The organism is Paracoccus sp. PAR01 (assembly GCF_014851995.1).
GTDB classification, from domain to species: Bacteria; Pseudomonadota; Alphaproteobacteria; order Rhodobacterales; family Rhodobacteraceae; genus Paracoccus; species Paracoccus litorisediminis.
The window spans coordinates 57672-171532 of the sequence record NZ_JACVAW010000002.1 but is presented as its reverse complement, the minus strand read 5'-3'; the positions used below and the strand labels follow the sequence as shown (position 1 = coordinate 171532).

106 protein-coding genes and 1 tRNA gene (1 of these 107 only partly in view) are annotated in these 113861 nt (G+C 64.9%); 55 read left to right on the top strand and 52 right to left on the bottom strand.

The window, feature by feature from the left end; translation table 11 throughout:
- Window positions 1-11 precede the first annotated feature (11 nt).
- From IB235_RS05910 to IB235_RS05895, 4 genes are read left to right on the top strand one after another with little or no spacing between them, the layout of a single operon-like run.
- Complete coding sequence (locus tag IB235_RS05910; RefSeq protein WP_192336044.1) at window positions 12-6296, top strand: type I polyketide synthase; 6285 nt, start codon at window positions 12-14, stop codon at window positions 6294-6296.
- Window positions 6296-7285: a glycosyltransferase gene (locus IB235_RS05905; protein ID WP_192336043.1), complete on the top strand. Its 990-nt coding sequence runs from the start codon at window positions 6296-6298 to the stop codon at window positions 7283-7285. Before IB235_RS05910 ends, IB235_RS05905 begins: the two co-directional genes overlap by 1 nt.
- The gene (locus tag IB235_RS05900; protein WP_192336042.1) at window positions 7282-11898 is read left to right on the top strand and encodes a MupA/Atu3671 family FMN-dependent luciferase-like monooxygenase; all 4617 of its coding nucleotides are present in this window, start codon (window positions 7282-7284) and stop codon (window positions 11896-11898) included. Before IB235_RS05905 ends, IB235_RS05900 begins: the two co-directional genes overlap by 4 nt.
- Window positions 11895-12515, top strand: a complete 621-nt coding sequence (locus IB235_RS05895; RefSeq protein WP_192336041.1) for a 4'-phosphopantetheinyl transferase — start codon at window positions 11895-11897, stop codon at window positions 12513-12515. The genes IB235_RS05900 and IB235_RS05895 overlap by 4 nt, the downstream gene beginning before the upstream one ends.
- On the opposite strand, the gene IB235_RS05890 is transcribed toward IB235_RS05895, so the two are convergent.
- On the bottom strand, window positions 12496-13704 hold the full coding sequence (locus tag IB235_RS05890; protein WP_192336040.1) for a glycosyltransferase family 4 protein: 1209 nt from the start codon (window positions 13702-13704) through the stop codon (window positions 12496-12498). The genes IB235_RS05895 and IB235_RS05890 overlap by 20 nt on opposite strands.
- A gap of 199 nt (window positions 13705-13903) precedes the next feature.
- On the opposite strand from IB235_RS05890, the gene IB235_RS05885 reads away from it, so the two are divergent.
- Window positions 13904-14083, top strand: a complete 180-nt coding sequence (locus IB235_RS05885; protein ID WP_225612088.1) for a hypothetical protein — start codon at window positions 13904-13906, stop codon at window positions 14081-14083.
- A gap of 24 nt (window positions 14084-14107) precedes the next feature.
- Here IB235_RS05885 and IB235_RS05880 read toward each other — a convergent pair whose 3' ends face one another.
- A complete protein-coding gene (locus IB235_RS05880; protein WP_225612087.1) occupies window positions 14108-14695 on the bottom strand; it encodes a sugar transferase in 588 nt (195 codons plus the stop codon).
- Between the two features lie 397 nt (window positions 14696-15092).
- Here IB235_RS05880 and IB235_RS05875 point away from each other — a divergent pair, with 397 nt between their 5' ends.
- On the top strand, window positions 15093-15866 hold the full coding sequence (locus tag IB235_RS05875) for a hypothetical protein (protein WP_192336037.1): 774 nt from the start codon (window positions 15093-15095) through the stop codon (window positions 15864-15866).
- Here the strand turns inward: IB235_RS05875 and IB235_RS05870 are convergent.
- On the bottom strand, window positions 15863-16690 hold the full coding sequence (locus IB235_RS05870; RefSeq protein WP_192336036.1) for a glycosyltransferase family 2 protein: 828 nt from the start codon (window positions 16688-16690) through the stop codon (window positions 15863-15865). The two genes, IB235_RS05875 and IB235_RS05870, sit on opposite strands and share 4 nt — an antisense overlap.
- Window positions 16687-17709 carry a glycosyltransferase family 2 protein gene (locus IB235_RS05865; RefSeq protein WP_192336035.1) on the bottom strand — a complete coding sequence of 341 codons (1023 nt, stop codon included), beginning with the start codon at window positions 17707-17709 and terminating at the stop codon, window positions 16687-16689. Before IB235_RS05865 ends, IB235_RS05870 begins: the two co-directional genes overlap by 4 nt.
- A gap of 96 nt (window positions 17710-17805) precedes the next feature.
- Here IB235_RS05865 and IB235_RS05860 point away from each other — a divergent pair, with 96 nt between their 5' ends.
- The 4 genes from IB235_RS05860 (at window position 17806) to IB235_RS05845 (ending at window position 23823) form a co-directional block, all read left to right on the top strand.
- Window positions 17806-18543, top strand: a complete 738-nt coding sequence (locus IB235_RS05860; protein ID WP_155038665.1) for a chromosome partitioning protein — start codon at window positions 17806-17808, stop codon at window positions 18541-18543.
- A 24-nt stretch (window positions 18544-18567) separates the two neighbouring features.
- Window positions 18568-20070: a Wzz/FepE/Etk N-terminal domain-containing protein gene (locus tag IB235_RS05855; protein WP_225612086.1), complete on the top strand. Its 1503-nt coding sequence runs from the start codon at window positions 18568-18570 to the stop codon at window positions 20068-20070.
- Window positions 20070-21455 (top strand): oligosaccharide flippase family protein, encoded by a 1386-nt coding sequence (locus IB235_RS05850; protein ID WP_192336033.1) that lies wholly within the window; start codon window positions 20070-20072, stop codon window positions 21453-21455. Before IB235_RS05855 ends, IB235_RS05850 begins: the two co-directional genes overlap by 1 nt.
- Before the next feature lie 85 nt (window positions 21456-21540).
- Entirely contained in the window at window positions 21541-23823 is a 2283-nt protein-coding gene (locus tag IB235_RS05845) for an NADP-dependent malic enzyme (protein WP_192336032.1), read from the top strand.
- A gap of 91 nt (window positions 23824-23914) precedes the next feature.
- Here the strand turns inward: IB235_RS05845 and IB235_RS05840 are convergent, their stop codons facing one another.
- Complete coding sequence (locus IB235_RS05840) at window positions 23915-24805, bottom strand: rhodanese-related sulfurtransferase (protein ID WP_192336031.1); 891 nt, start codon at window positions 24803-24805, stop codon at window positions 23915-23917.
- 96 nt (window positions 24806-24901) lie between these two features.
- On the opposite strand from IB235_RS05840, the gene pncA reads away from it, so the two are divergent.
- Together pncA and pncB are read left to right on the top strand one after the other, a co-directional pair.
- Entirely contained in the window at window positions 24902-25498 is a 597-nt protein-coding gene (pncA, locus tag IB235_RS05835) for a bifunctional nicotinamidase/pyrazinamidase (RefSeq protein ID WP_192336030.1), read from the top strand.
- Window positions 25495-26805 carry a nicotinate phosphoribosyltransferase gene (gene pncB, locus IB235_RS05830; RefSeq protein WP_192336029.1) on the top strand — a complete coding sequence of 437 codons (1311 nt, stop codon included), beginning with the start codon at window positions 25495-25497 and terminating at the stop codon, window positions 26803-26805. Before pncA ends, pncB begins: the two co-directional genes overlap by 4 nt.
- Before the next feature lie 34 nt (window positions 26806-26839).
- Here the strand turns inward: pncB and IB235_RS05825 are convergent, their stop codons facing one another.
- Complete coding sequence (locus IB235_RS05825) at window positions 26840-28510, bottom strand: NAD+ synthase (RefSeq protein ID WP_192336028.1); 1671 nt, start codon at window positions 28508-28510, stop codon at window positions 26840-26842.
- Window positions 28511-28638: 128 nt separating this feature from the next.
- Between IB235_RS05825 and IB235_RS05820 the strand changes: the two genes are divergently transcribed.
- The gene (locus IB235_RS05820) at window positions 28639-30114 is read left to right on the top strand and encodes a 2-isopropylmalate synthase (protein WP_155038657.1); all 1476 of its coding nucleotides are present in this window, start codon (window positions 28639-28641) and stop codon (window positions 30112-30114) included.
- Between the two features lie 6 nt (window positions 30115-30120).
- Here IB235_RS05820 and IB235_RS05815 read toward each other — a convergent pair whose 3' ends face one another.
- Genes IB235_RS05815 through IB235_RS05805 form a run of 3 tightly spaced genes read right to left on the bottom strand, consistent with a single transcriptional unit; the run spans window position 30121 to window position 31963 of the window.
- Window positions 30121-30975: a carbon-nitrogen hydrolase family protein gene (locus IB235_RS05815; protein ID WP_192336233.1), complete on the bottom strand. Its 855-nt coding sequence runs from the start codon at window positions 30973-30975 to the stop codon at window positions 30121-30123.
- A gap of 8 nt (window positions 30976-30983) precedes the next feature.
- Window positions 30984-31565: a GNAT family N-acetyltransferase gene (locus IB235_RS05810; protein ID WP_192336027.1), complete on the bottom strand. Its 582-nt coding sequence runs from the start codon at window positions 31563-31565 to the stop codon at window positions 30984-30986.
- Window positions 31562-31963 (bottom strand): ketosteroid isomerase-related protein, encoded by a 402-nt coding sequence (locus IB235_RS05805; RefSeq protein ID WP_192336026.1) that lies wholly within the window; start codon window positions 31961-31963, stop codon window positions 31562-31564. Before IB235_RS05805 ends, IB235_RS05810 begins: the two co-directional genes overlap by 4 nt.
- 126 nt (window positions 31964-32089) lie before the next feature.
- Between IB235_RS05805 and IB235_RS05800 the strand changes: the two genes are divergently transcribed.
- On the top strand, window positions 32090-33481 hold the full coding sequence (locus tag IB235_RS05800; RefSeq protein ID WP_304612851.1) for a phosphomannomutase: 1392 nt from the start codon (window positions 32090-32092) through the stop codon (window positions 33479-33481).
- Window positions 33482-33737: 256 nt separating this feature from the next.
- On the opposite strand, the gene IB235_RS05795 is transcribed toward IB235_RS05800, so the two are convergent.
- On the bottom strand, window positions 33738-36734 hold the full coding sequence (locus IB235_RS05795; RefSeq protein WP_192336025.1) for a calcium-binding protein: 2997 nt from the start codon (window positions 36732-36734) through the stop codon (window positions 33738-33740).
- Window positions 36735-36938: 204 nt separating this feature from the next.
- Here IB235_RS05795 and rfbC point away from each other — a divergent pair, with 204 nt between their 5' ends.
- The 4 genes from rfbC to rfbA are packed head-to-tail and all read left to right on the top strand — an operon-like array spanning window position 36939 to window position 40289.
- Entirely contained in the window at window positions 36939-37520 is a 582-nt protein-coding gene (gene rfbC / locus IB235_RS05790) for a dTDP-4-dehydrorhamnose 3,5-epimerase (RefSeq protein WP_192336024.1), read from the top strand.
- Complete coding sequence (gene rfbB / locus IB235_RS05785; RefSeq protein WP_192336023.1) at window positions 37517-38554, top strand: dTDP-glucose 4,6-dehydratase; 1038 nt, start codon at window positions 37517-37519, stop codon at window positions 38552-38554. The genes rfbC and rfbB overlap by 4 nt, the downstream gene beginning before the upstream one ends.
- A complete protein-coding gene (gene rfbD, locus IB235_RS05780) occupies window positions 38551-39402 on the top strand; it encodes a dTDP-4-dehydrorhamnose reductase (RefSeq protein WP_192336022.1) in 852 nt (283 codons plus the stop codon). The genes rfbB and rfbD overlap by 4 nt, the downstream gene beginning before the upstream one ends.
- Complete coding sequence (rfbA, locus tag IB235_RS05775) at window positions 39399-40289, top strand: glucose-1-phosphate thymidylyltransferase RfbA (RefSeq protein ID WP_192336021.1); 891 nt, start codon at window positions 39399-39401, stop codon at window positions 40287-40289. The genes rfbD and rfbA overlap by 4 nt, the downstream gene beginning before the upstream one ends.
- Here the strand turns inward: rfbA and IB235_RS05770 are convergent.
- The 10 genes from IB235_RS05770 to IB235_RS05725 all read right to left on the bottom strand — a co-directional run bounded on the left by IB235_RS05770 (window position 40286) and on the right by IB235_RS05725 (window position 45870).
- Window positions 40286-41218 carry a glycosyltransferase family 2 protein gene (locus tag IB235_RS05770; RefSeq protein ID WP_192336020.1) on the bottom strand — a complete coding sequence of 311 codons (933 nt, stop codon included), beginning with the start codon at window positions 41216-41218 and terminating at the stop codon, window positions 40286-40288. The genes rfbA and IB235_RS05770 overlap by 4 nt on opposite strands.
- Before the next feature lie 66 nt (window positions 41219-41284).
- Window positions 41285-41821 (bottom strand): flagellar basal body-associated FliL family protein, encoded by a 537-nt coding sequence (locus tag IB235_RS05765; protein WP_192336019.1) that lies wholly within the window; start codon window positions 41819-41821, stop codon window positions 41285-41287.
- Between the two features lie 11 nt (window positions 41822-41832).
- A complete protein-coding gene (gene flgH, locus IB235_RS05760; protein WP_192336018.1) occupies window positions 41833-42576 on the bottom strand; it encodes a flagellar basal body L-ring protein FlgH in 744 nt (247 codons plus the stop codon).
- A gap of 11 nt (window positions 42577-42587) precedes the next feature.
- Complete coding sequence (gene flgA / locus IB235_RS05755; RefSeq protein WP_192336017.1) at window positions 42588-43007, bottom strand: flagellar basal body P-ring formation chaperone FlgA; 420 nt, start codon at window positions 43005-43007, stop codon at window positions 42588-42590.
- Window positions 43007-43792 carry a flagellar basal-body rod protein FlgG gene (flgG, locus tag IB235_RS05750; RefSeq protein WP_192336016.1) on the bottom strand — a complete coding sequence of 262 codons (786 nt, stop codon included), beginning with the start codon at window positions 43790-43792 and terminating at the stop codon, window positions 43007-43009. Before flgG ends, flgA begins: the two co-directional genes overlap by 1 nt.
- 11 nt (window positions 43793-43803) lie before the next feature.
- On the bottom strand, window positions 43804-44520 hold the full coding sequence (locus tag IB235_RS05745; protein ID WP_192336015.1) for a flagellar hook-basal body complex protein: 717 nt from the start codon (window positions 44518-44520) through the stop codon (window positions 43804-43806).
- Window positions 44520-44786 (bottom strand): flagellar biosynthetic protein FliQ, encoded by a 267-nt coding sequence (locus IB235_RS05740; RefSeq protein WP_192336014.1) that lies wholly within the window; start codon window positions 44784-44786, stop codon window positions 44520-44522. The genes IB235_RS05745 and IB235_RS05740 overlap by 1 nt, the downstream gene beginning before the upstream one ends.
- A 6-nt stretch (window positions 44787-44792) precedes the next feature.
- Window positions 44793-45071, bottom strand: a complete 279-nt coding sequence (locus IB235_RS05735) for a flagellar hook-basal body complex protein FliE (protein WP_155038641.1) — start codon at window positions 45069-45071, stop codon at window positions 44793-44795.
- 10 nt (window positions 45072-45081) lie between these two features.
- Window positions 45082-45474: a flagellar basal body rod protein FlgC gene (gene flgC / locus IB235_RS05730; protein WP_192336013.1), complete on the bottom strand. Its 393-nt coding sequence runs from the start codon at window positions 45472-45474 to the stop codon at window positions 45082-45084.
- Between the two features lie 9 nt (window positions 45475-45483).
- The gene (locus tag IB235_RS05725) at window positions 45484-45870 is read right to left on the bottom strand and encodes a FlgB family protein (protein WP_192336012.1); all 387 of its coding nucleotides are present in this window, start codon (window positions 45868-45870) and stop codon (window positions 45484-45486) included.
- 88 nt (window positions 45871-45958) lie between these two features.
- Here IB235_RS05725 and IB235_RS05720 point away from each other — a divergent pair, with 88 nt between their 5' ends.
- Window positions 45959-47278 (top strand): FliI/YscN family ATPase, encoded by a 1320-nt coding sequence (locus IB235_RS05720; protein WP_192336011.1) that lies wholly within the window; start codon window positions 45959-45961, stop codon window positions 47276-47278.
- On the opposite strand, the gene IB235_RS05715 is transcribed toward IB235_RS05720, so the two are convergent.
- The 3 genes from IB235_RS05715 to IB235_RS05705 form a co-directional block, all read right to left on the bottom strand.
- Window positions 47279-48067: an extensin family protein gene (locus IB235_RS05715; protein WP_192336010.1), complete on the bottom strand. Its 789-nt coding sequence runs from the start codon at window positions 48065-48067 to the stop codon at window positions 47279-47281.
- A gap of 4 nt (window positions 48068-48071) precedes the next feature.
- On the bottom strand, window positions 48072-49601 hold the full coding sequence (locus IB235_RS05710; RefSeq protein WP_225612085.1) for a L,D-transpeptidase: 1530 nt from the start codon (window positions 49599-49601) through the stop codon (window positions 48072-48074).
- A gap of 109 nt (window positions 49602-49710) precedes the next feature.
- Window positions 49711-50391: a GntR family transcriptional regulator gene (locus IB235_RS05705; protein WP_225612084.1), complete on the bottom strand. Its 681-nt coding sequence runs from the start codon at window positions 50389-50391 to the stop codon at window positions 49711-49713.
- A gap of 394 nt (window positions 50392-50785) precedes the next feature.
- On the opposite strand from IB235_RS05705, the gene IB235_RS05700 reads away from it, so the two are divergent.
- The 4 genes from IB235_RS05700 to IB235_RS05685 all read left to right on the top strand — a co-directional run bounded on the left by IB235_RS05700 (window position 50786) and on the right by IB235_RS05685 (window position 54279).
- Window positions 50786-51895 (top strand): MFS transporter, encoded by a 1110-nt coding sequence (locus IB235_RS05700; RefSeq protein ID WP_225612101.1) that lies wholly within the window; start codon window positions 50786-50788, stop codon window positions 51893-51895.
- A 55-nt stretch (window positions 51896-51950) separates the two neighbouring features.
- Complete coding sequence (locus IB235_RS05695) at window positions 51951-52430, top strand: ureidoglycolate lyase (protein WP_192336009.1); 480 nt, start codon at window positions 51951-51953, stop codon at window positions 52428-52430.
- Window positions 52427-53059, top strand: a complete 633-nt coding sequence (locus IB235_RS05690; protein WP_192336008.1) for a ribonuclease HII — start codon at window positions 52427-52429, stop codon at window positions 53057-53059. Before IB235_RS05695 ends, IB235_RS05690 begins: the two co-directional genes overlap by 4 nt.
- Window positions 53060-53148: 89 nt before the next feature.
- A complete protein-coding gene (locus tag IB235_RS05685) occupies window positions 53149-54279 on the top strand; it encodes a site-specific DNA-methyltransferase (RefSeq protein WP_155038632.1) in 1131 nt (376 codons plus the stop codon).
- Between the two features lie 87 nt (window positions 54280-54366).
- Here the strand turns inward: IB235_RS05685 and IB235_RS05680 are convergent, their stop codons facing one another.
- Window positions 54367-55503 (bottom strand): alkane 1-monooxygenase, encoded by a 1137-nt coding sequence (locus tag IB235_RS05680; RefSeq protein WP_192336007.1) that lies wholly within the window; start codon window positions 55501-55503, stop codon window positions 54367-54369.
- A 10-nt stretch (window positions 55504-55513) separates the two neighbouring features.
- On the bottom strand, window positions 55514-56581 hold the full coding sequence (locus tag IB235_RS05675; protein ID WP_370576839.1) for an A/G-specific adenine glycosylase: 1068 nt from the start codon (window positions 56579-56581) through the stop codon (window positions 55514-55516).
- Between the two features lie 74 nt (window positions 56582-56655).
- Between IB235_RS05675 and IB235_RS05670 the strand changes: the two genes are divergently transcribed.
- Genes IB235_RS05670 through IB235_RS05660 form a run of 3 tightly spaced genes read left to right on the top strand, consistent with a single transcriptional unit; the run spans window position 56656 to window position 58993 of the window.
- On the top strand, window positions 56656-57210 hold the full coding sequence (locus IB235_RS05670; RefSeq protein ID WP_225612083.1) for a DUF721 domain-containing protein: 555 nt from the start codon (window positions 56656-56658) through the stop codon (window positions 57208-57210).
- A complete protein-coding gene (locus IB235_RS05665) occupies window positions 57207-57869 on the top strand; it encodes a DsbA family protein (RefSeq protein WP_155038630.1) in 663 nt (220 codons plus the stop codon). The genes IB235_RS05670 and IB235_RS05665 overlap by 4 nt, the downstream gene beginning before the upstream one ends.
- Entirely contained in the window at window positions 57869-58993 is a 1125-nt protein-coding gene (locus IB235_RS05660) for a CaiB/BaiF CoA-transferase family protein (RefSeq protein WP_192336006.1), read from the top strand. Before IB235_RS05665 ends, IB235_RS05660 begins: the two co-directional genes overlap by 1 nt.
- Here the strand turns inward: IB235_RS05660 and lpxK are convergent.
- The 6 genes from lpxK to metG form a co-directional block, all read right to left on the bottom strand.
- Window positions 58975-59958 (bottom strand): tetraacyldisaccharide 4'-kinase, encoded by a 984-nt coding sequence (gene lpxK / locus IB235_RS05655; RefSeq protein WP_192336229.1) that lies wholly within the window; start codon window positions 59956-59958, stop codon window positions 58975-58977. The genes IB235_RS05660 and lpxK overlap by 19 nt on opposite strands.
- A gap of 2 nt (window positions 59959-59960) precedes the next feature.
- Window positions 59961-61196 (bottom strand): 3-deoxy-D-manno-octulosonic acid transferase, encoded by a 1236-nt coding sequence (locus IB235_RS05650; RefSeq protein ID WP_192336005.1) that lies wholly within the window; start codon window positions 61194-61196, stop codon window positions 59961-59963.
- A 25-nt stretch (window positions 61197-61221) separates the two neighbouring features.
- Entirely contained in the window at window positions 61222-61467 is a 246-nt protein-coding gene (locus IB235_RS05645; RefSeq protein WP_155038627.1) for a DUF4170 domain-containing protein, read from the bottom strand.
- A 152-nt stretch (window positions 61468-61619) separates the two neighbouring features.
- Window positions 61620-61705: transfer RNA gene (locus tag IB235_RS05640), tRNA-Leu, on the bottom strand.
- Between the two features lie 41 nt (window positions 61706-61746).
- Entirely contained in the window at window positions 61747-62667 is a 921-nt protein-coding gene (rocF, locus tag IB235_RS05635; RefSeq protein ID WP_155038626.1) for an arginase, read from the bottom strand.
- Window positions 62668-62709: 42 nt separating this feature from the next.
- A complete protein-coding gene (gene metG, locus IB235_RS05630; protein ID WP_192336004.1) occupies window positions 62710-64428 on the bottom strand; it encodes a methionine--tRNA ligase in 1719 nt (572 codons plus the stop codon).
- 739 nt (window positions 64429-65167) lie between these two features.
- On the opposite strand from metG, the gene IB235_RS25010 reads away from it, so the two are divergent.
- Window positions 65168-65854, top strand: a complete 687-nt coding sequence (locus IB235_RS25010) for a thermonuclease family protein (RefSeq protein ID WP_225612082.1) — start codon at window positions 65168-65170, stop codon at window positions 65852-65854.
- 11 nt (window positions 65855-65865) lie between these two features.
- On the opposite strand, the gene IB235_RS05620 is transcribed toward IB235_RS25010, so the two are convergent.
- Together IB235_RS05620 and IB235_RS05615 are read right to left on the bottom strand one after the other, a co-directional pair.
- Window positions 65866-66321 (bottom strand): NUDIX hydrolase, encoded by a 456-nt coding sequence (locus tag IB235_RS05620; RefSeq protein ID WP_192336003.1) that lies wholly within the window; start codon window positions 66319-66321, stop codon window positions 65866-65868.
- Between the two features lies 1 nt (window position 66322).
- Window positions 66323-66940, bottom strand: coding sequence for a GcrA family cell cycle regulator (locus IB235_RS05615; protein WP_155038623.1), 618 nt, complete (start codon window positions 66938-66940; stop codon window positions 66323-66325).
- A 128-nt stretch (window positions 66941-67068) separates the two neighbouring features.
- Between IB235_RS05615 and IB235_RS05610 the strand changes: the two genes are divergently transcribed.
- From IB235_RS05610 to argF, 4 genes are all read left to right on the top strand, one after another.
- Window positions 67069-67890, top strand: a complete 822-nt coding sequence (locus IB235_RS05610) for an ABC transporter permease (protein WP_225612081.1) — start codon at window positions 67069-67071, stop codon at window positions 67888-67890.
- Between the two features lie 167 nt (window positions 67891-68057).
- The gene (locus tag IB235_RS05605) at window positions 68058-69227 is read left to right on the top strand and encodes an aspartate aminotransferase family protein (RefSeq protein WP_192336002.1); all 1170 of its coding nucleotides are present in this window, start codon (window positions 68058-68060) and stop codon (window positions 69225-69227) included.
- The gene (locus IB235_RS05600; protein WP_192336001.1) at window positions 69220-69696 is read left to right on the top strand and encodes a GNAT family N-acetyltransferase; all 477 of its coding nucleotides are present in this window, start codon (window positions 69220-69222) and stop codon (window positions 69694-69696) included. The genes IB235_RS05605 and IB235_RS05600 overlap by 8 nt, the downstream gene beginning before the upstream one ends.
- Window positions 69697-69794: 98 nt before the next feature.
- The gene (gene argF / locus IB235_RS05595) at window positions 69795-70721 is read left to right on the top strand and encodes an ornithine carbamoyltransferase (protein ID WP_155038620.1); all 927 of its coding nucleotides are present in this window, start codon (window positions 69795-69797) and stop codon (window positions 70719-70721) included.
- Between the two features lie 108 nt (window positions 70722-70829).
- Here the strand turns inward: argF and IB235_RS05590 are convergent, their stop codons facing one another.
- On the bottom strand, window positions 70830-72227 hold the full coding sequence (locus IB235_RS05590; RefSeq protein WP_192336000.1) for an HlyD family type I secretion periplasmic adaptor subunit: 1398 nt from the start codon (window positions 72225-72227) through the stop codon (window positions 70830-70832).
- A complete protein-coding gene (locus tag IB235_RS05585) occupies window positions 72224-73966 on the bottom strand; it encodes a type I secretion system permease/ATPase (RefSeq protein ID WP_192335999.1) in 1743 nt (580 codons plus the stop codon). Before IB235_RS05585 ends, IB235_RS05590 begins: the two co-directional genes overlap by 4 nt.
- Window positions 73967-74115: 149 nt before the next feature.
- Between IB235_RS05585 and IB235_RS05580 the strand changes: the two genes are divergently transcribed.
- Together IB235_RS05580 and IB235_RS05575 are read left to right on the top strand one after the other, a co-directional pair.
- On the top strand, window positions 74116-74835 hold the full coding sequence (locus IB235_RS05580; protein WP_155039209.1) for a VacJ family lipoprotein: 720 nt from the start codon (window positions 74116-74118) through the stop codon (window positions 74833-74835).
- The gene (locus IB235_RS05575) at window positions 74825-75421 is read left to right on the top strand and encodes a phospholipid-binding protein MlaC (protein WP_192336227.1); all 597 of its coding nucleotides are present in this window, start codon (window positions 74825-74827) and stop codon (window positions 75419-75421) included. Before IB235_RS05580 ends, IB235_RS05575 begins: the two co-directional genes overlap by 11 nt.
- Window positions 75422-75469: 48 nt before the next feature.
- On the opposite strand, the gene IB235_RS05570 is transcribed toward IB235_RS05575, so the two are convergent.
- Window positions 75470-77836, bottom strand: coding sequence for a transglycosylase domain-containing protein (locus IB235_RS05570; RefSeq protein ID WP_192335998.1), 2367 nt, complete (start codon window positions 77834-77836; stop codon window positions 75470-75472).
- 252 nt (window positions 77837-78088) lie between these two features.
- On the opposite strand from IB235_RS05570, the gene IB235_RS05565 reads away from it, so the two are divergent.
- Entirely contained in the window at window positions 78089-79528 is a 1440-nt protein-coding gene (locus IB235_RS05565; protein ID WP_192335997.1) for an ammonium transporter, read from the top strand.
- Window positions 79529-79594: 66 nt separating this feature from the next.
- Here the strand turns inward: IB235_RS05565 and IB235_RS05560 are convergent, their stop codons facing one another.
- A complete protein-coding gene (locus IB235_RS05560) occupies window positions 79595-80596 on the bottom strand; it encodes a polyprenyl synthetase family protein (RefSeq protein WP_192335996.1) in 1002 nt (333 codons plus the stop codon).
- Between the two features lie 75 nt (window positions 80597-80671).
- On the opposite strand from IB235_RS05560, the gene IB235_RS05555 reads away from it, so the two are divergent.
- The 3 genes from IB235_RS05555 to IB235_RS05545 all read left to right on the top strand — a co-directional run bounded on the left by IB235_RS05555 (window position 80672) and on the right by IB235_RS05545 (window position 81863).
- A complete protein-coding gene (locus IB235_RS05555; RefSeq protein WP_192335995.1) occupies window positions 80672-80887 on the top strand; it encodes a DUF2007 domain-containing protein in 216 nt (71 codons plus the stop codon).
- Window positions 80874-81632 carry a tRNA1(Val) (adenine(37)-N6)-methyltransferase gene (locus IB235_RS05550; RefSeq protein ID WP_225612080.1) on the top strand — a complete coding sequence of 253 codons (759 nt, stop codon included), beginning with the start codon at window positions 80874-80876 and terminating at the stop codon, window positions 81630-81632. The genes IB235_RS05555 and IB235_RS05550 overlap by 14 nt, the downstream gene beginning before the upstream one ends.
- A 66-nt stretch (window positions 81633-81698) precedes the next feature.
- Window positions 81699-81863: a YdcH family protein gene (locus IB235_RS05545; protein WP_155038612.1), complete on the top strand. Its 165-nt coding sequence runs from the start codon at window positions 81699-81701 to the stop codon at window positions 81861-81863.
- An 82-nt stretch (window positions 81864-81945) separates the two neighbouring features.
- Here IB235_RS05545 and phbB read toward each other — a convergent pair whose 3' ends face one another.
- The 3 genes from phbB to IB235_RS05530 form a co-directional block, all read right to left on the bottom strand.
- Entirely contained in the window at window positions 81946-82671 is a 726-nt protein-coding gene (gene phbB, locus IB235_RS05540; RefSeq protein ID WP_192335993.1) for an acetoacetyl-CoA reductase, read from the bottom strand.
- Between the two features lie 82 nt (window positions 82672-82753).
- Window positions 82754-83929 (bottom strand): acetyl-CoA C-acetyltransferase, encoded by a 1176-nt coding sequence (locus IB235_RS05535; protein WP_155038610.1) that lies wholly within the window; start codon window positions 83927-83929, stop codon window positions 82754-82756.
- Between the two features lie 160 nt (window positions 83930-84089).
- Window positions 84090-84917 carry an EAL domain-containing protein gene (locus IB235_RS05530; RefSeq protein WP_155038609.1) on the bottom strand — a complete coding sequence of 276 codons (828 nt, stop codon included), beginning with the start codon at window positions 84915-84917 and terminating at the stop codon, window positions 84090-84092.
- Window positions 84918-85008: 91 nt separating this feature from the next.
- Between IB235_RS05530 and IB235_RS05525 the strand changes: the two genes are divergently transcribed.
- A complete protein-coding gene (locus IB235_RS05525) occupies window positions 85009-85590 on the top strand; it encodes a DNA-3-methyladenine glycosylase I (protein WP_192335992.1) in 582 nt (193 codons plus the stop codon).
- Here IB235_RS05525 and IB235_RS05520 read toward each other — a convergent pair.
- Window positions 85568-86110 (bottom strand): TlpA disulfide reductase family protein, encoded by a 543-nt coding sequence (locus IB235_RS05520; RefSeq protein ID WP_225612100.1) that lies wholly within the window; start codon window positions 86108-86110, stop codon window positions 85568-85570. The genes IB235_RS05525 and IB235_RS05520 overlap by 23 nt on opposite strands.
- A gap of 25 nt (window positions 86111-86135) precedes the next feature.
- Between IB235_RS05520 and argH the strand changes: the two genes are divergently transcribed.
- The 5 genes from argH to IB235_RS05495 all read left to right on the top strand — a co-directional run bounded on the left by argH (window position 86136) and on the right by IB235_RS05495 (window position 91816).
- Window positions 86136-87545: an argininosuccinate lyase gene (argH, locus tag IB235_RS05515; protein WP_192335990.1), complete on the top strand. Its 1410-nt coding sequence runs from the start codon at window positions 86136-86138 to the stop codon at window positions 87543-87545.
- Window positions 87542-87697, top strand: coding sequence for a hypothetical protein (locus tag IB235_RS05510; RefSeq protein WP_170297611.1), 156 nt, complete (start codon window positions 87542-87544; stop codon window positions 87695-87697). Before argH ends, IB235_RS05510 begins: the two co-directional genes overlap by 4 nt.
- Window positions 87678-87953 carry a DUF2834 domain-containing protein gene (locus IB235_RS05505; protein WP_192335989.1) on the top strand — a complete coding sequence of 92 codons (276 nt, stop codon included), beginning with the start codon at window positions 87678-87680 and terminating at the stop codon, window positions 87951-87953. The genes IB235_RS05510 and IB235_RS05505 overlap by 20 nt, the downstream gene beginning before the upstream one ends.
- Entirely contained in the window at window positions 87953-89218 is a 1266-nt protein-coding gene (gene lysA / locus IB235_RS05500; protein WP_192335988.1) for a diaminopimelate decarboxylase, read from the top strand. Before IB235_RS05505 ends, lysA begins: the two co-directional genes overlap by 1 nt.
- A 90-nt stretch (window positions 89219-89308) precedes the next feature.
- Window positions 89309-91816: a DUF4175 domain-containing protein gene (locus tag IB235_RS05495; protein WP_192335987.1), complete on the top strand. Its 2508-nt coding sequence runs from the start codon at window positions 89309-89311 to the stop codon at window positions 91814-91816.
- Between the two features lie 2 nt (window positions 91817-91818).
- Here IB235_RS05495 and IB235_RS05490 read toward each other — a convergent pair whose 3' ends face one another.
- On the bottom strand, window positions 91819-92634 hold the full coding sequence (locus IB235_RS05490; protein ID WP_192335986.1) for a zinc-ribbon domain-containing protein: 816 nt from the start codon (window positions 92632-92634) through the stop codon (window positions 91819-91821).
- 115 nt (window positions 92635-92749) lie between these two features.
- Between IB235_RS05490 and IB235_RS05485 the strand changes: the two genes are divergently transcribed.
- The 6 genes from IB235_RS05485 (at window position 92750) to IB235_RS05460 (ending at window position 98422) form a co-directional block, all read left to right on the top strand.
- Window positions 92750-93424, top strand: a complete 675-nt coding sequence (locus tag IB235_RS05485; RefSeq protein WP_192335985.1) for an ATP-binding cassette domain-containing protein — start codon at window positions 92750-92752, stop codon at window positions 93422-93424.
- Entirely contained in the window at window positions 93421-94350 is a 930-nt protein-coding gene (locus IB235_RS05480; RefSeq protein WP_192335984.1) for an FtsX-like permease family protein, read from the top strand. Before IB235_RS05485 ends, IB235_RS05480 begins: the two co-directional genes overlap by 4 nt.
- Entirely contained in the window at window positions 94350-95123 is a 774-nt protein-coding gene (locus tag IB235_RS05475; protein ID WP_192335983.1) for a 1-acyl-sn-glycerol-3-phosphate acyltransferase, read from the top strand. The genes IB235_RS05480 and IB235_RS05475 overlap by 1 nt, the downstream gene beginning before the upstream one ends.
- A 159-nt stretch (window positions 95124-95282) precedes the next feature.
- Window positions 95283-96224: an ABC transporter ATP-binding protein gene (locus tag IB235_RS05470; protein WP_192335982.1), complete on the top strand. Its 942-nt coding sequence runs from the start codon at window positions 95283-95285 to the stop codon at window positions 96222-96224.
- Complete coding sequence (locus IB235_RS05465; RefSeq protein ID WP_155038600.1) at window positions 96221-96982, top strand: ABC transporter permease; 762 nt, start codon at window positions 96221-96223, stop codon at window positions 96980-96982. Before IB235_RS05470 ends, IB235_RS05465 begins: the two co-directional genes overlap by 4 nt.
- A 96-nt stretch (window positions 96983-97078) precedes the next feature.
- Window positions 97079-98422, top strand: coding sequence for an esterase-like activity of phytase family protein (locus tag IB235_RS05460; protein ID WP_192335981.1), 1344 nt, complete (start codon window positions 97079-97081; stop codon window positions 98420-98422).
- A gap of 4 nt (window positions 98423-98426) precedes the next feature.
- Here the strand turns inward: IB235_RS05460 and IB235_RS05455 are convergent, their stop codons facing one another.
- Together IB235_RS05455 and IB235_RS05450 are read right to left on the bottom strand one after the other, a co-directional pair.
- Window positions 98427-98768 carry an MliC family protein gene (locus IB235_RS05455; protein ID WP_192335980.1) on the bottom strand — a complete coding sequence of 114 codons (342 nt, stop codon included), beginning with the start codon at window positions 98766-98768 and terminating at the stop codon, window positions 98427-98429.
- A gap of 14 nt (window positions 98769-98782) precedes the next feature.
- Window positions 98783-99226: a hypothetical protein gene (locus IB235_RS05450; protein ID WP_225612079.1), complete on the bottom strand. Its 444-nt coding sequence runs from the start codon at window positions 99224-99226 to the stop codon at window positions 98783-98785.
- 138 nt (window positions 99227-99364) lie between these two features.
- Between IB235_RS05450 and rimO the strand changes: the two genes are divergently transcribed.
- The 3 genes from rimO to ettA all read left to right on the top strand — a co-directional run bounded on the left by rimO (window position 99365) and on the right by ettA (window position 103414).
- Window positions 99365-100732, top strand: coding sequence for a 30S ribosomal protein S12 methylthiotransferase RimO (rimO, locus tag IB235_RS05445; protein WP_192335979.1), 1368 nt, complete (start codon window positions 99365-99367; stop codon window positions 100730-100732).
- A 90-nt stretch (window positions 100733-100822) separates the two neighbouring features.
- Window positions 100823-101680, top strand: coding sequence for a sulfotransferase (locus IB235_RS05440; RefSeq protein WP_192335978.1), 858 nt, complete (start codon window positions 100823-100825; stop codon window positions 101678-101680).
- Between the two features lie 78 nt (window positions 101681-101758).
- Complete coding sequence (gene ettA / locus IB235_RS05435) at window positions 101759-103414, top strand: energy-dependent translational throttle protein EttA (RefSeq protein ID WP_155038595.1); 1656 nt, start codon at window positions 101759-101761, stop codon at window positions 103412-103414.
- 57 nt (window positions 103415-103471) lie between these two features.
- Here the strand turns inward: ettA and IB235_RS05430 are convergent, their stop codons facing one another.
- From IB235_RS05430 to lysM, 3 genes are all read right to left on the bottom strand, one after another.
- Window positions 103472-103939, bottom strand: a complete 468-nt coding sequence (locus IB235_RS05430) for a transposase (RefSeq protein WP_192335977.1) — start codon at window positions 103937-103939, stop codon at window positions 103472-103474.
- An 80-nt stretch (window positions 103940-104019) separates the two neighbouring features.
- Window positions 104020-105906, bottom strand: coding sequence for an acyl-CoA synthetase (locus IB235_RS05425; protein ID WP_192335976.1), 1887 nt, complete (start codon window positions 105904-105906; stop codon window positions 104020-104022).
- Window positions 105907-106029: 123 nt separating this feature from the next.
- Window positions 106030-106611: a peptidoglycan-binding protein LysM gene (lysM, locus tag IB235_RS05420; RefSeq protein ID WP_192335975.1), complete on the bottom strand. Its 582-nt coding sequence runs from the start codon at window positions 106609-106611 to the stop codon at window positions 106030-106032.
- A gap of 143 nt (window positions 106612-106754) precedes the next feature.
- On the opposite strand from lysM, the gene IB235_RS05415 reads away from it, so the two are divergent.
- Window positions 106755-107252 (top strand): CAP domain-containing protein, encoded by a 498-nt coding sequence (locus tag IB235_RS05415; protein ID WP_192335974.1) that lies wholly within the window; start codon window positions 106755-106757, stop codon window positions 107250-107252.
- Here IB235_RS05415 and IB235_RS05410 read toward each other — a convergent pair.
- The 5 genes from IB235_RS05410 to tsaD are packed head-to-tail and all read right to left on the bottom strand — an operon-like array spanning window position 107249 to window position 111768.
- The gene (locus tag IB235_RS05410; RefSeq protein WP_192335973.1) at window positions 107249-109039 is read right to left on the bottom strand and encodes an ABC transporter transmembrane domain-containing protein; all 1791 of its coding nucleotides are present in this window, start codon (window positions 109037-109039) and stop codon (window positions 107249-107251) included. The genes IB235_RS05415 and IB235_RS05410 overlap by 4 nt on opposite strands.
- A gap of 20 nt (window positions 109040-109059) precedes the next feature.
- Window positions 109060-109485 (bottom strand): EVE domain-containing protein, encoded by a 426-nt coding sequence (locus IB235_RS05405; protein ID WP_192336226.1) that lies wholly within the window; start codon window positions 109483-109485, stop codon window positions 109060-109062.
- Entirely contained in the window at window positions 109485-109757 is a 273-nt protein-coding gene (locus IB235_RS05400) for a YciI family protein (protein ID WP_370576836.1), read from the bottom strand. Before IB235_RS05400 ends, IB235_RS05405 begins: the two co-directional genes overlap by 1 nt.
- Window positions 109757-110701, bottom strand: a complete 945-nt coding sequence (locus IB235_RS05395) for an NAD(P)H-dependent glycerol-3-phosphate dehydrogenase (protein ID WP_192335971.1) — start codon at window positions 110699-110701, stop codon at window positions 109757-109759. The genes IB235_RS05400 and IB235_RS05395 overlap by 1 nt, the downstream gene beginning before the upstream one ends.
- Window positions 110698-111768, bottom strand: coding sequence for a tRNA (adenosine(37)-N6)-threonylcarbamoyltransferase complex transferase subunit TsaD (gene tsaD, locus IB235_RS05390; RefSeq protein WP_192335970.1), 1071 nt, complete (start codon window positions 111766-111768; stop codon window positions 110698-110700). The genes IB235_RS05395 and tsaD overlap by 4 nt, the downstream gene beginning before the upstream one ends.
- A 63-nt stretch (window positions 111769-111831) precedes the next feature.
- Here tsaD and IB235_RS05385 point away from each other — a divergent pair, with 63 nt between their 5' ends.
- Both IB235_RS05385 and IB235_RS05380 read left to right on the top strand, forming a co-directional pair.
- A complete protein-coding gene (locus IB235_RS05385; protein WP_192335969.1) occupies window positions 111832-112527 on the top strand; it encodes a uroporphyrinogen-III synthase in 696 nt (231 codons plus the stop codon).
- A 96-nt stretch (window positions 112528-112623) separates the two neighbouring features.
- Window positions 112624-113861, top strand: the 5' portion of a protein-coding gene (locus IB235_RS05380) for a hypothetical protein (protein ID WP_192335968.1). Its footprint extends 184 nt past the window's final position; only the first 1238 of its 1422 coding nucleotides appear in the window; it begins with the start codon at window positions 112624-112626; its stop codon lies beyond the right edge, outside the window.

Genomic DNA, 113861 nt, shown 5'->3' with positions numbered 1-113861 from the left:
GAGGGATGTTGATGGCCTTCGACCAGACTGGGGTGTCAGAGACGGATATCGCCATCGTCGGCATGGCCGCGCAATTGCCCGGCGCGGCGAACGTGGCCGAATACTGGGACAATCTGTGCCGGGGCGTCGAATCGATCCGCCCGGTTTCCCAGCCCGACCTGATCGCGCGGGGGGAAAGCCGTGCGCGGCTCTCGGACCCGAACTATGTGCCCTCGGCCGCGATTCTTGGGCAATTCGACGAATTTGACGCCGAGTTCTTTGGGCTGTCGCCCAAAGAGGCGGCGATCATGGATCCGCAGCATCGGAAGTTCCTTGAGACCTGCTGGCACGCGCTCGAAGATGCCGCCCATGTGCCCGAGCGTTTCCGCCGTCCCATCGGCATCTGGGCCGGCTGCGGCATGGGCAGCTACTTCTACTGGAACGTGTGTTCGAACCGCGATCTGGTCGATGGCGTCGGGCATTTCCTGCTGCGTCATACCGGCAATGACAAGGATTTCCTGTCGACCCGTGTCAGCCATGTCTTTGACCTGACCGGGCCGTCGATCAACATACAGACGGCCTGTTCGACTTCGCTTGTGGCGATCCACATGGCCTGCCAGTCGCTGCATTCGGGCGAATGCGACATGGCTCTGGCGGGTGGTGTCACCATCGAGATGCCGCATGGTCTGGGCTATCTCTACAAGGAAAATGAGATCCTGTCGCCCGACGGCCATTGCCACGCCTTTGACCATCGCGCGCAGGGCACGGTGTTCGGCAGCGGCGCGGCGGTCGTGGTGCTGCGGCGGCTGAAGGATGCGATTGCCGATGGCGACCATATCTGGGCGGTGATCAAGGGCTCGGCCATCAACAATGACGGCGCGGCCAAGGCCGGCTATCTGGCCCCCAGCGTCGAGGGGCAGGCGCAGGCCGTGGCCGAGGCGCTGGTCATGTCCGGCGTCAGTTCGGACAGTATCGGCTATGTCGAATGCCACGGCACCGGCACGGCTTTGGGCGACCCGATCGAGGTCGCGGCGCTCAATCAGGCCTATGCGCGGGTTTCGGATGGGACGCGGCAGGGGCCGTGCCACATCGGCTCGGTCAAGACCAATATTGGTCATCTGGACACAGCGGCGGGATCGGCGGGGCTGATCAAATCGGCGCTGTCGGTGCATCACGGCCGGATTCCGGCCAGTCTGGGATATGAGGCCCCGAACCCGGCCATCGATTTCGAAGGCGGGCCGTTCCGGGTCAATGACCGTCTGGGCGATTGGCCGGTGCCGGGACCGCGTCGGGCAGGGGTGAACTCTCTGGGCGTGGGCGGCACCAATGCCCATGCCATTCTGGAGCAACCGCCGGAGCTGCCCGCATCCGAGGAATCCGACTGGCCCTTCCAGATCATCGCGGTGTCGGGCCGCAGCAAGGCGGCACTGGACGCCAACAGCGCGGCGTTGGCCGCGTGGCTGCGTGCCAATCCGGGCGTCAACATGGCCGATCTGTCCTTCACTCTGACCGATGGTCGCCGCCAATTCGACCGCCGCCGGGTGCTGGTCGCCCATGACGCGCTTGAGGCGGTAGAGATGCTGGAAAACCCCGATCCCCGGCTGGTCTTTGACCATCAGCCGGTGGCCGAAGGGGCGGGCGCGGTCTTCATGCTGCCGGGCGGCGGCGCGCAATATGCGGGCATGGCGCGCGGGCTTTACCAGACCGAGCCGGTCTTCCGCGAATGGATGGACCGGGGCCTCGATCATATGTCGCAGGCGCATGGGACCGATCTGCGCGCCTTGTGGCTGCCCGAACCGGGCACTGAGCCCGAAGCGGATCGGCGGTTGCTGCAACCCTCGCTGCAATTGCCGCTGCTGATGATCACCGAATATGCGCTGGCGCAGCTGTGGATCGATTGGGGCGTGAAACCCTCGGCGCTGATCGGGCATTCGATGGGGGAAAACACCGCCGCCTGCATCGCGGGCGTGATGTCCTTTGAGGATTGCATCGGTCTGGTCCGCCTGCGCGGGTTGCTGATGGACCGGGTCCCGGCGGGTGGCATGCTGAGTGTGCCGCTGGAGCCGCAGGATTTCGCCGCGGAAATGTCGGCGCTGGGGCTGGATCTGGCCGCCGTGAACGGACCGGCAATGTCGGTGGTGTCAGGGCCGGATGCGGCCTTGGACGCCTTTGCCGCGAAAATGTCCGCGCGTGAGATCGAATGCCAGCGCATCGCCATTTCCATCGCCGCCCATTCGCGGCTGCTGGACGGCGTTCTGGCCGAGTTCCGGGACTATCTGGCCTCGATCCCGCTGCATGCACCGCAGATCCCGATCATCTCGAACCAGACCGGGCAGCCGCTGACAGTTCAGCAGGCGACCAGTCCCGATTACTGGGTCCAGCATCTGCGCGGCACTGTGCGCTTTGCCGATGGCATCGGCTGGCTGGCGCAGGACCCCGCCCGGATCTATCTGGAGGTCGGACCGGGTCGCGCCATGCAGGCCATGGCCAAGGCGCATCCCGCGGTCAGTGCGGGTCAGGTCATCACCACCCTGCGCCACCGCGATCAGGCGACTGGCGATGACAGCTATTTCATGGCTGCCCTGGCCCGCGTCTGGGCCTGTGGCGGGTCCATCGACTGGGACCAGATCCGGGGCGGCGCGCGTCGTCAGCGCCTGTCGCTGCCCGGCTATGCCTTCCAGCGCAAACGCTATTTCATCGAACGCGCCGCCGCTCCGGCGGACAGCCGCTCCGAACTGGCCCGGATCGAGGCCCCTGCCGAATGGGGCTGGCGACCGGCATGGAAACTGGCGGCCCCTGCCGTCGAGATCGGCCCCGAAGGCCCGGTCATCGCTGGCACGCAGGATTGGCTGATCTTTGTCGATGATCTGGGTATTGGCGACCGGCTCGCAGGCCTGCTGCGCGGTCTTGGCCAGCGCGTCGCCACCGTCCAGATCGCCGATACCTTTGCCGACAAGGGCGAGGGGCGCTTTACCCTTCCGGTCGAATCCGACCGCGAAGGCTATGAGATGCTGCTCTCTGCGCTTGCCGCGCAGGAGCGGGTGCCGCAACGCATCCTGCATCTGTGGTCGCTGACCCAAGGGGCGCAGTTCCGGCCCGGCTCCAGCCTGCTCAACAGCCAGCTTGAGCGCGGTTATTTCGGCTTGCTGCATCTGGCGCAGGCCATTGGCGCAGAATTGCCCGACGCCCGGTTGGACTTGATCGCCATTTGCAACGACGCGCTGTCCATCGCGCAGGAACCGGCGACCAGCCCGGAAAAGGCGACTGCCGCCGGACCGATCCGGGTCATGCCGCATGAGATGCCGGGCGTCTCGGCCCGATTGGTCGATATTCGCCTGCCCGAGAAGCGCGGCACTGACGCTGTGGCCCTCATGCTGCTTGAGGAAGCGCTGGCCCCCTCGGGTGCGGCACTGGCCGCATGGCGGGACGGGCGTCGGTTCGAGCAGGGATTGGAACGGGTCGCCTTGGCCGAGGACGGCATGGCGGGCATTCCACCCGCTGCCGTCTGCCTGATCACCGGCGGTTTTGGCGGGATTGGCCAGACCATCGCCCGCGAATTGGCGGCGCGTGGCGGCGCAAGGCTGGCCCTGGTGACGCGCGGCAGGTTGGATGCCGCCCCGATCCTTGCCGCGTTGCATCAGCTTGAGGCAGCGGGGGCCGAGGTCATCGCCATCCGCGCCGATGTCACCAGCCCCGAGGATATGGCCCGCGCCGTTGCGGAAACCCGCGCGCGCTTTGGCGCTTTGGACGTGGTGCTGCATGCGGCGGGGATCGTCCGCGACAGCCTGATCGCCGCGAAAAGCGATGATGACAGCTGGGACGTTCTGGCACCGAAGCTGCTGGGCACGCAGGCGCTGATGCAGGCGCTGGCCGCTGATCCGGTGGGGATGACGGTGCTGTTTTCCTCGACCTCGTCGGTGATCGCTCCGGCGGGGCAGGCCGATTACGTGGCGGCGAATGAATATCTGAACGCGGTCGCCCGTTCCGCGCCCAAGGCCTTGGGTCGGGTGGTCGCGGTCAATTGGGGCGTCTGGGCCGATGCCGGCATGGCGGCCCGTGCATTGGGGCTGGAAAGCGCGCTGACCAGTGGCGCGACCCTGCAGCGCCCGCTGCTGGATCAGGCGATGCCGCTGCCGCGCGGGCGCGAATTCCGCACCACGCTTTCCGCCGAACGCTGGATCATCGACGGACACCGTACGGCCTCGGGTCAGGCGCTGATGCCTGGCACCGGCTGGATCGAGATGATCGCCGAGGCCGCACAGGAAGCCGGGCTACAATTCCCCTTCGTCATCCGCGAGTTGGAATTCCTGCGTCCGGTGCTGGTCGATGGCGCGACTCTGGTGACAACCCGTGTCGAACCCGAGGGCGATGCCCTGCGCATCCGCATCCTTGACGATCCGCAGGGTGAGGCGAACGTCACCGCTTTGGTCGAAACCCTGACGGAATCCACGCCCGCGCCACTGGTCGTGGCCGGGCCATGGGATATGGACGGGCAGGGGCAGGCTTTGGCCTCGGCGCAGGAAAGGCAGCTGGCTTTCGGGCCGCGCTGGCAGGTGCTGCGGCGCTATCGCCTGAAAGGCGACGAAGGCATGGCCGAACTGGCGCTGGCCCCGGAATTCGTCTCGGATGCCGGGCAGGGCTGGCTGGCCCATCCGGCGCTGCTGGATATCGCCACGGGCTGGGCCATGGCGCTGATCCGGGGCTGGTCGCCGGACCACCTGTGGGTGCCGATGGGCTATCGCGCGATCCGGATCTACGGAGCACTGCCCGCGCAGGTCACCAGCCATGTCCGCAATGCCGGTGACAATAGCGATGCACAGGGCATGGCCCAGTTCGACATCACCCTTGCTGGACCGGACGGGGTCGTCTGCGCCGAGATCCGCGGCTTCTCTCTGCGCAAGCTGGAAAACGCCATCGCGACGCGGCCCGTCGGGCGCGCCGCACCCGCGCGCAACCTGTCGCCGGCCGAGCGGCGCTTGCAGCACAATATCTCGCAGGGCATCCCCGCCGCGATCGGTCCGGCGATGCTGTCACGGGCGATCTCGACCGGGCTGCCACAGGTCTTTGTGTCCTCGCTGGACTTGCCCGCGCTGGTGGCCGAGGCCGGGCTGGCCGAGACGGCTGCCCCATCCGAAGGCGGTTTCGAACGCCCGGATCTGGACAGCGACTTCATCGCCCCCGCGCCCGGCATTCAGGCCGAACTGGCCGCGATCTGGTCCGAGCTGTTGGGCATCGCACAGGTCGGCGCGGCGGACAGCTTCTTTGATCTGGGTGGGCATTCGCTGATCGCGGTCCGGATGTTCGGACAGGTGCGCAAAGCCTTTGGCGTCGACCTGCCGATCTCGACGCTGTTCGAGGCCCCGACCATCGCCGCGCTGGCCGCGCTGATCGAGGAGCGCACCGGCCCGCGCGAGATCGTGGCGGATAACGTGCGCGCCATGCCGACCAACACCCGCACCAAGCGCCGCTTTGTCGTCGATATGGGCGGGCGCGGTGCAGGCACGCCCTTCTTCATGGTCGCGGGCATGTTCGGCAATGTCATGAACCTGCGCCAGTTGGCACAGCGTCTGGGCGTGGACCGCCGCTTCTATGGATTGCAGGCACGCGGCCTGCTGGGCGACGACAAGCCGCATGAAACTTTTGCTGATGCCGCCCGCGACTATATCGCGGAGCTGCGTGAGGTGCAGCCCGAAGGCCCCTACCTGATCGGCGGCTTCTCGGGCGGCGGGCTGACCGCCTATGAGATGGCGCGGCAATTGCGCGCGGCCGGTGAGGAAGTGGCAATGCTGGTCATGCTGGACACGCCCTTGCCGCTGCGCGAGGCCGTCAGCCGCAAGGACCGGCTGATGATCCGCTGGCGCGAGCTGGCCGAAGGCGGGCCGGGCTTTGCCGCGAAATGGTTGCGCGATCGCGTCGCCTATGAATTCATCCGCCGCAGCAAGGCCCGCGCGGTCGAGGCCGAGGCCAGCACCGACAGCGGCGACACCTTCCACGACCTTGCCATCGAAGCCGCCTTCCTCAACGCGCTGCCGGGAATGGAGCTGTCGGTCTGGGACGGGCCGGTGGCGATGCTGCGTCCGCCGCTGGACCTGCGCTGGAAGGTGACGGGCGGGCGCTGGATCAATTCAGGCCGCGACTATGTCGTTGCCGATAATGGCTGGAGCGATTGGATGCCGAAACTGCAGGTGATCGAAGTGCCGGGGGACCACGATTCCATGGTGTTGGAACCGAATGTGCGGCGCATGACCTCGATCCTGCGCGAGATCCTGCGTGAAGCGGATGTCGATGCCTCCGCGCAGGTGCAGGCGGCCGAGTGATGCTGGACAAGGAACCGTCGGTCCATGTCGTGGTGCTGAACTGGCGCACGGCAGACATGTCGCTGGGTGCAGCCGAGGCCGCGCTGGTCGCAATGGCCGGCATTGATGGCGGCATCACCATCGTCGATAACGATTCCGGCGACGGATCGTTCGAACATATGCAGGCCGAGGCGCGGGCGCGCGGCTGGCTGGACCGGGGCCGCGTCGCGGTGGTGCAGTCTGGCTGGAACGGTGGTTATGGCGCGGGCAACAATTACGGCATCCGCCAGAACCTGCCGGATGGGCGGCGGGCCGATCTGGTCTATCTGCTGAACTCGGATGCGATCCCCGCGCCCGACGCGATCCGGGCGCTGATGGAGCATCTGGCGCAAAACCCTCGGGCCGGGATCGCCTGTTCGCGCCTGTCCGGTCCGGACGGAGAGCCGCATCACACCGCCTTCCGCTTCCCCTCGGCTGCCGGTGAGTTCGAGGCCGCCAGCCGCAGCGGCCCGGTCACGCGCCTGCTCAAGGGCAAGGTCATCGCCATGCCGCAGCCCGCGACAACCTGCCGCGTCGACTGGTCGGCGGGGGCCTCCATGATGATCCGCATGGATGTGCTGGACGGGGTCGGCATGTTTGACGAGGGGTTCTTTCTGTATTTCGAGGAAACCGATCTGTGCCGCCGCGCGGCTCAGGCCGGTTGGCAAACCCATTACGTCGTTGAAAGCGCGGTCGAGCATATCGGCTCGGCCAGCACCGGGATGAAGGAATGGCGGCGCATTCCCGATTACTGGTACGATTCCCGCCGCCGTTATTTCGAAAAGCATCACGGCCGGGCAGGGGCGCTGGCCGCCACCGCCGCCACTTTGGGTGGCGAGGCGATCTGGCGGCTGCGCTGCCTGATCCAGCGGCAGCAGACCGGCGTGCCTCCGGGTCATCTGATGACGCTGGCCCGCCACGCCTTGCGCCGCCAACCGATGCCGATTCATGTTGAAAAGGGAAGGCCATGACGCAGTTCTCCGCGATCCTTGTCGGCAATGAGCTTTTGTTGCGCCACGCGGCCGAAACGCTGCTGGCGCGTGGCCACCGGATCGTCGCGGTGGTGACGCGCAATCCCGACCTGCGCGCTTGGGCGCAGGGGGCGGGGTTGCCGGTCGAGGATCAGGACGCCCCGCTTGTCGCCGATGCGCCACCGGCGGATTGGCTGTTCAGCGTCGCGAACCTGTCCCTGCTTTCGCCTGCGATGCTGGCGCGCGGAAAGCGGGGGGCGATCAATTTCCATGACGGGCCATTGCCGAAACTGGCCGGGCTGAATGCTCCGGTCTGGGCGATCATCGGGCAAGAGGCGCAGCATGGCGTCACCTGGCACATGATCGAAGGCAAGGTGGATCAGGGCGATATCCTGGCGCAGCGCCTGTTCGACCTGCGCCCCGACGATACCGCGCTGACGCTGAATGCGCGCTGCTTTGCGCGCGCCGCCGAAAGCTTTCCCGATGTCGTGACCCAGCTGGAGGGGGCGGGGCCGCAGCGGATACCGCAGGATCTGTCGCAGCGCAGCTATGTCGGCAAGAAGAAGCGCCCCGAGGCTGGCGGCGTTCTGGATTTCACCCGCCCCGCCGCCGAGATCGGTGCGCTGGTACGTGGATTGGATCATGGCGGCTATTGGAACCCGCTGTCCGAGCCCAAGGTGATGCTGGACGGGCGGCTGCTTGCGGTTGCGGGGCTGGACGGGATTGAGCCCGGCGGCGGCGTACCGGGGACGGTTCTGGCCCATGACGGACAGGTGGCGGTGATTGCGGCGGCGGATGCGCTGGTCCGCTTGAAATTCGCGGGCGAGCTGCCCGCGCTGGGCGCCGTCATCACGCCTCAGGATGACCGGACGAGCCTGACTGCGCTTGCAACTGACGCCGCGCCCCATGACGAATGGTGGCGCAAGCGGTTGGCGGCGATGAACCCGGCGGTGATGCCGGGCGAAGCCTCGGGGCAGCAGGTGCGGATTGACCTGAAGCCGGGGGCGGGGTCGTCGCGGGTCGCCTTGGCCGCCCTGCTGCTGTCGCGGCTGGCGGCTCAGTCCCGGCTGGATCTGGCACTGCGTCCGGCTGATCTGCCGACCTCGCCGCTGGTCGCGGGTTGGGTGCCGCTGGCGGTCGAAACCGAGGGCGGGATGACCACCTTGGCCGAGCTTGCCGGGCAGATCGATGCACGGATCGCCGAGGCCGCCGGGCATCGCTTCTTTCTTGACGACCTGACCCGCCGTGCCCCCGAACTGCGCGAGGCTGCGCGGCCGGAACTTGCGATCAACCTGCGCGACGCGCAGCCCATCCCCCATGCTGCGTTGACAGTCGCTCTGACTGATACGGGCGCGGCCCTGTTCCATGACCCAGTCCGGGTCAGCGCGGCTCAGGCGCAGCGACTGGCGCGCGCATTGGATGCGGCGGAACGACCGGATGCGACACACCTGCGCGATGTTTCCCTACTGGACGCGCAGGAATTGCGCGATCTGCTGCTTGGTCGCAATGATACGCTGGTGGATGCGCGGCTGGCCCCCATCCATGACCTGATCGCCGAAATGGCCTCGGCGGACCCGGATGCGGTGGCGCTGGCTTTTGAGGATCGGGTGCTGACTCGCGGTCAACTGGACCGTGCGGCGAATGCGCTGGCGGCAAGGTTGGTGCAAATGGGGGTCGGGTCGGACCAGCCGGTAGGGCTGTTCGCCCGGCGCTCGCCGGAACTGGTCATCGGCGCGCTGGCGATCTGGAAAGCGGGCGGCGCCTATGTGCCCTTGGACCCGGACTACCCGGCCGAGCGGATCGCGCTTTACCTTGAGGATAGCGGCGCGCCGGTGGTGCTGGTGCAGTCGGGGATGGCTGATCGTCTGCCCGCGCATGGGGCGCAGGTGGTGACGATCCCCAGCGACCTGCCGCATGGCATGGTCGCTCCGCCGGTGACGGCGGTCGGGCCGGAAAATCTGGCCTATCTGATCTATACCTCGGGTTCGACCGGGCGGCCCAAGGGGGTCATGGTCGAGCATCGCAACGTGGCGAATTTCTTTACCGGGATGGACGCCATGATCCCTCATCGGCAGGGGGATGCGTGGCTGGCGGTGACCAGCCTGTCCTTTGACATCTCGGTGCTGGAGATTTTCTGGTCCCTGGCGCGAGGTCTGCGGCTGGTGATCGCGGGCGAGGAATCGCGGCTGGCGGTCTCGGGCAGCACGCCGGCAGCAGCGCGCCGTGATGTGACCGGCGGGATGGAATTCAGCCTGTTCTATTGGGGCAATGACGACGGGCAGGGGCCGCGCAAATACCAGCTGCTGCTGGATGGCGCGCGCTTTGCCGATCAGAATGGCTTTGTCGCGCTGTGGACGCCGGAACGGCATTTCCATGCCTTTGGCGGACCCTATCCGAACCCATCGGTTTCCGGTGCGGCTGTGGCGGCGGTCACCAAGAACATTGCCGTGCGCGCGGGCAGTTGCGTGCTGCCGCTGCATCATCCCGCCCGCGTGGCCGAGGAGTGGGCGGTCATCGACAACCTGACTGCGGGCCGGGCGGGGCTGGCCATCGCCTCGGGCTGGCAGCCGGATGATTTCGTGCTGCGACCGGAAAACGCGCCGCCGAACAACAAGACCGCGATGATCGCGGGCATCGACCAGTTGCGCCGGCTGTGGCGCGGCGAGGCGGTCGAATTCCCGCGCGCGGGCGGCGGCACCTTTGGCGTGGTGACCCAGCCGCGCCCGGTGCAGCCGGAACTGCCGCTGTGGATGACGGTCGCCGGAAACCCCGAGACATGGATCGAGGCCGGGCGGCTGGGCATGAACGTCCTGACCCATCTTCTGGGCCAAAGCATCGACACTGTCGCGGCGCGGATCAAGGATTACCACGCGGCGCTGCGGGCGGCGGGGCATGATCCGGCGGATTTCACCGTCACCCTGATGCTGCATACCTGTCTGGCCGAGGACCGGGAAACCGCACGCGAGATCTCGCGCGAGCCGATGAAGAATTACCTGCGCAGCGCGGCTGCCCTGGTCAAGCAATATGCCTGGGATTTCCCGGCCTTCCGCAAACCCGAGGGCATGACCAATCCCATGGCCATCGACCTTGGCAGCCTGTCCGAGGAAGAGCTGGACGGCATCCTCGAATTCGCCTTTTTGCGGTATTTCGAGGATTCGGGGCTGTTCGGCTCGGTCGAGGACGGGATTGCGCGTATCGAGCATCTGAAGACAATTGGCATCGGCGAGGTCGCCTGCCTGATCGATTACGGCATCGCCCCGGATCAGGTCACCGGTTTCTTCCCGCTGCTGGCACAGTTGAAAACGCAGGTGAACCCGCAAGCCGATGAGCCTGAGGACGGGGATTTCTCGATCGCGGCGCAGATCCGGCGCTGGAAGGTGACGCATCTCCAATGCACGCCCAGCATGGCGCGGATTCTGGTCTCGGACCCGGCGGTGGCCGGGGCAATGGCAGGGCTGAAATGCGTGATGGTCGGCGGCGAGGCGCTGCCTCCGGCGCTGCTGGCCGATCTGCGCAAGGAAAGCCGGGCACGCGTCTTGAACATGTATGGCCCGACCGAGACGACGATCTGGTCGACGGTGGCCGACGTTACCGATGCGCCCGAGGTTACCTTGGGACGCCCCATCGCCAATACCCAGCTATATGTACTGGACGGCGAGGGCGCGCCGGTGGTTCCGGGCGCGCCGGGCGAATTGTGGATCGGCGGGCACGGGGTTACGCGCGGCTATTGGCAGCGCGAGGACCTGACGGCAGCGGCCTTCCGTCCCGATCCTTTCGTGCCTGCGGATCGCGCCTCGGCTTGGGGGGCGCGGATGTATCGGACGGGTGATCTGGTGCGCTGGCGCGAGGATGGCGGTCTGGATTACATCGGCCGGGCCGATCACCAGATCAAGCTGCGCGGTTTCCGCATCGAACTGGGCGAAATCGAGGCGGCCTTGACCGGTCAACCCGGCGTGCGCGAGGCGGTGGCACTGGTGCGTGAGGACCAGCCCGGCGACAAGCGGCTGGTCGTCTATGTCACCGGCGCGACGGACCTGTCCGAGAAGCAGTTGCGTGAGGCGCTGGTCAGTGCCTTGCCGGCGCATATGGTGCCGGGCCGCATTCTGCGGCTGGACCGGATGCCCCTGACCCCGAACCGCAAGATCGACCGCAAGCAATTGCCGCGCCCAGAAGTGGTCGCAGCGGTGGCAGCGGCCGCGCCGGTCATCGAGACCGCCGCGCCCGCCTCGGTCGCTTCGCCGACCGAGGATCTGGAACGGGCGGTGCATGGGCTGTGGTCCGAGGTTCTGGGCGTGGCGCAGATCGGGCCTCGGGACAACTTCTTTGCCTTGGGCGGGCATTCGTTGCTGGCGATCCAGTTGCACCGGACGATGCGCGACCGGTTGGGGCTGAGCAGGTTGGGGGTCACGGATATCTTCCGCTTCCCGGTTATGGCCGATTTCCTGCGCCATCTGGCGGGGCTGACCCCGGTGGCGTCGGTGGTGGCTCCGGCCGAGACACCCGTAGCGGCACCGCCGGTCATGGCCCCGGCCGAGGCCGGGCTGGCCAGTGCTGCCGAGGATGCCATGGCGCGGCGCCGGGCCCTGCGGGCGCAGTTGCGCGGCGGCGGATGAACCAGACCGCTCCGGTGCGGGATCTGCTAAGACGCTTGCTGCCCGCCGATTTTGGTTGCGCGGTGCTGCATGTCTCGCGGGCCGCACCGCCGCTCATGCCGGGCGAGGAAGCAGCGGTGGCGCGCGCGATCCCGAAGCGGCGGCACGAATTTGCGCTGGGACGGTTAGCCCTGCGGATGGCGCTGGCCGAGGCCGGGCATGACCTGCCGCCGGATCGGCCCATTCCCAGCCGCGCCGACCGTCGCCCAGACCTGCCCGATGGGATCAGGGCAAGCCTGTCGCATGGCGGCGCGTTCTGCGTCGCGGTGGCCGCGCCCGCTGGCGGACCGTGGGTCGGGGTCGATATCGAATCCGCGACCCGCAGTGCGCCCGAGGGGCTGGCCGAAAGCGTCGCCCCCTATCGCATGACGGGCGATGCGCCGCTGCTGGCCTTTTGCGTGAAAGAGGCGATGTTCAAGGCGCAGTTTCCGCTGACCGGGCGGATGCTGGATTTCAGCGATGTGCCTGCGGTGATCCGCGGCGAGAGGGCGCGAGCGTGCCTTGGTTCGCGGCTGATTGCGGCGCGCTGGGGGGCAGCCATGGATCACTATCTGGCGGTCAGCCTGTGGCGTGGGTGAACAGCGTCAGCAACGCACGCGCCGAATCCGCGATGTCATGTCTTTGCCGGACCCGTCGCAAGGCGGATTGCCCCATTTGCGTCAGGGTGGCGTGATCGCAGGCGGCAATGTCGAGCATGGCGGCGGCAAGGGCCTCGGCATCTCCGGCAGGGACCAGCCAGCCTTCCTGACCGGGGCGGATAAGTTCGGGAATGCCGGCGATATAGGTCGACAGGACCGGACGGGCGCGCAGCATCGCCTCCATGATGACGACGGGCAGCCCCTCGGCAAAGCTGGGCGTCACCAGCGCATGGGCGTTGTCCAGCGCGGCGCGGACACCGGCCTGATCCTGCCAGCCCAGCAGCTCGACCGCATTGCCGATGCCCTCGGTGGCGATGATGGCTTCGATCTGCGGGCGCAACTCGCCATCCCCGACCAGCGCCAGCCGGATTGCCGGATTTTGCCGTTGTGCCAGAACAAAAGCGCGGATGAGCAGGCCAAAGCCCTTCTGTTCGGCAAAGCGGCCGATGGCGACCAGCCTCAGCGGTCCGGGCGGTAGCGGGGCTGTGTCCTGCAGGGTGCAATCCAGCCCGCAATGCACGACCTGGATCTTATGTAGATCCTCGGGCGCCGCCCAGCGAGAGAGTTGCGCGCGGCCGAAGCTGCTGACGGTGACGCTGAACTCCGACAATGCCAGCTTGCCCGCCAGGTCAAGCGCCTCGGGGCGGTCGAACTCCTCGGGGCCGTGGATGGTGAAGCTGAACTGAGGACCGCCCAACAACCGGGCATAGCTGGCGACGCGGGTCGAGTTGGTACCGAAATGTGCGTGAAGATGCGTCAGACCCAGTTCGCGGGCGCGGGCGGCGATGCGTGCGCCTTCGGCCAGATAGATCAGCTGGCGCGCGAAGCTGGATTCTCCAGCTGCGGCCCGGCGGCGCGCCAGCCCGACAGCGGCACCCATCTGCGACGGGCTCGCCCCGGCCTGACGAGCGACAGACTGCAAAAGACCCACGCCGCCGCTTTCAAGAATACGCTCGGTGCGGGCGTGTTCGGCCAGATCCTCGGGATCGGTCAGCGCCTGCGGGTCGCCGCGCATGGCAAAGCGGTGGATCTGCGCGCCAAGGGATTCGAGGGCCGCGATTTCTCGTCTGATGAAGCTGTGGGACGGGCGCGGATAGGTGTTGACGACATATCCGATTCGTAGAGTCATGGAATCCTGAAACCACCTGAACGAGATTTGCGGTAATACGCTACCAAGATCGGCCAGATTGCGCTTAATTGATGACACAAATAGGCGAATTTGACCCTTTTCATTGGAACCAGAAAGAAAGAATTAGCGATTCCCTCTTATATAGGGAGTTAATGATTTAACGAACCACAGCGAGGTGGAGGCTACACTGGGCGGTGTATTGATCATAGGGGTCGCGGTTGCGGCGATCAGCGCGTTGATCGGGGTATTTTACCTTGGCTTGTCGCTGTGGTCGGCGCTGTTGCTTTACTCACTGGTCGGAACGCTGACCACGCTACTGGTCGGGTGGCGCAAGTATAGGTGCGTCACGCATCATGAGGAGTTGCTGAAACACGAGTGAACGTGTTCCAGCAGATTGTCGGGATCAATAGCCGGTGCAGCGCAGAACGACGGTGACGGTTCTGGCGACGATCGACAGGTCATTCGACCAGCTCAGTTCGTTTGCATATTTGGCGTCGAAGTTCGCCCGCGCCGCAAAGGTGCTGTCATTGCGATCCGAGATCTGCCACAGGCCAGTAACTCCGGGGCGCAGGTGATAGTAATCCGCGCCGGGATATAGCTGGGCCTGTTCGAGCATCATGGGCCGGGGGCCGACGATGCTCATGTCGCCGCGCAGGACGTTCCACAGTTGCGGCAACTCATCCAGCGAGCTTTTGCGCAGGAAATGCCCGACCGGCGTGATCCGCGGATCTTGCTTCAGCTTCTGGGTCGCGTCCCATTCGGCGCGGGCGACCTCATCACTGGCCAGATGCTCGGCCAGACGGGCCTCGGCATTCTCGACCATTGTCCGCATCTTCCACAGGCGGAAACTGCGACCCGAGCGGCCGACGCGCAACTGCGAGTAGAACGGCCGGTCACCATGCGCCCAGATCATCAGGACAAGGATCAGCACGACCGGGATGACAATCGGCGCCGCGATCAGCACCGCCAGAATGTCGAGCGGCCGTTTCATATAACGGACATAGAATGAGGAAAGCCCACCCGATTCAGGCAGGGTGGAAGGACTGTTTTGCAGAATCGAGCCGACACGATTCAAAGTGGGTGAATCAAACTTGTTCGAGTGCGGCATTTTTAACCCACGGTAATCGATACAAGGGACACTAACTTTACAGTCCTGCAGTATAGACCCGCCCCTGAATAAAACTAGAACGAATTACCGTATTGCCAAAAAGGACAGGTATCTTTGACATCAATGGGTTGCGGCGGGTGTTCTGCTTGACCAAAGGGTCAGGTTGCGCCCCAATCGGTTCCGTGCAGGACGGTGTTAAAAGCCGTTCGGAAGCGTTTCGCCAGGGTCATCGTCGCGTATTGATCCCGTAATTTGGCCCACCTGACCGAAGGGGAAGAATATGTCAGCAATACTGCAGTATCTCTTGTCGGCCTTTTATCTGGGCCACAGCCTGGTCAGTCCAAATCTGCCCGAGATGATGTATGCGGTGCTGGATGATCGGGTCGAGTTCCAGCTGATCAACGGCGCTCCCCTGGAGATCAACTGGAACGACAGCGCCACCGCTCAGGGCGTTGACGGTCGCAAGTGGCTGGCCGCCAATCCCGTGGATGCGATCGTCATCACCGAGCGCGTTCCAGTTCTTACCACGATGCAGTGGCACCACAGCGCCGATTATGCTGCGAAATGGGTCGAACTGGCGGCCAAGACCAATCCGCATGTCAAATCTTACCTTTACGCGACATGGGACGATATCGACGACGCACAGACCGGCACGACACGCACCTGGCGCGACCGTATCGTCAGCGACATGGCGCATTGGCAGGCCATCGCCAATGATACCAATGCGAAACTGCCGCAGCTCGAAACGCCGATGCGGATCGTTCCGGCTGGGCTGGGTATGGTGCGGCTGCATGACGCCATAGCCGAGGGGAGGGTGCCGGACAGCACCTCGATCCGGGATTTCTTTCACGACGATATCCACCCGAACCACTACGGCTTCTATTACGTCACGATGATTCATTATGCGGCGCTCACCGGAAAATCTCCGGTCGGATTGCCTTCGACGCTGATGGGGGCGGGCGGGCCCTATCCGCCGGTGCCGAAGGATCTGGCCCTGGTGCTGCAACAATTGGCGCAGGAGACGGTCGAGGAGTTCCGCGCCACGGGCGGCTAGCGCCCGCGCGCCCAGCCCTGATCCTGCCTGCCCATGCGCACCGCCAGCGCGACAGCGGCATAGCTGGCAAAACCAGCCGGATCGCGCAGGGCAAGGCGCTTCAACTGCGATCTTGTCGGGCGGACATGGCCCTGATTGGCCAGCAATTGCGGAAAGAGGCGGGCGATTTCGGCCACGCCGCGGTCCTGTCTGCGGCGCACCCGGACCAGAGGACCGAAGCCCTCGACGATGGGCCAGAAATAGGGTTCGTCGACCAGAAACCGCTCGGGTTCCGCAAATTGCAGTCGCGCGAAGGTGTCGTCCGAGATGACCTGCGGGAACGCGCCCCAGCGTTGCCGGCCGGTGGCGTTGACCGCGAACAGCCCGGCTCCGGTCACGCCTTCGGTGACAAAGGGCAGGCTTTGCCAGAAACGGGCATAGTGGCGTGAGACGAAGCTTTGCGCCGGGGCGACGACCAACCTGCCACCGGCATATCGCGGCGCGGGGACGTCCAATACCGTGACCAGACCAGAGATCAGCCGGGGTGACATGCGGATATCGGCATCCAGATAGACCCGAATCCCATCATGCGCGCAGGCATCACCGTGGTTCAGCGCACCTATCTTGCCGCCCTGCGCAAGTTCCTCGACCCGCAGGGACCAGCCACGCGCGGTGAAATCGCTGGTTCGCGCGCGTGCCTGTGCAGCGGTGTCGTCGTGGCAGCCATTGGCGATGACGATGACGTCCAGCGGGCCGGAATGGTCCTGCTGCAGGATGCTGTCGAGACAGGGGCCGATATAGCCTGCCTCGTCATGGGCGGGGATGAGGATGGTGCAGCCGGTCATTTATACTCGATCAGCCCTGACCGCCGCCCGATCAGGCGGCGCAAGTGAAACTCCAGCGCGCCGCGAGCCTCGGGGAACTTGCCCAGCACGGTGTAAAATGCCCGTTTCCAGCGCTCGGGGCGGTGCGGGTCGCGCAGGGCGATCCGTGCCATCTGCGCCGGATAGATCAGAAGCAGCCACCAGAACAGCGGCGTGATCATTGCGCCCAGCAGGATGACCAGAGGCAGGCCAATCCCCCAAAGCAGCGCGCGCCGGGTCTCGCGGCGCCAGAACCCTTCGGGATCGTCACGATGACGCCAAGAGACCTCGGCAAAGGCGTGGCCGGCGCGTCGCGCGCGGCGTGCCCATTGCGCGTGCCGCAACATGGCAGCGTCGTGGATGGTCATGGGGGCGTCGATGCGCCGGATCGTCCAGCCCGCCTGTCGCATGCGCAGGCACATCTCGGGTTCCTCCCCGGCGATCAGGCTGGGGTCAAAACCGCCGATCTGCGCCAGCGCTGCGCGGCGCACCAGCATGTCGCCGCCGACCGCCTGGGCGGGACCGACCGGCGTGTCCCATTCGGCGTCGCAAAGCCGGTTGTAGATCGAGGCCTCGGGGTGCAGCTCGCGCCGGCGACCGGCGACGATGGCCAGCTTCGGGTCGGATTGCAGCGCCGCAAGCGCCGTCGTGATCCAGCCCGCCTCGACCTCGCAATCGCCATCGACGAACTGGATGAACTCGGCATCATCCGCGCCGGCCAGCCCGGCATTGCGGGCGCGGGCCGCGGTAAAGGGCAGGGACATGTCCAGCAGGACCACCTCGGCCCCCAGCGCGCGGGCGCGACTGACGCTGTCATCGGTCGAACCCGAATCGACATAGATCAGGCGCCCGACCTGTGGCTGCAGCGAACGCAGGCAGCGCAGCAGGCGTTCGCCCTCGTTCCGGCCGATGGCGATAGCGATCACCGCCCCGGACGACGCCGCCGGACCATTCTGCCTGTCCTGTTCGCCAAGGGGCGTGATTTCTGTTGTCGCGCTCATCAACGGGACGCTAGCATGCCGCTGTCGGCAGTGTCATCGACGCGCGGATGACCCAAAGGCGGCGCAGTGATTTCCAGAGGCAGAAGGGCCACAGTATTGCAGGCCGAGACAGACAAGACTTCGGACAGGCCCACCTCCAGCGCTATTGCCACCCGCTCCGCCGGGTTGCGCGTGTCCAGCAGCTATATCCGACGCGAGGCGTCACGCAATTCTGCCGACATCCGCCACGCCAAGATCGTGGGCGAGCGTTTTGCGATTCTGCGCACCCGTATCCTGCGCGAGATGCGTAAGCATGGCTGGCGTCGGCTGGCCGTGGTGCCGCTGACCAAGGGGGCAGGGGCGACGACCGTCGCCCTGCAGCTTTCGCTGGCGCTGGCGCGGCAGAAACATACCGAGGTGATCCTGGTCGATCTGGATCTGGCCCGGCCCAGAATTGCGGCCGCTTTGGGGATACCCGAAAGCGATCAGGTTTCGGAAATACTCGTGGAAGGACGCGACATCATCGACATCACCGCCATTGTCGAGGAACTGCCCAACCTGTGGGTGGTGGCCCCCGGCGGTTCGGAGCCGGACGCGGCCGAATTGCTGCAGGACGAAAGCCTTGCCTCGGCCATGAAGATCTGGCGCGGTTTGCGCCCCGATGCGATCGAGATCATCGACACCGCCCCCTTGCTGGGGGGCGATGCGGCGCTGGCGACCCTGCCTCTGGCCGATGCGATCCTGTTGGTGGCCGATGGCCAGAACGGGACGGCCGCGGACATGATCCAGGCCGAGCGGCTGCTCAAGGACATGCCTCCGGTCATGGGCGTGATCTTGAACAAGTCCGAAGATTGATGAGCGGCGCGAGGGTTTAAGGTCTTGGGTCCGATACAATCCTTGCAGGATCTCATCTCAATGCTTTGGCGGCGCATGCCGCTGATGCTGACGATTGTCGTCGTGGGAATCCTGATTTCATTCCATCTGATCGTGTCCTCGCCGAAGGTCTATGAATCCTCGGCGCTGATCCAGATCGACACCTCGGCCGCGGTCGATCCGAACAGCGATTCCTCGCTGCCGGCCTCGCGCCGGGTGCAGCTGATCGAGCAGCGCTTGATGGCGCGTTCGAATATCCTTGAGGTCATCAAGGAGCTGGAGCTGTTCAAGGACGCCCCGCAGCTGAGCGATTCCGAAAAGATCAGCGCGCTGCGCACCACCACGCGCATCGACAGCGTGTCCAACCCCGGCGTATCGACGGAATCGCGCATGTCGCTGGCGGCCATCGTCATCACTTCGCGGGCCGAAACACCCGCCACTGCGGCGGCCATCGCCAACTATTTCGCCAATAGCGTCGTCAATCGTGACCGCGAAAACCGCCAGGCCCGGATCAAGGAAAGCCGCGAATACCTGACCAATGAGGAAGCCCGGACCAGCGACGCGCTGTCGGCGCTGGATCGCGAAATCGCTGCCTTCAGCACCCAGAACGAAGATGCCCTGCCGACCTCGCAGGAAAATCTTGGCATCGAACTTGCGCAGCTGAATGAGACCGAGAACACGCTGGACCGCGAGATCATGGCGCTGCAACGCGATCAGCTGACGCTGGTGGCGGGGGGCAATACCGCCGCCGAACGCTCCGCCTCGACTATCGTCCAGCAGATCCGCAATGCCGAGGTTGAGTTGGCGCAGGCCCGCCGTACGCTGGCCCCCGACCATCCCGAGATCAAGCGGCTCGAGGACAATCTGAAGCGCCTGAATACTGGCGATGAGGCTGTGTCGGAAATCGTGCGCCGCCAGCTTGAACTGAACGAGGCACAGCTGAGCAATCTGCGCGGCCAGAAGGCGCGACAGCAACAGCGTCGCCAGCAGATCGAACAGGCGCGCGCCCGTTCGCCGCAGGTGGCCGAGAAGCTTGAGGCGATGAGCCGCGAACAGCGCCGCCTGCAGGACCGCTACAGCGAGGTGTCGCGCCAGTTGGCACAGGTCGAGACCCAGCAATTGCTGATGGATAACGACCAGACCGAGCGTTTCGTGATCCTTGAAAAAGCCGTGCCGCCGGAATATCCGGCCTTTTCGAACCGCAAGAAAAGGGCGGCAATGGGTGCAATCGGCAGCTTTGGTCTGGCCGCCGTCATCGCATTTGCGCTTGAGCTGATGAACCCGGTCCTGCGCCGGACCGAGCAATTCGCCAAGCTGACCGGCACCCGCCCGGTGATATCGCTGCCCTATCGCAAGAGCCGCCGCGATCTTCTGCGTGGCAAGTTGCGCATTACCTATATGGTGGTCCTTCTGGTCGTAGGGGCCTTTGTCGCGCTGTGGCTGTTGGGCAAGATCCCCGGCCTGCCATCGCCCAGCATCGTGGCGACGCCCACGGATGGGCTGGGATAATGACCAGCGAGCTTCCGGTCGAGGTCCAGCAGGAAGCAGCCGAGGCGCCACAGGGGCGCAGCATGGCCTCGCGGGCTTTGGGCAGTGGGGCATGGTCGATGCTCAGCTTTGGGCTGGGTCAGATCATGCGGCTGGCCTCGAACCTGATCCTGACTCGGATTCTCAGCCCCGACGATTTCGGCCTGATGGCGTTGGTCTCCAGCTTCATGATCGGGCTGGCCATGTTCAGCGACATGGGAATCGCGCCTTCGATCCAGCAAAGCAAGCGCGGCGACGACCCGGCATTTCTGGACACCGCCTGGACGATCAAGGTCATCCGCGGCTTCATCCTGTTCGCCGTCTCCTGCGCAATGGCCTGGCCGCTGGCGCTGTTCTACAACATCCCGGCACTGGCATGGGTGTTCCCGGCGGCGGCTTCGTCGATGCTGGTCGGGGGCTTCGTCTCGACCCGGATCGACACGGCGGCGCGGCATCTGCAGGTCGGGCGGCTGACCGTGGTCGAGCTGCTGAGCCAGTTGATCGGCATTCTGATCACCGTCGGCGCCGCCCTGATCCTGCGCGATGTCTGGGCGCTGGTCTGGGGCATCGTTCTGGGTGCCTTCGTGCAGCTGCTGATGATCCGCTACATGCTGCCCGGCCATGTCGACCGCTTCCGCATGGAGCCAGAGGCCCGCAACGAGATCGTGAAATTCGGTAAATGGATTTTCTTCAGCACCATTTGTGGCTTCCTGCTGTTTCAGGGCGACCGGCTGATCCTGGGGCGGGTGCTTAATCTGGACCATCTGGGCGTCTATAACATCGCCCTGTTCCTTGCCAGCGTGCCCAGCCAGCTGGGATCGGCCATTGCCGGGCGGCTGTTCATCCCGATGTATCGCGAACATCCCCCGTCCGAGAGCGAGGCCAACCGGCGCACGATGCAGCGCACGCGCATGGGTTTCACCCTGCTGCTGCTGTCGGTGGGAATCGTGCTGGCCCTGGTTGGACCCTGGCTGGTCGATCACCTTTACGATCCGCGCTACGCCCGTGCCGGGGGCATTCTTGTCGCCATTGCCTCGATCCAGCTGCTGATGTGCATCCCGCTGAATTACGAAAGCGCGGCTTTGGCGACCGGGGATTCGCGGGCCTTCTTTGTCATGCAGTCCAGCCGGGCGCTGATCTATTTCTCGCTGGTGCTGACCGGGACCTGGTTCTTTGGGCTGACCGGGCTGCTGGCGGGGCAGGCGCTGGCGCAGATTTTCTGCTATCCGGTCTCGGTCTGGATGGCGCGGCGGCAGAAGGCATGGGACCCAAGGCATGACATGCTTGCGATCCTGATTGCCGTGGTCGGGGCCGCCTGCGCATTAATCCTGCACCGCGACATCGTTTCTCAGGCGCTTTTGCACTGATTTGGCCGCAGTGCAGCAACTTTATGCCCTTCTGCCCGGCTTGACGCTTCGTTAAGGAGACGGAGCGCATTTCAGGAGGCACAGCATGAGCGACGACAACACCCCCCGCCGGTCCCGCATCACCCCCGAGGAGGCGCTGGCCTATCACCTTGAGCCGCGCCCCGGTAAATATGACATCGTCGCCTCGACGCCCATGGCCACCCAGCGCGACCTGTCGCTGGCCTATTCGCCCGGCGTCGCCGTCCCGGTCGAGGCGATCGCCGCCCGCCCCGAGACCGCCTATGATTATACCGTCAAGGGCAACATGGTCGCCGTCATCTCGAACGGCACGGCGATCCTTGGCCTTGGCAACCTGGGCGCGCTGGCATCAAAGCCGGTGATGGAGGGCAAGGCGGTGCTGTTCAAGCGCTTCGCCGACGTCAACGCCATCGACATTGAACTGGATACCGAAGACCCGGACGAGATCATCAATGCCGTCCGCCTGATGGGGCCGACCTTTGGCGGCATCAACCTTGAGGACATCAAGGCGCCCGAATGCTTCATCATCGAGCAGCGCCTGAAGGAACTCATGGACATTCCGGTCTTCCATGACGACCAGCATGGCACGGCGGTGATCTGCGCCGCAGGTCTGCTCAATGCGCTGGAACTGTCGGGCAAGAAGATCGAGGACGTACGTATCGTCCTGAACGGCGCGGGTGCTGCCGGGATCGCCTGTCTGGAACTGCTGAAATCCATGGGTGCGCGGCATGAAAACTGCATCATGTGCGACACCAAGGGCGTGATCTATCAAGGCCGCACCGAGGGCATGAACCAGTGGAAATCGGCGCATGCGGTGAAAACCGACCTGCGCACGCTGGAACAGGCGATGCAGGGCTGCGACGTGTTCCTTGGGGTTTCGGCCAAGGGGGCCGTGACGCAGGCGATGGTCATGGCCATGGCCGAGAACCCGGTGATCTTCGCCATGGCGAACCCGGACCCGGAAATCACCCCCGAGGAAGCCCATGCCGTCCGCCCCGACGCCATCGTCGCCACCGGGCGCAGCGACTATCCCAATCAGGTCAATAACGTCCTTGGCTTCCCCTACCTGTTCCGGGGCGCGCTGGACATCCATGCCCGCGCCATCAACGACGAGATGAAGATCGCCTGCGCCCATGCCTTGGCGAAGCTGGCGCGCGAGGACGTGCCCGACGAGGTCGCCGTCGCTTACGGTCGCAAGCTGCAGTTTGGCCGCGACTACATCATCCCGACGCCCTTCGATCCGCGCCTGATCCATGTCATCCCGCCCGCCGTCGCTCAGGCCGGGATGGAGACCGGCGTCGCCCGCCGCCCAATCATCGACATGGAGGGTTACGTCCAGTCGCTGAAGGCCCGCATGGACCCGACCGCCGCCGTCTTGCAGGGCATCCATGCCCGCGCGCGTCAGGCGCAGGCCCGGATGATCTTTGCCGAGGGCGATGATCCCCGCGTGCTGCGCGCCGCCGTCGCATGGCAGCGCGGAGGCATGGGCCAGTCGCTGGTTGTCGGCCGCGAGGCTGACGTCAAGGAAAAGCTGGAAGCTGCCGGTCTTGGCGATGCGGTGCGTGAAATCACCGTGGTCAACGCCTCGAACTCGCGCCATCTGGATCAGTATCACGACACGCTTTACGCGCGCCTCCAGCGCAAGGGCATGGACCGCGAGGACATCAACAAGCTGGCCAATCGCGACCGGCATGTCTTCGCCTCGCTGATGCTGCTGCATGGGCATGGCGACGGGCTGGTGACGGGGGCCACGCGCAAGAACGCGCATGTTCTGGCCCAGATCGGCAAGGTCTTTGACGTGACCCCCGCCGATGGCGCGGTCGGCATTACCGCCGTCCTGCACAAGGGCCGCGTGATCCTGATCGGCGATACGCTTGTCCATGAATGGCCCGAGGCCGAGGATCTGGCCGATATCGCGACCCGCGGCGCCCATGTTGCCCGCGGGCTGGGGCTGGATCCGCGCGTGGCCTTCCTGTCCTTCTCGAACTTCGGTTATCCGGTCAGCGAACGAGCGGTGAAGATGGCCCATGCCACCGAGGTGCTGGACGCCCGCAAGGTCGATTTCGAATATGAGGGCGAGATGACCGTGGATGTGGCGCTGAACCCGGCGCAGGCGGCGAAATATCCGTTCTCGCGCCTGACGGGTCCGGCCAACGTGCTGGTGGTTCCGGCGCGGCACTCGGCCTCGATCTCGGTGAAGCTGCTGCAGGAAATGGCGGGGGCGACGGTGGTCGGCCCGATCCTGACCGGGGTGCCTGAGCCGATTCAGATCTGCTCGACCGGGTCTTCGGTGAACGACATCCTGAACATGGCGGCCATTGCGGCGGGACGTCTGGGGCAGGTGAAATAGGGGGCTCTGCCCCCATCGCCTGCGGCGTTCCCCCCGGGATATTTCGGCAAGAAAGAAGGCGCGCGCCCCGGTTCGGTGGCGCGCGTTTTCGTCAGTCGGCAGGGAAGCATTCGCCCCGGTCGGCCTGACGCTGGCGCTCGCGGAAGCGGGTGCGGTCGGCGTCGCTGTATTCGGTGGCGCAGCGGTGGCAGCAGACGCCTTCCTCATATTCGGGGCGGGCACGGTCATCGGGGGCGAGCGGGCGGCGGCAGGCGTGGCAGAGGTCGTAATGGCCCTGCTTCAAGCCGTGACCCAAGCTGACGCGCTTGTCGAAGACGAAGCACTCGCCCTGCCACAGGCTGTCCTGTTCGGGTACCTCTTCGAGGTATTTCAGGATGCCGCCCTTGAGGTGGTAGACTTCGGGGACGCCCTCGCCGAGCAGGAAATTCGTCGATTTCTCGCAGCGGATGCCGCCGGTGCAGAACATGGCGATGCGCTTGTTGTGGAACCTGTGCGCATTCTCGCGCCACCAGTCGGGGAAGTCGCGGAAGGTTTTCGTGCCCGGATCGACGGCCCCGGCAAAAGTGCCGATCTCGACTTCGTAATCGTTGCGGGTGTCGATGATCGCGACATCAGGGTCGCTGATCAACGCGTTCCAGTCCTGCGCCTCGACGTAATGGCCGACCGAGGCCAGCGGGTCCACGTCGGGCTGGCCCATGGTCACGATCTCGCGTTTCAGGCGGACCTTCATGCGGCCAAAGGGCATCGTATCCGCGCCGCTTTCCTTCCATTCGAGATCGGCGCAACCGGGCAGGGCGCGGATATGCGCGAGCACCGCGTCAATGCCCGTGCGCGGGCCGGCGATGGTGCCGTTGATCCCCTCGCGCGCCAGCAGCAGCGTGCCCTTGACGCCCAGGGAACAGCAAAGCTTCGCCAGCGGTCCCTGCAGGCTTGCAGGATCGGGGAAGCGGGTGAAATGATAAAGTGCGGCGACGGTGAACATGGCAGGGACTTAGACCCGACGCGTCCGCCGTTCAAGTTCTTGGCATTGACGCCCCCACGGCAGAACCCTACCACAGCCTGAAAAGAGGAGGGCGCCATGGCGAGAACCTTGATCGTCGTAGATGTGCAGGTCGACTTCTGTCCCGGAGGAAAGCTGGCCGTCGCCGGCGGGGATGAGATCGTCGAGCCGATCAACCGGATGATGGCCGATTTCGACCATGTGATCCTGACGCAGGACTGGCATCCGGCCAATCATTCCAGCTTTGCCGACAACCATCCGGGCGCGATGCCGTTTTCGCTGACCCAGATGCCCTATGGCCCGCAGGTGCTGTGGCCCGCGCATTGCGTCATCGGCACGCCCGGCGCGCGTTTCCATCCCGATCTGGACGTGAACCGCGCCGAGACGGTGATCCGCAAGGGCTTCCGCCCCGCCATCGACAGCTATTCGGCCTTCTATGAAAACGACTACTCGACGCCGACCGGGCTGACAGGTTATCTGCGGGACAGGTTCCTTGAGGACCTGTATTTCGTGGGCCTTGCGCATGATTTCTGCGTTGCATGGTCGGCCATCGACGCGGCGCGGCAGGGCTTCCGGGTCAGCGTCATCGAGGACGCCACGCGGGCCATCGACCTGAACGGCTCGCGCGAGGTGGCGCGGCAGAACATGCGCGAAGCGGGGATCAGCCTGATATGATGATACCTACGGTCGATATTGCGACGCGGGTCTATAACCACAAATGGAAGATCGACCCGATCGTCCGTTCGCTGATCGACACGGATTTCTACAAGCTGCTGATGTGTCAGTCGGTGTTTCGCAATCGCCCCGACACCAATGTCACCTTCAGCCTGATCAACCGCACCACCCGCGTCCGGCTGGCCGATCTGATCGATGAGGGCGAGTTGCGCGAGCAGCTGGACCATGTGCGTGGGCTGTCGTTGACGCGCGGCGAAAGCACATGGCTGCGCGGCAATACATTCTATGGCAAGCGCCAGATGTTCCGCTCGGACTTCATGGAGTTTCTGGAGAACCTGCGGCTGCCCGCCTATCATCTGGAAAAGCGCGACGGCCAATATGAGCTGACCTTCGAGGGTCGCTGGCCCGAGGTCATGCTGTGGGAAATCCCGGCGCTGGCGATCATCATGGAGCTGCGCTCGCGTTCCGTCCTGAAGGACATGGGCCGGTTTGAGCTGCAGGTGCTTTACGCCCGCGCCATGACCCGGCTTTGGGAGAAGATCGAGCAGTTGCGAGAGCTTGGCCCCGATCTGCGCATCGCCGATTTCGGCACGCGCAGGCGGCATGGCTTCCTGTGGCAGGACTGGTGCGTGCAGGCGATGATCGAGGGCTTGGGCGACAAGCGCTTTACCGGCACCTCGAACTGCCTGATCGCCATGCGCCGCGACATCGAGGCGATCGGTACCAATGCCCATGAATTGCCGATGGTCTTTGCCGCGCTGGCCAAGACCGATGATGAGCTGCGTCAGGCGCCCTATCGCGTCCTTGCCGATTGGCATGAAGAACACGACGGCAACCTGCGCGTCATCCTGCCCGACACCTACGGGACCAAGGGATTTCTGGAGCATGCGCCGGACTGGCTGGCCCAATGGACCGGCATCCGCATCGATTCCGGCGATCCGGCCGAAGGGGCGGAAACCGCCATCGCATGGTGGAAAAGCCGGGGCGAGAACCCGCGTCAGAAGCTGATCATCTTCTCGGACGGGCTGGATGTCGCCAAGATCAAGGAACTGTTCCAGCGCTTCCACGGGCGGGTGAAGGTCAGCTTTGGCTGGGGCACGCTGCTGACCAATGATTTCCGCGGACTGGTTCCGGGCGATGGCCTTGCGCCGTTCTCGTTGGTCTGCAAGGCGGTGGCGGCCGAGGGCAACCCGACCGTCAAACTGTCGGACAATCCCGACAAGGCCACCGGTCCTGCCGACCTGATCCAGCATTACCGCCACGTCTTTGACGTGGGTCAGCAACAGCGCATGGACGTGGTCGTCTGAATGAAAAGGCCCGGTTCGCACCGGGCCTTTCGTTTCACAGCTGGTCGCGCCAGCGGTTCACCAGCGGATAGCGGCGGTCCAGCCAGAAGGCCTTGGAGGAAATGCGCGGACCGGGTGCGGCCTGATAGCGCTTCCATTCGCTGCCATAAAGCAGGGTCTCGACCTTCTTGACGGTCTCGGGGTCGAAGCCCTGTGCCACCAGATCCTTCAGCGCCAGATCCTTTTCGACAAGCCCTTCAAGGATCGCGTCCAGCACCTCATAGGGGGGCAGGCTGTCTTCGTCCTTCTGGTCGGGGCGCAACTCGGCTGACGGGGGTTTCGAGATGATTTGCGGCGGCACGACCTCGCCCGCCGGGCCCATCATCCAGTCGCGATGGTTTTCGTTGCGCCAGCGGCAGGTCTGGAAGACGCGGGTCTTGTACAGATCCTTGATCGGGTTATAGCCGCCCGCCATGTCGCCATAGATCGTGGCATAGCCCACTGCGACTTCGGATTTATTGCCGGTGGTCAGCAGAAGTTCCCCGAACTTGTTGGAAATTGCCATCAGCATCACGCCGCGCAACCGGGACTGGATGTTTTCCTCGGTCGTGTCGGGCTTGGTGCCTGCCATCAGGTGGGCCAGCGCGTCGCCCACGGCATCGCGCGCCCCTTCGATATGGACGGTGTCCAGCCGCGCGCCAAGGCGGGTCGCGGCATCGGCGGCATCGTCAAGGCTTGCCTGCGAGGTATATTCGCTGGGCAGCATCACGCAGCGCACGTTTTCGGGGCCGATGGCGTCGCTGGCGATGGTGGCGACCAGTGCGGAATCGATGCCGCCCGACATGCCCAGCACCACCCGCTTGAAGCCCGACTTGCGCATGTAGTCGCGCAGGCCAAGGGTCACGGCGTTGTAGTCCTGCTCCCATTCGTCGGGCTGGTGATCCAGCCGCCCCGGTACGGCGCGCCAGCCTTCGGGGCCACGCGCGAAATCGACATGCTCGATGATCTCATCGAAAGGGGCCAGCTCCACGACCTTGACCGCACCGCCATCCTCGCCGGGGTTCAGCACAAAGCTCGCGCCGTCATAGATCTGGTCATCCTGCCCGCCGACCGAGTTCAGATAGACCAGCGGCAGGTCGGATTCGACGACGCGCGCAACCATATGGCCCATGCGCAGGTCCAGCTTGTTGCGGTGATAGGGGCTGCCATTCGGAACGATCAGGATCTCGGCCCCGGATTCGCCCAGCGTCTCGGCCACGTCGGGCCACCAGGCATCCTCGCAGATTGGGCTGCCGATGCGGATGCCGTTCAGGCTGTAGGGACCCTGCAGCGGGCCGTGATCGAACAGGCGCAGCTCGTCGAACAGCTGCTTGTGGGGCAGGTCGTGCTTCAGCACCCGCGTCAACACCTTGCCGCCCTGCAGCACCCACCACGCGTTATAGAGCTTTGCCCCCTCGGCATATGGCCCACCGATGCCAATGGCGGGGCCGTCGGCGCAGTCGCGGGCCAGTTGCTCGATCTCGGCCATGGCGTCGGCGGTGAAGGCCGCCTTCAGCACCAGATCCTGCGTCTGGTAGCCGGTGATGAACATCTCGGGCAGGACCAGAAGGTCGGACCCGGCCTCGCGCGCCTTTTCCCATGCGGCGCGGGCCTTGGCGGCATTGCCCGGCAGGTCGCCCACCGTGGGGTTCAACTGTCCAAGGGTGATGCGAAACCTGTCGGGCATGGCTCAGTCCTTTCGAAATTGCAGGATTTAGATAGGCCAGTGTGCGCGAAAGGAAAAGTCGGGCTTTGCGCCCAGTGCAGGCTTGCGGTAAACCGGGCCAAAAGAACCATAAGCCAGAGGCGGGACCGATGAAGGCAGCCATTGTCGCTTGCGTAATGCTTCTCGCCGGCACCTCGATGGCCGGGGCGCAATCCGTCGTGACCAAGCAATATGACGACGGCGGTGTCTATGAGGGCACGTTCCGCAATGGCAAGCAGCACGGGCGCGGCACCTATAAGCTGCCCTCGGGCTATGAATATACCGGCGACTGGGTCGAAGGCGAGATTCTGGGCCGGGGCAAGGCGACCTATCCCAATGGCTCGGTCTATGAGGGCGACTTCGCCAAGGGCAAGCCCAGCGGCAAGGGCAAGATCACCTATGCCGATGGCGGCAGCTATGAGGGCGACTGGCTGGACGGCCAGATCACCGGTCAGGGGATCGCGCATTACGCCAATGGTTCGGTCTATGAGGGCGGCTTCATCAACGCGCTGCATGATGGCAAGGGCGTGCTGACCCAGCCCAACGGCTATCGCTACGAAGGTGGCTGGAAGCAGGGCGTCAAGGAAGGCCGCGGTAAGATCACCTATCCCGACGGCGCCACCTATGAGGGCGAGATGAAGGCCAACCAGCGTGCCGGTCAGGGGAAGCTGGCGATGTCTGATGGGCTGAGCTACGCGGGCGGCTGGTCCGCCGGGCAGATGTCGGGGCAGGGCAAGCTGATCCAGCCCTCGGGCGACAGCTATGAGGGCCGTTTCGCCAATGGCCGCCGTGAGGGGCGCGGTATCGCGGTCTATGCCAATGGCGACCGCTATGAGGGCGATTTCCGCGCCGACCGTCGCTCGGGCCAGGGGACGTTCACCGGCACCGACGGTTATATCTATACCGGCGACTGGGTCGATGGCCGGATGGAGGGGCTGGGCCGCATCACCTATCCCGACGGTTCGATCTATGAAGGCGCGTTGAAGAATGACCTGCCGGAAGGGCGCGGGCTGATCACCTATCCCGACGACGCGAACTACGAGGGCGACTGGCTGGCCGGCGTCATCGAGGGGCAGGGCGTCGCCAAATACGCCAATGGCCTGGTCTATGAGGGCGGCTTCAAGCGCGGCCGCAATGAGGGGCAGGGTCGCATGACCTATCCCGACGGCTATGTCTACAATGGCGCATGGCGCGACGGGCAGCGTCATGGTCAGGGCCAGGCGACTTATCCCGATGGCACGACCTATGACGGCTCATTTGTCGCGGGCATGCGGCAGGGCCGGGGTCGGCTGATTGCGCCCGACGGCTTCCGCTATGAAGGCGGCTGGAACAAGGGCGAAATCGACGGCGAGGGTGTCGCAACCTATGCCAATGGCGACGTCTATACCGGCCATTTCGTCGCCGGTAAGCGTCAGGGCAATGGCGTGATGAAATACGCGACCGGTCAGATCGCGGCGGGGGAGTGGCAGGATAACAGTCTTGCCAAGCCCACCCCGGTCGATGGCGTGGCCTCGCAGGGCGAGGCTCCGGCGGCGACGCCCGACGCCACCGTGCCGGCGGAACCCAAGCAGGACCCGCCGGCCTGAAGCGCGTCAGATGATCGCGCTGTCCCGGCTTTCGGGCCAATGGGCAAAGGGCAGGACGCGCCCGTCCTCGCGGCTTTGGTGGATACGGTCCAGATCGATCTTGGCCTTGACCCAGCCCGGACGGTCCATCTCGCCTTCAGCCAGAATTCCGGTTTCCGGCCAGAACCCGTCCGAGGGGGCATAGATCGCGGCCATGCCGCGGTTCTCGTCGATGGCGGGGTTCCAGTCGCATAGCCCGACCGTGGGCGAATGGACGACGACGCATTGGCTTTCCAGCGCCCGTGCCATCGCCCCGATCCGCACCCGGTTGAAGCCCGCAACCGTGTCGGTGCAGGAGGGCGTCAGGATCACCTCGACCCCCGCTTCGGCCAGCTGCCGCGCCAGCAGGGGGAATTCGCTGTCATAGCAGATCAGGATGCCCAACCGGCCCACGGCGGTGTCAAAGACCCGCAAGCCCGGCGCGCTTTCGACATGCCAGTCCTCGCGTTCAAAGCGGGTCATGATCTGCTTGTCCTGATGGCCGATGCGGCCTTCGGGGCCAAACAGCACCGCGCGGTTGAACGGGCGCTCACCGGCAAAGAACGGCCCCGAGGCGGCAAGGATATGGATGCCATGCGCGGCAGCCAGTTCGGCATGCAGCGCGTCGCGCGCGTCATTGTGGCGGGCGACCTCGTGCAGAGAGGCCTCCAGGTCGGCGGCAATGTCGTGCCCGCCCAATGAGGCCAGCTCCATCGCGCCATATTCGGGAAAGACCAACAGGTCACAATCCGACGCAGCCTCGACCCAGCGGGTCAGTTTCGCGCGATAGGCGTCGAAATCGTCGAACCAGTCGAAATTGTAAGCGGCGGTGGCGATCTTGATTTCGCGTGTCACAGGGTTTTCATCCAGAATTGCAACGGCTTCTTGGTCGAAACCGGCGCGTCGATGTCCTTCCAGTCGAACTCCGCGACGACGCCGGAAAGGGGTTCATAACCCCTTTTGCGCCAGAAGTCATCCAAGGGGCGGTAATCCGCCGGGCGCAGCGGGTGATCCGCAGGCCGCTGCACGCTGCAAAAGGCACTGTAGCGACGGCCGAGGGCACGGGCCTGTGCCTCTCGTCCGTCGAAAAACACATGGCCCAGACCGCGCCCGCGATAGTCGGGCAGCAGCACCGATTCCGCGCAATAGAAGATCTGCTCCAGCGGTTCGGGGCGTCCGGAAAAGGCTGCGGCGAAATCCTCGGCGTGATGTTCCATCGGTGCGCCGGTGGCCGCGCCGACCATGCGGTCGCCGTCATAGGCCGCGACGACGACCGCACCGGGGGATTGATAGGCCCGCAGGTAGTCGCGTTCGTAGTCCACGTTGCCGTCATAAAGATAGGGCCAGTCGCGAAAGACCGCGATGCGCAGCCGTGCCAGATCATCCAGCACGGCGGCGACCGCTTCTCCGGTCAGGGTCCGGGTGGAAATCACGCGGAAACCTGCTGCGTCCAGTCGGCCAGATTGTAATAGGTGGTAAGGCGCGCGATCTTGCCGTCGCGGATGGTAAAGAAGGTCCCGGCGGGCAGGACATAGGTCTGGCCCTTGGCCTCGGGCAGGCCCTCATCGGTTTGCAGATAGGTCCCGTTCACCACGAATTCCGCCGCCGCGCGGTCGCCCGCCTCATTGGCGAAGATCACGATATCCGTCAGCACTTCCTTGTAGCTGGCGGTCATGTGCGCGTTGAATTCGCGGAATAATTCCTTGCCGCGGCGGATCTGGCCCTCGTTCACGTGATGCTCGATCTGGTCGTGCAGATAGGTCAGCATCTCGTCGGTGCGACCGGCGTTGAAGGCGTCGTAATAGGTGGCGATCAGGGCTTTGGTATCCATGGGCATCCTCGTCAGGTTCGGGAATTTCTACCCGCTGGACCCCGGCGCGTCACCTGCATCCTTAGGATGAGGTGGCGGGCGTGAACCGGCTGGTGTAGCGATAGGCCAAAGCAAAGGAGCCCGCCCATGTCCAACGCCGAACCGATGCCCTTCCGCCAGATCGACTGTTTCAAGGCCTATGACGTGCGCGGGCGGCTGGGCTCTGAGCTGGATACGGATGTGGCCTATCGTGTCGGTCGCGCCTTTGCGCAGTTGCGCGGTGCGCGCGAGGTGATCGTCGGGCGCGACAGCCGCGCGACCTCGCCCGAACTGGCAGCCGCGCTGATCCGTGGGCTGACCGAGGGCGGCGCCAATGTCCGCGACCTTGGTCTTGCCGGCACCGAGGAGATGTATTTCGCCACCGCCCATTACGGCGCGGATGGCGGGATCGAGGTCACCGCCTCGCACAACCCGATCGACTATAACGGCATGAAGCTGGTCGGGCCGGGCGCCGCGCCGCTGGACCCCGAGACCGAATTCGCCGACTTGGCCGCTTTGGCCCGGTCGGGCGCCTTCACCGCAGCCGAACCGGGCCGGGCAGTCGATTTCCCCGAGGCCCGTGCCGCCTATGCCCGCGCCGTCGTCGATTTCGTCGACATTGCCGCCCTGCGCCCGATGACGGTGCTGGTCAATGCCGGGAATGGCACCGCCGGGCCGACCTTTGACGCCATCGCTGCCGAGCTTGAGGAGCGGGGCGCACCCCTGCGCTTCATCCGCATCAATCATGATCCCGATTCCAGCTTTCCAAACGGCATCCCGAACCCGCTTCTGCCCGAAAACCAGCCGATGACCGCCGACGCCGTCCGGACGCATGGCGCGGATCTGGGGGTGGCATGGGATGGCGATTTCGACCGCTGCTTCTTCTTTGACGCGCAAGGCGACTTCATTCCGGGCGAATACATTGTCGGGCTTTTGGCCGCCGCGTTTCTTGAAAGGCATCCCGGAGAGCGGATCGTCCATGACCCGCGTGTCGTCCTGAACACCCGCGCCATGATTGCCGAGGCCGGAGGCGAGGCGATTCAGGCCCGCACAGGGCACGCTTTCGTCAAGGGCGCCATGCGCCAAAGCGGCGCGATCTATGGCGGCGAGATGTCGGCCCATCACTATTTCCGCGATTTCGCCTATGCCGATAGCGGCATGATCCCGTGGCTGCTGGTGGTCGAGCTGATCTGCCGCAAGGGCCAGTCCTTGGGCGAGTTGCTGGCGCAGCGTATCGCGGCCTATCCGTCCTCGGGAGAGATCAATTTCCGCCTGATCGATCCCGATGCCTCGATCGCGCGGGTGTTGGCGCATTTCGCGCCGCAGGCCAGCAAGCGCGACGATACCGACGGTATCAGTCTTGAATTCCCGGAATGGCGCTTCAACCTGCGCCGCTCGAACACCGAGCCGGTGGTCCGACTGAATGTCGAATCCGCCGGCGACGCCGCACTGGTCACCGCGCGCGCGGCTGAAATCGGCGCGATGCTGACCGGGGATTAGTCCCCGACAACGTCCGGCGGCACGGATCACTTCACGTGGGGCAATCGAGGGTGTTGCGTTGGAGGGGTGCAAGACGGCCCCCGGACTGACAACTTGTCCGTGACGTCGTGGTCATCGAGGCGTTGGAACGACCACGGGCGATGGGCCTTCACCGAGTTCGGGCCGCCTGCCGGTCAATGGTCGGGGTCCCGACAGGGGGGCATTTGCTGGCACCTACCTACCCAGTCATGCCGCGTTCAACGTGAGCTGGATGAGGCTACAGCAGGAAATCCCCGGCTGTAAGGTCGGCGACATTCCCCAACCCGATCCTGAGATCGGATACGCGGTCGCCGTTCAGGTCGATCTCGACGGTTAGGCCTAAGGCTCCTCCGGTCGTCAGCCGCACTTGACCTGCAGCCGAGAACTCGGCCCGACCGATGAAGTCCAGATCCATGCCACGCAGATCCAGATGGTCGGCACCTCGGGCGAAGTCGGTGATGACATCGTTGCTGCGGTCGAAGTCCTCTGCTGTCCGGAACAGGAACAAATCGGCCCCGGCCCCGCCAGTCATCCGATCCGAGCCGGTCCCGCCCCTTATCCAGTCGATATCCCTTCCCCCGACGATCAGGTCGTTTCCTGTCCCGCCGGACAGCTGGTTACGCCCCCCGGTCACGATCGCAGCGCCGCTGCGGATGGTGTCGTTTCCTGCACCCCCGTCGATCGTGTCGAAGCCGCCCATGCCTTGGATTGAATCGTTCCCGGTGCCGCCTAGGATGCTGTCATTGCCGCTATCGGCGACGATCAGGTCGTTTCCGTCATCGCCTTGGATCAGATGATTTCCCGGTCCGGAACGGATCGAGTCATTCCCAGCCCCGCCAAGCAAGGTGTCATTGCCTATCTCACCCGACAGCGAGTCATTACCGGCGTCACCCAGCATCCGGTCGTTGCCCGTTCCACCCACCATCCGGTCATGGCCCAGCCCCCCGGACAAGGTGTCATTCCCGTCATCACCATAAATCAGGTCGTTGTCGTCCCCGCCGGCAAGCAGATCGTGACCGGTAGCTCCTCTGACGGTGTCATTTCCGTCGCCCGCATTCACCGAATCGTGGCCCATACCACCATTCATCGAATCGTTGCCGATATCGCCCCAGATCCAATCATTCCCGTCGTCACCCGCCAGAGTGTCATTGCCCGACCCGCCGTTCAGATTGTCATGTCCCGCTCCACCCGACATCCGATCATGCCCGTCATTTCCGTTAAGCCGGTCATCGCCGGTCCCGCCGCTCAGGCGATCGCTTCCTGCGCCACCATGCAGAGTGTCGTTGCCTGCACCCCCGTCCAGACTGTCGGAGCCAGTGCCCCCGGCAATGCTGTCGTGACCATTCCCGCCGAAGATCGAGTTGTTGCCCAGCGAATCGACAATCGTGTCATTCCCGTCCTCGCCATAGGTCCGATCGTTTCCGGCCTGACCAAGCAAACGATCATTGCCCGCGCCGCCATAAAGCGTGTCATCCTGATCGCCGCCCAGAACTGAATCGTTCCCGTCGCCACCGCGCAGCAGATCGTTGCCGTCATCGCCTTGCAGGCTGTCATCCCCTGCTGCGCCTTGAATCGTATCGTTGTCATCGCCGCCATAAAGGCGGTCGTCACCGCCTTGGCCGTTCAGCAGATCGCGCTCTGCATAACCCAGCACGTTTGAGCCGTAGCGCCCCGCTGTCATATTGTCGGCGCCCGCCGTTCCGATCAGGATCGTGCGCATCCCGCTCACCTCGTAATGGGCGATGGGGAACATCGAGTTGTTGAAGGCGTTCGCGTTCAGGCCTCTGCCGTCGCGGGTCCTGACCTCGATTTGCGTGTCGCCAAAGGTGATGGTGATGCCAAAGCTTTCGCGTCGGAAGGTCAGTTGCAGGGTGCTGCGGATCATGCCCAGATTGGCCAGATCCAGCCGGTCCACCCCCTGTTCGTAATCGGTGATGGTGATCTTGCCGTTGATCCTTGAGGCCACGAACAGATCGGCCCCGTCGCCTCCGGTCAGTTGAACCGGGTCGGGCCCGGCGATCAGTATGTCATCGCCTGCGCCGCCAAGGATCCGGGTGGTGCCCTGTCCGGCCTGCAGCATGTCCGAACCCGACGTGCCGGTATATTGCCCGGCGGGCAGAATCCGGGTCTCGCCCAGCTGTCCCGGATCAAAGGTGAACTGGGTGATCCCGCGTTCCGTCCGGGATGAGACGAACAACGCGACCTGCCCATTCATCGCGATGGCCGAGATGGCCGAGACATCCTGCAATGTACGGTCGGCGGTATCGCTTAGCGTCGCCAGATGCAGCAGATGCCCGTCGGGTTGGATGGTGAAGACCGAGATCCCGTCATCCGCGCCGCCCACGATGATATAGCTGCGGCCTCCGACCTCGACCGTCTCAAGCGCGGTGATGCGGCTGAAGCGGGTGCCCAACTCGTCCAGAATATGGTCGGCATGGCTGAGATTGCCGTTGTAATCCAGCCGCAGCACCGTCAGCGATGAGCTTTGCGTCGATCCGACCAGCAGATAGGTGATGCCGGCAACCCGCACCGTCTCAATCTCGGCGGGGCCGTTGATGCCATAGCCCAAGGCGACGCTGACATACTGGATCTGCCCCAGACTGCCATCGGCATTGACCAGCTGCGCCGCGACATAGTTTCCCAGCGCCGAGGTGGTCAGGATGAAGGTGCGGTCGCCCAGCGTGGCGATCTCGACATCGCTGATTTCGACGCCCTGAACCGCCGGACCGACCGGCAGTTGCGCGCGTGAGATCGAACTGACGCTGCCGTCCGCGCCGATGCGCCATGTCTCCAGCAGGGTGCTGCCGTTTCGCGTCGTGTAGAGAAGGGTCGAGCCCCCGATCTCGAACGCGCCCAGATGGGTGACGGTCGTCGGCAAGGCGCTGCCCGAGGGCGAGACGGGACCGTTCAGCAAGCCGCCCGACGCCAATACGAAGCCATCGGTCCATGCCGCGCCGACCGCCGTCCCGAACACTGCAAGCCCATTGCCCCAGGGCAGAAGCGCCACCTCGGGCGCGTCGAGATAGCCTGCGGATGGCGGATAGGCCTGCGTCGCCATGATCCGCATCGGCTCATCGGCGGCGGTCAGGCGAAACGAGGCCAGACCTGCGCCCAGTTGGGTCGCGCTGAACAGATAGGTGCCCGTCGCGGTCTGTCCGATCTGAAGATCGCTGATATTGGTCACGAAAGCCGGATAGCGACCGACATAGGTCGTCACCTGACGGATGCTGAACATGACCGAACCCCGAAACTGAACCTGTTGCCCGTCAGGCTAGGTCGGTCAGTTTAACGAAGGCTTGCCTGGCACCCGTCGCGCCCCGGCTTTTTGCCAAGCAATTTAGTCTATTTGGACGGGTTTTCCGGTGTCGGGCGATCGGAAGCTTGTGTGGCGCGAAAACATTTGTGAGGATCGGCACGGATTGTTTGCGGGCAGGACCGGATGCAGATCACACGGACATCCCTAAGCGGGGTGCTGATCCTTGAACCCCGGCGGCATGGGGATGCGCGGGGCTTTTTTTCGGAAAGCTGGAACCGCAGAACATTGCTTGAGGCCGGGCTGGACCTGCCGGAATTCGTGCAGGACAATCATTCGCTGTCGGCGGCGGTGGACACGCTGCGGGGGCTGCATTTCCAGTCGCCGCCCCATGCGCAGGGCAAGCTGGTGCGCTGCGGGCGCGGGCGGTTGTTCGACGTGGCCGTCGATATCCGCAAGGGCAGCCCGACCTATGGCCAGTGGCTGGGCGAGGAACTGTCATTCGAAAACGGCCGCCAGCTGTGGATCCCGGCGGGCTTCCTGCACGGCTTCGTCACGCGCGAGCCGGATACCGAGATCTGCTACAAATGCACCGACCATTACGCGCCGGAATGCGATGGCGCGGTGGCATGGGACAGCCTCGGGATCGACTGGGGCCTGACCGGCGCGCCGCTTCTATCGGACAAGGATGCCGTGGCGCCCGGGTTTGCAGAATTCGACAGCCCCTTCATTTATCACGATGATTTCGAATACGAGGCCAGATCATGAAAATTCTGGTAACCGGTGGGGCCGGGTTCATCGGCTCGGCCGTGGTGCGGCTGGCGGTGCGGCGCGGACATGAGGTGGTGAACCTCGACGCGATGACCTATGCCGCCAATGCGGGCAACGTGGCCTCGGTCTCGAACAGCCCGCTTTATGCCTTCGAGCAGGCCGACCTGCGCGACCGCGCGGCGCTGGACCGGGTGCTGGCCGACCACCAGCCTGACGCGATCATGCACCTGGCGGCGGAAAGCCATGTCGACCGCTCGATCGAAGGGCCGGGCGATTTCATCGAAACGAACATCACCGGCACCTACAATCTGCTGGAGGCTGCGCGCGCCTATTGGGTCGGGCAGGGGCGGCCTGAGGGGTTCCGCTTTCACCACATCTCGACCGATGAGGTGTTCGGCTCTCTGGGCGAGACCGGGCAGTTCACCGAGGACACGCCCTACGATCCGCGCAGCCCCTATTCCGCCAGCAAGGCGGCCTCGGACCATCTGGTGCGCGCCTGGCACGAGACCTATGGCCTGCCGGTGGTGCTGACCAATTGTTCGAACAATTACGGGCCATTCCACTTCCCGGAAAAGCTGGTGCCGGTGGTGATCCTGAACGCGCTGCATGGGCGTCCGATCCCGGTCTATGGTGATGGCGGCAATGTCCGCGACTGGCTGTTCGTCGAGGATCATGCCGATGCGCTGCTTCTGGTTCTGGAAAAGGGCGAACTGGGCCGCAGCTACAATATCGGCGGCGAGAATGAGGCGAAGAACATCGATCTGGTGCGCACGATCTGCGGCCATATGGATCGCCTGCGCCCGGAACATGCCCCGCATGAGCGGCTGATCACCTTTGTCACCGACCGCCCCGGACATGACCGCCGCTATGCCATCGACCCGACCCGCATCCGCACCGAACTGGGCTGGCAACCCTCGGTGACGGTCGAGGAAGGTCTGGCGCGCACCGTCGAATGGTATCTGCAAAATGAGGACTGGTGGCGCCCGCTGCTGTCGCGTCAGGGCGTTGGAGAAAGGCTGGGCAAGGCATGAACGGGCTGCTGGTCTTTGGCCGCAGTGGGCAGGTCGCGACCGAGCTGGCGCGTCTGGCCCCCGAGGCATGGTTTCTGGGCCGCGATGAGGTCGACCTGTCGGATGCGTCGAACTGCGCGGCGGCGATCCTTGCCGCCCAGCCCACGGCGATCATCAATGCCGCTGCCCATACCGCCGTCGACCGCGCCGAATCCGAACCGGAGCTGGCCCATGCCGTCAATGCCGAGGCCCCCTTCGTCATGGCCCGCGCCGCGGCACGGCTGGGCGTGCCCTTCCTGCATATCTCGACCGATTACGTCTTTGACGGTTCGGGCGAGAGACCTTGGCAGGAAAGCGATCCGACTGGCCCGCTAGGGGTCTATGGGGCCTCGAAACTGGCGGGCGAACGCGGTGTCGCCCGTGCCGGTGGGCAATGGGCGGTCCTGCGCACCTCATGGGTGTTTTCCGCGCATGGGGCGAATTTCGTCAAGACGATGATGCGGCTTGGCGCCGAGCGCGAGGAATTGCGCGTGGTTGCCGACCAGAATGGCGGTCCGACCCCGGCGGCGGATATTGCCTCGGCCTGCCTGACGATGATTTCGGCAATGCGCGAGGATGCATCGCGCGGCGGCGTCTATCACTTCGCCGGCGCGCCCGACACCAGTTGGGCGGGCTTTGCGCGTGAGATCATGGATCAGGCGGGGTTGGCCTGCCGGGTCGACGATATTGCCAGCAGCGACTATCCGACCCCGGCACGCAGGCCGGGGAATTCGCGACTGGATTGCAGCGCCATCGCGCGTGATTTCGGTATCGCGCGTCCGGACTGGCGCGCGGGCCTAGCCAAGGTAGTGACGGAGCTTCGGACATGACTGAGACGGCCAAATCCGCGACTGGGCGCAAGGGGATCATCCTCGCGGGGGGCTCGGGAACGCGGCTTTACCCGATCACCATGGGCGTGTCCAAGCAGCTTCTGCCGATCTATGACAAGCCGATGGTCTATTACCCGATTTCGGTGCTGATGCTGGCCGGTATCCGCGAGATCGCGATCATCACCACCCCCGACGACCGTGATCAATTCCGCCGCCTGCTGGGCGATGGCAGTCAATGGGGGCTGAGCTTCGAATATATCGTCCAGCCCTCGCCTGACGGGCTGGCGCAGGCCTATATTCTGGCCGAGGATTTCCTGGCTGGCGCGCCTTCGGCGATGGTCTTGGGCGACAACATCTTCTTCGGTCATGGGCTACCCGTGCTGCTGGATGCGGCGGATGCCCGGATGCAAGGCGGCACGGTCTTTGGCTACCGCGTTGCCGATCCCGAGCGTTACGGCGTCGTGGCCTTCGACGATGACGGTCGCGCCAGCGCCATTATCGAAAAGCCGCTGGTCCCGCCTTCGGATTACGCAGTGACGGGGCTGTATTTTCTGGACGGCACCGCCCCCGCCCGTGCCCGTCAGGTGAAGCCCTCGGAGCGCGGCGAGCTGGAGATCACCACGCTACTGGAAACCTACCTGCACGAAGACCGCCTGATCGTCGAGCGCATGGGCCGGGGCTTTGCATGGCTCGACACTGGCACTCATGCCAGCCTGCTGGATGCCGGGAATTTCGTGCGCACGCTGGAGGAACGTCAGGGTCTGCTGATCGGTTCACCGGACGAAATCGCCTTCAACCAAGGCTGGATCGGGACCGAGGAACTGGCCGCGTTGGCCCGGAAATACGGTAAAAGCGACTACGGCAAATATCTGGCGACGTTGCTTTAATCGCTGGGTGTTCGCAGGCGACCGGCAAGGGCTGCGGCCATGATCGCGGCGGTGCCGGTGCGGCTTTGGCGATAAAGGCCGATGTCGATTGCCTTGGCCAGCGCGCTTGGCCCGGCTGCACGCAGCAAGTGCCCGAACTGCCGCAGAAGCTGCCGGTTTTCGGATGTCAGCAGGTCTTCTGCGGCTTCAAGCGCGATCTGGTTCTGCCCGAGCCATTTGGCGAATGTGCCGTCAAACAGCATCGACGCCCGCGCCGCCTGTGCCGAGGCGGTGTCGTTGCGGCCCATGACATTGCGCGGATGCTGGCGGTACATCAGCACCTGCGCACCGTCGCGATGGATATCGGCCCTGGCACCCGACATCAGCTGATAGACCCACCAATCGTGCGAGACGATCCCGGCCGTATCCGCCGCAGGTGCTGCCGCCTGCAGGATCTGCAGGGCTTGTGAATTGGCGATGGTGGTGTTGCCGGGCAGGCAGGCCTGCACCAAGGCATTTCGAAAGCCGAAAGGCCCTGCGAAATGGGGTGCCGGGGTCAGTTCGCGCAGGTCTTCGTCGCAGATCGTCGTTCGGGCGGCATAGACCGCTGGCCCGTTTCGCAAGGTCAGGTGTGCAACCCCGCGCGCCAGCTTGTCCGTCTTCCATACATCGTCCTGATCGCAGAAGGCGATCCAGTCTTGTGACCCCGCCTGCATGATCAGGTGCAGGAAATTCGCCGTAGCACCTCGGCGTGGACCGTCAATCAGCTCAATCCTACCGGTCTTGCGGGCATAGTCCGCAATGACATCGCGCGTGCCGTCGGTCGAGCCGTCATCCGAGACGATCAGCCGCCAGTTCGCATGGCTTTGGGCAAGGATACTGTCGAGCTGCGCGGGCAGGAACCTTGCGCCATTATAGGTCGCCATGAGGATGGTGATCTGCGGCTGCAATACGGGCGCTCCGATGAAATCCTGGCCGAGCTATACAGATCATCTGCGGCTTGGCCAGTCCCCGGACTATTGCTCCTGCCGGGCAATGTCGCCGATCAGCACCTTGATCACCTCGGGTCCGGCAGCATCCTGCGCCGCTGCCAGCATCTCCTTGCGCAACGCCTCCATATGCGCCTCGGAGGTGAAGTTTCCATCAAAGGCGCCCGTATTTGCCTGTTTCATCAGGGCTTTCAGCAGGGCGTCGCGCAACCGGTGTTCCTGCGCCTGAATGCCCGGCAGGGCCTCGGCCGAGACCTCCAGTGTCAGCGACATCACCATCACCGCGATGGTGGTTCCGTTACGCAGAATCGGCACGAAGAACTGGTTGGGAAAGCGGAACCAGTCTGCGGCCTTTTCGGTGTCGTGATCTTCGGCGGCAGGTGCGATGTCATGATCAGATGTCGTGGCAGAATGGTCGGCTTCGGCGGTATCTGCGCCATGTCCCGTTGGCGATGCGGTCGGGTTGGCCGCCGCCGCCGGCTTTGCACCATGCAGGACGTCGCCGCCGACTGCGCCGCCCAGAAAGGCCAATGCCGCAATGAGGCCAAGCAGGATCATCTTCATCTTCGACCTCGTCAGTAGGGCAGGACCATGTCCGCGATCTGCTGGCCGTAGCGGGGTTGCTGCACATCACTGATGTGACCCCGCCCGCCATAGGAGATCCGCGCGCCCGCGATGCGGTCATAGGAAATCTCGTTGCGACGACCGATGTCCGAAGGGCGAACGAAGCCGCTGACCGTCAATACCCTGACCTCGAAATTCACCCGGACTTCCTGACTGCCTTCGATGCGCAGGACGCCGTTCGGAAGCCGTTCGACGACCGTGGCCGCGACGCGCAGCGTCATCTTGTCCCGGCGCGAGATATTCCCGCTGCCCTTGTAGCTGGAGGAACTGTCGGCATCGACCAGGTCGTCCATGCTGGCACCCTCGGGCAGCACTTCGGCTGCGCGCTGGGGTAGACCGGCCAGCGCCGGGATGCTGACCTTGTCCGAGGCTTTTCGGCTGCGGCCCGAGCTGTTCTGGATCTCGGCCTTGTCGTCAATCTCGATCACCACGGTCAGGATGTCGCCGCGAGCCGAGGCGCGGCGATCCGCCACCAGCGAGCTTTGCGAGGTCGTCCAGAGCGAGGCCGTACTTTCCGTCCGCTGGGGCAGGGCAGACATCGCCGGGTCCGGTGCCAGCATCGCCTGAAACTCGGCGCTGCTTTCGGCGTCGGTCATCTTCGGGGCGCGACCCAGATGATCGGCGCGGCCGCAGGCAGACAGGCTCAGGGCGACGACAAGACCGGTGGTGACCAGATAGGTTCGTTTATTGCTCATCGCAGGTTTCCTCAGTTCTGGGCGACGATCACGGTGCCATCCGCCGCGACGCGGCCTGACAGCGTGGTGCGAGAGGCGTTGTTCATGACCCGGATGGTGTCGCCGACGCCGCCCGCGCTGAGCGCGCGGCCCTCGGTCTCGATCCGCAGGGTGTCGCGTTCATAGGCGATGGTGACCAGTTGGTTGCGTGCGACAATCCGCGGCGCGGTCAGATGGGCGGGCTCGATCGGGCGGCCTTCGCTTAGCATGACGCGCAGCTCCATCCCCAGCACGGTATCGGGGTTGTCCAGCTTGCCAACGGCTTGCGGGTCGATGCGGATATCCTCGGGCGCAAGGACGGTGCCGCTGCGCAGGGTGCGGGCCGCAACCAGTGCATCGGCAAGGGCTGGCAAGGGCAGGGTGAGCGCAAGGGCCAGAAGGACGCGGATCATCAGCGCACCTGCACCGTGGCGCCCAGCATCTGGTCGGCGGCGGTGATGACCTTGGAGTTCAGCTCATATCCGCGCTGGGCCTTGATCAGTTCGCTGATCTCGCGCACCGGATCGACCGAACTTTCCTCAAGATAACCTGCCCGCAGCGTGCCAAGCCCTTCCTCTCCGGGCGGGGCCACAAGTGGCGCGCCTGAAGCATTGGTTTCAAGGAACATGTTGCCGCCCACAGCTTCCAGCCCCTTTTCGTTCAGGAATCCGGCAAGTGTGATCTGGCCCAGATTCTCGGGGTCAACCCGGTCGCTGAAATAGGCAAAAACCTCTCCCGACGGGCTGATAGAGATGCTGCGCGCCTCTTGCGGGATGGTGATGTCGGGGACGACCGGATAGCCTTCGGAAGTGACGATCTGCCCTTCGGCCGAGCGTTTCAGGCTGCCGTCGCGAGTATAGGCCGAGATCCCCGAGGGCATCATCACCTCAATATAGCCATTGCCGTCGATAGCGACGTCCAGATCGCCATTGGTCTGGATCTGGCTGCCCTGTCCCAGCATGACGGTGACCGCCGCGGGCCGCACACCCATACCCAGCTGTACCCCCGCCGGAACCATCGCGCCGGTGGTCGCGGTCAGCGTGCCGGGACGGGTGGCCTGCTGATATTGCAGGTCGGCGAATTCGGCGCGGCGCGGGTTATATCCGGTGGTCGACATGTTCGCGAGGTTGTTCGAGATGACCTCGACCCGCATCTGTTGGGCGCTCATGCCCGTCGCGGCGATCTGGAGTGCTTTCATCCTGTGTCCTTTCAACGGGTAAGCGAGGTGATGGTCTGGCGGATGCGCTGGTCTTCCTGTTCCAGGAAGGACTGGCCCAGTTCATAGGCGCGCTGGACCTCGATCATGCGGGCAATCTCGGTGACGGGTTCGACGTTGGACTCCTCAAGAAAGCCCTGCCGGACCTTGGCGTCATCCAGCGGCGTGGGATTCGTCCCGGCCTCGAACAGGGTGCCCGCGACGTGGCGCAGGTCGGCAATATCGGGCGCGGCAAAGACGCCGACCCGGCCGATCGCCTGCCCATCCGCCGAAACGGTTCCGTCGCCGCCAACCCCAATACTGCGCGTGCCCGGCGGCACCGCGATCGGGGCCTGACCATCATCCAGCAGCGGATAGCCGTCAGGGTTGACGATCTCGCCATCGGCATTCGTCATGAAGGCGCCGGCGCGGGTCAGGCGTCCGCCCTCGGGGGTCTGAACCATGAAGAAGCCATCGCCGTCGATGGCCAGATCGTATTTGCCGCCGGTCTGGGTCATGGCACCCTGATCCAGATCCACCATCCGGCCGCGGATATTGGCCATGGCCAGGGTTTCGCCGTTCTGGGACAGCGGCACCATGTATTCCGAAAAGACCACACCCTCGCGGCGGAAGCCGGTCGTATTGGCATTGGCCATGTTGTTCGCAATGGCGCGCATTTCGCGCATCAAGCCCGATTGCCGGGTCAGCGAGGCATAGATCGCGTTATCCATCAGTGCCCCACAATCTGCGGCACGATCTGATCAGTGAAAAAGTTGGCTAGAAGCGTGGTCATGAAGCTCATGCTGACCCAGAACACCGCCAGCATCAGTGCTACCTTGGGGACAAAGGTCAGGGTCATTTCTTGCACCGAGGTCAGCGCCTGAAACAGGCCGATGACCACGCCCGCGACCAGCGCGACGACCAGCAGCGGGGCCGACATGCGCACCGCAATCCACAGCGCCTGCCGCATCAGGTCAAAGATCAGGTTCTCATCCATGGCGGCTCAGACCGGCATCCGCAGGATTTCCTGATAGGCCTCGACCACCTTGTCGCGGATCGCCACGGCGGTCTCGAGCGCGATTTCCGCCTGAGCGATGCTTTGTACCAGTTGGTGGGTGTCGGTGGCGCCGTTCATTGCGCCCATGGCGGTGATGTCCACCTGGTCCATGACCTGCGCGAATTCGGCGGCTGCGGCGGTAACACCTTGCGGCAATCCCGATGCGGGCGAGACTGCGGGCCGGGCGCGGTCATAGGCATTGGCGGCGTCAATCGATGTGATCATGGCGTGCTCCTTAACGACGGATCAGGTCGAGCAGCGCACTGCCCATCTGTCGGGATTGTTCAAAGACGCGCAAATTGGCCTCGTAGCTGCGGCCGGCTTCGCGGGCATCCGCGACCTCGACCACCAGGTCGACATTCGAGCCCTGAAAATATCCCTCATCGTCGGCCATCGGATGCGAGGGCTCAAAGATGCGGGGGAGTTCGCGCTTATCCAGCCGCGTCGGGGAAACATCGACGCCACCGGTCTTGCGGCCGAAATCCATTTCCTCGCGGAACGAAACCAGCTTGCGGCGGTAGCCGGGCGTGTCGGCATTGGCGATGTTTTCCGAGACATGGCGCAGCCGGACGGCCTGCGCGCGCATCCCCGATGCCGCCATCTCGGTTGCGGTCAACCTGTCAGTCATCATCCCTCCTTAGGCACGGCGGCCGAGGCTTGTGCGGATCATCGAAAGCGAGGCGCGGGTCACGGCCAGCGACAGATCAAATTCCTTCTTGGCCTGCGCCACGCGGATCATCTCATCCTCGATCGAAACAGAGTTTCCGTTGGGTGCGGGTTCGCCCCCGGCATCGATTTCGCGGTTCTGACCGCCCCAGCTGATTCCGGTGACATGGCCCGGCCGGGTCGCGCGCAATTCGGTCGACACGCCCGAGCGGTAGGTCTCGGAAAAGCGCGCCAGATCCTGCGACTTGAAACCGGGGGTATCGGCATTGGCGACGTTCTGGGCGATCAGCTTCTGCCGCGTCTGAGCATGGGCGGTCAGCGAACTGGCCATGCGCAGCGTGTCGATCCGGTCAAACATCGAGGGCCTCTCCTCAGTTCCGATAACCCGGTCTTAACCCTGAGAGGTTTAAAAACCGTTTCGCGGCTCGTGTTTTTGGAGTGGACGGATGGAAAAATTTCGATCGATTGCCTCGCGTATCCAAAGGCTGGATATGCTGCGCCATTTCGGATCGGTCGTGGCGATCCAAGGCGGGCTGATCTGGATTTCGGGCCTGAACCGGCAAGCGTCCGTAGGGGATCGCGTCGTTTTTTCAATGCGTTCCGGGGTGGAGCTGTGCGGAGAGGTTGTGTCGCTTAGCCGCGATGCGGTGGCGATCCTGCCCGAAGGTCCGACCGAGGGACTGGCCATCGGGACCGAGGCTGAACTGCTTTTCGCACCGCAGCTTGCACCCTCGGATCGCTGGGTCGGGCGAATCATCGATCCGTTGGGGCGTCCGCTGGACGGGCGACCGCTGAGTCCCGGTTCCGAGGAACGCGGCTTTCGTCCGGCTCCGCCGCCCGCCGCCTCGCGCAATAGGCTGGGTGCGCGGTTGGGGACCGGGCTTGCGGTCTTTGATACGATCCTGCCCTTGGTGCGCGGGCAGCGGATGGGGCTGTTCGCGGGGTCGGGGGTCGGCAAATCGACGCTGCTTTCAGCCCTTGCCCGCGGGGTTGAGGCCGATGTGGTGGTGATCGCACTGGTCGGGGAACGCGGTCGAGAGCTGCGCGAATTCGTCGAGGAAGTGCTGGGCGAGGAAGGCATGGCGCGTTCGGTGGTGATCGCCGCGACCTCGGACCAGTCGCCCTTGATGCGGCGGCGCTGCGCCTGGGCGGCGATGACGGTGGCCGAGCATTTCCGCGACAAGGGCAACCATGTCCTGTTTCTGGCCGATTCGATCACCCGCTTCGCCGAGGCCCATCGAGAGATCGCCCTGGCTGCCGGGGAAAGCCCCAGCTATCGCGGCTTTCCGCCATCGGTATCGCAGCTGATCATGTCGCTGGCCGAAAGGTCCGGGCCGGGGCCGATGGGCAGCGGCGACATTACCGCGATCTTCAGCGTGCTGGTCGCCGGATCGGATATGGAGGAGCCGGTGGCCGACATTCTGCGCGGCGTGCTGGACGGCCATGTTGTGCTGGACCGCGCGATTGCCGAACGGGGGCGCTTTCCGGCGGTGGACGTGCTGCGCTCGGTTTCACGCTCGCTGCCCCATGCGGCGAATGAGCCGGAAAACGTGCTGATCGGCAGGGCACGGGCGGCCTTGGGGGCCTATTCGGAATCCGAGCTGATGATCCGCGCCGGGCTTTACGCGCAAGGCTCAGATGCCAAGCTGGATGAGGCCGTGCGCATCTATCCGACGCTGGATCAATTCTTTACCCGCAAAAGCCCATCGGTTCGGCAGGCGTTCCAGATGCTGGCCGAGGCGCTGGCGGCATCCGGTCCGCGCTAGTCATTGGCACAGGCGGAAGCCGCCCTTGCGTGCCTTGATGTCCAGATGCAGGTGGTTTTCATGCGCAGCATTCGCCCCCGGTCCCAGCACCGTGGTGAAATGCAGGCAGGCGGTTTTGCGGACGGCCTGCTGGAAGGCCTCGGTCAGATCGCCGTCATCCTGCCGGGGCGTGATCTCGATCCGGCTGCCGTCGAGGAAGCGAAAGGCGGCGATGTCGAAGGCATTGCCAAAGGCGTGCTCGGACAGGCTTTCGCCACCATTGCCGATGGTTGGCCGACATTGATAGGTGCTGCCCGGCTCAAGTCCGGCAAGCTGGGGCTGGCCCGGCAGTAGCACCGTGGCGGGGCGGACGAAATCGCGCAGCCAATGCGCCAGATGCCGGGCGGTGTCGCAGCGCATGACCGCGCCACCGTCGATCTGGATGCCGGGCAGGGGGGCGCGCAGGGTTATCGGCCGCGCGATCCCGCAATCGGCATGGTCGGGATCGGTCAGCGGCGCGCTTTCGTCGAAATCAGCGCCCAGCAGGGTCAGTTCGAGCAGACAGGCAGAATAGGCGAAGCCATCCTCGCGCAGGGTGGCGCGGATCGGCGGGCCTGCCGGGATTTCAACCTTGGGTTCGGGTGGCTCTGGCTGGGGTTCGTCTGCCTTCGGCTTTTCGACGGCGGCGGGAGGATCAGCAGGGCGCGCCTCGGGGCGATGCTCGGCCGGACGAGGTTCCGGCCGGGGGGCTTGCGCGAAAACGGGCATGGGCAGCATCGCCATCAGCAGGAATGCCGCCCATGTCCTCATGCGATCAAAGCTGCGGCTTTTGCGCCGGCGGCGGCAACGCCCGACTGCCGACCTGGGCGTCTGGCGATGCGTCCTGCGCACGCTGGGACAGCATCTCGTCGGCGATGGCCTCGGCACGGGCCAAGGCTTCGGTCAGTGCCTCGCCGCGACCCGCCGGGGCTGCAACGGGACGGTCATTGCCCGCGATCTTGCCAGCGACGGTCGAAGCCGCTTCCTGCACGGCAGCGGCGATGGCCGCGGCATTGGTCGGGGTCTGCAGCGGGGCAGTGGCAGTGGGCGCGGTCTCGATCGGAGCCGTATAGCTGGACGAACGCGCCGGCGGACGGCTGGCCCGGATCGAGATCGGGGCGCTCGATTCCATCGCCACGGCGGAATGGGCGACATCCTCGATCCGCACGCCGGGATCGAGGAATTCGACCGTGGTGACATTGGCTTTGACCATATGGGCCAGCTCCCGTGCGTCCCAGTTCGTCAGCCGCACGCAGCCATGCGACTGGTTGACGAACAGCCGCGAGGGGGTTGCGGTTCCGTGTAGGCCATAAGTCGGCTCGCTCAGGTCGATCCAGACATCGCCGACCGGGCCGTTCGGGCCGGGCGGAATGATCAGCACGCGGTCGTTCTTGCCCTGCTTGAAATTGCGCTGCGGGTTATAGGTATAGGTCGGGTCCAGCGCCACGGCCTTGACCAGATGCGTGCCATGCGGCGAGGGCGTATCCGAGGAACCGACCGTGGCCGGGTAATCGGCGACCATGCGGCCCTTGACGTCATAAGCGGCGACGCGGCGGGTTTCCTTGTCGATGATGATCCGGGTCACGGTGGCGCGGATCGGCTTCGCGGGCCGGGTGACGCTGATCGTCGCGCCGGGCTCGAACTTGACGCCGGGATTGAGCAGCGCCAGAAACTTCTCGTCCATGTGGAAGCGTTCGCTCAGGCGCTCCAGCACGCTGGTATAGCCTTGCGAGCGCATCGCGGCCTTGTCGGCATAGTCGGCCGGGATCTTGTCCACCAGCCCCGCAGCGTCGGCCTGGGTGATGGTGTATTCGTCGGTCAGGGCCTCCGCGGCATAGACATGCAGGCGGCTCCACAGATCCGGGCTCATCCGGCCGGTCATCGGCATGCCTTCGCGGCGCTGGAACGCCTTGAGGGCGCTTTCGCTCATCCCGCCGCGCCAGCCATCTACCACGCCGGGGGAAATCCCGGAACGGTCAAGCAGGATCTGGACCTTGGCGGTCAGGGCCGACTGGCCCGCGGGCAGGTCGCCGCCGTCATAGGTGGCGGTCTCGATTTCCGCCGGAGAAACCCTGCGCAGCCCCTTCTTGCCCGAGGCGGTCGAGGCGGTGGTTCCGATCACCGTATCGCGGGCTTCCGGCACGGCGGCGGCCTGTGCGGGCAGGGTCGCGGTGACGCTGGCCGCGCGACTGGGTGGGCGGGGATGGGGGTTGGCCTCGGCCAGTGCCGCATTGCTGCCCGCGGCAAAGGCCATAGCAAGAGAGAGGCGCAGCAGGGCGCCAGTGGAAGAACCGCGTGTAGGCATGCTCGATGTCCGGTTTTATTGTTTTGCGTTTCTTGTCTGTTATGTCGAGCATTGGCCCGTTCCGCGCTTCGGGGCAAGTAAAGCGTTTACCACTTGCCCCTTTTCGCGATCAGATCTGTCCTTCGAAGCGGTGGTCGCGCGGAAAATAGCGCCGCGACAACGAAACCGGCATGTTATTGAGCCATTCAAGCCGCTCCAGATGCAGCACCGGATCGTCCTTGGGCAGGTTCAGCGCGGGGGCGACAAAGCCCGTATCCGCGGTGGCCACACCCACCGACATGCTGGCCCGATTCAGGGGCACATTGCCCAGCAGCCACTCGCAAGGGCTGATCGTTGCCAGAACGGCAGCATCCAGCCCCTTGGCAGCGAAGGTGTTGGTCCAGCGCTCTTCGCAGCAATAGGGAATACCGTCCGAGTAGAAGACCGCGCGACTGTAAAGCAGCACTTCCGAACTGCGCAGCATCATGGCCTGCGCGACATCGGCGGGGGGATTGGTTTCCGTTGCGGAAACAAGCTCGTAGCCATATTCGTGGCCGGCCGCCTCCAGCTCGCGGCGCAGCAGGGTGCGGACCAGTTGGACGCGGGGATGGATCGCGACGCGGGTGCCGACCTTGCGCCGACGTTCGACCACGCCATTTTCGGCTAGGGCCTGCATGGCGCGGTTCACGGTGGCACGGGCGCAGCCCAGTTCGGCGGCCAGATCGCATTCGGTGGGGATCAGCTCGCCCTCGGGCCAGATACCGTTCTGGATGCGCTCAAGCACGATGTCCTGAACGGCCTGCCAGGTCATGCCTTTGCGCTTGGAACCAAGAGGAAGCACGGCCGCTGCCGTGGCGAAGCTTTGGGTATGTCGAGTCATAAGATTCTAAATATGTCCGTATTGGTGTCGGGGACTCGATACGGTCGACAGCGAATGACTTGTCCGGTTGAAAACCCGGAAATGCAAAATCCGTCGGGAACGAAATTAACTCATGCGACAAGTTTTTGACGCGATATGACTGCACAGGTCAAGTGTTTCGTTAACCTCTTCCGACGATTGCCCCGTGAGTTGACATTCCGGGGGCCGGGGCAGAATGTCCCGGCACTCAGCAAGAGGTTCACACGTGTCGGAAGCAACGGCATTCCGGGCGCCGGGTCCCGCAACCACGGCATGGTCCGTGCTGGTGGCGATCAGTGCCTGCCACATGATCAACGATGTCATGCAATCCATGCTGGCGGCGATCTATCCGCTGCTGCGCGAGGAATTCACCCTGTCCTATTGGCAGATCGGGATGATGACCTTTGCCTTTCAGGTGACGGCATCATTGCTGCAGCCGGTGGTGGGCGCGATCACCGACAAGAACCCGATGCCGAAATCGCTGGCAGTGGGCATGGGATCGACCTTTGTGGGCGTGCTGCTGCTGGCGCTCGCGCATGAATACTGGGTGCTTCTGACCGGCGCGATGCTGATTGGTGTCGGTTCGGCGGTGTTCCATCCCGAAAGCTCGCGCGTGGCGCGGATCGCCTCGGGCGGGAAATTCGGCACGGCGCAGTCGCTGTTCCAACTGGGCGGAAATTTCGGCACGGCGCTTGGCCCGCTGCTGGCGGCGTTTGTCGTGGTGCCGCTGGGACGGCCCTCCATCGCGCTGTTCTCGGCGGCGGCGATGCTGGGGTCGGCCATCCTGTGGCGAATCGGGGCCTGGGCCGAGGGGCGGCGCAAGGCTGCGGGCGCACGGGGCACCGCGCATCTGTCGCTGTCGCGCGGGCGGGTGATCATGGCGATTGTCGTGCTGGCGCTGCTGACCTTCACCAAGAACATCTATACCGCCAGCATTTCCAGCTATTACACCTTCTTCCTGATCGAGAAATTCGGGCTGTCGACGCAGCAGGCGCAGCTGATGCTGTTTCTGTTCCTTGGCGGCATGGCGGCGGGGGTGATGCTGGGCGGGTTGCTGGGCGACAAGGTCGGGCCGCTCAAGGTGATCTGGTTCTCGATCCTGGGCATCCTGCCCTTTACCCTTGCGCTGCCGCATGTCGGACTGGCGGCGACCGGGGTGCTGACCGTGATCATCGGGCTGATCCTAGCTTCGGCCTTTCCGGCCATCGTGGTGTTTGCGCAAGAGTTGGTGCCGGGGCGTACCGGGCTGATCGCGGGCATTTTCTTTGGCTTTGCCTTTGGCATGGGCGGGATCGCTGCGGCGGTTCTGGGGGTGCTGGCCGATGCCAAGGGGATCGAGTTTGTCTATAAATTGTGTTCATACCTTCCTCTGATGGGGCTGTTGACGGTGTTCCTGCCGAGGATGAAGCATTCCTGAGCGATAAGCGGGGGCTCTGCCCCCGTACCCCCGGGATATTTGGACAAGAAAGAATATGAGCAGCATCAAGATCCGGCCGATCACGGCCGAGGAATTCGCGCCCTTCGGTGAGCTTCTGGCACCGCGCGACCAGCCCACGAAGATGATCAATGCCGGACGCTGCGAGCGTCATCACGCGCTGGCCACGGTCGAGCGGTCGGGGGGCGAGGCGATCATCTCGATCTTTCGGTCCGAGCCGGTGAGCCTGCCCTATGACTGCACCTTGCTGGAGCGTCATCCGCTGGGCTCGCAGGCGTTCTTTCCGCTGGGACCGGATGACTGGATGTCGATCGTTGCGCCGGATGATGGCGGGCGGCCGGGTACGCCGCTGGCCTTCCTTGTGCCCGCAGGCATGGGGGTGAACCTGCGCGCCGGGGTCTGGCACGGGGTGCTGACGCCACTGGATCGGGCCGCGGATTTTCTGGTCGTCGACCGCGAGGGCGCGGGCGTGAACCTTGAGGAAGTCTCCATCGCGCCGGTGACGGTCCTGCCATGAGCGCGCCGGACTATTCGCTTGAGGCCGAGGCAATCCAGCGCGGCGCGCGACACGTCGCCGGGGTCGATGAGGTCGGGCGGGGCCCGCTGGCCGGGCCGGTGACGGCGGCGGCGGTGATCCTTTACCCTGACCGCATCCCCGAGGGTTTGAACGATTCAAAGAAGCTGACCGCCAAGCGCCGCGATGCGCTGGCGGACCAAATAATGGTCTGCTGCGACTGGGCCATCGCCCATGCCAGCGTCGAGGAAATCGACGAATTGAACATCCTGCGCGCCTCGCATCTGGCGATGTGTCGGGCGATAGCCGGGCTGCGACAGCGGCCTTGTCTGGCGCTTGTCGACGGCAATATGCTGCCCCGCGGGCTGGAGATGCCGGGGCAGGCCGTGGTCAAGGGCGACGCGCGCAGCCTGTCGATTGCGGCGGCCTCGATCCTTGCGAAAGTGGCGCGTGATCGCATCATGGTGGATTTGGCGCAACAGCACCCCGGTTACGGCTGGGAGGGGAATGCAGGTTACCCTACGGCAAGTCACCGGCAGGCCCTGCTAGATCTGGGCGTGACCCCACATCATAGGCGCAGCTTTGCGCCTGTCCACAACATCTTGTGTAAAGGCCTGTTGACAAGTTCTTGATTCAAAAAAGAATTTGACGCCGAATCAGTCGTGAATCATCATCTGCCCAACAAGATCGGCCACAAAGCAGCCGAAATCCGAGGCAGTGAATGACAAAGCACGAGACGAAGAACCGCGCGATTGCGCGGAATCTACCGCTTAACCAGATTCTGGCCGGCGACTGCGTCGAGGTGATGAATTCGCTGCCCGCGAATAGCGTCGACCTGATTTTCGCCGACCCGCCCTACAACCTGCAGCTCAAGGGAGAGCTGCACCGTCCCGACAATTCGCGTGTCGATGCGGTCGATGATCATTGGGACCAGTTTGCCGGTTTCGCCGCCTATGACCGCTTCACCCGGGAATGGATGGCGGCGGCGCGCCGCATCCTGAAACCCGATGGCGCGATCTGGGTGATCGGTTCGTATCACAACATCTTCCGCGTCGGGGCCGAGCTGCAGAACCAGGGCTTCTGGATTCTGAACGATGTGGTCTGGCGCAAGACCAACCCGATGCCGAATTTCCGCGGCAAGCGGTTGACCAATGCCCATGAGACGATGATCTGGGCCAGCAAATCCGAAAGCGCCAAATACACCTTCAACTATGAGGCGCTGAAATCGCTGAACGAGGGCGTGCAGATGCGCTCGGACTGGGTGCTGCCGATCTGCACCGGGGGCGAGCGACTGAAGGACAAGGACGGGGCCAAGGCCCATCCGACCCAAAAGCCCGAGGCGCTGTTGCACCGGCTGCTGATCGGCTCGACCAATCCCGGCGACGTGGTGCTGGACCCGTTCTTCGGGACCGGTACGACCGGCGCGGTGGCCAAGATGCTGGGCCGCGACTTCATCGGCATCGAACGCGAGCAGGCCTACCGCGAGGTTGCCGAAAAGCGTATCGCCCGCGTTCGCAAATTCGACAATGAAGCCCTTGTCACCACCAAGGCCAAGCGGGCCGAGCCACGCGTGCCCTTTGGTCAGGTGGTCGAGCGTGGCATGCTGCGTCCGGGCGAGGAGCTTTTCTCGATGGACAATCGCCACAAGGCCAAGGTGCGCGCCGACGGCAGTCTGATCGGCAATGACATCAAGGGCTCGATCCATCAGGTCGGGGCCGCGCTGGAAGGCGCGCCGACCTGCAACGGCTGGACCTACTGGCATTTCCGGCGCGAGGGGAAAATGGTCCCCATCGACACGCTGCGCCAGCAGATCCGCGCCGAGATGGAGGCTGACAAGGGGCGTCCCAATTAAGGTTTTCGCCGTGTCCCCAAGCCGCGTGCTCTGGTGCGGCCGGGACCGCCTTGCCCCGTCCTGCGGAGAGCCGCCGGACGGGGTTTTTTATAGCGCGTTGCGCGGCTGGGGCAGGGTGCCGCGGTTATATTCCGACCAATCCGCGATCTCGGGATAGAATTGCCGCCGCCACGCCCGGACGCGGGGGTTCATCCGCCGGCGCCATAGCGGCGGAATCATCGCAAGGAAGGTCATGGCCGGATAACCCAGCGGCAGTTGTGGGGCCTGTTCCCGATCATAGGTCTGCAGCAGGGGAAAGCGGCGGTCGGGCTTGTAATGATGGTCGGAATGGCGCTGCAGGTTGATCAGCAGCCAGTTCGTCGCCGTATGCGACGAATTCCAGCTGTGCCGGGGCAGGACATGTTCGTAGCGGCCATTGCCCAGGTGCTTACGGGTCAGGCCGTAATGTTCGACGTAATTGGTCAGTTCCAGCTGCCAGACCGCGATGAAAGCCTGCCAGATGAACAGGGCCAGCCCCTGCCAGCCGCCAAGCAGCAACGCCAGCGCCAGCATCCCCAGTTGCAGCGCGCCGTAGCGCCAGAAGGGGTTACGGCGGTCGAATTTAGACCGCCCGGCACGGGCCAGCCTGCGGGTTTCGGCCGCCCAAGCGCTTTTCGGGCATTCCATCAGCACGCGCAGGAAATAGCGAAAGAAGCCCTCATTGTAGCGGGCGGAAACAGCATCGCGCGGGGTGGCGACCCAACTGTGATGCACCAGCAGATGTTCTGTGCGGAAATGCGAATAAAGCGTCGAGGCCAGCAGCAAGTCGCCCAGCCAGCGCTCGACCGGGTTCTTCTGGTGCAGCAATTCGTGTGAGTAAACGATGCCGATTGTTCCCGAGGCGATGCCGATGCCAAAGAACAGGCCCAGCCTTTCCCATCCCGATAGACCGCTGCGGGTAGCGAACCAGATGCCGCCAAAGATCATCGCGAACTGGATGGGGAACCAGATCACGGTGATGGCGCGATACCAGAACAGCTGCGTCTCGGGCGTTTCGGTGTCGGGGTTTTCGTCGTTCAAACCAAGAACCGCGTCCAGCATGGTCATCAGGTACCATGCGTAAAGCGGCATCAGGGCCCACCACCAGCCGCCGAAACGCGCGGCAAGGAAGGCCAGCGGGACCATGCCCAAAGACAGCCAGAAGGGCAGGGCGTCGATCAGTCGGGCACGAAAGGCGGTTTGCATCGGTCAACCATCACGTTTCTGAGGTCGGCTTGCCATGGCGACGGGTCGTCGCGGGGCGGGCTGGATTGGGGCGGGCCAGCGCCCATGCCTTGCGCATCAGGCCGGGCAGGGCGGTGGCGCTGAATTCGCCAAGCGGCACCAGCCTGCCCCTTTCGGGGGGCAGGGTCAACTCGGCCGTCATCACGGTCAGGTCCAGTGCGAAATGGGTAAAGACATGACGGACAAGGCCCAGCTCCTGCCAGTCGGCCACCGCGGGCGGCGGCAGGTCGGAGCCGTCCCAGCCCGCCGAGGGGAAGGCCAGCGTACCGCCCAGAAGCCCCTTGTCGGGCCGGGTTTCGACCAGCACCCTGCTGCCGGAAAAGCCGATCCAGACCGTGCCCTGCCTTTGCGGCTTGGCCTTTTTCGGCATCTTGCGCGGTAGCTCGGCGGCGATGCCCAGCCGACGCGCCTGACAGAATTCGATGACCGGGCAAATGCCGCAGGCCGGACTGCGCGGCGTGCAGATGGTCGCGCCCAGATCCATCATCGCCTGCGCGTAATCGCCGGGGCGCAAGGTGGGGGTCTGCGCGGCGGCAAGGCGATAGATCTCGGGCTTCGAGGCGGGCAGCGGTTCCTCAAGCGCATGCAGGCGAGAGATCACCCGCTCGACATTGCCGTCCACCACCGTCTCGGGGCGGTCAAAGGCGATCGCGCCGATCGCGGCCGAGGTATAGGGACCGATGCCGGGCAGCGCCGCCAGCCCCTCACGCGTGTCGGGAAACTGCCCCAGGGCGGCGACGGCACGGGCGCAGGCGACAAGATTGCGGGCGCGGGCGTAATAGCCAAGGCCCGCCCATTCGGCCATGACCTGATCATCCGGCGCTGCGGCCAGATCCTGAACAGTGGGCCATAGCTGGGTGAAGCGCTCGAAATAGGATTTCACCGCGACGACGGTCGTCTGCTGCAGCATCACCTCGGACAGCCAGACGCGATAGGGATCGGCCTGTCCCTGACCGGGCGGCATGCGCCATGGCAGGACGCGGGCATGACGGTCATACCAGTCCAGCAATTCCGCCGATATCACCCTCGAGTCACGCAATTTTCAGTACTCCGCTCTGGCGTCCGCGCGCGGCTCGGTCCAGACTGCGCGCAGCTTAATCACATGGTCACCCTATGGCCCAGAAGAAACCCGATAGTTCACCGCGCCGTCGGATGCGCGGGTTCGAGGCCGCGGCAAATCTTGTCGCGCACCGGGTCCGCTCGGTGGGTGAGCAGCGCGGCTTTGCCGTCGCGCGGCTGCTGACCAACTGGGCCGAGGTGGTCGGCCCCGAGATCGCAGCCCATGCCCGCCCCGTCAAGATCAGCCATGGCAAGGGCTTCGGCGCGACCCTGACGCTGCTGGTGGCGGGCGCGCGCGCGCCGATGATCAATATGCAGCTGGAACAGATCCGCCAGAAGGTGAACGCCTGCTATGGCTTCAACGCGGTGTCGCGGATCAGCCTGACCCAGACCGCGCCCACCGGATTTGCCGATGCGAACGGCTTTGCCGAGGAACAGGCGGGCTTTGCCGCTCCGCGCCGGACGGCGCCACCCGATCCCGCCCGCATCGCCCGCGCGGAAGCAATCGCGCAGGATTTCGACGATCCCCAGCTTTCGGCCGCGATGCGGCAGATGGCGCTGAACATCCTGTCCCGCCGGGACACCAACGACCGAAAGGCCAATTCATGATTTCCACCCGCCGTTCCCTGATCGCTGCCGCCACGGCTGCGCTGGCCTTTTCCGTGGTCTCGCCGGTCATGGCGCAAGAAGCCCAGCCCGCGCCCGCCGAGGAGCAGATGCCCGAGGGCAAGATCCTTGAGGATATCGCGCTGGGCAATGCCGACGCTCCGGTCACCATCGTCGAATATGCCAGCTTCACCTGCAGCCATTGCGCGGCTTTCCATGAGGAAAACTGGCCCAAGCTGAAGGCCGAGTATATCGAGACCGGCAAGGTCAAGTTCATTCAGCGCGATGTCTATTTCGACGCGGTGGGCCTGTGGGCCGGCATTCTGGCGCGCTGCGGCGGTGACTCGAAATACTACGCCGTTTCGGACCTGCTGTTCGACGATCAGAAAACCTGGCTGAACGCGAAATCGGGCGATGAGATCGCCGCGAACCTGCGCAAGGTCGGTGCCAAGGCCGGCATGACGCCCGAGCAGATGGATGCTTGCTGGGCCGACAAGCAGCAGGTCGCCAATCTGGTCGCCACCTTCCAGAAGAACGCGACCGCCGACAAGATCGAGGGCACGCCGACCTTCATCATCGCGGGCGAAACGGTCCAGAACCAGCCTTGGGATGACATGAAGAAGATCATCGACGCCAAGATCGCCGAGGCCGAGAAGAAGTAATGACCCCGCTTGCCGGCCTGAAGGTCGTCGAGCTTGCCCGTATTCTGGCCGGCCCCTGGGCCGGCCAGATCCTTGCCGATCTGGGGGCCGAGGTCATCAAGGTCGAGGCTCCGGAAGGGGACGATACCCGACGCTGGGGTCCCCCTTTCATCGAGCATGAGGGCGAGCGGGCAGCGGCCTATTTCCATGCGACCAATCGCGGCAAGCGCTCGGTCACTGCCGATTTCCGCACCCCCGAAGGGCAGGCCAAGGTCCGCGAGTTGATCGCGGATGCCGATGTGGTCATCGAGAACTTCAAGGTCGGCGGCCTTGCGAAATACGGGTTGGATTATGCCAGTCTGGCAGCGCTGAACCCGCGGCTGGTCTATTGCAGCGTGACCGGTTTCGGTCAGACCGGGCCTTACGCGCATCGCGCGGGCTATGACTACATCATTCAGGGCATGTCCGGGCTGATGAGCGTCACCGGCGAACCCGACGCCCAGCCGCAAAAGGTCGGCGTGGCGGTGGTGGACATCTTTACCGGCGTCTATTCGGTCGTGGGCATCCTAGCGGCGCTGAACCAACGCAACGCGACCGGGCGCGGGCAGCATGTCGACATGGCGCTGTTCGACGTGGCAACCACCGTCATGGCCAATCAGGCGATGAACTATCTGGCCACCGGCAAGGCACCGTCGCGGCTGGGCAATGCCCATCCGAACCTTGTGCCCTATGCGGTCTTTGACTGCGCCGATGGCTGGATCATCATCGCGACCGGCAATGACGGGCAATATCGGCGGCTGTGTGCGGTCCTAGGCCTGCCTGCACTGGCCGATGCGCCCGCCTATGCCAGCAATGCCGACCGCATCGCCAATCGCGAGGCGCTGAGCGCGGCGCTGTCCGCCGTGACCGTGACATGGACGCGCGACGATCTGCTGGCCGCATTGGAGGCCGAAGGCGTCCCTGCCGGACCGATCAACGACATGGCGGATGTCTTTGCTGACCCGCAGATTATGGCGCGGGGCTTGCGGATTTCGCCGCAGGGCGTGCCGGGGCTGCGCCTGCCCATCCGCTTTTCCGAGGCCGAACTGTCATTGGATCGGGCCTCGCCACGTCTGGGCGAGGGCGATCACAACCCCAGCGCCTGAAGCCTCTCGTCCAGCGGGGCTGCATCCTGCAGCTCCAGCCGGACGGGCAGGGCCAGAACCTGCGGACGGAAGCTGCGCGGCAGGCGGGCGGCGTCCTTTTCGGTGGTGACCAACTGGGCGCGGGTCAACCTTGCCTCGGTTTCCAGCCGGGTCAGCAGGGCAGGGGTGAAGGGCTGGTGATCCTCAAGCGGTTCCGCCCGCGCGATCTCGGCCCCCAAGCTGCGTAGCGTGGCAAAGAACTTCTCGGGATGGCCGATGCCGGCAAAGGCCAGCACCCGCAACCCCTGCCAGTCCATGCCGGTCTGCAGCGGCGCAAGCCGCCCGCGCAGATGCGGCAGCGTCAGTTTCGCCCCCCATTGCGCGGCAAATGCGTCCTGCGCGTCGGGTTCTCCGATCGACAGCAACAGGTCGGCACGGGCAAGGCCGCGGCTGACCGGCTCGCGCAGCGGTCCGGCGGGCAGGCACAGCCCGTTGCCAAAACCCTTGGCCGCATCGACGACGACCAGCGACAGGTCGTGATGCAGCGACGGGTCCTGAAAGCCGTCATCCAGCAGGATCGTCTGCGCCCCCGCCGCGACTGCTGCCTTTGCACCCTCGACCCGAGAATCCGCAACCCAGACCGGGGCAAAGGCCGCCATCAGCAGCGGCTCATCGCCGACCTGTTCGGCGCGGTGGCGTGCCTCATCGACGCGGGTCGGGCCCTTTTCGGTGCCACCGAACCCGCGCGAGACGATATGCACATCGACGCCGCGCTGCTGCAGCCGTTGTGCCAACATGATGGTCGAGGGCGTCTTGCCGGTCCCGCCCGCGTTGATATTGCCGACGCAGATCACCGGAACGCCGGGGCGGAGGCGCGCGCCACCCGCAACCCGGCGCGCCGTTCCCGCTGCATATAGCGCGCCCAGCGGCGACAAGGCGCGGGCCGCAAGACCGGGTGGCCGGAACCAGAAATCGGGGGCGCGCAGGCTCAATCCGCTTCCTCCATCGCATCGATCACCGCATCGGCGATGCGGCGGATGACGGCTGCGCCGCCGGTGCTGACCGACCACGCATTGCCCGCCAGTATCGCGGCCTGATCGGGGGCTGTCAGGTCCGAGACCGCCCGGCTGAGCGTCTCGGCATCGCTGACCTGTCGTGCGGCCGAAGCGCCGCCCAGTTGCACCCATTCCGCCGCATGAGTGCCGGGCATCGGGCCGTGGATAATCGCCGAACCCAGCGCTGCGGGTTCGAAAGGATGACGTGGGGCAAGGCCGGGGCCGGGGAAAAGCGTGCCGCCCATGAAGGTCACCGGGGCCAAGCGATACCACAGCCCCATCTCATAGGGGTCATCGGCAATCAGCACATGGTCATCGGCCATGGGGTCTTCGTCTTCTGAGCGCAGGACGCTGGCAAGGCCCAGCGTTTCGGCCTCGGCACGGATGGCCGGCACCAGATCCTCGGGCAGCGCGGCAAGGATCAGCAGCGCCCGGTGATTATGCTGCAAGGCCAGATGATGGGCGCGAAGCGCGGCCTTGATCTCGGGGAAGGTCGGGGCGGCGGCCAGCCAGACATGACGGCCGCGCAGGATCTGGGCAAGGGCCGCGCGCTCGGCCTCGTTGGCATGCAGGGGGGGCAGGGTCTCGGTCACCGGGCCGGTCATCTCGATCCGCTCGGGCGCGGCGCCAAGCTGGCGCGCGGTGGCTCCGGCGGCCATGTCGGGGACCAGAACACGGGACAGGCGCTGCATCAGACCGCGATTGACCATGCCGCGCCACAACCCGCGGCGTTCATAGTCGGTCAGCCGGGCTTCGGCCAACACCACCGGAAGTCGGTCTTCGGCCATGCCGGTGATCAGCGCCGAGGGCAGTTGTCCGCCGATCAGCAGCAGCGCTTGTGGCTTCAGCCTGTCGATGATGTCGCGGACCGCCGCCGGGTCGCGTGGCTGGCCCAGATGGGTGGATTTGACGCCTGCGGGCAGGGCGTCCTCGGGCAGTGGCGCGCCGGTAAAGGCGAGGCGCAGGCCCGGCCTGCGCACCAGCAGCGCCTTGACCACGCCCTGAATAGGCAGTGGTTCATCGGCGCGTTCGGACAGATGGACAAGGATCAGCGTGCCGCTGCCCGGCGGGGCCTCGGGCGGCGCGGCACCGCCCGGACCCAGGGCCGAGCGCCGCCGCAGATGCAGCCACAGGGCCAGAGACGAGCCTACTTGTCCCGGAGGGGGCATCCCTTATCCGCCTGTCCGGCCGCGATCAGCTGCCGAGTTCCTCGGTCGGGCTGATCTCGCGTTCTTCGTCGCGCAGGCGGTGCAGATGGGCAATGAAATAGCGGGTATGGGCGCTGTCCACGGTCCGCTGGGCCTCGGCCTTCCACGCGGCGAAGGCGCTGTCGTAATCGGGGAAAATACCGACGACGTGAATGTTCTTGGTGTCACGGAATTCCGTCCGGGACGGGTCCACGAGCTCGCCCCCGAAGACGAGGTGAAGACGCTGAGGCATCCTGTTTCTCCTGCTGTCGCAATCTGGCGCGAACCTATCCGAGCCGGGCAGAGGAACCAAGGGCAAACGGTCTTATCGAAGGTCCGCAAGGGCGGACACAATCGCGTCAGTCGCAGGATCGAGGTTGGCTGCCAGTCCCGGTCTGTCGGGGATGGTACGGGCGGCGGGACTCGAACCCGCACAGGCTTGCGCCCCAGGGAGTTTAAGTCCCATGCGTCTACCATTCCGCCACGCCCGCGCCTGTTCCGTGGCTAGCGGGAGGGACGGCAATTGGCAAGGTCAGAAGCTGCGCGTCGGGCGGTCGAAGACCTTGCGTCCCATCAGCGATCCGACCAGATCGACCATCAGTTTTGCGGTGCGCCCGCGATCATCAAGGAACGGGTTCAGCTCGACAAGATCAAGCGAGGTCATCAGCCCGGATTCGTGCAAAAGCTCGCAGACCAGATGCGCCTCGCGGAAAGTGGTGCCACCGGGAACGGTGGTGCCGACGGCGGGTGCGATCGAAGGGTCGAGGAAATCGACATCCAGACTGACATGCAGCAGCCCGTTTTCGGCCCGCACCCGGTCCAGAAAGGCCCGCAGCGGAGCAGCAATGCCATGTTCGTCCAGAACCCGCATGTCGTTCACGGTGATCCGGGTTTCCTCAAGCGCGGCATGCTCCGCCGGATCGACCGAGCGGATGCCGAACATGCAGATGTTCTGGCCCGGAACGGGTGCGGGGAAGGGCGGAAAGGGCTCGAACCCCGCGCGTCCGGCGGCATAGGCCATCGGCGTTCCATGCAGGTTCCCCGAGGTCGTCGTCCGCACCGTGTGGAAATCGCTATGCGCATCCAGCCAGATCACGAAAAGCGGTCGACCCTCGGCCTGCGCATGAGCCGCCACCCCGGCCACCGTTCCCAGGGACAGCGAATGGTCGCCGCCCATGAAGATCGGTACGCCATCCGGCATCGCCGCGCTGGCCGAGGCGGAGAGCGCCTCGGTCCAGGCGATCACCTCGGGCAGGTGGTGGACGGCGGGATTGTCGCAGGTCTGACCCCGGCCTGCGGCGGGGATGACATCGCCGCGATCCTCGACCGTGTGGCCAAGCTCGGTCAGGGTTCGGGCCAGCCCCGCCACCCGATAGGCGGCCGGGCCCATCAGGCAACCGGCGCGGCGCTGGCCTTCATCGACGGGGCAACCGATCAGGATGCAATGGGTCATCGTTCCTCCTGCTATGGATTGGACTGACCCAACGCCCTTGGATCAGCTACGGATCCCCTTGAAGCGATCCTGCCATTCGTCGCGATCCTCGTCGCTGATCTTGGCGAACAGCACCTCGGGCGTGGTGAAGGCATGACCGGCGGGCAGCGTTGCCAGCGCCGTACGGGCGTCCACGGGCCAGTCGCGGTCATCGGTCTGCATCGCCGCCAGCATCGCATCCGCCGCGAAGGGGATGAAGGGCGCAGACAGCACCGCGTAAAGGCGGATCAGGTTCAGGCCCAGACGCACCTGCATCGCGGCCTTTTCCGGGTCGGTCTTGAAGGTCGACCAAGGCGCCGCCGATTGCAGATATTCGTTGCCCAGCACCCAGATCGCGCGCAGTTCACCAGCCGATTTGCGGATCTCCATCCCGTCCATGAAGCCTTCATAGGCGCGGATGCGGGCGGTCAGGGCGTCAAGCAGGGCCTCTTCTTCGGGGCCATAGCTGCCGCCCTCGGGGATGACCTCGCCGAATTTGCTGCGGCAGAATTTGGTGATGCGGCTGACGAAGTTCCCCAGCACATCGGCCAGATCCTTGTTCACCGATTGCTGGAAGTTATCCCAGGTGAATTCGCTGTCACCGGATTCCGGGGCGTGGCTCAGCAGCCACCAGCGCCAGTAATCGGCGGGCAGGATCGACAAAGCCTGATCCATGAACACGCCGCGACCTTGCGAGGTGCTGAACTGGCCGCCGTCATAGGTGAGGTAGTTGAAGGACTTGATGTAATCGACCAGCTTCCACGGCTCACCCGAGCCGATGATGGTCGCAGGGAAGCTAAGCGTATGGAAAGGCACGTTATCCTTGCCCATGAACTGGGTATAGGTCACGTCCTCGGCACCCTCGTCCAGACGCCACCAGCGGCGCCATTCGCTGTCGGGTAGGCCCTTGGCGTCGGTCCCTTCGGCGGTACCGGCGATATATTCGACCGGCGCGTCGAACCAGACATAGAAGACCTTGCCCTCCATCCCCGGCCAAGGCTGGTCTCCTTTCTGGACCGGGATGCCCCAATCCAGATCGCGGGTGATGCCACGGTCCTGCAACCCGTCACCGTCGTTCAGCCATTTCCGGGCAATCGAGGTGGTCAGGATCGGCCAGTCTTTCTTGCTGTCGATCCATTCTGCGATCTGGTCCTTCAGCGCGCGCTGGCGCAGGTAAAGGTGCTTGGTCGCGCGAACCTCAAGATTGGTCGAGCCGCTGATCGCCGAGCGCGGGTTGATCAGATCGGTCGGGTCAAGCTGCTTGGTGCAGTTCTCGCATTGGTCGCCGCGCGCCTTATCGTAGCCGCAGTTGGGGCAGGTGCCCTCGATATAGCGGTCGGGCAGGAAGCGGCCGTCATCGATCGAATAGACCTGCTTTTCCTCGACCTCGGCGATCCAGCCGTTTTCATCCAGCTTCCCGGCGAAATGCTGGGTCAGGACGTGGTTGCGCTGGCTGGAGGAGCGACCGAAATGGTCGAAGCTGAGGCCGAAATTGCGCGCGATCCCGGCCTGCACCTCGTGCATTTCGGCGCAATAGATCTCGATCGGCTTTCCGGATTTCTTGGCGGCGAGCTCGGCGGGGGTGCCGTGCTCGTCCGTGGCGCAGATGAACATCACCTCATGCCCCCGCTGGCGCAGGTAGCGCGCATAAAGGTCCGCAGGCAGCTGCGAGCCGACGAGGTTTCCAAGATGCTTGATCCCGTTGATATAGGGGATCGCCGAGGTGATGAGATGCCGGGCCATGGGATGCGTCCTTTTGATCGGCGCCATGTCTAGCCGCGAAGCGTCAAGATGGAAAGTCCTGCGGACATTGCCCCCTCATCCAGCGCAGCGCCGCCCTGCGAACGGTGTGGAAAAGCCAGCGAATGCTGGGGGTGCTGGGTCACTGGCCGTACACCGGCTGCCCAAGTCTGTGCACTGTGAAGGTGCTGCTTGGGAGAGTGCCGGTTAGGGCGGGAGGCCAGCGTCGGGGAGGTATCTGCTTCATGACCCGGACGATCGGACCAGTCGGTCGGCTACGAACTTTGCGATAGAGATGAGCGAAACGGTAAGGGCAGGAGCCATGTATATCATCGAGGAGGGATTAGAGCTCAGGTAGATAACACTTAGCCGCGCCATCATCGATCCAAAGAACAGCTGAAGAAGTCCCAGCTTTGGCAGGAACAGCAGTATTAAGACTGAGCTTGCTGCTTCAATCCGTCCGATACGGGGGCCACGCCCTCGGAATAAGATTGCCAGAAGGATGGCCGCGCCGCCGGACAGCAACCAGATGTATTGGCTTAGTCCGGGTACGATTGAGTCTTGGTCACTTCCAATCATTTACGGCTTCCCAATTGAGGGGCCCGACTTCGGCGCCACACCGTTGGAATTTCTGCCATTATTTCTGATGGAAAGGCAAAGTATTTTTGCAAAACCCTGTCGCCGATCGTTTGGTGCAGAGGCAGCCAAGACTGGCGACCCGAGTTAGCCGCAAAATATACTTTTGTATCGTTTCCAGTATGCGCGGCTTTATCGATATTGTGTTCCCAAAGGCATTGATCGACTGGAGCGTTTTAGGATTCGCGTCGTAAAGCGCTTAGGGTTGCATCAATTGGAAGTCATATATCTCGTTTTATTCATTGCAGTCGTGCTGGCCGTTTTGCTTGGCCGCAAGGGCAGCAAGAAGTCTCGGTCAACGAAAGAACAACCGCGGACACCACGCGAAAACGTCATTCCCTTCGACGCAGGAAGTGCAAAGCCGATCGTGGATCGTCGCATCCTCGAAGGTTCGGCCTTTGTGATTGACGGCGATACGCTGGTCATCCGGAAAACGCAGATACGTCTGTTCGGAATTGATGCCGCCGAGCTGAATCACCCTTACGGGAAGAATGCGAAATGGGCTTTGACCTCGCTCTGCAAGGGGGAAACGATCCGGGCAGAACTCATCGAGCAGGATGTCCACGGTCGGACCGTTGCGAAGTGCTCATTGCGGGATGGTCGTGACCTATCGGCAGAAATGGTCAAGCTGGGCTTGGCGCTGGATTGGGCAAAGTTTTCTGGTGGAAAGTACCGGTCGCTCGAAACGCCGGATGCACGGAAAAAGCTGTGGCTTGCAGATGCGCGTCAAAAGGGGCGTATGGCCGTTTGGGAGCAGTTCGATGCCAAGCAGGCGGCGCGCAACGCAAAATAGCGCAGTTGATGTCAGGTGCTGTCGCCGCCTGAAGTCACGCATGAGCCTGCAGATGTCGCCACGGCGCGCTGCAGGGTGGCGGCGACGCCGGCGCTGAGGGGCTTGGCTCCGGCAAGGATGTCATTGACCGGGAACCAGCCTGCGTCCAGCGCGTCATCGGCGGCGATGGGTTCGCCCGACACATAGTCGCACAGCACCGCCGCCAGCAGGAAATGGAAACGCAGGGCGCCATCGGCCCCGCGTTCGATCATGTCGATATTGTCGATATAGGCGCGCGGCCGGGCGATGACGCCGGTTTCCTCGGCCAGTTCGCGGGCGGCGGCGTCCAGCGCGGTCTCGCCCGGCTCGACATGGCCGCCGGGGAAACCCCAAAGGCCCGCATCCGGCGGATTGCGGCGCTGGACCAGCAGCACGCGCTTGGCCTCCACAAGGACGGCCAGCGCGGCAAGCCGGGGAAAATGCGCCAACTTAGCGCCGACGGTCGCGGCGCGAGCTCATCGGTTGGAAGGCGACGCCGACATGGGCCTCGCAATAGGGTTTTCCGGCTGCCGAGGGCAGGCCGCAGAACCAGAACTTGTCGGTCGCCGGGTCGCCGATCGGCCATTTGCAGGTCCGCTCGGTCAGTTCCATCAACGACAGCTTGCGGGCGCGCTTCTCGACCTCGCGGACCGAGGCCAGCGCCTCGGGGCTGATCTCATTGGCCGAGGGCTGCGGCGGCAGCGGCTGGCCTGCGGGCACGATGGGCCGGCGGTTGAAGTTCACCGGCTGCGGCGCGGGCGCGGCCTCGGGCTGCGGAGCAGCGGCGGCAGCGGGTTTCGGCGCGGGCTCGGGGGCCGGGGTGGGTTTGGGTTGCGGGGCAGGGGCTGCAGCAGCGGTGGGCTGGGGCGCAGGCTTCGCCTCGGGCGCAGCGGGTGCGGCAGGCATTTCGGTTCCGTCCTCGTTTCGGTTTGACAGGCCAAGGCGATGCACCTTGCCGATCACGGCGTTTCTGGTGACGCCACCCAGCTCTTTGGCGATCTGGCTGGCCGACTGGCCTTCGGCCCACATGCGTTTCAGCGTCTCGACGCGCTCATCGGTCCAGGACATGGCTTGCCTTTCCTGCACCGGGTCCATCCCGGCGCTCTCGTGCTAGTGGCTTCAATTCCGCGGAACCCGGTCTTAAACCGGGGATAGCCAGATTTACCTGCCCGAACCCATAAATTCAAGGAGCGCAGATGAGTGTCGTCCAACCCGGCCCCGGTTTTCGACAGATGGGCGTGCGCCGTTTCGGCCGCGTGAACTGGCTAGGCCTGTGGACCTTGGCCCGGCGCGAGATCATGCGCTTCATGAATGTCTGGCAGCAGACCGTCTTTGCGCCGCTGATGACGGCGGGTCTGTTCGTCATGGTTTTCGCCTTAGCGCTGGGGCGCGACCGGGGCGAGGTCATGGGGCTGCCCTATCTGGTCTTTCTGGGACCGGGCATCCTGATGATGACGGTGATCCAGAACGCCTTTGCCAATACCTCGTCCAGCATCATCTCCTCGAAGATGCAGGGAAATATCGTCGACACGCTGATGCCGCCCCTGTCCGCGGCCGAGATCATGGCGGGCTATCTGATCGGGGCCTTGGTGCGGGCGCTGATCGTGGCCGTCGTGATCGCGCTGGGGATGGCGGCGCTGATCGGGCAGGGCATCGCACATCCGCTGATCGCGCTGAGCTTCATCGTGCTGGGAGCGCTGGTGATGGGGGGCTTGGGCATGCTGGGTGCTATTTTTGCCCAGAAATTCGACCAGATGGCCGCGATCACGAATTTCATCGTGACGCCGCTGTCCTTCCTGTCGGGCACATTTTACTCGGTGCAGGCGCTGCCCCAGCCCTTCGCCACGCTGGCGCATTGGAATCCGATCTTTTATCTGATCGACGGGGCGCGTTACGGCATTGCCGGGGTCTCGGACGCGCCGGTCGCACGGGCGCTGGTCGTGTCGGTTCTGACGGCCATGCTGGTGCTTTACGCGGTCTGGCGGTTGCTGTGCTCGGGCCATCGGATGAAGCCGTGAATCCCGTTGCGTGACGCTGCGTTCCGCGCTATGCGACCGGCATGATCATTCGGACCGCATATCACGCCCGTCCCCGACGTTGATTCTTCAGCGTCCGATCCCGCCTGCCTTTCCGTCATTTCCGGGTATTCGCATTTAGCGGCCCATGTCTGCAAAGGGACCACTCCATGATTCCGCATGTCCTGCCGACCTATAACCGTGCCGATCTTGCCTTTGAACGAGGCGAGGGCAGCTGGGCCATCACGACGGATGGGACACGATATCTGGATCTGGGCGCGGGGATCGCGGTCAACGCGCTGGGTCACGCGAATCCGGCACTGGTTGCCGCGCTGACCGAACAGGCCGGGCGGATCTGGCATGTCTCGAACCTGTATCACATCCCCGAGCAGGAACGGCTGGCCGACCTGCTGGTCGAGAACACCTTTGCCGACACCGCCTTCCTGACCAACTCCGGCACCGAGGCGGCCGAGCTTGCGATCAAGATGGTCCGCAAACACTGGGCCGAGCAGGGCGATGACCGTTTCGAGATCCTGACCTTTGAAGGGGCCTTCCACGGCCGCTCGACCGGTGCCATCGCGGCGGCCGGGTCGGAAAAGATGGTCAAGGGCTTTGGTCCGCTGATGCCCGGCTTCCGCCAGCTGCCCTGGGGTGACATGGATGCGCTGAAGGCGGCGATCTCGGACCGCACCGCCGCCGTGATGATTGAGCCGATTCAGGGCGAAGGCGGCATCCGCCCGCTATCCGATGAAGACCTGCGCCTGATACGCGCGCTTTGCGACCAGACCGGCGCGCTGCTGGTTCTGGACGAGGTGCAATGCGGCATGGGCCGGACCGGCAAGCTGTTTGCGCATGAATATGCCGGGGTTGCGCCCGATATCATGATGGTCGCCAAGGGCATCGGCGGCGGTTTCCCGCTGGGCGCGGTGCTGGCCACGGAAAGCGCGGCGGCGGGCATGGTCGCGGGTACGCATGGCTCGACCTATGGCGGCAATCCCTTGGCCTGCGCGGTTGGCGCGAAAGTCATGGAGATCATCGCCGCGCCGGAGTTTCTGGCCGAGGTCAACCGCAAGGCCGGTCTGTTCCGCCAAAAGCTGGAAGGTCTGGTCGCGGCCCATCCCGATGTTTTTGAAGGGATTCGGGGGCAGGGGCTGATGCTGGGGCTGAAATGCCGCGTCGCGCCGGGCGATCTGGTCAAGGCAGGCTATGCCGAACAGATCCTGACGGTGCCTGCGGCGGATGACACCCTGCGCCTGCTACCGCCGCTGAACATCAGCGACGAAGACATCTCTGAGGCGGTGGCCCGGCTGGACCGGGCGGCCGGCAGGTTGGATGGATAGGTTCGGCTTCCGGCCTGTCACGCGCGCCGATCTGCCCCTGCTGGCGGATTGGCTGCGCCTGCCCGAGGTCGCGCGCTGGTGGCGCGGGGCCGAGACGCAGCTGGCCGGGATCGCCGAGGATCTGGACGAACCCGCGATGCGGCAATGGCTGGTGCTGGAACATGGCGCGGCCATTGCCTATGCGCAGGTCTATCCGGCGCATCACTGGAACGCGCCGCATTTCCACGATCTGCCCGCCGATGCGCTGGCGATCGACTGCTTCTCCGGGCCGGAGGGCTTTGGTCGCGGCGGGCAATGGCTGTCCGCGCTGTCCGATATCCTGCTGGTCGAGGCCTCGGTTCTGGTCATCGACCCCGCGCCGGACAATCACCGCGCCATCCGTGCCTATGAAAAGGCCGGTTTTTCCGGCAGCGATCTGCGGATGACCGAGGATGGCAGCAAGGCGCGTGTGATGACGCGTCTCCGATGAGGCTTTGTCTTTCCCCACCGCGTGAAACGGGCCACGGGCCTTGACCTAACACCGGCAAAGCGGCTTCCTTGCCGGATCAATCCGAAAGACAGTAGCAAATGAACAGTTTTCTCGACATCCACACCACCGACAAGGCCGAGCTGCGGGGCATGATCGATGCGGCGCGTCGGATGAAGGATGCGCGCAACGGCCAGCCGAAAGGGGCACCCGATGCCGATCAGCCGCTAAAGAACCGCATGGTCGCGCTGATTTTCGAAAAGCCCTCGACCCGCACCCGCGTCAGCTTCGATCTGGGCGTGCGCCAGATGGGCGGGCAGACCATGGTGCTGTCGGGCAAGGAAATGCAGCTGGGCCATGGTGAGACCATCGCCGATACCGCCCGCGTGCTGTCGCGCTATGTCGACCTGATCATGATCCGCACCTTCGAGGAAGCGACGCTGCTGGAAATGGCCGAATATGCCAGCGTTCCGGTGATCAATGGGCTGACGAACCGCACCCATCCCTGTCAGGTCATGGCCGATGTGATGACCTTTGAAGAGCATCGCGGCCCGATCGCCGGGCGCAAGGTGGTCTGGTCGGGCGATGGCAACAATGTCTGCGCCAGCATGATCCATGCCGCCGGGCAGTTCGGCTATGACTTCACCTTCACCGGCCCCTCGACGCTGGACCCCGAGGCCGAGGCGCTGGAATTCGCCCGTGCCCAAGGCGTGCAGGCCCTGATCGAGCGTGATCCGGCGAAGGCCGTCGCGGGCGCGGATCTGGTGGTGACCGATACCTGGGTCTCGATGCATGATCCGCAATCGGCACGTGAGCGGCGTCATAACCAGCTGCGCGGCTATCAGGTCAATGAGGCGCTGATGGCGCAGGCCAAGTCCGACGCGCTGTTCATGCATTGCCTGCCCGCGCATCGCGACGATGAGGTCACGAGCGCGGTGATGGATGGGCCGAATTCGGTGATTTTCGACGAGGCCGAGAACCGGTTGCATGCGCAAAAGGCCGTCATGCGCTGGTGTCTGGGGCTGTAACGTAGCTTTGGGGGCTCTGCCCCCGCCGCGCGTGCCGCGCGACTCCCCCGGGATATTTGGGCAAGAAAGAATTGGGCGCGGCTGTGAGGCCGCGCCCTTTTGCTTTTCTTAGTTTTCGCGGAAGGCGCGGATGAAATAATCGCTGAGGGGTTTGACCAGATAGGCGAAGGGGCTGCGTTCGCCGGTCTGGACATAGACTTCGACCGGCATGCCGGGGATGAGGCTGAGCCCTTCCAGCTTGGCGCGTTCCTGCTGCGGTATGGTGACCTCGGCACGGTAATAGGGGACGTGCGTGGTCTGGTCGACCAGCGTATCGGGCGACACGCGGCTGAGGATGCCGTCGATCTCGGGCGTGGTGCGCGACGAGAAGGACGAGAAGCGCAGCACCACCTGCTGGCCGGGATGGACCTCATCGATATTGATCGTGGCGATGCGGGCGGCGACGACCAGCGGTCGGTCCTGCGGGATGATGTACAGGATCGGGTCCGCGGCGCGGATGACCGAGCGGGGCGTCGTGATCTGCAATTCCTGCACAACGCCGGCGACGGGGGCGCGGATTTCAAGCCGGGCGATCTGTTCGGTCAGCGAACGGCGGCGCTCGGCCAGTTCAAGCTCGCGATAGCCGAGGTCGCGCAGCTCGGTTTCGGCCTCTTGCCGATAGGCTGCGGATTTTTCCAGACGTGACAGGTCGATCTCGGCCAGCTGGGTTTCTGCCTGAGCGCGATTGGCGGTCGCCTCGCCCAGAAGTCCGTCCAGCCTTGCGGCCTCGCGTTCCAGTGCCAACACGCGCGAAGCCTGCGCGAGGCCCTTTTCCAGCAGCGAGCGCTGGTCGCGCAATTCCTGCGAGATGAAGTCGCGCTGCTGCTGCAGGGCGACCGACTGGGCGTCGATGCCGCGGATCTGCGATTGCACCTGTTCGGACTGTTTCGAAAGCTGGCCCAGAGATTGGGTCAGGGTGTCCAGCCGGGCGCGGAACAGGCTGGCCTGTCCCTCCATGAGATTGGCAAGCTCGGGGCGGGTGCTGGCCTGACGGGTCAGCTCCTCGGGGAAGGCGATGTCCTTTATGTCGGCGCGCTCGGCTTCCAGACGGCCACGGCGGGCGAGTATTTCGAAATACTGACCCTCGACGATGGTCAGTTCTGTGCCCAGAAGCGCGCCGTCCAGCCGGATCAGAACCTGTCCTGCCGCGACGCTTTCGCCCTCATGCACAAGGATTTCCGAGACGACGCCACCATCCGGATGCTGGACGATCTGGCGGCGCTGCTCGACCTCGACCTGGCCCGAGGCGACGACCGCCCCGGCGATGCGTGCGCCAACCGACCAGAGGCCGAAGCCGCCGATCAGCAGGGCCAGCGCGAACAGCCCGAGCGCGACCGAGCCCCGCGCCGACCAGTCGGGGCGGACCGGGGGCGGTGGGGGCGGACTGGGCACTTTGGCGGGACCCGAGGTGCTGGCGGGGGTGGCGGCGATGGGCAGGTCGGGGGCTGCGGGTCGGGGATCGGTCATGACACGCCTCCGCCCTGGCCTTGGGCGCGGTTGATCTGGTCGGCATTGCGGACCATGGATTTCAGAACGTCGTCGCGTGGCCCAAACGCCCGGCGCATGCCCTGATCCATCATCAGAAGCAGTTCGCATTCATGGATGGCAGCGGGACGATGCGCCATGATGATCACCGCGCCGCCGCGCGCCTTGATGCTGCGGATCGCCGTGTTCAGCGCTGCCGAGCCTTCGTTGTCGAGGTTGGAGTTCGGCTCATCCAGAACGAACAGGACGGGATCGGCATAGAGCGCGCGCGCCAGGCCGATGCGCTGGATCTGCCCGCCCGAAAGCCGCCCGCCCGCTTGGCTGACCGGGGTGTCATAGCCCTGCGGCAAGTCGAGGATCATCCGATGCGCGGCAGCTGCGGTGGCGGCGGCAACGATCTGGGCAGGATCGGGCTCGGGCGAGAGGCGGGCGATGTTTTCGGCGATGGTGCCGTCGAACAGCGTCACCTGCTGGGGCAGGTAGCCGATCAGGCTGCCCAGCACATCGGGATCGTATTGATCCAAGGTCGCGCCATCCATCCGGATCGAGCCGCCTGCGACGGGCCATGCGCCGATCAGCGCACGGGCCAGCGTCGATTTTCCAGCGCCTGACGGTCCGATCACGCCCATGGCCTGACCGGGGGCGATGTCGAAGCTGACGCCGCGCAGGATCGCCACATTCTGTCCCGGCGGCACGACGGTAAGGTTACGGACCTCGATCCTGGCGGCGGGGCGCGGCAGGGGGGTGCGCGTCACGGCAGGTGGACGGCGCGACAGCAGCGCGCCCAGCCGTTTCCAGCCATCCTGCGCCCGTTGCACGATGGGCCAGCCGCCGACGATCTGCTCGACCGGAGCCAGCGCCCGACCCATCAGGATCGACGAGGCGATCATCGCGCCCGGCGTCACTTCCTGGCGCAGGACCAGATAGGCCCCGGCGGCCAGAAGCGCGCTTTGCAGGAACAGGCGGAAGCTGCGCGAAAAGACGGTGAAGGCGGCGGCGCGGTCCTGCCCCTCGATCGTGGCGGCGGTGGCGCGGTCGCGGGCAGTTTGCCAGCGGCGGAAGGTCGCCCGGCGCATGCCGAGCGCGCCGATCAGCTCACCTTCATCCCGGAACAGGTCGGACATGCGATCCGACGATTGCGAGGCGATCGCCGCCCTTTGCAGCGAATCGCGGCTGAGTATCTGGTTGAGAAGGGTCGAGCCGACAAGGATCACCAGCCCGGCGGTGGCGACAGCCCCCAGAAGCGGGTGAAAGACATAGACCGCGGCTAGGAAGAACGGCGCCCATGGAATGTCGAACAAGGCCATCAGCACCGGTGAGCCGATCAGGCGCTGCACGGCCTCAAGATCGCGCATGCCGCCCTTGGTCGCGGCCTCGGAGCCGGTGGCGCTGCCATCCTGCAGGGCGGCGGTAAAGACCCGCCCTTCCAGACGGTCCTGAAAACGCGCGGCGACGCGGGCCATGACCCGGCTGCGCGCCAGATCCAGCAACCCCATCAACAAAAACAGGATTACCACCAGCAGGAACAGCGCGGTCAGCGTTTCCAGCGAGCGACTGGCCAGCACCCGGTCATAGACCTGCATCATGAACAGCGGTCCGGTCAGCATCAGCAGGTTCACCGCAAAGGAGAACAGCCCGACAAACCCGAAGAGGCGCCACGATCCGGCGCGCGCGCGGCGCAGCTCGGAAAGTCCGTCGTGATGTATCGGCGGCGAAGCCATGCCGGTTTTCCCCTTGTTCCTTCCGACCCGTCTTGTCGGTTCCGGTTACAGCGCATATCCCAAAAGCTGTGACGATCAACGGTTGAATATGCCTGACGGTCGAAACCTGCCTATAACAGCTGAAGGTTGCCAGAAGATTGACCTGCAAGATGATCCTCGCCGCCACGGCGATTGCCGGGCTTGCCGCATGCAGTGGGAATCCGGGGGCCGAGGGCATCAACGATCCCTATGAGCCGATGAACCGGCAGGTCCACGCCTTTAACCGGGGGCTGGACGCCAATGTCATCAAGCCCGCGACCTCGGGCATGTCCTCGGGCGGGGACAAGCCGGGGGTGGGCAGCTACGCGCTGCAGGGCATCGGAAACTTTGGCTCGAACCTGGCGCAGCCGGGCAAGGCGCTGAACCATGTGCTTCAAGGCCGGGCCGAGCCTGCGGTCAAGACGACCTTCCGTTTCCTTGTGAACTCGACGCTGGGGCTTGCGGGTTTCCTTGATCCGGCGACGGCGGATTTCGCCCTGCCCGAGCAGGATACCGATTTCGGCCAGACGCTGGCTGTCTGGGGCGTGCCCGAGGGGGCCTATCTGGAACTGCCGCTGCTAGGTCCCTCGACCGAGCGCGACACGGTGGGTAGAGTTGTCGATCTGGTGATCGACCCGATGCATGCCGTGCTGAACCTTGACGAATGGCTGATCGGGCTGGGCGCGCGCGCCGTGTCAAAAGCCGGTGAGCGGGCGCGTTTCAGCGATTCCGTCGATTCCATCCTGCATGAAAGCGCCGATAGTTATGCGCAGACGCGGCTGATCTGGTTGCAGCATCGCCGCCATGAACTTGGCGAAGAAGGAGACGAGATTGACCCTTATGCCGAATGAGACACGCCGCGGCTTTCTGGGGCTGATCGGGGCGGGTATCGCCCTGACGGCCATGCCCGCGCAGGCGCTGGACACCGCGCAGGCCAGTTCGCTGGTGCAGAAGTCGCTGGACGAGGTCTATGCCGTGATCAATTCCGGCCAGCCCTCGGCGCAGATGTACAAATCCTTCGAGGCGATCTTTGCGCGCTATGCCGATGTCGACATCATCGCGCGTTCGGCGCTGGGTCCGGCGGCGCGGCAGGCCAGCCCGGCCGAATTCGCGGCCTACAAGCAGGCCTTCCAGGGCTATATCGGGCGCAAATACGGCAAGCGTTTCCGCGAGTTCGTCGGGTCCAAGATCGAGGTGACCGGGGCACGCCCGGTGAAGTCCTTCTTTGCGGTGACTTCGGTCGCCTATCTCAAGGGGCGCAGCCCGATGGAGGTCGAGTGGCATGTCTCGGACAAGTCCGGGAAAAGCCGCTATTTCAACATCATCATCGAGGGGGTGAACATGCTCGCCTCGGAGCGGGCCGAGGTCGGCGCCATGCTGGCCCGGCGCAAGGGCGACATGGCCGGGTTGACCGCCGATCTGCAAAAGGCGGGCTGACACCGCCACGGGTGAATGGAAAAGGCCGGTCGTAAGACCGGCCTTTTGTCATTGCTTGTAGACCCCTTCGATCCCGCGCAACGCCTGTGTCAGCGGGTCGTTGTCGGGGGTCATCTCGGTATCCTCGCCCAGTCCTGCGGTCGATGAGGTCTCGGCCGGGAATTGCGGCGGCGCGCCGGTCTGGACGCCCGGATCGGGCAGGGTGCGGCCCGCCTGCGGCTGCAATTGCGCCGGGTCCGTGGCCTGCGGCTGGTCAGTTTCGGCGGGCGCGGTCGGCTGGGGCTGCGGCTGGCCAAGCGCCTCGGACAGGGCGGCGGCCAGCGGGTCGACGGCACCGTCGCTGCCCGTGTTCACCACCTGCGGCACCGCAGTGCCCGCGTCAAAGGCGAAGCTGCCCAGCGATTCGACCGGCAGACCCTCGTGGATCTCGGTCATCACCGCCTGCCAGATTTCGGCAGGCAGGCCACCGCCAGTGACGCCCTTCAGCGGCTTGTTATCGTCATTGCCCAGCCAGACGCCGGTCACATATTGGCCGGTGAAGCCGATGAACCACGCATCGCGATAGCTGGAGGTGGTGCCGGTCTTGCCCGCAGCGGGGCGGTTGCCCAGCTTGGCGCGACCGCCGGTCCCGTTCTGGATCACCTGCTCCATCATGCCGATCAGCTCACCCGCCGCCTTTTGCGAGATGACGCGCTGGCCCATGCCGCCGGATTGCCCGATCAGCGCCTGATCGTCGCCCTTGATGCGCAGCTCGACCAGACCGTAGGGACGAACGGCAGTGCCGCCGTTGCGGATACCCGCATAGGCGCCGGTCATGTTCAGCAGCGTCGATTCCGACGCGCCCAACCCCAGCGCGGGGCCGCTGGCCAGATCATTGGCAAAGCCGAAATCATGGGCAATGCGGCGCACGGCATCACGTCCGGCGATCTCTTGCAGGCGGATGGTGGCGGTGTTGAGCGACTGCGACAGCGCGCGGGTCAGCGTGACCTCGCCCATGTATTTGCGGGTGTAGTTCTGCGGCGACCACGGGCCCGAGCCGCGCACGTTGATGGTCAGCGGACCGTCCAGAACCCGGTCATTCGGGCTGTAGCCCTGATCCAGCGCCGCCGCATAGACGAAGGGCTTGAAGCTGGAGCCGGTCTGACGCATCGCCTGCGTCGCGCGGTTGAAGGTGCCGCTGACGGTATTGTCGAGGCCGCCGATCATGGCGCGCACCGCGCCGTCGGGCGACATCACCACGACCGCCGCCTGTGCCTTGGAACCGCCCGCGACCTTTTCGTCGAAGATCCGCTTCAGCGCCCGTTCGGCCGCGCGCTGGATGCGCTGGTCGAAGGTGGTGGCGATGGTCACGTCCTCGGTCGTTTCGCTGGTCAGGAAGCCGGGACCGGCCTCCATCACCCAATCCGCGAAATAGCCGCCCGCGCGCGCCGCTGCTGCCTTGGACAGCGCGGCGGGATGGGACTTGGCCTCGGCGAATTGGGAATCGTCCAGATAGCCCTGATCATGCATCAGCCCAAGGATGACGCTGGCGCGGTCCTGCGCACGCTCAAGGTTCGAGGTCGGCGCGAAATAGCTGGGGGCTTTCAGCAGGCCAGCCAGCATCGCGGCCTCGGCTGCGTTCACTTCCGATGCGGATTTGTCGAAATAGCGCTTCGAGGCGGCCTCAAAGCCGCGCGCACCCGCACCCAGATAGGAGCGGTTCATGTAGATGTTCAGGATGTCCTGCTTGGAGTATTTAAGCTCCATCGCCAGGGCGTAGGGGACTTCCTTGACCTTGCGCCAGATGGTCGATTTGCGGCACTCGGCCTCAAAGTCGGCCTCGGATTTCCACTTGATCGGGTCGAAACTGTCGCCAAGGCACAGCAGTTTCGAGACCTGCTGGGTGATGGTCGAACCGCCGTTGCCGGACAGCGGGCCGCGCCCTTCGGCAAGGTTGATCCGGATGGCGCTGGCGATGCCCTGAGGGTCGACGCCCAGATGGCGGTAGAATCGCTTGTCCTCGGTCGCGACCACGGCATCCTTCAGCACGGGCGCGATCTTGTCGGCGCTGACCATGCCGAAAGTTTCGCCACGCCAGGCAAAAACCCGGCCCTCGGTGTCCAGCATCGTGACCGAACCGCGGGCACGCCCGTCGAAAAGTGCCGAGGGTTCGGGCAGCGTCGTGTAGAAGTAGAAGGTCGCCGCCGCGACGATCGCGCCGACCGTCGCCCCCAGCCGCCAGAACGAGCCCCAGAGCACGCGCCAGACCAGAACGATCAGCCCGGTGATTCCCCGAGTCAGGAAATTGCCGCGCCTTGCGGGCTTCTGGCGATAGATCCGCTGCTTCTTTTCGGCGGTTTTTTGAGTTTTCTGAGGGGCTTGGTCGAAATTGCGCTTATCAGCCACAATTCGGCCCCTGCCGGTGGGTTTCTTCATGCCTGCTTTCCTGCCCGGCCGATGCCCGGCCAATTTGAGCGGCAAGATACAGGAAGCGGAACAGTTTGAGAACCGAGATGACCTATGAGTGAACTGCCACACCAGCTTGCAAAGCGGGCAACCGCTGATGAAATATCGGGCTTGTCGTGACCGGGCCGCGCACATTTCCTGCACAAGTCTTGTGCTGAGCGGAATGCCGCGCGTTTCCTGACCATCGGAACTGCTGCGACGCAGAGAAAAGGTGCAGGAAACATGAACAGACTAACCGCGATCAATAGAATGATCCCGGCGCTTGCCCTCCCGCTTGCCGGGCTGGCCGTGCCGGCGACAGCGCAAGAGGCGGCCGATGCGGCCGCGGCAGTCGCCGAAACCGTTGCCCCCATCGTCGACAAGGGCGATGCCACCTGGATGATGATCTCGGCCATCCTCGTCATGATGATGTCGGTGCCGGGGCTTGCCCTGTTCTATGGCGGTCTGGTCCGCACCAAGAACATGCTGTCCGTGCTGATGCAGGTCTTCACCATTTTCTGCGTCATGGCCCTGCTGTGGGTCTGCTTTGGCTATTCGCTGGCCTTCACCGGCGCTGGCGCGGTCGAAGACGCGACCGCGCTGACCCCGTTCATCGGCGGTCTGTCCAAAGCCTTCCTTGCGGGCGTGAACCCCGGTTCGCTGGCCGAGACCTTCACCCAGAACGTCTTTGTGCCGGAATATGTCTTCGTCACCTTCCAGTTGGCCTTTGCCTGCATCGCCTCGGCACTGATCGTCGGCGCTACGGTCGAGCGGATGAAATTCTCGGCCATCCTGATCTTTGTGGTGATCTGGTTCTTCTTCTCGTACCTGCCGATGGCCCACATGGTCTGGTGGTGGGGCGGTCCCAGCGCCTATGACGCGCCCTCGGGCTACCTGTTCGGCCATGGCGATCTGGACTTCGCCGGCGGCACGGTCATCCACATCAACGCCGGCATCGCGGGCCTTGTTGCCGCGATCATGGTCGGACCGCGCCTTGGCTATGGCAAGGAACTGATGGCCCCGCACAACCTGCCCTTTACCCTGCTGGGCGGCTGCCTGCTGTGGATCGGCTGGTTCGGTTTCAACGCCGGTTCGAACATGGAAGCCACCGGCACGGCCGCGCTGGCCCTGTTGAACACCGTTGTCGCCACCGCTGCTGCGGCACTGGCATGGGCCTTTGGCGAGTGGCTGTTCCGCGGCCATCCCTCGCTGCTGGGCGGCGTTTCGGGTGCGATCGCCGGTCTGGTCGGCATTACCCCGGCAGCCGGTTTCGTCGGCCCGATGGGTGCCATCGTCATCGGTCTGGTCGCCGGTTTCGCCTGCATGTGGTTCGTGGTCAGCCTGAAATCGAAACTGGGCATCGACGAGAGCCTTGATGTCTTCGGCATCCACGGCATCGGCGGCATCATCGGCGCGATCCTGACTGGCGTCTTCGCTGCGCCGTCGCTGGGTGGCACGGGTGTCTTCGACTACTCGACCGGTGCCGTGGCCGAGGGCTACAGCATCTCGGCTCAGGTCATGACCCAGACCATGGGTGTCGTGGTCGCGGTGGTCTGGTCGGCGGTCGTGTCCTTCGTCGCGCTGCTGATCGTCAAGGCCGTGGTTGGCCTGCGTGTGCCCGCCAATGACGAGCGTCAGGGCCTGGACATCACCACCCATGGCGAGAACGCCTACAACAACTGAGGGGTTTGTCCCTGAAATGGAAAAGCCCGGCGCAAGCCGGGCTTTTTGCGTTTCAGTGGATCGGGATCACGACAGACGAGAGACCACGTAATCCGCCAGATCGGACAGAATGTCGCGCAAAGGATGCGCAGGGGCCAGATCCAGCGCCGCCTTGGCGCGTTCGGCCCAGGCGATGGCGTCGGCGCGGGCGGCATCCAGCGCGCCACGGCGCTTGAGGATCGCCAGCGCAGTGTCCAGATCGCCCTCATCCTGCTGGCCCTTGCCGATGGTGCGGGTCCAGAAGGCACGCTCCTCGTCATCGGCGGCGGCAATCGCCTTGATGACCGGCAGGGTCAGCTTGCGCTCGCGGAAGTCGTCGCCGACATTCTTGCCGATGGTGGTGGTGCTGCCGCCGTAATCCAGCAGGTCGTCGACGATCTGGAAGGCAATCCCCAGCGCATCGCCGTAATCGAACAGCGCCTGCTGGACAGGTGCCTCGACCCCCGAGATCACCGCCCCGGCCTCGGTCGCGGCCGAGAACAGCGCCGCGGTCTTGCCGCGCACGATCTGGATATAGGTATCTTCGGTCGTCGCGATATCCTGCGCGGCGGTCAGCTGCAGCACCTCGCCCTCGGCGATGGTGGCGCTGGCATTGGCCAGAATACGCATGACCTGCATGCTGCCGGTATCGGCCATCAGCTGGAAGCTGCGCGCGAACAGGTAGTCGCCGACCAGCACGCTGGACTTGTTGTCCCACAACAGGTTGGCCGTGGGACGGCCCCGGCGCTGCTGGCTTTCATCGACGACATCGTCGTGCAGCAGGGTCGCGGTGTGGATGAATTCGACTGCAGCGGCCAGCAGCACATGGCTGTCGCCCTGATAGCCGCACAGCCGCGCCGCAGCCAGCACCAGCATTGGCCGCAATCGCTTGCCGCCCGCTTCGACCAGATGCGCGGTCACCTCGGGAATGCGGGGCGCATGCCGGCTGGCCATCCGCTCGCGGATCAGCGCATTGACCGCTGCCATGTCGCCGGCCAGTTCATTGGAAAGCCGGTCGAGCGGCTTCGAGACGTTTTCGTTCATGCCCATGTGCCATTCCCTTTCGCCTGCAAGCCATTGCCACGGCATGGACACATACGCAACCGCAGCTTACCCTTTGGCGCCATGAAGGAACTTTTGCGCACCACAAATCCGCTGCTGATCGCGCGGGCGACCGACCTGCTTGAAGCCGAGGGAATCCCGGCTTTTGCACTGGATCAGCACATGAGCGTGCTGGAGGGATCGCTGGGAATCCTGCCGCGACGGCTGATGGTCGCGGATCGGGATCATTTCATGGCCAGTGCCATCCTGCGCGACAATGACATCCATGACCCGCGCTGACGCCCTGCGGGCCGACGGCTTTCTGGGCGGCAGGCTGACCATCACCCAACCCGTCGCAGGCTACCGTGCCGGGGCGGATGCGGTCATGCTGGCCGCCGCTTGCCCGGCGAAATCCGGCGAAAACGTGCTGGAGCTGGGTTGCGGGGCAGGGGTGGCGCTGCTGTGCCTTGGCGCGCGGGTCGATGACCTGCAGCTGACCGGGCTGGAATTGCAGCCGGGCTATGCCGATCTGGCCCGGCAGAACGCCAAGACGAATGGCCTGCCCGCGACGATCATCGAGGGCGACCTGACCCATATGCCCGCGGCTTTGCGGTCGCACAGCTTCGATCACGTCATCGCCAACCCGCCCTATTTCGCCAGCGGCACCATTGCCCCGGATGCCGGACGCGGCACCGCGCGCCATGAGGATGTGCCGCTGTCGCTGTGGATCGAATGCGGATTGCGCCGCTTGCAGCCCGGCGGCTGGCTGACCCTGATCCACCGCGCCGAACGTCTGGCCGAGATTCTGGCCAATCTTGGGGCGCGCGCCGGCGAGATCACAATTTTGCCAGTCAGTGCCCGCACCGGGCGAGAGGCAGGGCGCGTGATCGTCCTTGCGCGCAAGGGGGCGCGTACCCCGCCACGGCTGCTGTTTCCCTTTATCATGCATGAAAAACCGTCACATTTGACCGATGGCGAAGACCTTTCGGCGGAAGCCCACGCGGTCTTGCGGCAAGGAGTCGCGCTCAACCTGCGGGACCGGTGAATCCCGGTGACAATGTGACGATTCTGTGTTGCAATCGCCCTCGTTCGATCAATCCAGGAGGACGAAATGTCGGTTGAATCCCATGTTCAGGAGCTCCGCCGTAAACATCAGTCACTGTCCACTCAAATCGAGGCGGCCGCGCGTTGCCCCGGCATGGACGATCTTTCGATCGCGCAGATGAAAAAGGAAAAGTTGCGCCTCAAGGAAGAGATCGCGCGCCTGTCGCATTGACGTCGAGATGACCGTCGACACGGCAAGCTGAAATGAAGACGGCCCGCGGGATGCGGGCCGTTTCCATTTTCAGGGGAATCACTCAGACGAAGAACTGGCCGCCATTGGCCGAGATCGTCGAGCCGGTGATGAAACCCGCATCCTCAGAGGCAAGGAAAACGACGCAGCGCGCGATTTCCTCGGGCTCGCCCAGACGGCCGACGGGGATCTGCGGGATGATACGCTCGTTCAGGACTTTCTCGTCGATGGCGCGGACCATTTCCGTGCCGATATAGCCGGGGCAGATCGCGTTGACGGTGATGCCAGCGCGCGCCCCTTCCTGAGCCAGCGCCTTGGTAAAGCCGATATCGCCCGCCTTGGCCGCCGAATAGTTGGCCTGTCCGGCCTGACCCTTCTGGCCGTTGATTGAGCTGATATTGACGATCCGGCCATATTTGCGGTCGCGCATGCCCGTCCAGACCGGATGGGTCATGTTGAACAGCCCGGTCAGGTTGGTGTCGATGACCTCTTTCCAGTGTTGAGGGGTCATCTTGTGGAACATTGCGTCCCGCGTGATGCCGGCATTGTTGACCAGCACGGCAATGGGGCCCAGTTCCTCTTCGACCTGCTTGATCCCGGCCTCGCAGGCCTCGTAATCGGCGACCGACCATTTGTAGGTCTTGATGCCGGTTTCCTCGGTAAAGGCGCGGGCGGCGTCGTCATTGCCGGCGTAATTCGCCGCGACCCCGTAGCCTGCGGCTTGCAGCGCCTTCGAGATCGCGGCACCGATGCCGCGCGATCCGCCCGTAACCAGAGCAACCTTGCCCATAATCATTCCCCCCATTCAGAAATTCAGCTTCAGGAATTGAATTCGTCGTGCCCGGCGCGCGAGCGGGTCGCGCACCGAAAACTCAGGGCCGCTCGATGCAAAGCGCCACGCCCATGCCACCGCCGATGCACAGCGTGGCCAGGCCCTTTTTCCCGCCGCGACGCTGCAGTTCGAACAGCAGGGTGTTCAGGATACGCGCGCCCGAGGCCCCGATCGGGTGGCCGATGGCGATGGCGCCGCCGTTCACGTTCACGATCGACGGGTCCCAGCCCATGTCCTTGTTGACGGCGCAGGCCTGGGCGGCAAAGGCTTCGTTCGCTTCGACCAGATCCAGGTCGCCGACGCCCCAGCCGGCCTTTTCCAGCGCCAGACGGCTGGCCGGGATCGGACCCGAGCCCATGATCGACGGATCGACGCCGACCGAGGCATAGGACGCGATCCGCGCCAGCGGGGTCAGGCCACGCCGCGCGGCCTCATCCTCGGACATGACCAGCACCGCCGCGGCACCGTCATTCAGCCCCGAGGCGTTGGCGGCGGTCACGGTGCCGTCCTTGGTGAAGGCGGGGCGCAGCTTTTCCATCGCGTCCAGCGTGGCGCCGTGGCGGACATATTCGTCGGTGTCGACGATGGTATCTCCCTTGCGGCCCTTGATGGTGACGGGGACGATCTCATCGGCGAAACGCCCGGCCTTCTGCGCGGCCTCGGCCTTGTTCTGCGAGGCGACGGCGAATTCGTCCTGCGCGCCGCGCGAGATTTCCCACTTGGCCGCGACGTTTTCAGCGGTCTGGCCCATGTGGTAGTCGTGGAAGGCATCCCACAACCCGTCGCGGATCATGGTGTCGAGCATCTTCATGTCGCCCATCTTCTGCCCGGCGCGGATATAGGCCGCGTGCGGGGCAAGCGACATGGATTCCTGCCCACCCGCGATCACGATCTTGGCGTCGCCCAGAATGACCTGCTGAGCGGCCAGTGCCACCGTCCGCAAGCCCGAGCCGCAGACCTGGTTGATCAGCCATGCGGGCGATTCCTTGGGCAGCCCCGCCTTGATATGGGCCTGCCGGGCGGGGTTCTGTCCCTGACCCGCGGTCAGGACCTGACCAAGAATGGTTTCCGAGACCTCGGACGGATCGATACCAGCCCGTTCGATCACAGCCTTGAGCACGATGGCGCCTAGGTCGTCGGCGCGGGTATTGGCGAATGATCCGAGGAAACTTCCGACCGGAGTACGGGCCGCAGATACGATCACTGCTTTGGTCATGTCAGGCTCCTTCCCTGAGTGCCGAATGGCTTCAGCGTCAGGGCACAGTTTCGGTTTCATGCCGCAAGGTCAAGATAACTGATCACGACTTAATCAACCGAATGCGAGGCGGATTATTTGCCTGAAAAATAAACAAACTGTGTGGATAAATCCAGCGTTTTCAAGCTCTGACAGCGGCCGAACCGGGTGACCGCCATGGCGGCATAAGGGTCGGACCGCCGAAATAAAAACCCTGCATGCAGTCGATTCCCATGTCGATCAGGAAGGCCGCGTCCTCGGCCGATTCGACGGAATCCGCCACGGTGAACATGTCGAAGTGATGGGCAATCGATTGCAGGGCGCGGGCCAGCACCTGATTGTCGCGCTGAGTCGCGATCTCTCGGATGAATTGGCCGTCGATCTTGATCATGTCGAAACAGAAGTCGCGCAGGTAACGGAACGAGGTATAGCCCGAGCCGAAATCGTCCAGCGCGAAACTGACGCCATGGGATTGCAACTCTCGCATGAAGGGGCCGACCACTTCCGGCATGCCCATCGCCGAGGTCTCGGATATCTCGAAGATCAGCCGCTCGGCCAGGCTTGGGTCATGGCCGATTCCGTCGCGGACCATGCGCATCCATGTCGGATAGCCGATCGAGCGCGCCGACATATTGATCGACAGCCGGATCGAGGCATCTTCGGCCAGCGTCTTCAGTCCCAGATCCAGCGCAAGGCAGTCGATCTGGCGGCCCAGCTCGGTCGTCTCGGCCAGATGCATGAAATCATGCAGCGGCACGACCCGCCCGGTTTCATCGATGATTCGGATCACCCCTTCATGAAAGGCGGCGCGGCCGAGGCGATCGGATTGCACCACCGGCTGATAGGCCAGAACCGCATCCCCGCGCGCGACGGCACGGCGCACGGTCGCCATCGTCATGCGCGATTGCTGATCGACCATGTAATCCAGCGGAGAGCCGAATTCCTGTCGATGGTCCAAGTGATCTGTCATGCGCTGCCTCCTGTCTTCGGCGGAAGTCTGGCGATGATCTCCTAACATCGGGTAAAACCGGGCAGGTTTCTCGACTCGAGGTTAATGGATGATGACCGAAGGCACGCGCTGCGGCTGGTGCGGAAGCGATCCGCTTTATGTGGCCTATCATGACGAGGAATGGGGCGTCCCCGAGCGCGACCCCCGCGCGCTATGGGAAAAGCTGGTGCTGGACGGGTTTCAGGCGGGCCTTAGCTGGATCACCATCCTGCGCAAACGCGACGCCTTCCGCGAGGTTTTCGAAGACTTCGACCCCGAGCGTGTCGCCCGCTGGGGGGAACCCGAAATCGTCCGCGCCCTGCAGAACCCCGGCATCATCCGCCATCGTGGCAAGATCGAGGCCACCGTCACCGGCGCGCGCGCCTATCTGGAGATCGAGGCGAATGAGGGGTTTTCGCCCTTCATCTGGTCCTTTGTCGGTGGTCAGCCGCTGCAGCAGACCCGCGCCAGCCTTGCCGAGGTTCCGACCAAGACCCCGGAATCCGAGGCCATGGCCAAGGAGTTGAAGAAGCGCGGCTTCAAGTTCTGCGGCCCGGTCATCACCTATGCCTTCATGCAGGCCTGCGGGCTGGTCAACGACCACATCGCGACCTGCCCAAGCCACGCAAGGGTCAGGGCGCTGTCGCCTGTCTGATCAGCGCCTTGGCCACGTCCGAGGACCAGTCCGCACCGCCGATCAGCCGGGCGATCTCATTGCCGTCGCGATCGATCAGCACGGTCACCGGCATGCCCATCACACCCATTTCCCGCGCCAGCGTCTGGCGTGGGTCCAGAAGGACCGGCAGGTTTTCCACCTTGGCCTCGGTCAGGAATTTCTTGATCGCGGGCGGCGGGTTATGGCCCGCGGCAATGGCCACGACCTGAAAATCCTCGCCGCCCAGTTCAGCCTGCAACGCGTCGAGCGAGGGCATCTCCTCGCGGCAGGGGGCGCACCAGGTGGCCCAGAAGTTCAGAAGCACGACCTTGCCGCGATAATCCTTCAGCGAATGCGTGCCGCCATCGGGATCGGTGAAGGTGGTTTCCGGCACCGGGGTCGCGTCGGTCTGGGCAAGTTTCGCAAGGCCCCCGTCATGCGCGGCCTTCCAGTCGATTTCTCCGCCGAAGGCCGGGTTTGCACCAATCAGCAGTGCCGTATAAAGAACCAGCGAACGCAGCATTCCACCCCCCGAAGGACCAGCCATGACCGAGCAGCCCGCCAGCACCGCCAACCAGATGTGGGGTGGACGTTTTGCCGCCGGTCCGGACGCGATCATGGAGGCGATCAATGCCTCGATCGGGTTCGACCAGCGGCTCTATGCCCAGGACATCCGGGGCAGCCGCGCCCATGCGGCGATGCTTGCCGCACAAGGCATCATCAGCACTAGCGATGCCGAGGCGATCGGGGAAGGGCTTCTCACGGTCTTGTCAGAGATCGAGAAGGGCGGCTTCCCGTTTTCGACCGCGCTGGAAGACATTCACATGAATGTGGAATCGCGCCTGAAAGAGATCATCGGCGAACCGGCGGGCCGGCTGCACACCGCGCGCTCGCGCAATGATCAGGTGGCGACCGATTTCCGGCTGTGGGTGCGCGACCAATGCGATGCGACGATTGAGGGCCTTGATGCGCTGATCCGGGCGGCGCTGGGTCAGGCCGAGAAGGGTGCGGATTGGGTCATGCCCGGTTTCACCCATCTGCAGACCGCGCAGCCGGTGACCTGGGGCCATCACATGATGGCCTATGTCGAGATGTTTGGCCGCGATCTGTCGCGCTTCCGCGATGCGCGCAAACGCATGAACGAATCCCCCCTTGGCGCGGCGGCGCTGGCCGGGACGGGCTTCCCCATCGACCGCCATGCGACCGCTGCGGCACTGGGCTTTGACCGGCCGATGGCGAACAGCTTGGACGCCGTCAGCGGCCGCGATTTCGCGCTGGAATACCTGTCGAGCGCCGCGATCTGTGCCGTTCACCTGTCGCGTCTGGCTGAAGAGCTGGTGATCTGGTCCTCGGCACAGTTCCGCTTTGTCACCATGTCGGATCGCTTCTCGACCGGTTCGTCGATCATGCCGCAGAAGAAGAACCCCGATGCCGCCGAACTGATCCGCGCCAAGATCGGGCGGATTCTGGGCGCGGCCGTGGCGCTGTTCGTGGTGATGAAGGGCCTGCCGCTGGCCTATTCCAAGGACATGCAGGAAGACAAGGAACAGGTCTTTGACGCCGCAGACAACCTGATGCTGGCACTGGCCGCGATGACCGGGATGCTGTCGGATCTGACCGCCAACCGCGACCGGCTGGAAGCGGCGGCGGGCTCGGGCTTCTCGACCGCGACCGATCTGGCCGATTGGCTGGTGCGCGAGGCGGGACTGCCCTTCCGCGACGCCCACCATGCCACCGGCGCGCTGGTCGCCATGGCCGAGAAATCGGGCGTCGACCTGCCGGAACTGACGCTGGAGCAGATGCAGTCGGTCAACCCGGCGATCACCGCGGATATCTTCAACGTGCTGGGCGTGCATAACTCGGTCGCCTCGCGCATGTCCTATGGCGGGACCGCACCCGCGCAGGTCCGCGCCCAGATCGCGCGCTGGAACGAACTGCTTGGGGAGAAAGCATGAGCCAAACCCTTCTGCTGGCGCTGTTCGCGCTGATGCTGGCGACGCTGGCCGCTTGTGGCGTGGACGGGCCGCCGACGCGCCCCGAGCCCGCACCCGAGCCGGGCTTCCATGTCAGCGGCGAGGCGCGGGTCGGTGTCACCACCTCGCTCTAAGCTGACGCCCCTGCGGCTGGTCTGGCTGGGACTGGCCGTTCTGGGCGCGGCTGTCGCGCTTTGGCGGGGCGAGGCTTTGTGGTCGGGCGCACGCGGGACCGAGATCATGGCGCAGATCGCATTGGCGATCTGGTGCTTGATCGAAACCATGGTGCGCCGCAACTGGCTGGCCTTTCTGACCATCCCGGCACTGGCGCTGGGAATCGGCTGCGCGCTGCCGCTTTATCTTTTCATCCGCTCTCGCAGGATCACCTGATGGACCATTTCAACTACGTGGACGGCGTTCTTCATGCCGAGGACGTGCCCCTGACCCGCATCGCAGCCGAGGTCGGCACTCCGGTCTATGTCTATTCGACCGCCACCCTGACGCGTCACTTCAAGCTGTTCCAGCAGGCGCTGGACTGGACGGATCATCTGGTCTGCTTCGCGGTCAAGTCGAACTCGAACCTGGCCGTGCTGAAGCTGCTGGGCGATCTGGGCGCGGGGATGGATATCGTCTCGGCCGGTGAATACGCGCGGGCCAAGGCGGCAGGCGTGCCGGGCGAGCGGATCGTGTTTTCCGGCGTCGGCAAGACGGCTGCGGAAATGCGCATGGCGCTGGAAGGCGGCATCCGCCAGTTCAACGTCGAATCCGAGCCCGAGATGGAGTTGCTGTCGCAGGTCGCCAGCAGCATGGGCGTGACCGCGCCCATCGCGGTGCGCGTCAACCCCGACGTGGACGCCAAGACCCATGAGAAGATCGCGACCGGGAAATCGGAAAACAAGTTCGGCATCCCCATCGCCAAGGCCCGCGAGGTCTATGCCCGCGCAGCAGCGCTGCCGGGGATCGAGGTCGTCGGCATCGACATGCATATCGGCAGCCAGCTGACCGATCTGGAGCCTTACCGCCAAGCCTATGCCAAGATGGCCGAGCTGACCCGCGCGCTGCGGGCGGATGGGCACGATATCCGTCGCCTCGACATGGGCGGCGGCCTTGGCATCCCCTATCGCCGCGACAATAACGCGCCGCCCTTGCCGATCGAATACGGTCAGGTGATCCGCGACGCGGTGGGCGATCTGGGCTGCGAGATCGAGATCGAGCCGGGCCGCAATATCTCGGGCAATGCGGGTATCCTGCTGTCCTCGGTGATCTATCTGAAAGAAGGCGAGGGCCGCGATTTCCTGATCCTTGACGCAGCGATGAACGACCTGATTCGTCCGGCCATGTATTCGGCCCATCACGACATCGTTCCGGTGGTCGAGCAGGCTCCGGGCGCGCCTGTCGCGCCCTATGACGTGGTCGGCCCGGTCTGCGAGACCGGCGACACCTTTGAGAAGGCGGTGGAACTGCCCGGTCTTGGGGCAGGGGATCTGGTCGCGCTGCGTTCCGCGGGGGCATATGGCGCGGTGATGGCCTCGGAATACAATTCCCGGCCGCTGGTGCCCGAGGTTCTGGTGAACGGGGATCAATTCGCCGTCATTCGTGCAAGACCGACGCTTGAGGAAATGCTGGGACGCGATACCATCCCGGAATGGCTGTAACCGTTCCATCCTGCGATGCTGCTGCCGGGGGGCTCCTCCCCCCGGCCCCCCTTGGGGTATTTCCGAAACGAAGAAATACGGGTCTTGCCGATGCACGGTCCTGATCCCCTTCATGTGCGGCGGGCGGTCGAACTGACCCGCGCCGGCATGTGGTGGGAACAACTGGCGCATGCCTTCTGGCCATTGACGGTGATTTTGGCGTTGGCGCTGGCGGCTTTGGCCTTTGGCGCGACCGAACTGGTGTCGTCGCGGGCGCTGTTCTGGATCATGCTGGGACTGGCATTGGCGGTGGTTGTCGCTGCTGTCTGGGGTCTCAGGCGATTCCGGCGGCCCACGCGTGAGGCGGCGCGGGCACGGGTCGATGCCGAATTGCCGGGGCGGCCGCTTTCGGCCCTGCGCGATGAAGTCGCGATCGGGGCTGAGGATGAGGGCGCATTCGCGCTGTGGCGCGCGCATCAGGCGCATATGCGCGATCAGGCCCGTGCCGCGCGCATGGTGATCCCGGATGCCCGGCTGCGCTGGCGCGATCCGATGGCCTTGCGGCTGGTCGGGCTGATCGCCGTGGCAATGACGCTGATCTTTGCGCCTTCGGGGCGCATTGGGCAGGGTATCGCGGCGCTTGGCGCGACCTTCCGCCCGGCACCGATGGCCGGGCCGGATCTGGGGGCCGCGCCCTCATGGGAGGGCTGGGCCGAGCCGCCCGCCTATACGCGGCGACCAACGATCTATCTGAACGCGCTGCCCGAGGGCGATGCGCTGGAACTGCCGCAGGGCTCGCGGCTGAGTTTCCGTTTCTATGGCGAAGGGATCGCCTTTTCGCAAAGCATTGGCGCGGCGCTGCCGGACACGGCCGCCTCGGCAGCCGAGCTTGCGGCCGAGCATAGCGGGCTGGTCGAGATAGCCGGGCGGCAATTCCCGATTACCGTCATTCCCGATGCCGCGCCCAGGGTCGAGCCGGTCGTCGCGCCTGACCGCCGCGCCGATGGGCGCTTCATCCAGCCCTTTGCCGCCAGCGACGACAATGGCGTCGTGTCCGGGCAGGCGCAGATCGCACTGGACATGGGCAGGATCGACCGCCGCTTTGGGTTGGGCACTACGCCCGAGGCACGTGACCCTGTCGCGGTGGAACTGCCCCTGCCAGCCAGCGGCAATCGCAAGAACCTGCGCGGGCAGCTGGTCACCGATCTGTCGCGTCACCCTTGGGCCAACCTGCCGGTCACGGTGACGCTGGAGGTGGTGGACGGTATCGGACAGAAGGGAGTCTCAGCTCCGGTTGCGATGGTCCTGCCGGGGCGGCGCTTCTTCGACCCACTGGCTGCCTCATTGATCGAGCAGCGGCGCGATCTGCTGTGGTCGCGCGAGAACGCCCCGCGGGGTGCGCAATTGCTGCGTGCGATCAGCTGGCAGCCCGAGGAATTCATGGACCCGGCTTTGGCCGAGGGGCTGCGCGGCGCCATCGGCACGCTGGAGGCCGGTCCGCTGACCGAAGAGGCCCGCAACAAGCTGGCGCAGGTGCTGTGGGATGCGGCCGTCGCCCTTGAGGATGGCGGGCTGGCTGACGCGCTGGAGCGCATGCAGCAGGCGCAGGAGCGTCTGTCCGAGGCCATCCGCAATGGTGCCAGCCCCGATGAGGTGCAGCGCCTGATGGATGAGCTGCGCGAGGCGACCGAGGCCTATACCGACATGCTGGCCCAGCAGGGTCAGGACCCGTCCGAGAAGTTCGACCGCTCGGGGCAGCAGGGTCAGCAGATCACCGGCGACCAGATCCAGCAGATGATGGATGAAATCCAGCGCCTGATGAACGAGGGCCGGATGGCCGAAGCGCAGCAGCTGCTGGAGCAGTTCAACCGCATGATGCAGAACATGCGGGTGACACAGGGCCAGGGCGGCGAAGGGCAGGGGCGGCAGCGGCCGATGGACCGCCTGTCCCAGACCCTGCGCGACCAGCAGAAGCTGGCCGATGAGGCCATGCGCCAGATGCAGGACCAATACGGCCAGTGGCAGCCCGACGGCGAGAATGGTCAGGGCGGCAGCGACAGTCAGGAACTGGCTGATCGCCAACGACAATTGCGCGAAGATTTGGGCCGTCAGCGCGGCTTGATGCCCGGACGCGGCACCCCCGAGGGGGATCAGGCGCGGCGCAGTCTGGACGATGCCGGCCGTGCCATGGAAGAAGCCGAACAGGCGCTGCGCGACGGTGATGCTTCGGGCGCGATGGAGCGTCAGGCGCAGGCTATCCAGGACATGCGCGACGGCATGCGTGCCCTTGGCGAGATGAGCAACCAGAACCAGCAGCAGGGACAGGACGGTCAGCCCCAGCCGGGCGGGCAGGAGGGCGGGCCCGAAGGCCCCTCGACCGAGGGGAACGGCCAGCGCGGTCTGGCCGACGATTTCCGCAATCAGCCCGAGGTCGATCCCTTGGGGCGCTCGACGGCGGGCAATGGCGGCTCGATCAGCACCGGCGAGCCTTTGGCCGAGGGGACCGATCCCTCGCGCCGCGCCCGCGATCTGCAGGACGAGATCCGGCGTCGCAGCGGCGAACGCGAGCGGCCGCGCGATGAGCGCGACTACCTCGACCGGTTGCTTGACAATTTCTGAGCCTATTCGCCGGTGATGGCACCGCGCAGGGTCATTGCCCGGTCATGCAGCCAGATCCGGCCGCGGTCGATCTGTTGGCGCCATTCCGGTGCGGATTCGGCAGCAGGGGGGACGGCCATATAGGCGGCCAGCAGTCCAAAGGCCAGCAGGATGGCCAATCCGAAACCTGCCGCATAGCCTCGGCGCGGCTGGGCTGCGGCTGGGGGCGTCGGGGTTGGCGCAGCCGTCCTGACCGGTTCGGGCGCGACGACCGGCGCAGGTTGATCGACCAACGCGGGCTTGCGCATCAGCGTTGCGGCAAGGCGCTCGGCATCGGGCAGGCCGGGTTTTTCGGGCGGGGTGGGTTCCGCTGTCGGCTCGACGGGGGCTGCCACCTTGGGTTCGGGCGGTTCTTCAGGCGCAATCGGTTCGCCGGGCAGAATGACGGTTGCGACCGGCCATTCAATATCCTCGGCCGGGGGCAGGGATGCGCCGGGAAGCGGGGCCGAAGGGGCCGCCACCTGTATCGCAGCGCGGTCCACGGGCGGCTTGACGGATTCGGCGGCGCGTGCGGACAGCTCGCGCGCGGTTTCCTCGCGCAGGATCGCCAGCACCGATTCGTGCAGCGGACGGTTCAGCGCCGGACGCGCGGCGGCGTCATAGGCCGGGGCCTCGGGCTGCGCTTTTGGCGCGGGCTGGGGCGTGGACAAAAGGGCCGCATCGCCCGATTGGTGCCAGACATGGCTGCAGGCCGAACATTCCACCTCGCGGCCCGCTGTGGGAATCACCGATTCAGGGATCTCGTATTGGGCTCCGCAACGGGGGCAGGTCAGGCGCATTCAATCGTCTTTCTTGGCCGGTCTTGGCAGGGCGTGCATCTCGCATTCGGTGCCGGACTGTTCTATCAAGCCGCGAACCGCGCGCCAAGCAGCCCGGAGAAAAGGGAGTCCCCAAGTGATCGAGATGCAGAATCTGTCCTTTGGCTATGGCGCAAGCGAACCGCTGCTGGCGGACATGTCGCTGTCCCTGCAGCCGGGGTCGTTTCATTTCCTGACCGGGCCTTCAGGCTCGGGCAAGACGACCTTCCTGCGGCTGTGCTATGCGGACCTGCTGCCGCGTTCGGGGCGGATGATTGCATTCGGGCAGGACGTCAGCCAGCTGTCCCGCGACGGGATCGCCGCGCTGCGCCGCAAGGTGGGCGTCGTCCATCAGGACCCGCAATTTCTGGATCACATGCCGGTCGCCGACAATATCGCGCTGCCCCAGATCGTTGCGGGCGGACCGGTGGACACGGATGTGATCCGCGACCTTCTGGACTGGGTGCAACTGCGCCAGCACGGGGGGGCGCTGCCGCCGTCACTTTCGGGCGGCGAAAGGCAGCGCGCGGCGCTGGCCCGCGCCGTCATCATGACGCCCGAACTGGTCATCGCGGATGAGCCCACCGGGAACCTTGACTGGGAGATGTCGATGCGGCTTCTCGATCTGCTGATCGAATTCAATCAGGCGGACAAGGCCGTGCTGTTCGCGACCCATGACCTGAACCTGATCCGCGCCGCCAAGCAGCGCGTGCAGGCGCGGGTGCTGCGGATCGCCGGGAAACGGCTGCAACTTGCGGGGGCGGACCTGTGAAACACGGCGAACTGAAATCCCTAGACCTTGCGGCGCTGTGGCAGGGACTGCGCAGGCCGGACCCGATGGGCACCGACCGGGTGGTGCCGCCGACCGGCATCACCGCGCAGCTGACGGTCTTTGCCGCAGCGGCGATGGCGTTTCTGGCGGTCTTTGCGCTGGCTTTGGCGCTGGCCACGGGCCGTCTGGCCGAGCGTTGGTCCCATGAACTGGCCCAGACGGTGACCGTACGCATTTCCGCTCCGACCGAGCAGATGGACCAGCAGACCGCCACCGTGATGGAGGTGCTGCGCACCACGCCCGGCATCGCCGATGCCAAGCAATTGCCCGATTCCGAGGTCGAGAAGCTGCTGGAACCGTGGTTCGGCCCCGATGTCCCCGTCGAGGTCCTGCCGATCCCGCGCCTGATCGAGGTCAGCGAGGCGGGCGAAGGCTTCGACGCCGAGGCGCTGCGCCTGCGCCTGCAGGGCGAGGCGCCCGGTGCGGTGCTGGACGACCACACCCGCTGGCGCGAGCCGCTGGTCCGGGCTGCGGGCCGACTGCGGGTGCTGGGGCTGGTGTCGCTGCTGCTGATCGCCGCGACCTCGGGGGCGATGATCACGCTGGCGGCCAAGGCCGCGCTGGCGGCGAACGGGCAGGTGATCCGCGTGCTGCGCCTGATCGGGGCGCGCGACATCACCATCGCCACCGCCTTTGTGCGCCGTTTCACCCGGCGTGCGGCGGCGGGCGCGGCCATTGGCACGGTTCTGGGGATGATCGCGATCTGGGCTTTGCCCTCGGTCGACGAAGCGGGCGGCTTCCTGACCGGTCTCGGTTTTCAGGGCTGGGGCTGGCTGTGGCCGGTGCTGATCCCGCTGGCGGCAGGGCTGATCGGCTTTGTGGCCACCCGCTCGGCCGCGCTGCGCATGCTGCGTGAGGTGCGCTGATGAACCCGTATCAACCCGGCCCGGTCAACATCCTGACCTGGGTGCGGACGGTGATCTTTTACATCTACGCGGTTCTGGCGACCGCGATGGTCGGCATCATCGGCTTGCCGCGCACGCTGTTTGACGCCTCTCATGCCGAGCGTGTCGGCGAACGCTGGCTGAAGCTGCTCATGGGTGGCGCGCGGGTCATCTGCGGCATCCGCGTCGAGTTTCGCGGCACGCCGCCTGCCGGCGATCTGCTGATCGCGGCCAAGCATCAAAGCTTTCTGGACATCTTCGCCATCGCCAAGGCCTGCCCGCGCCGCGCCTTCGTGATGAAGCGCGAGGTGATGAAGGTCCCGGTCGTCGGCTATTTCGCCCGCAAGGTCGGCTGCATCCCGATCGACCGCGCGCGCGGCAAGGACGCCCTGCGCCAGATCATTTCCGAGGTGAAAGCCGCCCATCACAGCCCGCGCGGGCTGGGTCAACTGATCTTCTACCCCGAGGGCACCCGCACGAAACCCGGCACCACTGTCCCCTACAAGCCGGGCGTCGTGGTGATCCAGCGCGAGACCGGCCTGCCGATCGTCCCCGTCGCCGTCAATTGCGGCATGTTCTGGCCCAAGCGCGGTTTTCCGATCCGCAGCGGCACGGCGGTAGTGGAGTTCCTGCCGGCGATTCCGGCGGGCGACCGCTCGGAACGGGTGCTGTCGATGCTGACCGAACAGATCGAGGGCACCAGCATGGGCCTGTTCGACGCGGCGGGCGGTCAGGCGGTGCTGACCGACAGCTGACCGATCGGTCATTGCACCGGCGGGATCGGCTTCCTATCTCGGACGAACCCCGGTCGCATCCGCGACTGGAACCTTCTTTCAGACCGCAGGAACCGCAAGCGCCCGGCCATGCCGATGCGTGCCCTTCCCCGGTCCGGTTCAAGACAGCAGGAGGGCGGCATGAGCGCCATCATCGAGATCGACCATCTCTCCAAGCGCTATGGCAGCGGCACGGCGGCACTGAACGATGTGTCCCTGAACATCGAAGAGGGCGAGATTCTGGCCCTGTTGGGTCCGAACGGCGCGGGCAAGACCACGATGATCTCGATCATCTGCGGGCTGGTCCGGCCCACCGGCGGCACGGTCCGCGTCGGCGGCCATGACATCCGCACCGACTGGCGCGCGGCGCGCAAGCTGATCGGCCTTGTCCCGCAGGAAATCCTGCTGGAACCGTTCGAGACGGTGCTGGACTGCGTGCGCTTTACCCGCGGCCTTTACGGCGAAGGCCCCGATGAGGCCTATGTCGAACAGCTGCTGCGCAGCCTTGCCCTGTGGGACAAGCGCGACGCCAAGACGCGCGAGCTGTCGGGCGGCATGAAGCGCCGGGTGCTGATCGCCAAGGCGCTGTCGCACCGGCCCAAGGTCCTGTTCCTTGACGAACCCACCGCAGGCGTCGACGTGACGCTGCGCCGCGAGATGTGGCAGGTCGTGCGCGAGCTTTCGGCGCAGGGCGTGACCGTCATCCTGACCACGCATTACCTTGAAGAAGCCGAGGACATGGCCGACCGCATCGGCGTCATCAACAAGGGCGAACTTCTGCTGGTCAAACCCAAGGCCGAGCTGATGGGTGAATTCGGCAAGAAACACCTGACCATCGACCTGTACGAGCCCTTGGCCGAACTGCCCGAGGACCTGTCCGAACGCGGGCTGACGCTCAGCGAGGACGGGCTGCAACTCGGCTACGGCTATGACACCAAATCCGCCCGCACCGGCATTGCCCGGCTGCTGGGCGATCTGACGCGCCACGGCATCGCGGTGCGCGACGTGGCCACCAAGCAAAGCAATCTTGAGGAAATCTTCATGTCCCTTGTCGAGGACAAGCCCGAGGAGGTCCGCGCATGAACTGGCAATCCGTCCGCGCCGTCTTTGGCCATGAGATGGCGCGCTTCTTCCGCACGATCTGGCAGTCGCTGGCCTCGCCGGTCCTGTCCACGGTGCTGTATTTCGTCGTCTTCGGCGCAGCGATCGGTGGGCGCATCCAGTCGGTCGAGGGGGTCGCCTATGGTGCCTTCATCGTGCCGGGGCTGATGATGCTTACCGTGCTGCAGCAATCGGTCAGCAATGCCAGCTTCGGCATCTATTTCCCGAAATTCTCGGGGACGATCTATGAATATCTGGTCGCGCCGACCGGCTGGATCGAGGTCACTCTGGGCTTTGTCGGGGCCGCTGCCACGAAGGCGGTGATGATCGCACTGGTGATCCTGTTGACCAGCTTCTGGTTCAACGGCGTCCATATCGCGCATCCGTTCTGGATGGTGGCGTTCCTTGTGCTGACGGCGCTGGCGTTTTCGCTGCTGGGCTTCATCATCGGGCTTTGGGCGAAAAGCTTCGAGCAGTTGCAGATCGTGCCGATGATGGTGATCACGCCGCTGGTCTTCCTTGGCGGGGCCTTCTACTCGGCCTCGATGCTGCCCCCCTTCTGGGAGGGCGTGGCCAAGCTGAACCCGGTGCTTTACCTGATCTCGGGCTTCCGCTGGAGCTTCTTTGATCTGGCCGACGTGCCGGTGGGCCTGTCGCTGGCCGCCGTGGGGGTGATGATTGCGGTTTGCCTGATCGCGATCCGCTGGATCTTCCTGACCGGCTGGCGGCTGCGGGAATAACCGCCCAAGTCACGCAATCGCCACGGTTTCGCAGCATCATCGTCACGCCTTACCCCTAGCAGAGGCGGGTCGATTTCTTGCCAAGGAACCTACCCGATGCGTCTTTGTCTTGCCTTGTTGTCCTGCGCCGTGGCCCTTCCCGCCACCGCGCAGGAACAGACCTTTCCCGCCCGCCTTGCCGGTCATGCCGTGTTGCCCGCCCTGACCATGACCACGCCGCCCGCAGACGCGCCACGCGACCTGTGGGTGTCGGGCAAGTTCACCGGCAAGACCCGTATCGACGCCCCGATGAGTGTCGAGGGCGATACCGGCAAAGCTTATGGCAACCACGGAACCGGGATCAGGCTGCCCTTTATCGGCCAGCCGGTGCAGGGCATGTCGGGCTTTGCCATGAACCGGGCCGAGGATGGCAGCTGGTTCACGCTGACCGACAATGGCTTCGGGACCAAGCTGAACAGCCCCGATGCGATGCTGTTCTTTCACCGCATGTCGCCCGACTTTGCGACCGGTGCCGTCACGCGCAATGAGACCGTCTTCCTGCGCGATCCCGATCGCAAGGTTCCCTTCCGCATCGCCAATGAGGCGACCGACAGCCGCTATCTGACCGGCGCGGATTTCGATCCCGAAAGCATCCAGTATCGCGACGGCGACATCTGGATCGGCGACGAATTCGGCCCTTGGTTGATCCGTGTCAGCCGTGACGGCCGCGTGCTGGACGTCTTCGCGACCAAACTGGATGGTGAGCTGCTGACCGGCCCCGACACTGCCGGAACCGCCGTTCCCGCCCAGCCCGGCAAGGATTTCCGTGTCCAGCGCTCGGGCGGCTATGAGGGGATGGCCCTGCAACCCGAGACGGGCCTGCTATGGGCCATGCTGGAAAAACCGCTTCTGGGCGCAGATGGCCAGCCCGAGGGCGACTTCCTGCGCGTGATGACCTTTGATCCGGCCAAATCGGATTGGACCGGCGACAGCTACCGCTTCAAGCTGGCCGAGGGCGCGACGGCGATCGGGGATTTCAACTTCATCGATGATACCCGCGCGCTGGTGATCGAGCGCGACAATGGCGAAGGCGACGCCGCCCGCGCCTGCGCCGAAGGGGTGGATGTCGCCACCTGCTATCCTCTGCCTGCCCGCGTGAAGAACATCGTTCTGGTCGATACCACCAGCGTCGACGATCAAGGCTTCATCCGCCGCATCGGTCATGTGAACCTGCTCGACATCACCGATCCCGAGGGCAAGGCGCTGCCGGGCCACAAGCCTGAACAGGGGAATTTCACCTTCCCGTTCTTCACCATCGAGGATGTGGCGCGCGTCGATGACAGCCACATCATGGTCGCCAATGACAACAACCTGCCCTATTCGGGCGGGCGCGAGATCGGGCGCGCGGCGGATAACGAATTCATCCTGCTGTCCGTGCCCGAACTGCTGGCGGCGAAGTAAGGCGTTATGCCGGGGCTGCCACGCATTGCTGTGTGGCGGCCTCATCCATGGTGTCGATCAGGGTGGCATCGTCACCCTTGCTCCACCATTCCAGCGCGCCCGAGACATAGCGCGCCCCCGAGGCTGATACGGTCGAGACAAAGATGCGGCTTGCACCAGCCACGGGCACAAGGGCCAGACTGTTTTCGCCCGCATTGATGTAGCGCACCTCAAAGGGCGCACCGCCATTGCAGGAATAACGGGAGGTGATCGTCTCGGCCTTGACGCCGGCATCAAGCGGCAGGGTCAGGTCCTCGGCCAGCAGCGGCGTGGACAGGGCCAGCAGGGCAACGGTCGTGCGGATCATGTCGGAGCTCTTCATCAGCGGCACAGCCGGGTTTGCGGGTCCAGCTTCACGTATTCGCGGGCCGAGATCTTGTGCATCTCCAGCGAGTGTTTCCATTCGCTGTTCCATTTCCGCAGGATGCCGTTGCGGTAATAGCGCGCCATCAGCTGGTCGACGATCGGCGGAATGATCTTGGTGCCCGGAATACGCGGAGCGTGGAAGCCCACGGTCGCGCCGCGGCCAAGGCAGGCATTGGGCATGGTGATGTACATCGTGCAGGCCGAACGACAATAGCCGCGGATCTCGACCGGGCGGCCGCTGGCGACCAGTTTCTCGCGATGCTGCATGGTCTGGACGACATTGCCGCCCTTGTTGTTCATGATGACGATGGGCTTGTCATTCGTGCGAGCCTGCGCCCCCGGCACGGTCAGCATGGACAGCGTCAGAAACATTGCAAGGCAGGCAAAAATCCGGTTCATCTGGGCGTGCATCCTGTTCATCACTCACTTGGGCATATGCCCTTCCGAACGCACAAGACGAAATGACGTTCCGGTGTGCGTGCAAGACTTCGCTCAAGCCGCTTAACAATGCTCCCCAGTCGGACTATATCGCCCGCCATGAGCCAGAACCCGCCCCTGTTGCGCCCCGATCTAGCCCCCAGCCCGATCTTCGACACCACGCGAAGGGCAGGGCAGCCCACTATTGGCATGGTCAGCCTTGGCTGTCCCAAGGCGCTGGTGGACAGCGAACGCATCCTGACGCGCCTGCGCGCCGAGGGTTATGCGATCAGCCCGGACTACAAGGGCGCGGGCGCGGTGATCGTGAACACCTGCGGTTTCCTTGACAGTGCCAAGGCCGAATCCCTGCAAGCCATTGGCGAGGCGCTGGCCGAAAACGGCAAGGTCATCGTCACCGGCTGTCTGGGCGCCGAGCCTGAATACATCACCGGCGCGCACCCTTCGGTGCTGGCGGTGACCGGCCCGCAGCAATATGAGCAGGTGCTGGACGCCGTGCATGGCGCGGTGCCGCCGTCGCCCGATCCGTTCGTGGACCTGCTACCCGCGTCGGGCGTCAAGCTGACCCCGCGCCATTACAGCTATCTGAAGATTTCCGAAGGCTGCAACCACGCCTGCAAGTTCTGCATCATTCCCGACATGCGCGGGAAACTGGTCAGCCGCCCCGCCCATGCCGTCATCCGCGAGGCCGAAAAGCTGGTCGAGGCGGGCGTGCGCGAATTGCTGGTCATCTCGCAGGATACCTCGGCCTACGGACTTGATCGCAAGTTTGAAACCGAACGCGGCCACCGCGCCCATATCACCGATCTGGCCCGCGATCTGGGCGGCTTGGGCGCTTGGGTGCGGCTGCATTACGTCTATCCCTATCCGCATGTCCGCGACCTGATCCCGCTGATGGCCGAAGGGCTGGTGCTGCCCTATCTGGATATTCCCTTCCAGCATGCCCATCCGGATGTGCTGAAACGCATGGCCCGCCCGGCGGCTGCGGCCAAGACGCTGGATGAAATCGTCGCATGGCGCTCGGCCTGCCCGGACATCACCCTGCGCTCGACCTTCATCGTCGGCTATCCCGGCGAGACCGAGGAAGAATTCCAGACCCTGCTGGATTGGCTGGACGAGGCGCAACTGGATCGCGTCGGCTGCTTCCAATATGAAAACGTCAAAGGCGCACGGGCCAATGACCTGCCCGACCATGTGCCCGCCGAGGTCAAGCAGGACCGTTGGGACCGTTTCATGGAAAAGGCGCAGGCGATCTCGGAGGCCAAGCTGGCCGCCAAGGTCGGCAGCCGCATCGACGTGATCGTCGACAGCGTCGATGCCGATGGCGCGACCTGCCGGACCAAGGCCGATGCCCCGGAAATCGACGGCAACCTGTTCATCGACGAGGGATTCGAGGATCTGACCCCCGGCGACATCGTCAGCGTGACCGTCGATGAGGCAGGCGAATATGACCTGTGGGGCAAGCTCTGATCAATCGCGGGGGCCGGGCATTGAAGCCTTTCCCCCTGCGTGCGCCTGCCTTAACACTTGTGCCGGAACAGCAGGATTAAAGGCAGGCGAATGAACTGGGACCCCAACGGCAAGCCTCGCAAACCGGATTTTCTGGGCATTGGCGCGCAGAAAGCCGGAACGACCTGGCTGTCGCAGATGCTGGGCCAGCACCCTCAGATCTGGACGCCGCCGTTCAAGGAAGTGCAGTTCTTCAACCACCGTTTCGTCGAAGAACATCGCCAATGGCTGCCCTGGCATTACAAGCGGGCCAAGCTGAACCTGCAGAAACGCTATGATGCCAAGGGCGAGGACATGCCCGAGGAACTGGGCAACTATCTTGAACGGGTCACGCGTGAGCCGATGTTCACCAACCACTGGTACAAGACCGTCTTTGCCCCGGCCCCCGAGGGTACGCGTACGCTGGACGTGACCCCGGAATATTCGACCCTGCCTGCTGAAGGCGTGGATTTCGTGGCGAAATTCCTGCCCGAGGCCAAGTTCATCTATATCATCCGCCATCCGGTTGATCGGGCGATCTCGCAGCTAAAGATGAACCTTGTGCGCGGGCGACGCAAACCTGCCTCGGTCGAGGATTGGCTGGCCGAGGTCGAGGACCCGGTCCTGACCGATCGCGGCGACTACCAGACCTATGTGCCGCGCTGGAACGCGCATTTCGGTCCCGACCGGTTGCTTTATCTGCCCTTTGGCCTGATCGCGCGCGATCCCTTGGGCGTGCTGCGCAAGGTCGAGACCTTCCTTGGCCTTGAGGCGCATGATTACCGCGACATGGGCAAAAAGGTCTTCGCCTCGGACCGCTCGCTTTCGGTGCCCGATGTGGCGCGGGCCAGGCTGCGCGAGAAGCTGGAGCCGCAATTCGACTTCCTCGACCAGACCTTCGGCAAGGAATTCACCGCGCAGTTCCGCTAGGCTGGCCTTTCCCTTTCGGCGGCGCTGCACTACATAGCCGCCAAACCCATACAGATTTCATTCGAACGAGGAACGATCATGGCCTCCTACCAGTATGTCTATCACATGGACGGAGTGTCCAAGACCTATCCCGGCGGCAAGAAGGTGTTCGAGAACATCCACCTGAACTTCCTGCCCGGCGTCAAGATCGGCGTCGTCGGCGTGAACGGCGCCGGTAAGTCCACCCTGCTCAAGGTGATGGCGGGCATGGACAAGGATTTTCAGGGCGAGGCTTGGGCCGCCAAGGGCGCCAAGGTCGGCTACCTGTCGCAGGAGCCTTACCTTGACCCCGCGCTGAACGTGCGCGCCAACGTCATGGAAGGCGTCAAGGCCAAGCAGGCCAAGCTGGACCGCTATAACGAACTGGCGATGAACTATTCGGACGAGACCGCCGACGAGATGGCGCGTCTGCAGGACGAGATCGACGCCGAGAACCTGTGGGATCTGGACAACCAGGTCGACATCGCGATGGAAGCCCTGCGCTGCCCGCCCGATGACGCCGATGTCGAAACCCTGTCGGGCGGTGAGCGCCGCCGCGTCGCGCTGTGCAAACTGCTGCTTGAAGCGCCCGACATGCTGCTCTTGGACGAACCGACCAACCACCTGGACGCGGAAACGATCGCCTGGCTGCAAAAGCACCTGATCGAATACAAGGGCACGATCCTGACCGTGACCCACGACCGCTACTTCCTCGACGATATCACGACGTGGATCCTTGAACTGGAACGCGGCCGCGGCATCCCGCATGAGGGCAACTATTCCAGCTGGCTGGACGCGAAAGCCAAGCGCATCGCCCAAGAGGCCCGCGAGGACAAGTCCAAGCAAAAGGCCATGGAGAAGGAACTGGAATGGATCCGCGCCGGGGCCAAGGCCCGTCAGGCGAAATCCAAGGCCCGTATCGCCGCCTATAACAAGATGGCCGATGAATCGGTCAAGGAACTGGTCGGCAAGGCCCAGATCGTCATTCCGCACGGCCCGCGCCTTGGCAACAAGGTCATCGAGGTCGAGGGCCTGAAAAAGCACATGGGCGACAAGCTGCTGATCGAGAACCTCTCGTTCAGCCTGCCGCCGGGCGGCATCATCGGCGTGATCGGCCCGAACGGCGCCGGTAAATCGACGCTGTTCAAGATGCTGGTCGGACAAGAGCAGCCCGATGAAGGCACCGTCACCATCGGCGATACCGTCAAGATGTCCTTCGTCGACCAGTCGCGTGACAGCCTCGACCCCAACAAGAACGTCTGGGAAGAGATCTCGGGCGGCGCCGAGATGATCGAACTGGGCGATGCGCAGGTCTCGAGCCGCAACTATGTCGGCTCGTTCAACTTCAAGGGCGGCGACCAGCAGAAGAAAGTCGGCCTGCTTTCGGGTGGTGAACGCAACCGCGTCCACATGGCGAAACTGCTGAAATCCGGCGGCAACCTGCTGCTCCTCGACGAACCGACCAACGATCTGGACGTCGAAACCCTGCAGGCGCTGGAAGCGGCGATCGAGAACTTTGCCGGCTGCGCGATCATCATCTCGCACGACCGCTTCTTCCTTGACCGTCTGTGCACGCATATCCTCGCCTTCGAGGGCGATGCCCATGTCGAATGGTTCGAGGGCAACTTCGAGGATTACGAGGCTGACAAGATCCGCCGCCTTGGCCCGGATTCGGTCGAACCCAAGCGCGTGAAATACAAGAAATTCACCCGCTGATCCGTAGGGTGCGCTTTAGCGCACCTCATACCAAGCAAGGGTGCGCTGAAGCGCACCCTACGCCCCCCGATCCCGGTGCCATGACGAATAGGGCCAATCCGCCGGATCACTGACCAGTCCGTGCCTGACCGGGTTCGTCCAGCAATAGCTGATTGCTGCGGAAAGTTCGGCCTCGTCTCGCAGATGATGTTCCCAGAACCGTCGCTGCCAGATGCCCTTTTCCCGTCGGCGAACATGGCTCGGTCTAAGCCGCCCCGCCGGCAGTCCACGCGAAAACCCAGCCTTGATCGCCGCCCATCGCCCTGAATAGTCGCTGTCGCCTTCGGGCAAGGTCCAGACGGTATGCAGATGATCGGGCAGGATCACGATGGCCTCGATCCTGAAGGGCCGGACCGTCCGCACTTCTCGGAACACCTCGCGCAGCCGGGCGACTTCACGGATCAACAGATCGTCCCCCCGCATCGCCAGACAGGCGGTGAAGAAAATCGATGATCCGGGAATGTCAGGGCGACGATAGGCGGACATGCCGCCCATGCTTGCTCGCCAATCCTTAAAATCCGCCTAACACGCGGGGACGCCGTAGGGTGCGCTTCAGCGCACTGCGATCATGCCCATTCCCAGGGCAGCGTGAACTGGCCCAGGCAATCCGCCACGGCCTTGTCATCCACCGCGCCCTGCCGCGCCAGCCGGGCGACCAGGCCGCGTTTCTTGTCGTCGATCACCTCGAGCACGGTCACGGCCAGACCAGCCTTCTCCAGCGCCTCGCCGTAAACCCGGCGGATGGCAAGCTTGCGCAGGTCAGGCTTGAAGATCTTGCCGACGGCGGTCTTGGGCAGTTCCGACAGGATCTCGATATGTTTCGGGACCGCCGCGCGTTCAGGGATATGGTCGCGGGCATGGGCCAGCAGGTCCTCGGCCGAAACCCCGGCGCCGGGGACCAGTTCGACATAGGCGCAGGGCAGTTCCCCGGCAAAGGCGTCGGGCTGGCCGATCGCCCCGACAAAGGCGACCGCCGGATGCGAGACCAGCGCGTCCTCGATCATCGCGGGGTCGATATTATGGCCGCCGCGGATGATCAGGTCCTTGGCGCGGCCGGTGATCCACAGATAGCCGTCGCCGTCGATCCGTCCCAGATCGCCGGTGCGCAGGAAACGGTCCTCGGCGAAAAGCTCGTGGTTCTTGTCGGCCTCGGTATAGGTCGAGCCCTCATAGACACCGGGGCTGGCGATGCAGATTTCGCCGATCTCATCCGTGGCGCATTCGTGATAGCCCTCGGGGGTGCGGCGCAGGATTCGGACATGGGTATAGGGCAGGGGAATCCCGACCGAGCCCACCTTCTTCAGCCCACCGACCGGATTGCAGGACACCAGACAGGTCGCCTCGGTCAGGCCGTAGCCCTCGGAAATCTCGACCCCGGTCGCGGCCTTGAAGCGGTTGTAAAGCTCGATAGGCAGGGGCGCCGAACCCGAGATCGCCATTTTCAGCGACGACACATCGGCATCGACCGGTTTGCTCATCAGGACCGAGATTGCGGTCGGAACGGTGATCAGGAAGGTCGCTTCCCAGCGCTCGATCAGCTTCCAGAAGTTCTTGAACACGCCTTCGCCGCGATAGCCAGCCGGGGTCGGCATGACCAGCTGCGCCCCGGATGCCACGCAGGACATCAGCACCGGATAGGCCGCAAAGACGTGGAACATCGGCAGCGGGCACATCAGCACGTCCTGATGATCGAACAGCAATGTCGAGCCGAGCCAGCCGTTATAGACCATGCCCGATTGCTTGTGCTGGGCGACCTTGGGTGTGCCGGTGGTGCCACCGGTATGGAAATAGGCGGCGACGCGGTCGTCCTCGGGTTCCTCGAAGATCAGGCGGTTGTGCCGCTGGGCGCTGGCCGCGCCATCGAAATCCAGATACTTCGCCTTGTTCTGGACCGTCAGCTTTGGACGCATGAAGGGGACAACCAGCCGCTTCAGCCCCGACAGGTAGCCGCGCAGATCGACCTGCAGCACGGTCTTGACGTTCGGGGCCAGCGCCACGGCCTCGGCCGCCTTCTGGGCCACGTCGGATTTCGGGAAGGGCTTCAGCGTGACCAGCACCTTGGCCTTGGTCTCGCGCAGGATGCCCGCGATATGCTCGGCGTCCAGAAGAGGGTTGATCGGGTTCACGATCCCCGCCGTCGCCCCGGCCAGCAGCACGATCGGGGTCTCGATCGTATTAGGCAGCAGATAGGCCACCACGTCGCCCGGCCCGACGCCAAGGCTGCGGAACAGGTTCGCGGTCTCGGTCACTCGTTCGTGCAGCTCGCTCCAGGTCAGGGTGATGGCCTTGGACCCCGGCTCCGAGAAAAGCTGGAAGCTGATGGCCGGACGGTCCGGGAAGCGGTCGCGTGTCTGGCTGAGCATCTGGTAAACCGAGCCCGGAACGCCCCTTTCCTCATAGGGCATCTCTGCCTCGATCGCACGGCGATCGGCGGCGTTTGCGAACTTGGCCATGAACTCTCCTCCCAGTCGTCCAGCGGGTGTTCCCCCGGAGCAGGAGAATGTTCCGAAAAGCAGGTGCCGGGCAAGGGCAGAACCCCCGCCCGGAGGGGTGGTATACGCCACGTCAGCCTGTGATCAGGCCTGCGGAATGCGCAGGCTCTGACCCGGATAGATCTTGTCGGGGTCGCTCAGCATGGGTTTGTTCGCCTCAAAGATCTCGGGATAGCGGTTCGCGCTGCCCAGATATTCCTTGGCGATGGCCGAAAGCGTTTCACCCTTCTTGACGGTATGGAAGACCGGGGGCTTGAAGGCTGCAGGCGCGGTCTGGGTCGGCGTCATTTCGGCCCCGCCCGGCGCACCCGAGGGCGGCGGCGCGGCATTGGCGGCCCCGAAGCCTGCGGGTTTCGGTTCCTCGGCCAGTTCGACATGGGCGATGCCCTTGATGTTGCCCACGGCAAGGATCAGCTTCTCCATGGTCTCCTGATCGCGGGCCTTGCCCTTGATCACGACCGTGTCGCTGCCGCGCAGCGTCAGGTGGACATCCTTCGAGGTCAGGCCCAGCTCGGCCAGTTCCTGCTTGAGGGCGGCAACCTTGCGGTTGGTCTCATCCTCGGGGGTGGGGGCTGCTGCGGCCGGGGTTTTCGGCGCTTCCTCTGCATGTGCCTCAGAGCCGAAGATCGACTTGCCGGCGTCCTTCACGAAGTCCCAGATAGCCATGTTCCGTCCTTTCCGCGTTGGTGCGGCAAGGAAACGCGCATTTCTGTGGGCGGTTCCTTGCCACATGTGGCGGGTGGTGGGGCTTTCTGTCGCAGCCAAGCTTTCCATCTAAGGCCAAAGGTCCCATGTCGCGGGGCATGAAAATGACCAAGACCCGAACCGCGCTTGGCGCGATCACCCTGTCGCTGCTGGCCGTCTGTACGGTCGCGGTGGGCAGTGCTCAGGCGGCAGCGACCTGTCAGCCGACCAGTAACGCGCAGAATGGCGCGGCCGCGCAGGCCAGCAATGCGATGCGCAAGGGCAAGGGGCTGGCACCGCTTGCCCCCAATGCGCGGCTGGCGCAGATTGCTGCGGCCCATGCCTGCGACATGGCCCGGCGCGGGACCATGACCCACAAGGGCAGCACAAGCGCGGGCCCGAAGCAGAGGGCCAAGGCGGCAGGTTATGCGCCGCGCATCATCGCTGAAAACATCGCCGCCGGGCCTTTCTCGCAGGGGCAGGCGATGGCTGCATGGGCGGGATCGCGCGGCCATGCCGCGAATATTCTGATCCCGCAGGTGCGTGATTTCGGCATTGGCCGGGCGGTTGGCGCGGATGGGCGGACCGTCTACTGGTCCGCCGTCTATGCCGCGCCGCGCTAGCTGGCCTCCTGCATGCCTTCGGTGAATTGCAGCCGGGCAAGGCGCGCGTAAAGCCCGCCTTCGGTCACCAGTTCCTCATGCCGCCCTTGGGCGACGATGCGGCCATGATCAAAGACGACGATGCGGTCGGCCTTTTTCACCGTGGCAAGGCGGTGCGCCACGATGATCGTGGTGCGGTCGCGCGACAGCTGATCCACTGCCGCTTGCACCAGACGCTCGGATTCGGCGTCCAAGGCACTGGTTGCCTCATCCAGCAGCAGGATCGGCGCGTCGCGCAGGATGGCGCGGGCGATGGCGATGCGCTGGCGCTGGCCACCGGACAGCATCACGCCACGTTCGCCAAGCTGGGCGTCATAGCCCTCGGGCAGGGCCATCAGGAAGTCATGGGCATGGGCGGCGCGGGCGGCGGCCTCGATCTGGGCATCGGTGGCGTCCGGGCGGCCAAAGCGGATATTGTCGCGGGCCGATGCGGCAAAGATCACCGGCTCCTGCGGGACCAGTGCGATGTCGCGGCGGAAATCGGCCCGCGCCATGTCGCGCAAGTCGATCCCGTCGATGCTGACGGTGCCAGAGGCCGGGTCCCAGAAGCGCAGCAGCAACTGGATGATCGTGGTCTTGCCTGCGCCCGAGGGCCCGACCAGCGCCACGGTTTCACCCGGCGCAATGTCCAGCGTGATCCCTTCCAGCGCCGAGACATCGGGCCGGGACGGGTAATGGAAGGTCACGTCGGCAAAGCCGATCTGTCCGCGCGCCGGGCGGGGCAGGGCCACCGGGTTGGTGGGGTCGGTCAGATTGTCCTCGGCGCTCAGCAGCTCGGTCAGGCGCTCGGTCGCACCAGCGGCGCGCTGAAGCTCGCCCCAGATTTCCGAAAGCGCGCCGACCGCGCCCGCGACCAGCACGGCATAGATCACGAATTGCACCAGCCCGCCGACGGTCATCGTCTCAAGCCGCACGTCGCGCGCCCCGATCCACAACACGCCCAGCACGCCCGAGAAGATCAGGAAGATGACGATCACCGTCATCACCGTGCGCGTGCCGACCCGTTTCATGGCCGAGGCATAGGATTTCTCGGTCACGTCGCGGAAACGCTGCCGGGTCGGGCCTTCATGGGTGAAGGCCTGAACTGTCTGGGCGGACAGCAGCGCCTCGGAGGCGGAACCGGCGCTTTGCGCGATCCAGTCCTGATTTTCACGCGACAGCGCCCGCAGCCTGCGGCCCAGCACGACGATGGGGATGACGATGACCGGGACCAGCACAAGCATCAGCCCCGACAGCTTGGCCGAGGTCCAGACCAGCATGACCATGCCGCCGATCAGGATCAGGAAGTTGCGCAGCGCGATCGACACCGAGGACCCGATCACCGACTGGATCAGCGTCGTGTCGGTGGTGATGCGGCTGATGATCTCGCCGGTCAGGACGCGTTCATAGAAGGCGGGGCTAAGGGTGATGACCCGATCAAACACCGCCTTGCGGATATCGGCCACGACCCGCTCACCCAGTCGGGTGACCAGGTAGTAGCGCATCCCTGTCCCCACGGCCAAGGCCGCGACGATGGCCAGTGCCGCGCCGAAATACTGGTCCAGCAGATGCGCGCCGGCATCAAACCCGTCCACGACCCGGCGCACCGCCAAGGGCAGGGTCAGGCTGATCCCGGCCGTGACGGCCAGCGCCACCATCGCCGCAGCCAGCAGCCCGCGATAGGGCCGGATAAAGGGCCACAGCGCACGCAATGCGCCAATGCGTTTCGTCGTCGGACGGTCTTCTATGACCTTGGGGCCGCGTGCCATGTTTCCTCCCTTGGTCCCGATCAGAGCGCGCGGGTTCCGCCCGCCAGTTCAAGGACCACGTCCCATTCGTCATCCGCGACGGGCTGGACGGAAAGGCGCGAATTGTTGACCAGCACCATATTCGACAGGCGCGGCTCGACCTTGGCATCGTCCAGCGTCACCGGGCGCACGACCCGCGCCACCGCCTTGATGTCGACGCATTCCCATTTCGGATCGTCAGAGGTGCTGTCGGGATGGGCCAGCGCCACCACCTCGCAGATGCCGACGACTTCCTTGCCGATATTCGAATGATAGAACAGCCCGCGATCGCCCAGCTTCATGGCGCGCATGTTGTTGCGGGCCTGATAGTTGCGCACGCCATCCCATTGCTCGCCCTTGTCGCCCTTGGCGATCAGGTCGTCGAAGCTGAAGACATCGGGTTCGGATTTGAACAGCCAGTAAGCCATCAGCCGATCACCTTGCGCCATTCGATCACCTCGACCGAGGCGAACAGCCCAGCCTGCGTATAGGGATCCTTGGCGGCCCAAGCGCCCGCTGCCTCGCGGTTTTCAGCCTCGATCACCAGAAGCGAGCCGATGGGCGAGCCGCCCTCGATGAAGGGACCGGCGAATTGCACGACCCCGGTCTCGGCCAGATAGGCGAGGTGGCGTTCACGGGTTTCCATGCGGATTTGCAGATGGTTGGGCTTGTCGCGGCAAATGACGGCGAAAAGGGGCATCATTCTTCCTTCAATGGGCGGTTCAGCAGGATGTCGAGCGCATGTTCCATGGCGACGCGGCCCTCGGCAAGACCTGCGACCAGTTGCGAGACCGGCAGGTCCACGCCCAGACGCGGGGCCAAGGCTGCGGCGGCGCGGGCGGTGGCAGCACCCTCAACGGTGGTGCCGGCGGCAAAGTCGCGGCCCGCGCCTAGGGCAAGGCCATAGCGGAAATTGCGCGATTGTTCGGATGTGCAGGTCAGGACCAGATCGCCAAGGCCGGACAGGCCGGTCAGCGTCTCGGGGCGCGCGCCAAGGGCCGTCGCCAGTCGGGTCATCTCGGCAAAGCCGCGGGTGATGACGCTGGCCCGCGCGCTGTCGCCATAGCCCGCACCAATGGCCGCGCCCGCCGCGATGGCAATGACGTTTTTCAAGGCTCCGCCCAGTTCTGCGCCGGTCACATCGGTGGTGCGGTAAAGCCGCAGCGTCGGGGTCGACAGGTCGTGCTGCAACTGGTGCCCCGCCCGGCCATCCGCGCAGGCCAGCGTCAGCGCTGTAGGCAGGCCGCGCGCGATATCGGCGGCAAAGCTGGGTCCGGTCAGCACGGCCACCTTGGAATCCGGGCAGGTCGACGCGATCAATGCGGAGGGCCCGGTCAGGGTGGTCAGGTCGATGCCCTTGGCGCAGCTGACCAGATTGCGGCCGTTCAAAAGCCCGGCATTCCGGGTCAGAAAGCTGCCCAGAACCTGCGCGGGCAAAGCCAGCAGCACGGTTTCGGCCCGGATCTGGTCCAGATCATCGGTGACATGCAGGGCGGGCGGCAGGGCCACGCCCGGCAGGCGCGGGTTTTCGCGCGTCCCCGCCCAGTCTATCTCGCGGCCCCATAGCGTGACCGGGGCCTTGCTGGCCAAGGTCACGGCAAGCGCGGTCCCAAAGGCGCCCGCGCCGATGACGGCGACGCTCATGCCTTGGCTCCACGTTTGCCCGCGCCCAGCATCGGGGCGGATTTCTGGTCCAGAGGCCAGCGCGGACGGGCGACCATGTCCATGCCGTCGCGGTGACCCGATTGATAGGCCTCGATCCCGGCCCATGCGATCATCGCGGCATTGTCGGTGCAAAGCCGCAGCGGGGGGGCGACGAAGGCGGCCCCGGCCTCGGCTGCGACGGCTTGCAGGGCGGCGCGCAGGGTCTGGTTCGCGGCAACGCCGCCTGCCACCGCCAGCGTGGGCGCGGGGCTGGCCGCCAGCGCGCGGCGGGTCTTTTCGGCCAGAACATCGGCGACGGCGGCCTGAAAGCCCGCGCAGATGTCGTCGCGATCCTTCTCATGCAGCCCGCCCTGCGCCTCGGTCAGCTGGTCGCGCTGGCGCAGAACTGCGGTTTTCAGGCCGGAAAAGCTCATGTCGCAGCCGGGCCGGTCCAGAAGCGGGCGCGGCAGGGCGAAGCGCTTGGGATTGCCGCGGCTGGCTGCGGCTTCGACAAAGGGGCCGCCGGGCTGGGGCAGGCCCAGAAGCTTGGCCACCTTGTCGAAGGCCTCGCCGGGCGCGTCGTCGATGGTGCCGCCAAGGCGGGTGAAGTCCTCAGGGCCTTTGACCGACAGGAACTGGCAATGCCCGCCCGAGACGAGCAGCATCAGATAGGGATATTCCACGCCATCGGTCAGGCGCGGGGTCAGGGCATGGCCCGCCAGATGGTTGACGCCGACCAGCGGCAGGCCGGTCCCGGCGGACAGCCCCTTGGCCAGCATGACGCCCGCCAGCACCCCGCCGATCAGGCCGGGTCCGGCAGTGACGGCGATTCCGTCCAGATCGGTCAGCGCGACGCCCGCCTCGGCCAGCGCCTGTTCGACGCAGATATCCAGTTTCTCGGCATGGGCGCGGGCGGCGATCTCGGGGACGACGCCGCCGAAATCGGCATGCAGTTCCGTCTGGCCGGCCACGACCGAGGCGAGGATCGTGCCATCCTCGCGTACCACGGCGGCGGCCGTGTCGTCGCAGCTGCTCTCGATGCCCAGAAACGTCAGTGCCATGCTCATCCTTGTTCCTGCCCGGCCAAGGGCCTAGGCATGTTCCAGTAGCACCAGAGCAGAGCGATTGCCATGCCGCCAAGCCTTCTGCTGACCCGCCCCGAGGACGCCTCGCGACGCTTTGCCGCAGGGCTGGCGCATCTGGGGCTGACGGTGGTGATTTCCCCGGTCCTGCGGATTGTGCCGGTGGTGCATGACGCGGCGGCGCTGTCGGCGGCGGCGGGGCTGGTCTTTACCTCGGTCCATGCGGTTCCTGCTGCCGGGCCGGGGCGGGGCAGGCCCGCGATCTGCGTCGGTCCCGCGACCGGTCAGGCGGCGCGCGCGGCCGGGTTTGCCGTGACCGAGGGACCGGGCGACGCGGCGCGCATGATGCCGCTGCTGACGGGCTTGGGGACGGGCTGGATACATCCGCATGGGGCGCATATCGCCAAGGAACTGCCGGTTCCGGGCATGGTCGTCTATGATCAGCAGCCCTTGCCGCCCTCGGTCCAGGCGGAGGCATTGCTGGCCGGGGCGGGGCCGGTGATCCTGCCGGTGTTTTCGCCCCGCTCAAGCCGGCTGGTGTCGGACTGGGCAAGCGGTGCTCGCGCGCCGATCTGGCTGGCTGCGATCAGTGATGCGGCGCGGGTCGGCTGGCGTGCCGGGCTTGCGCGATCGGTCACCGCACTGACGCCGGATGCGGCAGGGATGCAGGCCGCGGTCGAAAGCCTGCTGACCGGGGAACCGGGGAAACCACGGCGGGTTGAGGCGCAGTCGGGCGGCGATTAGACTGCCCGCGAAGACATGCCATGCTGTGCCGTCCCGACGCGGGACGCGGCCCGGCGGCAAAGCGGGCATCAGGCCGAAAAGGAACGGGGAAGCATCGTGAAAGAACCTCAGAACAAGACGCGCGAAGCCGCCGCAACCCCCCGAAAGGACAGGAAGAAACCGGCCGAGGCCGCCGTGGTGGAAAACCGCGCGGTCGAGGCGGGCAAGGGTCCCGACACCGCAGCTGCGACGCCGAAGCCGGTGATCGAATCGACGCTGGTCGGCGCGGGGTCGCAAACGCCCGCCGCTGCCAAGCGCACCGCCCCTGCGGACGAGCCCGCCAAGTCGGCTGCGGTCGCAGCGGCCAGCCCCGTGCCTCCGGTCAGCCGCCCCGAGCCTGCCGCGGCTGCGACGCCTCAGCGTGATGCCCCCAAACCGGTCGCCAAACCCGAGCCCCGCGTCGAGGTCCGCAAGGTCGGCTTCTTCCCCACCTTCCTTGGCGGCGTGGTCGCGGCCGGGCTTGGCGCTGCCGCCACCTATTGGGCGATTCCGCATCTGCCCGAGGCCTGGCGTCCCGGCGCGGTCGAAACCATCGCCCCCGAGGCCCAGCTTGACGCCGCCCGCAGCGCCGCAACCGAGGCCGCGCGTGCCGAAGTCACCGCGCAGCTTGATGCGCTGGGCAAGCGTGCCGCCGATGCCGGGACCGATGCCGCGCGTCAGGCGCTGGCCGATGCCGAAGCCGCCCGGCCTGCTGCCGCCGCCTCGACGGTCGAGATCCCGACCGAGCTGACCGGCCGGATCTCGGCGCTTGAGGCGACCTTGACCGAACTTGCCAACCGCCCCGCATCCGAAGGCGGCGCGCCCGTCCCGCTGGTGCAGCCGCAACCCGCCGGGGTCTCGCAGGCCGCGCTGGACGAACTGGCCGCCCGGGTGACCGCGCAGCAGGCCCGTATCGACGAACTGGCCGCGCGTCCCGCCGTCGATCCGACCACGGCCGAGCAGGTCCAGACGCTGGTGAAACAGGCCGAAGACCTGCAGCAAAGCACCGAGGCCGCCACTCGCCGCGCTCAAAGCGCGACGGCAGCTGCCGCACTGAAGGCCGCCATCGAAAACGGCGGACCGCGCGATCAGGCGCTGGCCGAGTTGTCGGCGGCGGGCGTGACCGTTCCCGCCATCCTGACCGGCGATGTGCCGCGTCTGGATACGCTGCGCGCCGAATTTGCCCCCGCCGCGCGCGAGGGGCTGCGGGCATCGCTGGATGCGGTGGCCGCCGATGAGGGCGCGATGGGCATGATCGGGAATTTCCTGCGCGTTCAGACCGGCGCACGTTCGGTCGAGCCGCGCGAGGGCAATGA

Coding starts and splice junctions, on each gene's coding strand:
- rfbC (WP_192336024.1), top strand. CDS start 36,939: ATGCAGATCACACGGACATCCCTAAGCGGGGTGCTGATCCTTGAACCC.
- IB235_RS05455 (WP_192335980.1), bottom strand. CDS start 98,768: ATGATCCGCACGACCGTTGCCCTGCTGGCCCTGTCCACGCCGCTGCTG.
- IB235_RS05615 (WP_155038623.1), bottom strand. CDS start 66,940: ATGTCCTGGACCGATGAGCGCGTCGAGACGCTGAAACGCATGTGGGCC.
- IB235_RS05430 (WP_192335977.1), bottom strand. CDS start 103,939: ATGTCCGCCTATCGTCGCCCTGACATTCCCGGATCATCGATTTTCTTC.
- metG (WP_192336004.1), bottom strand. CDS start 64,428: ATGGCCCGGCATCTCATCACCTCGGCGATCCCCTATATCAACGGGATC.
- IB235_RS05600 (WP_192336001.1), top strand. CDS start 69,220: ATGGATAGGTTCGGCTTCCGGCCTGTCACGCGCGCCGATCTGCCCCTG.
- IB235_RS05550 (WP_225612080.1), top strand. CDS start 80,874: ATGACCCGCGCTGACGCCCTGCGGGCCGACGGCTTTCTGGGCGGCAGG.
- IB235_RS05825 (WP_192336028.1), bottom strand. CDS start 28,510: ATGCCCGACAGGTTTCGCATCACCCTTGGACAGTTGAACCCCACGGTG.
- ettA (WP_155038595.1), top strand. CDS start 101,759: ATGGCCTCCTACCAGTATGTCTATCACATGGACGGAGTGTCCAAGACC.
- IB235_RS05890 (WP_192336040.1), bottom strand. CDS start 13,704: ATGACTCTACGAATCGGATATGTCGTCAACACCTATCCGCGCCCGTCC.
- IB235_RS05710 (WP_225612085.1), bottom strand. CDS start 49,601: ATGCCTACACGCGGTTCTTCCACTGGCGCCCTGCTGCGCCTCTCTCTT.
- IB235_RS05660 (WP_192336006.1), top strand. CDS start 57,869: ATGACCCCGCTTGCCGGCCTGAAGGTCGTCGAGCTTGCCCGTATTCTG.
- IB235_RS05605 (WP_192336002.1), top strand. CDS start 68,058: ATGATTCCGCATGTCCTGCCGACCTATAACCGTGCCGATCTTGCCTTT.
- IB235_RS05385 (WP_192335969.1), top strand. CDS start 111,832: ATGCCGCCAAGCCTTCTGCTGACCCGCCCCGAGGACGCCTCGCGACGC.
- IB235_RS05720 (WP_192336011.1), top strand. CDS start 45,959: ATGGAAAAATTTCGATCGATTGCCTCGCGTATCCAAAGGCTGGATATG.
- IB235_RS05590 (WP_192336000.1), bottom strand. CDS start 72,227: ATGACCGATCCCCGACCCGCAGCCCCCGACCTGCCCATCGCCGCCACC.
- IB235_RS05395 (WP_192335971.1), bottom strand. CDS start 110,701: ATGAGCGTCGCCGTCATCGGCGCGGGCGCCTTTGGGACCGCGCTTGCC.
- IB235_RS05535 (WP_155038610.1), bottom strand. CDS start 83,929: ATGACCAAAGCAGTGATCGTATCTGCGGCCCGTACTCCGGTCGGAAGT.
- IB235_RS05465 (WP_155038600.1), top strand. CDS start 96,221: ATGAACTGGCAATCCGTCCGCGCCGTCTTTGGCCATGAGATGGCGCGC.
- IB235_RS05880 (WP_225612087.1), bottom strand. CDS start 14,695: ATGAAACGGCCGCTCGACATTCTGGCGGTGCTGATCGCGGCGCCGATT.
- IB235_RS05895 (WP_192336041.1), top strand. CDS start 11,895: ATGAACCAGACCGCTCCGGTGCGGGATCTGCTAAGACGCTTGCTGCCC.
- IB235_RS05695 (WP_192336009.1), top strand. CDS start 51,951: ATGAGCAGCATCAAGATCCGGCCGATCACGGCCGAGGAATTCGCGCCC.
- IB235_RS05490 (WP_192335986.1), bottom strand. CDS start 92,634: ATGCGCCTGACCTGCCCCCGTTGCGGAGCCCAATACGAGATCCCTGAA.
- IB235_RS05900 (WP_192336042.1), top strand. CDS start 7,282: ATGACGCAGTTCTCCGCGATCCTTGTCGGCAATGAGCTTTTGTTGCGC.
- IB235_RS05525 (WP_192335992.1), top strand. CDS start 85,009: ATGACCGAAGGCACGCGCTGCGGCTGGTGCGGAAGCGATCCGCTTTAT.
- flgC (WP_192336013.1), bottom strand. CDS start 45,474: ATGACTGACAGGTTGACCGCAACCGAGATGGCGGCATCGGGGATGCGC.
- IB235_RS05405 (WP_192336226.1), bottom strand. CDS start 109,485: ATGGCTTACTGGCTGTTCAAATCCGAACCCGATGTCTTCAGCTTCGAC.
- IB235_RS05740 (WP_192336014.1), bottom strand. CDS start 44,786: ATGGATGAGAACCTGATCTTTGACCTGATGCGGCAGGCGCTGTGGATT.
- IB235_RS05850 (WP_192336033.1), top strand. CDS start 20,070: ATGACCAGCGAGCTTCCGGTCGAGGTCCAGCAGGAAGCAGCCGAGGCG.
- IB235_RS05565 (WP_192335997.1), top strand. CDS start 78,089: ATGAACAGACTAACCGCGATCAATAGAATGATCCCGGCGCTTGCCCTC.
- IB235_RS05905 (WP_192336043.1), top strand. CDS start 6,296: ATGCTGGACAAGGAACCGTCGGTCCATGTCGTGGTGCTGAACTGGCGC.
- IB235_RS05575 (WP_192336227.1), top strand. CDS start 74,825: ATGCCGAATGAGACACGCCGCGGCTTTCTGGGGCTGATCGGGGCGGGT.
- IB235_RS05765 (WP_192336019.1), bottom strand. CDS start 41,821: ATGAAGATGATCCTGCTTGGCCTCATTGCGGCATTGGCCTTTCTGGGC.
- IB235_RS05805 (WP_192336026.1), bottom strand. CDS start 31,963: ATGGATACCAAAGCCCTGATCGCCACCTATTACGACGCCTTCAACGCC.
- rfbB (WP_192336023.1), top strand. CDS start 37,517: ATGAAAATTCTGGTAACCGGTGGGGCCGGGTTCATCGGCTCGGCCGTG.
- IB235_RS05645 (WP_155038627.1), bottom strand. CDS start 61,467: ATGCCTCAGCGTCTTCACCTCGTCTTCGGGGGCGAGCTCGTGGACCCG.
- argH (WP_192335990.1), top strand. CDS start 86,136: ATGACCGAGCAGCCCGCCAGCACCGCCAACCAGATGTGGGGTGGACGT.
- IB235_RS05650 (WP_192336005.1), bottom strand. CDS start 61,196: ATGCCCCCTCCGGGACAAGTAGGCTCGTCTCTGGCCCTGTGGCTGCAT.
- IB235_RS05510 (WP_170297611.1), top strand. CDS start 87,542: ATGAGCCAAACCCTTCTGCTGGCGCTGTTCGCGCTGATGCTGGCGACG.
- IB235_RS05685 (WP_155038632.1), top strand. CDS start 53,149: ATGACAAAGCACGAGACGAAGAACCGCGCGATTGCGCGGAATCTACCG.
- IB235_RS05580 (WP_155039209.1), top strand. CDS start 74,116: ATGATCCTCGCCGCCACGGCGATTGCCGGGCTTGCCGCATGCAGTGGG.
- IB235_RS05460 (WP_192335981.1), top strand. CDS start 97,079: ATGCGTCTTTGTCTTGCCTTGTTGTCCTGCGCCGTGGCCCTTCCCGCC.
- IB235_RS05450 (WP_225612079.1), bottom strand. CDS start 99,226: ATGAACCGGATTTTTGCCTGCCTTGCAATGTTTCTGACGCTGTCCATG.
- IB235_RS05820 (WP_155038657.1), top strand. CDS start 28,639: ATGAAGGCAGCCATTGTCGCTTGCGTAATGCTTCTCGCCGGCACCTCG.
- IB235_RS05910 (WP_192336044.1), top strand. CDS start 12: ATGGCCTTCGACCAGACTGGGGTGTCAGAGACGGATATCGCCATCGTC.
- IB235_RS05795 (WP_192336025.1), bottom strand. CDS start 36,734: ATGTTCAGCATCCGTCAGGTGACGACCTATGTCGGTCGCTATCCGGCT.
- IB235_RS05865 (WP_192336035.1), bottom strand. CDS start 17,709: ATGAGCGCGACAACAGAAATCACGCCCCTTGGCGAACAGGACAGGCAG.
- rfbD (WP_192336022.1), top strand. CDS start 38,551: ATGAACGGGCTGCTGGTCTTTGGCCGCAGTGGGCAGGTCGCGACCGAG.
- rimO (WP_192335979.1), top strand. CDS start 99,365: ATGAGCCAGAACCCGCCCCTGTTGCGCCCCGATCTAGCCCCCAGCCCG.
- lysM (WP_192335975.1), bottom strand. CDS start 106,611: ATGGCTATCTGGGACTTCGTGAAGGACGCCGGCAAGTCGATCTTCGGC.
- IB235_RS05555 (WP_192335995.1), top strand. CDS start 80,672: ATGAAGGAACTTTTGCGCACCACAAATCCGCTGCTGATCGCGCGGGCG.
- IB235_RS05560 (WP_192335996.1), bottom strand. CDS start 80,596: ATGGGCATGAACGAAAACGTCTCGAAGCCGCTCGACCGGCTTTCCAAT.
- IB235_RS05800 (WP_304612851.1), top strand. CDS start 32,090: ATGTCCAACGCCGAACCGATGCCCTTCCGCCAGATCGACTGTTTCAAG.
- IB235_RS05530 (WP_155038609.1), bottom strand. CDS start 84,917: ATGACAGATCACTTGGACCATCGACAGGAATTCGGCTCTCCGCTGGAT.
- IB235_RS05875 (WP_192336037.1), top strand. CDS start 15,093: ATGTCAGCAATACTGCAGTATCTCTTGTCGGCCTTTTATCTGGGCCAC.
- IB235_RS05570 (WP_192335998.1), bottom strand. CDS start 77,836: ATGAAGAAACCCACCGGCAGGGGCCGAATTGTGGCTGATAAGCGCAAT.
- flgH (WP_192336018.1), bottom strand. CDS start 42,576: ATGAGCAATAAACGAACCTATCTGGTCACCACCGGTCTTGTCGTCGCC.
- IB235_RS05425 (WP_192335976.1), bottom strand. CDS start 105,906: ATGGCCAAGTTCGCAAACGCCGCCGATCGCCGTGCGATCGAGGCAGAG.
- lysA (WP_192335988.1), top strand. CDS start 87,953: ATGGACCATTTCAACTACGTGGACGGCGTTCTTCATGCCGAGGACGTG.
- IB235_RS05700 (WP_225612101.1), top strand. CDS start 50,786: ATGATCAACGATGTCATGCAATCCATGCTGGCGGCGATCTATCCGCTG.
- IB235_RS05410 (WP_192335973.1), bottom strand. CDS start 109,039: ATGGCACGCGGCCCCAAGGTCATAGAAGACCGTCCGACGACGAAACGC.
- IB235_RS05735 (WP_155038641.1), bottom strand. CDS start 45,071: ATGATCACATCGATTGACGCCGCCAATGCCTATGACCGCGCCCGGCCC.
- IB235_RS05475 (WP_192335983.1), top strand. CDS start 94,350: ATGAACCCGTATCAACCCGGCCCGGTCAACATCCTGACCTGGGTGCGG.
- IB235_RS05715 (WP_192336010.1), bottom strand. CDS start 48,067: ATGAGGACATGGGCGGCATTCCTGCTGATGGCGATGCTGCCCATGCCC.
- flgA (WP_192336017.1), bottom strand. CDS start 43,007: ATGATCCGCGTCCTTCTGGCCCTTGCGCTCACCCTGCCCTTGCCAGCC.
- IB235_RS05870 (WP_192336036.1), bottom strand. CDS start 16,690: ATGACCGGCTGCACCATCCTCATCCCCGCCCATGACGAGGCAGGCTAT.
- IB235_RS05840 (WP_192336031.1), bottom strand. CDS start 24,805: ATGTTCACCGTCGCCGCACTTTATCATTTCACCCGCTTCCCCGATCCT.
- IB235_RS05705 (WP_225612084.1), bottom strand. CDS start 50,391: ATGACCTGGCAGGCCGTTCAGGACATCGTGCTTGAGCGCATCCAGAAC.
- IB235_RS05725 (WP_192336012.1), bottom strand. CDS start 45,870: ATGTTTGACCGGATCGACACGCTGCGCATGGCCAGTTCGCTGACCGCC.
- IB235_RS05680 (WP_192336007.1), bottom strand. CDS start 55,503: ATGCAAACCGCCTTTCGTGCCCGACTGATCGACGCCCTGCCCTTCTGG.
- IB235_RS05495 (WP_192335987.1), top strand. CDS start 89,309: ATGCACGGTCCTGATCCCCTTCATGTGCGGCGGGCGGTCGAACTGACC.
- IB235_RS05745 (WP_192336015.1), bottom strand. CDS start 44,520: ATGGATAACGCGATCTATGCCTCGCTGACCCGGCAATCGGGCTTGATG.
- rfbA (WP_192336021.1), top strand. CDS start 39,399: ATGACTGAGACGGCCAAATCCGCGACTGGGCGCAAGGGGATCATCCTC.
- IB235_RS05545 (WP_155038612.1), top strand. CDS start 81,699: ATGTCGGTTGAATCCCATGTTCAGGAGCTCCGCCGTAAACATCAGTCA.
- pncA (WP_192336030.1), top strand. CDS start 24,902: ATGGCGAGAACCTTGATCGTCGTAGATGTGCAGGTCGACTTCTGTCCC.
- IB235_RS05690 (WP_192336008.1), top strand. CDS start 52,427: ATGAGCGCGCCGGACTATTCGCTTGAGGCCGAGGCAATCCAGCGCGGC.
- tsaD (WP_192335970.1), bottom strand. CDS start 111,768: ATGAGCATGGCACTGACGTTTCTGGGCATCGAGAGCAGCTGCGACGAC.
- argF (WP_155038620.1), top strand. CDS start 69,795: ATGAACAGTTTTCTCGACATCCACACCACCGACAAGGCCGAGCTGCGG.
- IB235_RS05440 (WP_192335978.1), top strand. CDS start 100,823: ATGAACTGGGACCCCAACGGCAAGCCTCGCAAACCGGATTTTCTGGGC.
- IB235_RS05400 (WP_370576836.1), bottom strand. CDS start 109,757: ATGCCCCTTTTCGCCGTCATTTGCCGCGACAAGCCCAACCATCTGCAA.
- IB235_RS05415 (WP_192335974.1), top strand. CDS start 106,755: ATGACCAAGACCCGAACCGCGCTTGGCGCGATCACCCTGTCGCTGCTG.
- pncB (WP_192336029.1), top strand. CDS start 25,495: ATGATGATACCTACGGTCGATATTGCGACGCGGGTCTATAACCACAAA.
- flgG (WP_192336016.1), bottom strand. CDS start 43,792: ATGAAAGCACTCCAGATCGCCGCGACGGGCATGAGCGCCCAACAGATG.
- IB235_RS05670 (WP_225612083.1), top strand. CDS start 56,656: ATGGCCCAGAAGAAACCCGATAGTTCACCGCGCCGTCGGATGCGCGGG.
- rocF (WP_155038626.1), bottom strand. CDS start 62,667: ATGACCCATTGCATCCTGATCGGTTGCCCCGTCGATGAAGGCCAGCGC.
- IB235_RS05470 (WP_192335982.1), top strand. CDS start 95,283: ATGAGCGCCATCATCGAGATCGACCATCTCTCCAAGCGCTATGGCAGC.
- phbB (WP_192335993.1), bottom strand. CDS start 82,671: ATGGGCAAGGTTGCTCTGGTTACGGGCGGATCGCGCGGCATCGGTGCC.
- IB235_RS05845 (WP_192336032.1), top strand. CDS start 21,541: ATGAGCGACGACAACACCCCCCGCCGGTCCCGCATCACCCCCGAGGAG.
- IB235_RS05610 (WP_225612081.1), top strand. CDS start 67,069: ATGAGTGTCGTCCAACCCGGCCCCGGTTTTCGACAGATGGGCGTGCGC.
- IB235_RS05665 (WP_155038630.1), top strand. CDS start 57,207: ATGATTTCCACCCGCCGTTCCCTGATCGCTGCCGCCACGGCTGCGCTG.
- IB235_RS05585 (WP_192335999.1), bottom strand. CDS start 73,966: ATGGCTTCGCCGCCGATACATCACGACGGACTTTCCGAGCTGCGCCGC.